At 63.6% G+C, this 112168-nt stretch carries 102 protein-coding genes, 5 tRNA genes and 6 pseudogenes (2 of these 113 running past the window's edge); 52 read left to right on the top strand and 61 right to left on the bottom strand.

All coding sequences use genetic code 11. The annotated features are described in order from the left end of the window. The 7 genes and pseudogenes from C2U47_RS06600 to nhaC form a co-directional block, all read right to left on the bottom strand. Positions 1–167: the beginning of a gamma-aminobutyraldehyde dehydrogenase gene (locus tag C2U47_RS06600; RefSeq protein WP_103261527.1), read on the bottom strand. 1264 nt of this gene lie to the left of the window's left edge; only the first 167 of its 1431 coding nucleotides appear in the window; the start codon lies at positions 165–167; the stop codon falls past the left edge of the window. Between the two features lie 29 nt (positions 168–196). Continuing rightward, on the bottom strand, positions 197–1012 hold the full coding sequence (locus tag C2U47_RS06595; protein ID WP_082969961.1) for an ABC transporter permease: 816 nt from the start codon (positions 1010–1012) through the stop codon (positions 197–199). Between the two features lie 7 nt (positions 1013–1019). Beyond that, positions 1020–1958, bottom strand: coding sequence for an ABC transporter permease (locus C2U47_RS06590; protein WP_103261526.1), 939 nt, complete (start codon positions 1956–1958; stop codon positions 1020–1022). Between the two features lie 25 nt (positions 1959–1983). Continuing rightward, on the bottom strand, positions 1984–2997 hold the full coding sequence (locus C2U47_RS06585; RefSeq protein ID WP_103261525.1) for an ABC transporter ATP-binding protein: 1014 nt from the start codon (positions 2995–2997) through the stop codon (positions 1984–1986). Between the two features lie 65 nt (positions 2998–3062). Further along, a complete protein-coding gene (locus C2U47_RS06580) occupies positions 3063–4208 on the bottom strand; it encodes an ABC transporter substrate-binding protein (RefSeq protein ID WP_103261524.1) in 1146 nt (381 codons plus the stop codon). A gap of 196 nt (positions 4209–4404) precedes the next feature. Continuing rightward, positions 4405–5327 (bottom strand): annotated as a pseudogene (locus tag C2U47_RS06575) (LysR family transcriptional regulator). 104 nt (positions 5328–5431) lie between these two features. Beyond that, positions 5432–6841, bottom strand: a complete 1410-nt coding sequence (nhaC, locus tag C2U47_RS06570) for a Na+/H+ antiporter NhaC (RefSeq protein WP_045522095.1) — start codon at positions 6839–6841, stop codon at positions 5432–5434. Positions 6842–7140: 299 nt separating this feature from the next. Between nhaC and C2U47_RS06565 the strand changes: the two genes are divergently transcribed. Continuing rightward, positions 7141–7350 carry a hypothetical protein gene (locus C2U47_RS06565; RefSeq protein ID WP_052814427.1) on the top strand — a complete coding sequence of 70 codons (210 nt, stop codon included), beginning with the start codon at positions 7141–7143 and terminating at the stop codon, positions 7348–7350. Here the strand turns inward: C2U47_RS06565 and C2U47_RS06560 are convergent. The 9 genes and pseudogenes from C2U47_RS06560 to rsmC all read right to left on the bottom strand — a co-directional run bounded on the left by C2U47_RS06560 (position 7347) and on the right by rsmC (position 12327). Further along, on the bottom strand, positions 7347–7619 hold the full coding sequence (locus tag C2U47_RS06560) for a late competence development ComFB family protein (RefSeq protein ID WP_029314828.1): 273 nt from the start codon (positions 7617–7619) through the stop codon (positions 7347–7349). The two genes, C2U47_RS06565 and C2U47_RS06560, sit on opposite strands and share 4 nt — an antisense overlap. Positions 7620–7719: 100 nt before the next feature. Next, positions 7720–7805, bottom strand: a tRNA-Leu gene (locus C2U47_RS06555). 71 nt (positions 7806–7876) lie between these two features. Then, a tRNA-Leu gene (locus C2U47_RS06550) sits at positions 7877–7962 on the bottom strand. Between the two features lie 45 nt (positions 7963–8007). After that, positions 8008–8093 (bottom strand) — tRNA-Leu (locus tag C2U47_RS06545). Between the two features lie 45 nt (positions 8094–8138). Then, a tRNA-Leu gene (locus C2U47_RS06540) sits at positions 8139–8224 on the bottom strand. Positions 8225–8279: 55 nt separating this feature from the next. Continuing rightward, a tRNA-Leu gene (locus C2U47_RS06535) sits at positions 8280–8365 on the bottom strand. A gap of 116 nt (positions 8366–8481) precedes the next feature. Then, on the bottom strand, positions 8482–9942 hold the full coding sequence (gene glgA / locus C2U47_RS06530; protein ID WP_029314827.1) for a glycogen synthase GlgA: 1461 nt from the start codon (positions 9940–9942) through the stop codon (positions 8482–8484). After that, a pseudogene (glgC, locus tag C2U47_RS06525) lies at positions 9932–11148 on the bottom strand (glucose-1-phosphate adenylyltransferase). Before glgC ends, glgA begins: the two are co-directional and overlap by 11 nt. A gap of 150 nt (positions 11149–11298) precedes the next feature. Beyond that, a complete protein-coding gene (rsmC, locus tag C2U47_RS06520; protein WP_103261523.1) occupies positions 11299–12327 on the bottom strand; it encodes a 16S rRNA (guanine(1207)-N(2))-methyltransferase RsmC in 1029 nt (342 codons plus the stop codon). A gap of 278 nt (positions 12328–12605) precedes the next feature. Here rsmC and dapA point away from each other — a divergent pair, with 278 nt between their 5' ends. The 3 genes and pseudogenes from dapA to C2U47_RS06505 all read left to right on the top strand — a co-directional run bounded on the left by dapA (position 12606) and on the right by C2U47_RS06505 (position 15946). Further along, positions 12606–13478: a 4-hydroxy-tetrahydrodipicolinate synthase gene (dapA, locus tag C2U47_RS06515; protein WP_039040606.1), complete on the top strand. Its 873-nt coding sequence runs from the start codon at positions 12606–12608 to the stop codon at positions 13476–13478. Positions 13479–13573: 95 nt separating this feature from the next. Further along, positions 13574–15219: pseudogene (locus C2U47_RS23610) on the top strand (sensor domain-containing diguanylate cyclase). A 136-nt stretch (positions 15220–15355) separates the two neighbouring features. Beyond that, a complete protein-coding gene (locus tag C2U47_RS06505; protein WP_103261522.1) occupies positions 15356–15946 on the top strand; it encodes an HAD family hydrolase in 591 nt (196 codons plus the stop codon). A gap of 136 nt (positions 15947–16082) precedes the next feature. Here C2U47_RS06505 and hfq read toward each other — a convergent pair whose 3' ends face one another. Further along, entirely contained in the window at positions 16083–16442 is a 360-nt protein-coding gene (hfq, locus tag C2U47_RS06500; RefSeq protein ID WP_039040603.1) for an RNA chaperone Hfq, read from the bottom strand. A gap of 177 nt (positions 16443–16619) precedes the next feature. On the opposite strand from hfq, the gene C2U47_RS06495 reads away from it, so the two are divergent. Genes C2U47_RS06495 through C2U47_RS06485 form a run of 3 tightly spaced genes read left to right on the top strand, consistent with a single transcriptional unit; the run spans position 16620 to position 20099 of the window. Continuing rightward, positions 16620–17891 carry a paraquat-inducible protein A gene (locus C2U47_RS06495; RefSeq protein ID WP_103261521.1) on the top strand — a complete coding sequence of 424 codons (1272 nt, stop codon included), beginning with the start codon at positions 16620–16622 and terminating at the stop codon, positions 17889–17891. Further along, complete coding sequence (gene pqiB / locus C2U47_RS06490; protein ID WP_103261520.1) at positions 17884–19530, top strand: intermembrane transport protein PqiB; 1647 nt, start codon at positions 17884–17886, stop codon at positions 19528–19530. Before C2U47_RS06495 ends, pqiB begins: the two co-directional genes overlap by 8 nt. Next, positions 19530–20099 carry a PqiC family protein gene (locus C2U47_RS06485; protein WP_043152838.1) on the top strand — a complete coding sequence of 190 codons (570 nt, stop codon included), beginning with the start codon at positions 19530–19532 and terminating at the stop codon, positions 20097–20099. Before pqiB ends, C2U47_RS06485 begins: the two co-directional genes overlap by 1 nt. 55 nt (positions 20100–20154) lie before the next feature. Here C2U47_RS06485 and ompA read toward each other — a convergent pair whose 3' ends face one another. Together ompA and C2U47_RS06475 are read right to left on the bottom strand one after the other, a co-directional pair. Beyond that, a complete protein-coding gene (ompA, locus tag C2U47_RS06480) occupies positions 20155–21186 on the bottom strand; it encodes a porin OmpA (protein ID WP_103261519.1) in 1032 nt (343 codons plus the stop codon). 279 nt (positions 21187–21465) lie between these two features. Next, positions 21466–22473 (bottom strand): SGNH/GDSL hydrolase family protein, encoded by a 1008-nt coding sequence (locus C2U47_RS06475; RefSeq protein WP_103261949.1) that lies wholly within the window; start codon positions 22471–22473, stop codon positions 21466–21468. A gap of 234 nt (positions 22474–22707) precedes the next feature. Between C2U47_RS06475 and C2U47_RS06470 the strand changes: the two genes are divergently transcribed. Beyond that, on the top strand, positions 22708–23088 hold the full coding sequence (locus C2U47_RS06470; RefSeq protein WP_039040598.1) for a YgiW/YdeI family stress tolerance OB fold protein: 381 nt from the start codon (positions 22708–22710) through the stop codon (positions 23086–23088). A gap of 57 nt (positions 23089–23145) precedes the next feature. Here the strand turns inward: C2U47_RS06470 and mltC are convergent, their stop codons facing one another. From mltC to C2U47_RS06445, 5 genes and pseudogenes are all read right to left on the bottom strand, one after another. After that, complete coding sequence (gene mltC, locus C2U47_RS06465) at positions 23146–24249, bottom strand: membrane-bound lytic murein transglycosylase MltC (protein ID WP_010675743.1); 1104 nt, start codon at positions 24247–24249, stop codon at positions 23146–23148. 119 nt (positions 24250–24368) lie between these two features. Further along, the gene (locus tag C2U47_RS06460) at positions 24369–24641 is read right to left on the bottom strand and encodes an oxidative damage protection protein (RefSeq protein WP_010675742.1); all 273 of its coding nucleotides are present in this window, start codon (positions 24639–24641) and stop codon (positions 24369–24371) included. Then, a complete protein-coding gene (gene mutY / locus C2U47_RS06455) occupies positions 24638–25723 on the bottom strand; it encodes an A/G-specific adenine glycosylase (RefSeq protein WP_103261518.1) in 1086 nt (361 codons plus the stop codon). The genes C2U47_RS06460 and mutY overlap by 4 nt, the downstream gene beginning before the upstream one ends. 167 nt (positions 25724–25890) lie before the next feature. Further along, positions 25891–26573 (bottom strand): annotated as a pseudogene (gene exeB / locus C2U47_RS06450) (GspB family T2SS assembly factor variant ExeB). Then, the gene (locus C2U47_RS06445; protein ID WP_199766842.1) at positions 26573–28216 is read right to left on the bottom strand and encodes an ExeA family protein; all 1644 of its coding nucleotides are present in this window, start codon (positions 28214–28216) and stop codon (positions 26573–26575) included. Before C2U47_RS06445 ends, exeB begins: the two are co-directional and overlap by 1 nt. Before the next feature lie 229 nt (positions 28217–28445). Here C2U47_RS06445 and C2U47_RS06440 point away from each other — a divergent pair, with 229 nt between their 5' ends. After that, a complete protein-coding gene (locus tag C2U47_RS06440) occupies positions 28446–29684 on the top strand; it encodes a multifunctional CCA addition/repair protein (RefSeq protein WP_052815540.1) in 1239 nt (412 codons plus the stop codon). A gap of 102 nt (positions 29685–29786) precedes the next feature. Here the strand turns inward: C2U47_RS06440 and C2U47_RS06435 are convergent, their stop codons facing one another. Then, positions 29787–31052, bottom strand: coding sequence for an inorganic phosphate transporter (locus tag C2U47_RS06435; RefSeq protein WP_039040595.1), 1266 nt, complete (start codon positions 31050–31052; stop codon positions 29787–29789). A 25-nt stretch (positions 31053–31077) separates the two neighbouring features. Next, positions 31078–31758: a TIGR00153 family protein gene (locus C2U47_RS06430; protein ID WP_010675736.1), complete on the bottom strand. Its 681-nt coding sequence runs from the start codon at positions 31756–31758 to the stop codon at positions 31078–31080. A 169-nt stretch (positions 31759–31927) separates the two neighbouring features. Between C2U47_RS06430 and C2U47_RS06425 the strand changes: the two genes are divergently transcribed. Beyond that, positions 31928–32881, top strand: coding sequence for a CYTH domain-containing protein (locus tag C2U47_RS06425; protein WP_103261517.1), 954 nt, complete (start codon positions 31928–31930; stop codon positions 32879–32881). Positions 32882–32958: 77 nt separating this feature from the next. On the opposite strand, the gene C2U47_RS06420 is transcribed toward C2U47_RS06425, so the two are convergent. The 7 genes from C2U47_RS06420 to hslR all read right to left on the bottom strand — a co-directional run bounded on the left by C2U47_RS06420 (position 32959) and on the right by hslR (position 39988). Continuing rightward, positions 32959–33429: a glycine zipper 2TM domain-containing protein gene (locus C2U47_RS06420; RefSeq protein ID WP_010675734.1), complete on the bottom strand. Its 471-nt coding sequence runs from the start codon at positions 33427–33429 to the stop codon at positions 32959–32961. A gap of 131 nt (positions 33430–33560) precedes the next feature. After that, positions 33561–34013, bottom strand: a complete 453-nt coding sequence (locus tag C2U47_RS06415) for a GNAT family N-acetyltransferase (RefSeq protein ID WP_048208493.1) — start codon at positions 34011–34013, stop codon at positions 33561–33563. Between the two features lie 137 nt (positions 34014–34150). Further along, entirely contained in the window at positions 34151–35953 is a 1803-nt protein-coding gene (locus tag C2U47_RS06410) for an aminopeptidase P family protein (protein ID WP_103261516.1), read from the bottom strand. A gap of 33 nt (positions 35954–35986) precedes the next feature. Beyond that, entirely contained in the window at positions 35987–36652 is a 666-nt protein-coding gene (locus C2U47_RS06405; protein ID WP_029314822.1) for a GntR family transcriptional regulator, read from the bottom strand. A gap of 173 nt (positions 36653–36825) precedes the next feature. Further along, entirely contained in the window at positions 36826–38451 is a 1626-nt protein-coding gene (gene pckA / locus C2U47_RS06400; protein WP_010675730.1) for a phosphoenolpyruvate carboxykinase (ATP), read from the bottom strand. 149 nt (positions 38452–38600) lie between these two features. Beyond that, a complete protein-coding gene (hslO, locus tag C2U47_RS06395) occupies positions 38601–39485 on the bottom strand; it encodes an Hsp33 family molecular chaperone HslO (RefSeq protein ID WP_010675729.1) in 885 nt (294 codons plus the stop codon). A gap of 104 nt (positions 39486–39589) precedes the next feature. Continuing rightward, the gene (hslR, locus tag C2U47_RS06390) at positions 39590–39988 is read right to left on the bottom strand and encodes a ribosome-associated heat shock protein Hsp15 (protein ID WP_010675728.1); all 399 of its coding nucleotides are present in this window, start codon (positions 39986–39988) and stop codon (positions 39590–39592) included. Positions 39989–40204: 216 nt separating this feature from the next. Between hslR and exeC the strand changes: the two genes are divergently transcribed. The 12 genes from exeC (at position 40205) to exeN (ending at position 51948) form a co-directional block, all read left to right on the top strand. Next, a complete protein-coding gene (gene exeC / locus C2U47_RS06385; protein WP_372587280.1) occupies positions 40205–41053 on the top strand; it encodes a GspC family type II secretion system variant ExeC in 849 nt (282 codons plus the stop codon). A 21-nt stretch (positions 41054–41074) separates the two neighbouring features. Beyond that, complete coding sequence (exeD, locus tag C2U47_RS06380) at positions 41075–43129, top strand: GspD family T2SS secretin variant ExeD (protein ID WP_010675726.1); 2055 nt, start codon at positions 41075–41077, stop codon at positions 43127–43129. Then, the gene (gene exeE, locus C2U47_RS06375) at positions 43129–44634 is read left to right on the top strand and encodes a GspE family T2SS ATPase variant ExeE (protein WP_042014784.1); all 1506 of its coding nucleotides are present in this window, start codon (positions 43129–43131) and stop codon (positions 44632–44634) included. The genes exeD and exeE overlap by 1 nt, the downstream gene beginning before the upstream one ends. 1 nt (position 44635) lies before the next feature. Beyond that, positions 44636–45856, top strand: a complete 1221-nt coding sequence (gene exeF, locus C2U47_RS06370) for a GspF family T2SS innner membrane protein variant ExeF (protein WP_045522076.1) — start codon at positions 44636–44638, stop codon at positions 45854–45856. A gap of 189 nt (positions 45857–46045) precedes the next feature. Then, positions 46046–46477, top strand: coding sequence for a GspG family T2SS major pseudopilin variant ExeG (gene exeG / locus C2U47_RS06365; RefSeq protein ID WP_010675723.1), 432 nt, complete (start codon positions 46046–46048; stop codon positions 46475–46477). A 47-nt stretch (positions 46478–46524) separates the two neighbouring features. Beyond that, positions 46525–47088: a GspH family T2SS minor pseudopilin variant ExeH gene (exeH, locus tag C2U47_RS06360; RefSeq protein WP_043152812.1), complete on the top strand. Its 564-nt coding sequence runs from the start codon at positions 46525–46527 to the stop codon at positions 47086–47088. A gap of 65 nt (positions 47089–47153) precedes the next feature. Then, positions 47154–47507 carry a GspI family T2SS minor pseudopilin variant ExeI gene (gene exeI, locus C2U47_RS06355; RefSeq protein WP_257713654.1) on the top strand — a complete coding sequence of 118 codons (354 nt, stop codon included), beginning with the start codon at positions 47154–47156 and terminating at the stop codon, positions 47505–47507. A gap of 44 nt (positions 47508–47551) precedes the next feature. Further along, the gene (gene exeJ, locus C2U47_RS06350; RefSeq protein ID WP_049636114.1) at positions 47552–48193 is read left to right on the top strand and encodes a GspJ family T2SS minor pseudopilin variant ExeJ; all 642 of its coding nucleotides are present in this window, start codon (positions 47552–47554) and stop codon (positions 48191–48193) included. 189 nt (positions 48194–48382) lie between these two features. Beyond that, complete coding sequence (exeK, locus tag C2U47_RS06340) at positions 48383–49408, top strand: GspK family T2SS minor pseudopilin variant ExeK (protein WP_043152964.1); 1026 nt, start codon at positions 48383–48385, stop codon at positions 49406–49408. Between the two features lie 112 nt (positions 49409–49520). Beyond that, positions 49521–50705, top strand: coding sequence for a GspL family type II secretion system protein ExeL (exeL, locus tag C2U47_RS06335; RefSeq protein WP_080767872.1), 1185 nt, complete (start codon positions 49521–49523; stop codon positions 50703–50705). Continuing rightward, complete coding sequence (exeM, locus tag C2U47_RS06330; protein WP_010675717.1) at positions 50702–51193, top strand: GspM family type II secretion system protein ExeM; 492 nt, start codon at positions 50702–50704, stop codon at positions 51191–51193. Before exeL ends, exeM begins: the two co-directional genes overlap by 4 nt. After that, complete coding sequence (exeN, locus tag C2U47_RS06325) at positions 51190–51948, top strand: GspN family type II secretion system protein ExeN (RefSeq protein ID WP_103261515.1); 759 nt, start codon at positions 51190–51192, stop codon at positions 51946–51948. Before exeM ends, exeN begins: the two co-directional genes overlap by 4 nt. Positions 51949–51996: 48 nt before the next feature. On the opposite strand, the gene C2U47_RS06320 is transcribed toward exeN, so the two are convergent. Further along, positions 51997–52806 (bottom strand): helix-turn-helix transcriptional regulator, encoded by an 810-nt coding sequence (locus C2U47_RS06320; RefSeq protein ID WP_103261514.1) that lies wholly within the window; start codon positions 52804–52806, stop codon positions 51997–51999. A gap of 145 nt (positions 52807–52951) precedes the next feature. Here C2U47_RS06320 and tyrS point away from each other — a divergent pair, with 145 nt between their 5' ends. Then, the gene (gene tyrS / locus C2U47_RS06315; protein ID WP_103261947.1) at positions 52952–54217 is read left to right on the top strand and encodes a tyrosine--tRNA ligase; all 1266 of its coding nucleotides are present in this window, start codon (positions 52952–52954) and stop codon (positions 54215–54217) included. Here the strand turns inward: tyrS and C2U47_RS06310 are convergent. Then, positions 54212–55117 carry a LysR family transcriptional regulator gene (locus tag C2U47_RS06310; RefSeq protein WP_103261513.1) on the bottom strand — a complete coding sequence of 302 codons (906 nt, stop codon included), beginning with the start codon at positions 55115–55117 and terminating at the stop codon, positions 54212–54214. The genes tyrS and C2U47_RS06310 overlap by 6 nt on opposite strands. Before the next feature lie 116 nt (positions 55118–55233). Here C2U47_RS06310 and C2U47_RS06305 point away from each other — a divergent pair, with 116 nt between their 5' ends. Then, a complete protein-coding gene (locus tag C2U47_RS06305) occupies positions 55234–56340 on the top strand; it encodes an oxidoreductase (protein ID WP_103261512.1) in 1107 nt (368 codons plus the stop codon). Positions 56341–56419: 79 nt separating this feature from the next. On the opposite strand, the gene yrfG is transcribed toward C2U47_RS06305, so the two are convergent. Beyond that, positions 56420–57088, bottom strand: a complete 669-nt coding sequence (yrfG, locus tag C2U47_RS06300; RefSeq protein ID WP_041211711.1) for a GMP/IMP nucleotidase — start codon at positions 57086–57088, stop codon at positions 56420–56422. Between the two features lie 147 nt (positions 57089–57235). On the opposite strand from yrfG, the gene nudE reads away from it, so the two are divergent. From nudE to C2U47_RS06285, 3 genes are all read left to right on the top strand, one after another. After that, a complete protein-coding gene (gene nudE / locus C2U47_RS06295) occupies positions 57236–57844 on the top strand; it encodes an ADP compounds hydrolase NudE (RefSeq protein WP_039040577.1) in 609 nt (202 codons plus the stop codon). 44 nt (positions 57845–57888) lie between these two features. Next, positions 57889–58701 carry a 3'(2'),5'-bisphosphate nucleotidase CysQ gene (cysQ, locus tag C2U47_RS06290; RefSeq protein WP_010675709.1) on the top strand — a complete coding sequence of 271 codons (813 nt, stop codon included), beginning with the start codon at positions 57889–57891 and terminating at the stop codon, positions 58699–58701. Positions 58702–59112: 411 nt separating this feature from the next. After that, a complete protein-coding gene (locus C2U47_RS06285; RefSeq protein WP_103261511.1) occupies positions 59113–60381 on the top strand; it encodes an aromatic amino acid transport family protein in 1269 nt (422 codons plus the stop codon). An 82-nt stretch (positions 60382–60463) separates the two neighbouring features. On the opposite strand, the gene C2U47_RS06280 is transcribed toward C2U47_RS06285, so the two are convergent. The 3 genes from C2U47_RS06280 to metJ form a co-directional block, all read right to left on the bottom strand. Beyond that, positions 60464–60802, bottom strand: a complete 339-nt coding sequence (locus tag C2U47_RS06280) for a tRNA-binding protein (RefSeq protein ID WP_103261510.1) — start codon at positions 60800–60802, stop codon at positions 60464–60466. A gap of 84 nt (positions 60803–60886) precedes the next feature. Continuing rightward, positions 60887–61645, bottom strand: a complete 759-nt coding sequence (locus C2U47_RS06275) for an AraC family transcriptional regulator (RefSeq protein ID WP_103261946.1) — start codon at positions 61643–61645, stop codon at positions 60887–60889. A gap of 35 nt (positions 61646–61680) precedes the next feature. Beyond that, positions 61681–62004 (bottom strand): met regulon transcriptional regulator MetJ, encoded by a 324-nt coding sequence (metJ, locus tag C2U47_RS06270; protein WP_005327165.1) that lies wholly within the window; start codon positions 62002–62004, stop codon positions 61681–61683. A 221-nt stretch (positions 62005–62225) separates the two neighbouring features. On the opposite strand from metJ, the gene metB reads away from it, so the two are divergent. Together metB and C2U47_RS06260 are read left to right on the top strand one after the other, a co-directional pair. Next, positions 62226–63404, top strand: coding sequence for a cystathionine gamma-synthase (gene metB / locus C2U47_RS06265; RefSeq protein WP_010675705.1), 1179 nt, complete (start codon positions 62226–62228; stop codon positions 63402–63404). Beyond that, entirely contained in the window at positions 63404–65857 is a 2454-nt protein-coding gene (locus C2U47_RS06260; RefSeq protein ID WP_048208473.1) for a bifunctional aspartate kinase/homoserine dehydrogenase II, read from the top strand. Before metB ends, C2U47_RS06260 begins: the two co-directional genes overlap by 1 nt. 67 nt (positions 65858–65924) lie before the next feature. On the opposite strand, the gene C2U47_RS06255 is transcribed toward C2U47_RS06260, so the two are convergent. Together C2U47_RS06255 and C2U47_RS06250 are read right to left on the bottom strand one after the other, a co-directional pair. Beyond that, positions 65925–66614, bottom strand: coding sequence for an LrgB family protein (locus tag C2U47_RS06255; RefSeq protein ID WP_010675703.1), 690 nt, complete (start codon positions 66612–66614; stop codon positions 65925–65927). Then, positions 66607–67008: a CidA/LrgA family protein gene (locus tag C2U47_RS06250; protein ID WP_039040574.1), complete on the bottom strand. Its 402-nt coding sequence runs from the start codon at positions 67006–67008 to the stop codon at positions 66607–66609. Before C2U47_RS06250 ends, C2U47_RS06255 begins: the two co-directional genes overlap by 8 nt. Positions 67009–67136: 128 nt before the next feature. Here C2U47_RS06250 and C2U47_RS06245 point away from each other — a divergent pair, with 128 nt between their 5' ends. Continuing rightward, complete coding sequence (locus C2U47_RS06245; protein ID WP_043152791.1) at positions 67137–68012, top strand: LysR family transcriptional regulator; 876 nt, start codon at positions 67137–67139, stop codon at positions 68010–68012. A gap of 15 nt (positions 68013–68027) precedes the next feature. On the opposite strand, the gene C2U47_RS06240 is transcribed toward C2U47_RS06245, so the two are convergent. From C2U47_RS06240 to pdxR, 3 genes are all read right to left on the bottom strand, one after another. Next, entirely contained in the window at positions 68028–68804 is a 777-nt protein-coding gene (locus tag C2U47_RS06240) for a substrate-binding periplasmic protein (protein WP_043152789.1), read from the bottom strand. A gap of 37 nt (positions 68805–68841) precedes the next feature. Further along, entirely contained in the window at positions 68842–69726 is an 885-nt protein-coding gene (locus C2U47_RS06235; RefSeq protein WP_043152958.1) for a hypothetical protein, read from the bottom strand. 102 nt (positions 69727–69828) lie between these two features. Then, positions 69829–71256 carry a MocR-like pyridoxine biosynthesis transcription factor PdxR gene (gene pdxR, locus C2U47_RS06230; RefSeq protein ID WP_043152787.1) on the bottom strand — a complete coding sequence of 476 codons (1428 nt, stop codon included), beginning with the start codon at positions 71254–71256 and terminating at the stop codon, positions 69829–69831. Between the two features lie 252 nt (positions 71257–71508). Here pdxR and C2U47_RS06225 point away from each other — a divergent pair, with 252 nt between their 5' ends. Genes C2U47_RS06225 through C2U47_RS06215 form a run of 3 tightly spaced genes read left to right on the top strand, consistent with a single transcriptional unit; the run spans position 71509 to position 73189 of the window. Next, complete coding sequence (locus tag C2U47_RS06225) at positions 71509–71976, top strand: OsmC family protein (RefSeq protein WP_043152784.1); 468 nt, start codon at positions 71509–71511, stop codon at positions 71974–71976. 18 nt (positions 71977–71994) lie between these two features. Then, positions 71995–72432, top strand: coding sequence for a rhodanese-like domain-containing protein (locus C2U47_RS06220; protein ID WP_103261509.1), 438 nt, complete (start codon positions 71995–71997; stop codon positions 72430–72432). 28 nt (positions 72433–72460) lie between these two features. After that, on the top strand, positions 72461–73189 hold the full coding sequence (locus C2U47_RS06215; RefSeq protein WP_043152956.1) for a GNAT family N-acetyltransferase: 729 nt from the start codon (positions 72461–72463) through the stop codon (positions 73187–73189). A 128-nt stretch (positions 73190–73317) separates the two neighbouring features. Here the strand turns inward: C2U47_RS06215 and ybaK are convergent, their stop codons facing one another. Beyond that, a complete protein-coding gene (gene ybaK, locus C2U47_RS06210; RefSeq protein ID WP_043152781.1) occupies positions 73318–73788 on the bottom strand; it encodes a Cys-tRNA(Pro) deacylase in 471 nt (156 codons plus the stop codon). 181 nt (positions 73789–73969) lie between these two features. Here ybaK and C2U47_RS06205 point away from each other — a divergent pair, with 181 nt between their 5' ends. After that, positions 73970–75451 carry a GGDEF domain-containing protein gene (locus C2U47_RS06205; RefSeq protein ID WP_043152779.1) on the top strand — a complete coding sequence of 494 codons (1482 nt, stop codon included), beginning with the start codon at positions 73970–73972 and terminating at the stop codon, positions 75449–75451. Positions 75452–75617: 166 nt separating this feature from the next. On the opposite strand, the gene ppc is transcribed toward C2U47_RS06205, so the two are convergent. Both ppc and argE read right to left on the bottom strand, forming a co-directional pair. Next, positions 75618–78251, bottom strand: coding sequence for a phosphoenolpyruvate carboxylase (gene ppc / locus C2U47_RS06200; RefSeq protein ID WP_043152777.1), 2634 nt, complete (start codon positions 78249–78251; stop codon positions 75618–75620). A gap of 213 nt (positions 78252–78464) precedes the next feature. Continuing rightward, the gene (gene argE / locus C2U47_RS06195; protein ID WP_039040568.1) at positions 78465–79610 is read right to left on the bottom strand and encodes an acetylornithine deacetylase; all 1146 of its coding nucleotides are present in this window, start codon (positions 79608–79610) and stop codon (positions 78465–78467) included. 261 nt (positions 79611–79871) lie between these two features. Here argE and argC point away from each other — a divergent pair, with 261 nt between their 5' ends. The 5 genes from argC (at position 79872) to argH (ending at position 85505) form a co-directional block, all read left to right on the top strand. Continuing rightward, entirely contained in the window at positions 79872–80879 is a 1008-nt protein-coding gene (gene argC / locus C2U47_RS06190) for an N-acetyl-gamma-glutamyl-phosphate reductase (RefSeq protein ID WP_103261508.1), read from the top strand. Between the two features lie 23 nt (positions 80880–80902). Then, positions 80903–81682, top strand: coding sequence for an acetylglutamate kinase (gene argB / locus C2U47_RS06185; protein ID WP_010675689.1), 780 nt, complete (start codon positions 80903–80905; stop codon positions 81680–81682). Positions 81683–81707: 25 nt separating this feature from the next. Further along, positions 81708–82625, top strand: a complete 918-nt coding sequence (locus C2U47_RS06180; protein ID WP_049636111.1) for an ornithine carbamoyltransferase — start codon at positions 81708–81710, stop codon at positions 82623–82625. Positions 82626–82681: 56 nt separating this feature from the next. After that, entirely contained in the window at positions 82682–83917 is a 1236-nt protein-coding gene (locus C2U47_RS06175) for an argininosuccinate synthase (protein WP_010675687.1), read from the top strand. Between the two features lie 202 nt (positions 83918–84119). Next, the gene (gene argH, locus C2U47_RS06170) at positions 84120–85505 is read left to right on the top strand and encodes an argininosuccinate lyase (protein ID WP_049636110.1); all 1386 of its coding nucleotides are present in this window, start codon (positions 84120–84122) and stop codon (positions 85503–85505) included. Between the two features lie 106 nt (positions 85506–85611). Here the strand turns inward: argH and C2U47_RS06165 are convergent, their stop codons facing one another. After that, positions 85612–86505, bottom strand: coding sequence for a LysR substrate-binding domain-containing protein (locus tag C2U47_RS06165; protein WP_049636109.1), 894 nt, complete (start codon positions 86503–86505; stop codon positions 85612–85614). Between the two features lie 96 nt (positions 86506–86601). Between C2U47_RS06165 and C2U47_RS06160 the strand changes: the two genes are divergently transcribed. The 4 genes from C2U47_RS06160 to C2U47_RS06145 all read left to right on the top strand — a co-directional run bounded on the left by C2U47_RS06160 (position 86602) and on the right by C2U47_RS06145 (position 88702). Continuing rightward, positions 86602–86928, top strand: a complete 327-nt coding sequence (locus C2U47_RS06160; protein ID WP_045522042.1) for a carboxymuconolactone decarboxylase family protein — start codon at positions 86602–86604, stop codon at positions 86926–86928. Beyond that, positions 86919–87311 (top strand): tautomerase family protein, encoded by a 393-nt coding sequence (locus C2U47_RS06155; protein WP_049636108.1) that lies wholly within the window; start codon positions 86919–86921, stop codon positions 87309–87311. Before C2U47_RS06160 ends, C2U47_RS06155 begins: the two co-directional genes overlap by 10 nt. Further along, positions 87308–87832 (top strand): DUF4865 family protein, encoded by a 525-nt coding sequence (locus C2U47_RS06150; protein WP_049636107.1) that lies wholly within the window; start codon positions 87308–87310, stop codon positions 87830–87832. The genes C2U47_RS06155 and C2U47_RS06150 overlap by 4 nt, the downstream gene beginning before the upstream one ends. Positions 87833–88066: 234 nt before the next feature. Next, positions 88067–88702 carry an FMN-binding negative transcriptional regulator gene (locus C2U47_RS06145; RefSeq protein WP_049636106.1) on the top strand — a complete coding sequence of 212 codons (636 nt, stop codon included), beginning with the start codon at positions 88067–88069 and terminating at the stop codon, positions 88700–88702. Between the two features lie 73 nt (positions 88703–88775). Here C2U47_RS06145 and C2U47_RS06140 read toward each other — a convergent pair. The 10 genes and pseudogenes from C2U47_RS06140 to C2U47_RS06095 all read right to left on the bottom strand — a co-directional run bounded on the left by C2U47_RS06140 (position 88776) and on the right by C2U47_RS06095 (position 96456). Beyond that, a pseudogene (locus tag C2U47_RS06140) lies at positions 88776–89237 on the bottom strand (hypothetical protein). Positions 89238–89437: 200 nt separating this feature from the next. Further along, positions 89438–89650 (bottom strand): hypothetical protein, encoded by a 213-nt coding sequence (locus tag C2U47_RS06135; RefSeq protein ID WP_043154852.1) that lies wholly within the window; start codon positions 89648–89650, stop codon positions 89438–89440. 94 nt (positions 89651–89744) lie between these two features. Then, positions 89745–90083, bottom strand: a complete 339-nt coding sequence (locus C2U47_RS06130) for a DUF1294 domain-containing protein (RefSeq protein ID WP_039040562.1) — start codon at positions 90081–90083, stop codon at positions 89745–89747. Then, entirely contained in the window at positions 90080–90670 is a 591-nt protein-coding gene (locus C2U47_RS06125; protein ID WP_049636126.1) for a sugar O-acetyltransferase, read from the bottom strand. Before C2U47_RS06125 ends, C2U47_RS06130 begins: the two co-directional genes overlap by 4 nt. 110 nt (positions 90671–90780) lie before the next feature. Then, on the bottom strand, positions 90781–92034 hold the full coding sequence (locus C2U47_RS06120) for an MgtC/SapB family protein (RefSeq protein WP_049636105.1): 1254 nt from the start codon (positions 92032–92034) through the stop codon (positions 90781–90783). A 220-nt stretch (positions 92035–92254) separates the two neighbouring features. Continuing rightward, positions 92255–93091 carry a transporter substrate-binding domain-containing protein gene (locus C2U47_RS06115; protein WP_039040560.1) on the bottom strand — a complete coding sequence of 279 codons (837 nt, stop codon included), beginning with the start codon at positions 93089–93091 and terminating at the stop codon, positions 92255–92257. Then, positions 93088–93849, bottom strand: coding sequence for an amino acid ABC transporter ATP-binding protein (locus C2U47_RS06110; RefSeq protein WP_043154848.1), 762 nt, complete (start codon positions 93847–93849; stop codon positions 93088–93090). The genes C2U47_RS06115 and C2U47_RS06110 overlap by 4 nt, the downstream gene beginning before the upstream one ends. Further along, a complete protein-coding gene (locus C2U47_RS06105) occupies positions 93846–94508 on the bottom strand; it encodes an amino acid ABC transporter permease (protein ID WP_043154847.1) in 663 nt (220 codons plus the stop codon). Before C2U47_RS06105 ends, C2U47_RS06110 begins: the two co-directional genes overlap by 4 nt. Before the next feature lie 74 nt (positions 94509–94582). After that, positions 94583–95248: an amino acid ABC transporter permease gene (locus C2U47_RS06100; RefSeq protein WP_043154846.1), complete on the bottom strand. Its 666-nt coding sequence runs from the start codon at positions 95246–95248 to the stop codon at positions 94583–94585. Continuing rightward, positions 95245–96456 (bottom strand): threonine synthase, encoded by a 1212-nt coding sequence (locus tag C2U47_RS06095; protein WP_043154845.1) that lies wholly within the window; start codon positions 96454–96456, stop codon positions 95245–95247. Before C2U47_RS06095 ends, C2U47_RS06100 begins: the two co-directional genes overlap by 4 nt. Before the next feature lie 215 nt (positions 96457–96671). Between C2U47_RS06095 and C2U47_RS06090 the strand changes: the two genes are divergently transcribed. From C2U47_RS06090 to C2U47_RS06075, 3 genes are all read left to right on the top strand, one after another. Further along, positions 96672–98819 (top strand): prolyl oligopeptidase family serine peptidase, encoded by a 2148-nt coding sequence (locus tag C2U47_RS06090; RefSeq protein WP_043154844.1) that lies wholly within the window; start codon positions 96672–96674, stop codon positions 98817–98819. Positions 98820–99022: 203 nt separating this feature from the next. Continuing rightward, entirely contained in the window at positions 99023–101179 is a 2157-nt protein-coding gene (locus C2U47_RS06080; protein ID WP_043154842.1) for an AsmA family protein, read from the top strand. A 139-nt stretch (positions 101180–101318) separates the two neighbouring features. Continuing rightward, positions 101319–102053, top strand: a complete 735-nt coding sequence (locus C2U47_RS06075) for an SDR family oxidoreductase (protein WP_043154840.1) — start codon at positions 101319–101321, stop codon at positions 102051–102053. Between the two features lie 59 nt (positions 102054–102112). On the opposite strand, the gene glnE is transcribed toward C2U47_RS06075, so the two are convergent. The 3 genes from glnE to C2U47_RS06060 form a co-directional block, all read right to left on the bottom strand. Further along, positions 102113–104983, bottom strand: a complete 2871-nt coding sequence (gene glnE / locus C2U47_RS06070; protein ID WP_043154838.1) for a bifunctional [glutamate--ammonia ligase]-adenylyl-L-tyrosine phosphorylase/[glutamate--ammonia-ligase] adenylyltransferase — start codon at positions 104981–104983, stop codon at positions 102113–102115. A 135-nt stretch (positions 104984–105118) separates the two neighbouring features. After that, positions 105119–105559, bottom strand: coding sequence for a GNAT family N-acetyltransferase (locus C2U47_RS06065; protein WP_010675667.1), 441 nt, complete (start codon positions 105557–105559; stop codon positions 105119–105121). Positions 105560–105699: 140 nt separating this feature from the next. Continuing rightward, positions 105700–106950, bottom strand: coding sequence for a methyl-accepting chemotaxis protein (locus C2U47_RS06060; RefSeq protein WP_010675666.1), 1251 nt, complete (start codon positions 106948–106950; stop codon positions 105700–105702). A 100-nt stretch (positions 106951–107050) separates the two neighbouring features. Here C2U47_RS06060 and C2U47_RS06055 point away from each other — a divergent pair, with 100 nt between their 5' ends. The 6 genes and pseudogenes from C2U47_RS06055 to epd form a co-directional block, all read left to right on the top strand. Further along, positions 107051–107803 carry a potassium channel family protein gene (locus tag C2U47_RS06055; protein ID WP_029314808.1) on the top strand — a complete coding sequence of 251 codons (753 nt, stop codon included), beginning with the start codon at positions 107051–107053 and terminating at the stop codon, positions 107801–107803. 152 nt (positions 107804–107955) lie between these two features. Next, positions 107956–108560, top strand: a pseudogene (locus C2U47_RS06050) (TIGR04211 family SH3 domain-containing protein). 165 nt (positions 108561–108725) lie between these two features. After that, positions 108726–109505 (top strand): NAD(+) diphosphatase, encoded by a 780-nt coding sequence (nudC, locus tag C2U47_RS06045; RefSeq protein ID WP_043154835.1) that lies wholly within the window; start codon positions 108726–108728, stop codon positions 109503–109505. A 139-nt stretch (positions 109506–109644) separates the two neighbouring features. Further along, positions 109645–110712 carry a uroporphyrinogen decarboxylase gene (gene hemE, locus C2U47_RS06040; RefSeq protein WP_043154833.1) on the top strand — a complete coding sequence of 356 codons (1068 nt, stop codon included), beginning with the start codon at positions 109645–109647 and terminating at the stop codon, positions 110710–110712. Between the two features lie 151 nt (positions 110713–110863). Continuing rightward, entirely contained in the window at positions 110864–111793 is a 930-nt protein-coding gene (locus C2U47_RS06035; RefSeq protein ID WP_043154831.1) for an ROK family protein, read from the top strand. Between the two features lie 50 nt (positions 111794–111843). Further along, a protein-coding gene (gene epd, locus C2U47_RS06030) for an erythrose-4-phosphate dehydrogenase (RefSeq protein WP_041211676.1) crosses the window boundary here: on the top strand, positions 111844–112168 show its 5' portion. The gene runs 686 nt beyond the window's last position; 325 of the gene's 1011 nt are visible here — the first part of the coding sequence; its start codon is at positions 111844–111846; its stop codon lies beyond the right edge, outside the window.

Below are 112168 nucleotides of genomic sequence, written 5' to 3'. Positions count from 1 at the left end.
TGGGCGAAGGCGCGCTGGGCGCCGTTCACCGCCCGGTTCACCTGCTCGAACGAGGCTTCTGGCACCGAGGCGAGAAGTTCCCCGGTGGCCGGGTTGAGGATGGGCTCGGCCTGGCCGTCACCGGTGACGAACTGACCGTCGATCAAGAGTTGGGTAGAGAGTTTCATGGTTGCATCCTTGCGCACGCGTTGAGTCGTTATTTGCCACTGCCGGCGACGTCCTGGCCGTCGCGGGTGAGGTAGTAGGCAAGCAGAATAGGAATGGTGGTGAAGACCACTATGATGAGCGCCACCACGTTGGTGACCGGCCTGTCCCGTGGCCGGATCAGCTCCTGATACATCCAGATCGGCAGCGTGGTCTGCTGGCCGGCGGTGAAGGTGGTGACGATCACCTCGTCAAAGCTGAGGGCAAACGCCAGCATGCCCCCCGCCAGCAGCGCCGTGGCGAGGTTGGGCAGGATCACGTAGCGCAGGGTCTGGAAGCCGTCGGCCCCGAGATCCATCGACGCTTCGATGAGTGACTGGTTGGTGCGGCGAAAGCGCGCCAGGGCATTGTTGTAGACCACCACCACACAGAAGGTGGCGTGACCGATGACGATGGTCCAGAAGCTGAAGGGGATCTCCATCACCCCGTAGGCGGAGCGCAGCGCGATGCCGGTGACGATACCGGGCAGGGCGATGGGCAGCACCAGCAAGAGCGACACCACCTCCTGGCCGAAGAAGCGGCTGCGGGCGATGGCCCCCGCCGCCAGGGTACCGAGTACCATGGCGGTCAGCGTCGCCAGCCCAGCTACCTCCAGCGACAGCTGGATGGCGCGCCACACGTCGGGGCGGTTGAGAGTCACCTCGAACCACTTGAAGGTGAGCCCGGGGGGCGGGAACTGATAGCTCTTGCTCTCGCTGGTGAAGGCATAGAGGAAGATGAACAGGATCGGGAAGTGCAGAAACAGCAGCCCGCCGATGGCCGCGTACTTGAGCAAGCCGGAGGGTTGGCTGCCGTGGTCCCGTTTTATGGAGGTATTAGAGCGCATCGAAGGCCCCCAAGCGTTTTGCTATCGCCAGATAGATGGCGATGATGAGGATCGGCACCAGCGAGAAGGCGGCGGCGAAGGGCAGGTTGCCCGCCGTGCCCTGCTGCATGTAGACCACCTGACCTATGTACATGGTGGAGTTGCCTATGATGCCGGGGATGATGTAGTCCCCCAGCGTCAGGGAGAAGGTGAAGATGGAGCCCGCCACCACGCCGGGCAGGGCCAGCGGCAGGATCAGGGTGCGAAAGGTCTGGGCCGGGGTGGCGCCGAGATCGCCGCTCGCCTCCAGCAGGGAGCGCGGGATCCGCTCCACCGCCGCCTGGATGGGCAGGATCATGAAGGGCAGCCAGACGTAGACGAACACGATGAAGGTGCCGATGCGCGAGAACGACAGCGACGGCCCCCCGATCACCGGCAGCGAGAGGATGGCGTCCAGCAGCCAGTCCAGCCCCAGGGTGTCTGCCAGCCAGCTGATGACCCCCTCCTTGGCCAGGATCAGCTTCCAGGCATAGACCCGCACCAGATAGCTGGACCAGAGCGGCAGCATGATGCCGACGTAGAACAGGGCCCGGGTCTTGCCGCTGGTGTAGCGCGCCATGTAGTAGGCCACCGGAAAGCCGAGCAGGGCGCAGGCCAGGGTCACCAGCAGCGACATGCCGACGGTGCGCAGGATCACGTCCAGGTTCTCCGCCCGCAGCAGGGCGACGAAGTTCTGCAGCCCCAGCTCGTGGCGGATCTGGCCGCTGAACTCGTCCAGCCCGAAGGAGGCGTTGGAGAGCAGCATCAGCAGGGAGCCGACATAGATAATGCCGAGCCACAGCAGCGGCGGCCCGAGCAGGATGGCCAGCAGCAGACCTGGCCGCCCGTAGAGCAGGGTAGAGAGGCGCCGCAGCGGCCGATAGGAGAGGGGGGCAGTGGGTTGGCTCATGGCAAGGCTCGCACTGTGGGGGCGCTCATGGTTGAGCTCCCAGAGGGGCGGTGTGCAGGCGATGGATCGCCTGCTCCGGCCAGCTGAGGCTGACCCGGGCGCCACGGGGCAGGCGGGCCTGGCCTTCGTTGGGGTGGTTGACGATGAGCTCGAGCTGCTCGCCGAGATCGACCCGGTAGCGCACGAAGGGGCCGAGGTACTCCACTTCGCGCACCTCCCCGGACCAGCCTGGTGTGCCGGCCTCGGCGAGCCGGATCCGCTCCGGGCGTACCATCATCTGGCTAGCATCGCCGCACAGACGGCGGGCCTGCTCCCCCTCGAACAGGTTGACGGTGCCGACGAAGCGGGCGACGAAGGGGGTGGCGGGGGCGTCGTAGATAGTATCCGGCGCGGCAATCTGCTCGATCTTGCCCTGATTGAAGATGCAGATGCGGTCGCTCATGGAGAGCGCCTCCTGCTGATCGTGGGTGACGAAGATGAAGGTGATGCCGAGCTGGCGCTGCAAGGCTTTCAGTTCGAGCTGCATCTGCTCGCGCAGCTTGAGGTCGAGTGCCCCGAGCGGTTCGTCCAGCAGCAGGATGCGCGGCTGGTTGATCAGTGCCCGGGCGATGGCGATGCGCTGGCGCTGGCCGCCGGAGAGCTGGCCGGGCTTGCGGTTGCCGACGCCGGGCAGGCGCACCAGCTCCAGCATCTCGTCCACCTTGCGGTAACGCTCCGCCTTGGCGACGCCCTTGAGCATCAGGCCATAGCCGATGTTGTCGCGCACATCCATGTTGGGAAACAGGGCGTAGTCCTGAAACACGGTATTGAGGTTGCGATCGTAGGGGGGCACGGTGGAGCAGGGCTCGCCGAACAGCCGGATCTCCCCGTCGCTCGGGTATTCGAAGCCCGCAATCATCCGCAGGCAGGTGGTCTTGCCAGAACCGCTCGGCCCCAGCAGGGTGAAAAACTCACCGGCCGGGATCTGAAAGGAGATGTCGTCGACCGCCTTCACCTCGCCATAGTGGCGGCTGACCCGGTCAAATTGTACGGCATTCATGGGGCGTCCTTGTCTGTGTGGGAAGCGGGCCGGACTCCTGTCCGGCCCCATCTGGTTATCCGGTCTTAGCGGCCACCCAGGATGGCGATATAGTCCGAGACCCAGCGGTAGTAGGGCACGCAGGTTCCCTGGCTCTTGCACTGGGAGACAGGAGTTCGCCAGAAGTGAACCCGATCGAAGTTGTCGATGCCGTTGGTCTTGCACCCCTCTTTCCCGAGCAGGGCATTGCCCTCGCAGGCGGCCGGTACCACGGGCACGGAGCCGAACCAGGAGGCGAGATCCCCCTGCAGCTTGTTGTTGAGGGAGTGCTCCAGCCACTGATAGGCACAGGTGAGGTTCTTCGCCTCGCTGTGCACCATGCTGGTATCGGCCCAGCCGGTGACGCCCTCCTTGGGCACCGTCGTGGCGATAGGCTGCTTGTCGGCGATCAGGGTATTGGCCTGGAACGGCCAGGAGCCGGAGGCCACCACCCCCTCGTTCTTGAAGTCGTCGATCTGGACGAAGGCATCGTGCCAGTAGCGTCCCACCAGCTTGCGCTGCTGGCGCAGGAGGTCGAGGGCGGCCTTGTACTGATCCTCGTTCAGCTCGTAGGGATCCTTGATGCCGAGCGCCGGCTGGTGGCTCATCAGATAGAGGGCGGCATCGGCGATGTGGATGGGGCCGTCGAACGCCTGCACCCGCCCCTTGTTGGACTTGCCGTCCGGCAGGGTCTGCTCCTCGAACACCACGTTCCAGGAGTCGGGCGCCTTGGGAAACACCTTGGTGTTGTACATCAAGATGTTGCCGCCCCACTGGTAGGGCACGCCATAGTGCTTGCCGTCTACCGTGTGCCAGGGGGCATTCTGCAGGCGGGGGTCTATCTTGCTGTAGCTCGGGATGAGCGCCAGGTTGAGCACCTGCACCTTGCCACCGGCAATCAGACGCAGACTGGCATCGCCGGAGGTGGTCACCAGATCGAAGCCCCCCTCGTTCATCAGCGCCACCATCTCGTCCGAGGTGGCGGCCGTCTTGACGTTGACCTTGCAGCCGGTCTCTTTCTCGAAGCCGGTCACCCAGTCGTAGTTCTTGTCGGTCTCGCCGCGCTCCACGTAGCCGGCCCAGGCCACTATGTTGAGCTGGCCTTCACCCTTGCCGAGGGTGGTGGGGGCAGCCTGGACCTGGCCTGCCAGCAGGGCGGGGATCAGGGCCAGGGTGAGGGGGGTCAGTTTCATCTTGCTCTCCTTGCTGGGGCGGGCACGGTTGTGATGCCACGCTGACAATTAACATCCTGTTAACCAGTCATGAGCGTAGGAGAAGCCGTGAGCAATGAGAATTTCAATTTTTAGCGGCTTTGGTATCTGTAAAATCGATATCGAGTGCAGATGAATCTGATTTTTTTGCCGGAGTCACGGCTGTTCAGGCTCAGTCCTAGCGGGGGAGGTGCTGGCGGGCCCGCAGCCGGCTCTGATCTCTGGCGATGTCGATGAACTCGCGTGCGGCCCAGTCAAGGCGCGAGCCGCGCCGCCACACCAGACCGATGTCGATGGCGGGGATGGGCTCCTTGATGGCGCGGGCCTCGACCCGCTCCTGCTCCAGCGACCAGGGGCGGTAGGCAAAGTCCGGCAGCAGGGCGAGCCCGAGCTGGCTCGCCACCAGGCTGCGCACCGCTTCCACCGAGGCGGTACGCAGCACGATGCGCGGCGAGATGCCGTAGCGGCGCAGGCCGCCGCCGATGATCTGGTCCAGCTGGTCGGCGGTCAGCGAGATCATGGGCTCCTCGCCGAGCGCCTTGAGGGAGAGGGTCGACTCGGCGCAGAGGGGGGGTTGGCGGCGAGCCAGACCCGCAGCGGCGAGCGGGTCAGCAGCTCGGTATCGAACGCCTCCTGGCGGATGGTGCGGTTGGTCATCAGGATCCCCACATCCACCTCGCCGTTGACGATCTGGTGTTCGAGATAGGGCTGCTCATCCTCCTTCACCTCGATCTGTACCGCCGGGAAGGCGCGGCGAAAGCGGCCGAGCGCTTCCGACAGGTAGTAGCCAGCAACCAGGGTGGTTACGCCTATGGTAAGCCGCCCCTGATCCTGCTGGGCCACCGCCTTGAGGGAGTGGCTGGCTTCGGTCATGGCGCTTAGGATGCGACGGGCGTGCAGCAGAAACTGGTGGCCCTGGGTGGTGAGGCTGACGCCGCGCGGGTTGCGCTCGAACAGGGCGGCGCCGAGCTCGGTCTCCAGCTCGCGGATGGCGCTGGTGACCGCCGACTGGGAGATGTGCAGCTCGGCGGCTGCCCGGCTCACCGAGAAGCTGTCGGCCACCGCCACGAAATAGCGGATCTGGCGAAAGGTGAAGTTCATCTGGGCGTCCTGCCACGTGCGATCAAGGTGAGTGCCAGCTTAACCTCGAATCGCGCCCAGACAAAGGCGCCGTGATGGCGCCTTTGTCGTTGTTTTTACGGAAATTAGCGGGCTGTCACCGCCTCTGTGACCGGTACACGGTTCACTCCCTTGCCCAGATAGGCGAGGGTGATGGTCACAATGATGCAGGTGAAGCTGAGCCACATGTAGGGTAGGTAGTCGAGGGTCGCTACCCCGAGGACCCCGGCCATGAAGATGCCGTTGTCGCTCCAGGGCACCATGCCGCAGGTGAGGGTGCCGCCAAACTCGGCGTTGCGGGAGAGGTTCTTGCGCGCCAGCCCCAGTCTGTCGTAGTTCTTGGCCATGATCTTGGGGGTCAGGATCAGCGATACATACATAGCGGAACCGAACACGTTGGCCAAGAAGGCGGTGCCGATGGTGTGGCTGGTCAGGCTGCCGGCGCTGTTGATGCGCTTCTCGAAGGCACTGGCGATGACGGAGAGGATGCCGACCTTCTCCAGCAGACCGCCGAAGCCCAAGCCGAAGATGATGACGGCCACGGAACCCAGCATGGACTCCATGCCGCCGCGGCCGAGGATGTTGTCGATGAAGTCGACGCCGGAGGTAATGGCAAACGGGCTGTAGGCGGAGTGCATTGCCTTCACCGGATCCATGTCCTGGAAGACGATGGCCCAGACAAGACCCAGCAAGGCGCCGAAGCTGATCACCGGGAAGGCGGGCTTGCGGTTGGCCAACAGGCCCAGCACCAGCACCACGGGCACTATGGCCATGGGGGTGATGTTGAACTGCTTGTCGAGGGCGTCCATCACCAGATTGACCTGCTCCAGGCTGACGTTGCCGGAATACTGCATGCCGACCACGGTGAACAGGGCGGCGGTGATGACGTAGGAGAACAGGCTGATGGGCAGCATCCCCTTGATGTGTTCCATCACGTCGACGTTGGACATGGTCGAGGCCAGCACCACGGAGTCGGAGAGCGGGGAGAGCTTGTCACCGAAGTAGACGCCGGAGAGCACGGCACCGGCTACCAGCGGCGCGGGTACCCCCAGGCTGTGGCCTATACCCATCATGGCGATGCCGGCGGTGGCCGCCGAGCCCCAGGAGGTGCCGGTGGCCAGCGAGGTGAGAGAGCAGATGATCAGGGTCGCCAGCAGGAAGATGGAGGGGTGTATCACCTTGAGGCCGAAGTAGATGATGCTGGGGACGATGCCGCCGGCAATCCAGGTGCCCACCAGGGCACCGACGGAGATCAGTATCAGGATGGCCCCCATCCCCTTGGCGACGCCGTCGACTGCCGCCTGTTCCAGGGATTTGTAATCATGGCCGAGCTTGATGCCGAGTCCCATGATGACGAACCAGGCGATGAACAGTGCCAGCTGGATTGGCAGATCCAGCACGCTGGTGAAGGAGAAGGCCAGGGCCAGGAAAATGGCCAGGCAGGCAAATACTTGCGACATGCCCGGCAATCGGATGTGGTGTTGTTGGTTTTGCATAGACGCTCCCTAAACTCTTGCTCGCCAAGGTCAGCCCCTCTCGTCCTGCGGATGCGTCGATCCCGAGAGGCTTACCAAAAGAGGGCGCAATCTACCATAAAGCGGAGGTGTAAAATCCCTGCTCATTCGGCAAAACAGCTTTAAAATTTTAAAATCCCACAAAATAGTTGATCTAATCGGCATTTTTCACTGTTCAATCGACACCGTTTGATAGCCGGAGATCCATAGGCAAGTTCGATTGCAGATGGCAACACCAAAGATGATAATAGTTATCATTAATCTTTTTCGGACCAATGCCAATGAACTGGATAGCACGCGCTCTGCTCTTGGCCGCCCTTCTGGCGGTGCTGGTCTGGGGTCAGGAGAAGGAATACGGGTTCTGGAGCCTGGGGTTCTTGCTGGCTGCCTGGGTCATGCTGGAACCCAGGCTGAGACCGGTGTTGATCCTGCTGCCGGTTGCGGGAATAACAGGGGTCGTCACTCTGCTCTGGCAGCAGGGTTGGCATTAAGCCTGGCGAGTGGGGACGGCCTGGATCTTGTCGTAGGCCTGGCGCAGGGAGGCGATGACCTTCTTCTCCATCTCGCTGCGTTCGGCGTCTGTCGTGAAGTAGATCATGTCGACATCGTGGCGGATATAGTGGGAAGGAAGCTGGTTGAGTGTCAGGCAGCAGAGGTCTGCCAGCTGATAGGGGGTCAATGTTCGAGCCAACCCCTGTTTTTCTATCTCCTTGAGCACCAGATGCTCATAGAAGTTGTGAATATCGGTATCCAGGATCATGGGAAAACCCCCGTGGTGGCGCAGCATCTTCAACAGCATAGCCATGGGGCATGAAAACACAAAAGGCCCGTTACTCTCGTAACGGGCCTTTGCAGAATAATGGTGCGAAGAGAGGGACTCGAACCCTCACATCCGTGGGACACTAACACCTGAAGCTAGCGCGTCTACCAATTCCGCCACCTTCGCACACTGATTTTCTCCAGCTGGTTTTTAAATGCGGTTGGAGCGCATTTTCTGTGTTTTACATGCCAGAAGCATGGTGCGAAGAGAGGGACTCGAACCCTCACACCCGGGGGGCACTAACACCTGAAGCTAGCGCGTCTACCAATTCCGCCACCTTCGCACATCGGGTTATCAGTCTGGATTTACATGCTGTCTGATAAAAGCATGGTGCGAAGAGAGGGACTCGAACCCTCACACCCGGGGGGCACTAACACCTGAAGCTAGCGCGTCTACCAATTCCGCCACCTTCGCACATCGGGTTATCAGTCTGGATTTACATGCTGTCTGACAAAAGCATGGTGCGAAGAGAGGGACTCGAACCCTCACACCCGGGGGGCACTAACACCTGAAGCTAGCGCGTCTACCAATTCCGCCACCTTCGCACATCGGGTTATCAGTCTGAATTTACATGCCGTCTGATAAGAGCATGTTGCAGTATGGTGCGAAGAGAGGGACTCGAACCCTCACATCCGTGGGACACTAACACCTGAAGCTAGCGCGTCTACCAATTCCGCCACCTTCGCATCACTGCGGTGGGGGATTCTATAGAGTTTTGGGGGGGCGTCAACAGCCAAAGGGGACTTTTTTCGCTGTTGACGGATAAAGGCGTGCCAAGGGCACAAAACTTCAGCAATCGGCGTCAGACGGTGGCCAGCGCATCCTGATACATCTGTTCGTACAGGATGACGGAGTCTGCCCAGTCGAAGCGGGTGTTCATGGCGTGGTGCTGCACACGGGCAAAACGTGCCGGCTCCTGCAGATAATGGAGCAGGCTGCGGCGCATGGCATCGAGCAAGGTGCTGGCAGTGGGATCGTTGAAGCAGAAACCGGTCGCGTGCGTCGGGTCGGCATCCCAGTCCACGACGGTATCTTTCAATCCGCCGACAGCCCGCACCAGGGGCAGGGTGCCATAGGCCAGACTGTACATCTGGTTGAGCCCGCATGGCTCGAACAGAGAAGGCATCAGGAAGAAGTCGGCGCCGGCCTCCACCAGGTGGGCCAGACGGTCGTCATAGGCATTGATGAAGGCAAACTTGTCGGGATGCTGCTGGGCAATGCTTTGCAACTGGGCGGCGAGAGAGGGATCACCGGAGCCCACGATCACTACCTGGACCTGATGTTGCAAGAACTTGTCTAGCGCCGGGATGAGCAGGTGTACTCCTTTCTGCTCGGTCAGTCGACACACCATGCCATAGATGGGGAGGTTGCCGACGGGGAGCCCCGTCTCCTGCTGCAGGATGCGCTTGCAGGTGTGTTTGCCATCCAGGTTGTCGGCATCATAGGTGGCGGGCAACAGAGGATCGAAGGCGGGATCCCAGTCCTGATAGTCACAGCCGTTGAGGATGCCACGCAGGTCAGCAGCCCGCTGCTGGAATACGCTGGCCATGCCGTGAGCGCCCGGGTGCGTCAGCAGCTCGCTGGCGTAGTTGGGGCTGACCGCATTGATCTTGTCTGCGTAGAGCACACCGCACTTGAGCAGATTGATGTGACCATAGTCGTAGTTGATGCGCTGCTCGTAGTCGTGGATTTCCGGCACGGCCCAGAACTGCTGGCGATCGAATACCCCCTGAAAGGCCGCGTTGTGAATGCTGATGACCGACCGGGTGCGCTGGAAGAAGGGGTTGTGGGCATGACGGGTTTTCAGCAGCAGCGGCAGCAGACCGGTGTGCCAGTCGTTGCAGTGGGCGATGTCGGGAGCGAAACCCAGCTGTTCGCACGCATGCAGAGCCGCCGCGGCTAGAAAGGCAAAGCGTTCACCGTTGTCGGGATAGGCCTGGTTGTTCTCGGCATAGAGCTGGGGGCGGTCGAAATAGTGCGGGCAATCGAGCAGATAGACGCAGATCCCGTCCAGTTCCAGCTGATGGATGCGATAGCTGATATCACTGCGATCCTGGGGGGTGGGGAGCCAGCGCGAGGCGAGGAGGGTGGCCTCGTCCCGGCGCTTGATGGTCTTGTAGAAGGGCATAATGATGCGCACATCGTGCCCCTGACGGGCGAGATGCTGCGGCAGGGCCTTGGCCACATCCGCCAGGCCCCCGGTCTTCACCAGCCCCTCAACCTCCGAGGCTACAAACAGGATTTTCAGTGGGTTAATAGCCAACTCTTGCTCCCTTAGGTACCACGACGATACCGCCTTCGGATACGGTAAACCGCTCTCTGTCATGGTCCAGATTCTCACCGATCACGGTGCCGGGTGCAATTTCAACGTTTTTGTCGATGATGGCGCGGCGAATGGAGCAACCTTCGCCGATTTTCACATCCCCCAGCAGCACGGATTCACTGATGTGGCTGCAGGGGCCTATGTTGCAGCGAAATCCCAGTATGGATCGCTGGATCTGGCTGCCCTGAATGAAGCAGCCACCGGAGATCAGGGAGTTGGCGATCTTGACTTTGCAGTCGTCGGTATCGATGAAGGTGGCGGGGGCAGGGGCGGGTAATGAGTGTGCAGCGGCCACTTGCGATTGTAGAGAGAGAAGGGGGCATCGTCGGCCACCAGGTCCATGTGTGCCTGCCAGTAAGAGTCGAGCGTCCCCACATCGCGCCAGTAGACGTTGGGCTTCTCGCCCGGGATCACGTTGGTGCTGTAGTCGTAGACGTAGACGGGGGCACGGGGGAACAGGCTGGGAATGATGTCCTTGCCGAAATCGTGACTGGAGTTCTCCTCGGCGGCATCCCGCTTGAGCTCCCGATAGAGGGCCTCGGTCTCGAAGATGTAGTTGCCCATGGAGACCAGGGCCTGGGTGGGGTCGCCGGGGATGTGTTTCGGGTGACGGGGCTTTTCTTCAAAGCCAATCATGCGCCCTTCCTGATCCACCTCGATCACCCCGAAGGCGCTTGCTTCCTCGATGGGCATGCGCAGTGCCGCGACGGTCAGGGCGGCCGCTTTCTGCTTGTGGAAGCTCACCATCTGGCTCACGTCCATCTTGTAGATGTGATCGGAGCCGAAGATGCAGACGTGTTCGGGGTCGGAGATCTCGATGAAGCGCAGGTTCTGGTAAATGGCGTCTGCGGTGCCGTCATACCAACGTTTGCCCATTCGCATCTGGGCCGGAATGGGGTCGATGAAGCGATCCGTGATGCCGACGATGTTCCAGCCCTTCTTCATGTGCAGATAAAGGGACTGGGACTTGAACTGGGTGAGTACATAGATGCGCAGGAAGTCGGCGTTGACGAAGTTGTTGAGCACGAAGTCGATCAACCGGTAACTGCCGCCAAAGGGCACGGAGGGTTTGCTGCGGGTGGTGGTCAGCGGTTGCAGTCGGGTACCTTCACCGCCTGCCAGTATCATGGTGAGTATGCCTGCCATCGTCGTTCTCTCCCTGAGATCATGATGTTGAAAAGGTTTTCATGTTGCTGCGAAAAAAACACCCCTAAAGGGGTGGTGAACGTTTTCTTGGTACCTTAACAGATCCCGTCTGGCACTCTCTACTTGTTTTATTACAACCGTTGCACTTCTTTAAGCTTTGCTCAGATACACCTTGAATTTGGCGTCGCCCGCGATCACCTCGGTCTGTTTGAAGTGCGCATCCAGTATAGGCTGGTATCGCAGGAAGGCATTGGCGACTATGGTCAGGGTGCCATTTGCGGTCAGGTACTCAGGTGCCTTTGCCAGGAAGGTTTCGGTGGCGGCGTAGAAGGTCTTGAGCCCGGCATGGAAGGGGGGATTCGAGACAATCTGTTGGAATGTTTCGGCAATGTCGGAATAGACATCGGAGGCATGAACACGTCCGCTCAGACCGTTGACCGCCAGGGTTCGGCGGCTGGACTCCAGTGCCAGGGCATTGATATCCACCATGGTGACAGCCAGGGCCGGGTTGCGCTTGGCCAGCACGGAACCGATGACGCCGGCGCCGCAGCCAAAGTCGAGCAGCTTGCCCGTTACGGGGGGGAGGCTCGCCAGCAGCATCTGGGTGCCGAGATCCAGGCCGTCTGCACTGAAGACCCCGGGCAGGGCCATGACGGTCAGGGTGGTGTCGCCTGCCTGGCACTCATAGCGACTGAACCAGGCGTCCAGCTCGAAGGGGACGACCGGCTTGTCGAGCATGCCGTGGTAGAGAGAGCAGCGGCGCGCAGAGTCGCGTTTGATCGGTTTCTCGCCATAAGGTGCCAGCAGCTTGTCTGCCCCGTTGATGCCGCCCCGGTTCTCGCCGGCGAGGAACAGGTCGGCCCCGCTTTCGAGCAGCGGCGTCATCATGGCCAGCAGGTATTGCGCCTCGGCCTTGGCCTTGGGCATCAGCAGCAGCAGGGCATCGAAGCGGGGGGCGCCACCCAGCTGGTGATCGAACAGGATGGCGTCTCCCAGAGCGGCCTGCTGGCTGCGGTAATAGCAGTAATCCGTGGTGAAGACGGTCAGGCTTTGTGCCAGCTCGGCCAGTTGACGAGGATAATCATCCTCCAGGGCACCGCACACCAACAGCCGCTTGCCGACAAAGAGGGCTTGGTTACGTTCCAGCATCTGACTGACGGCACTGACAGGACGGCTCATTGGGTCTCTCCACGCATTTTTGGGCGGCCATTATACATGGCCGCTTTCGCCTTGACATTTATGCCGTGTTCCCGAAATATGCCCAGACGCCTTATTTACCCAGAGATGATGCAATGCGGTCATGCGTATCGAAACGAAAGCATAAACACAGCCTGACAATCGGGCCTGCTGGCGTGCGCGCGTAACCTCTCATCCCTGAGACGATTCAAGCCCCGGTAGCGACTCCCGTACCGGGGCTTTTTATTGACCAATCCATCTGTTTAGGAGAAGGAAATCCCATGTTTCAAGGTTCGATAGTTGCCCTGATCACCCCATTTCGACAGGGCCAGCTGGACGAGGCCGCACTGGCTCGCCTGGTAGAGTGGCACATAGAGCAGGGAACCCATGGCATAGTGCCGGTCGGCACGACCGGGGAGAGCCCGACCCTGACCCACGATGAGCATTGCCGCGTGGTGGAGCTGGTGGTCAAGCTGGTGGCCGGGCGCATTCCCGTGATCGCAGGTGCAGGCTCCAACAACCCGGTTGAAGCCATTGAATACACCCGCTATGCCGAGCAGATGGGAGCGGATGCCACCCTGCATGTGGCCGGTTACTACAACCGCCCCAATCAGGAAGGGCTCTACCACCACTTCAAGGCGGTGCACGACGCCACCACCAAACCCATCATCGTCTACAACATTCCGCCCCGCGCCATCGTTGACGTGCAGCCGGCGACCCTGGCCCGTCTGGCCGAGTTGCCGCGCATTGCCGGCGTGAAGGATGCCACCGGTGATCTGGCCCGCCCCTGGGTTGAACGCCAGCTCATCAAGAAGCCGTTTGCCTGGCTCTCCGGTGAAGACGCCACCGCCGTGGCCTACAACATCGGTGGTGGCCAGGGTTGCATCTCGGTGACGGCCAACGTGGCCCCCAAGCTGGTGGCCGAGGTGCAGAACCTGGCGCTGGCCGGTGAGTGGCAAGCTGCCCGCGAATTGCAGGACAAGCTCATTCCGCTGCACCAGGCCATGTTCGCCGAGCCGAGCCCCGCAGGGGCCAAGTATGCGGTCTCCCTGCTGGGTCTGTGCAGCGAAGAGTGCCGTCTGCCGGTGATGCCGCTCTCCGAGGCCACCCGCGAGCGCATCCGCAGTGCCATGCAGGCATTGAATCTGTTGTAAAAACTGGGCTCTGGATCTCGCTTTTGATTGCCCGGTCAATTAATGGCCGGGCTTTGCCGATATACTCGCTTGGATACAACCAAGGATGATTTGGCATGGAAGAATGGGATCCGGAGCACTTCACCAGTTTTGAACATCTCTGTGAAGTGACCTTGTCTGCGGTCAGGGAAAAAACAGAGGCTGAACAGATCTATCTGTGGCTGCGTGCTCCGACGCCCCAGCTCTATCACTATCGCCCGGAACAGGGTCTGCTCTGCCTGAGCGCTGACATCCTCTCTTCCCTCGAGTTGCCCATCCTCTTCATCGAACGTTCCCTTGCGCTCGGCCAGTTGCTGGTGGAGCCCATCGCGCCGACCCGTGCCATCTGGGAGCGGGAGAGCGTCGAACCCGAGATCCCGCGCCTGCGCGCGAGCTTCCCCCTCAAACGCCACAAGGGATTGGAGGCCGTGGTCTATCTGGAGACCCGGCGCCGTCTCGATCGCCTGCCCCGGCGCCAGCAGCAGAGCATCCAGTTGCTGATGCACTATCTCGCCGCCGAGCTGGAGAGCCGGCGACTCGCGGGGCAGGTGGATCTGGAGCGGGATCAGCGGCTCCACACCCAGGCAGACCTCGTGCGCAGCCAGGCCCTGCAGGACTCTTTCCTCAGCATGCTGCAGGCGCTGCATCAGGTGGGGGTCAAGCTCTCCCGCTGCGAGAGTGAGGATCGTTTGCTGCACGACGCGGTGGCACTGGCCCGCCAGGAGTTGCAGTTCGATCGCATCGCCATCTTCCTGACTGACAGTGAATTCAAGACCATGCACGGTACCTGGGGTACCAACGAGGCGGGTGAGCTCATCGACGAGCGCCATTTCATCAGCCCCATTCCGGATCATCCCACGGTGCAGGAGGCGCTGCGTCGCAAGGACTATGTCCTGGTGCTGGAGGACACGCCTCTCTATTACGAGAAGCAGGAGGTGGGTCGCGGCTGGAACGCCATGGTGTCGCTCTGGGACGGGAGTACCCCCATCGGCTGGATCGCCGCCGACAACCTGCTCTGGCGGCGCCCCCTCAAGGCGTATCAGAGCGAGATCTTCAAGCAGTATGCCGCCGTGCTCTCCCAGTTGCTGATCCGCCAGCGCACCCAGGAGAAGCTTGAGCGCTTCAATCGGGAGCTGGAGCTGAGGGTGCAGGAGCGGACCCGGCAACTTGCCGATACCAACCGGGCGCTGGAGGAGGCCAACCGGCGCCTCTCTCTGCTGTCTTTGGAAGATCCCCTGACTGGCATCGCCAACCGCCGCCAATGGGACATCACCATGGAACGGGAGTGGGAGCGGGCTCGCCGCCATCAGGGCGTGCTGGCGGTGCTGATGATCGATGTGGACGAGTTCAAGTCCTACAACGATCACTTCGGCCACGGCAAGGGGGATCAGTGCCTGCAGCGGGTGGCGGCACTGCTGCAGGATACCGAGCGGCGGCGTACCAACCTGGTGGCCCGCTATGGGGGGAGGAGTTTGTCATCCTGCTGTGTTCACCGCAGCCGGGAGAGGCGGAGCGGCTGGCGGAGCAGATCCACCACGGCCTTGACGCCTTGCAAATTCCCCATCCGGCTTCCCGGGTGGCGGCGACACTCACCGTCAGCATCGGGTTCAGCTATCTGGTCCCGTCATCGGACAAGGAGTGGCAAACCCTGACCGAGCAGGCGGATCAGGCACTCTATCACGCCAAATCACAAGGGCGGGCCTGTACCCTGGCCTATCGCTGACACCTGCGTGGGGGCTACCTCCTGGCATCGCCCTGTATAAATGAGGTGGCAAGCGTTTCTCGCCATCTGGCGCATGGCGATGCGCCCGCGCTCTGGCTAGAATGGGGGCCCATTTTTCACAGACAGATCCTGCACCATGACCCTATCCGGATTTCAAGGCCTGGTTTTCGACCTCGACGGCACTCTGGTGGACTCCATGCCCTTGCACCTGGCCGCCTGGGAGCACACCGCCCGCGAGTTTGGCTTTCGGTTCGACGCCGACTGGTTTTATGAGCTGGGAGGCATGCCCAGCCGCAAGATAGCCCTGCTGGTGGCCGAAGTGCAGCAGATCGCGCTGGATCCCCTGGTGGTGACACGCTGCAAGACCGAACACTATGTCGCCAACCTGCACAAGGCCACCTCCTTCCCGGCCATGCTGGATCTGGTGGAACGCTATCACGGCCGGATCCCCATGGGCATAGGGACAGGCTCTCCCCGTATCAATGCCGAAGCGGTGCTGCGTAACACAGGGCTGGATCGGTATTTCCCCGTGGTGGTCACCGCCGACGACGTGGAGCTGCACAAACCCCATCCAGACACCTTCCTGCTGGTGGCGCGACGCCTGGGGGCCGAGCCCGGTCAATGTCTGGTGTTCGAGGACACGGGCATAGGCGCACAGGCCGGTGAAGCGGCCGGCATGCAGGTCTGCATGGTCAGAGAGGGAAAACCGGTCGGGTTGACCTACTGAGTAACGAAGACGAGCGGGTTAACAACCTGCTCGGGAGAGAAGCCCCACTCTCATACGGGACAGGCGAAACATGAGAGTGGGGAGCAGATGTCACTGGCTGACGCAGCGACACCGTCAGGATGGGCGGGGGCGAGATTTACTGCTCGCTGCCACCACCCTGGTTGTCGTCATAACGGCTGGGTGCGCCATGGGGGCGCGGCGCCATGGAGACGCGTGGTTTGCGGGCGCGCTGGATGCTGACCGCAGGGCGGCCGGAGTGCATGGCGATGGTGGAAATCTTGGCCTTGTAGACCAGTTGCTGGTTGCCGTGTGCATCTGTCAGCAGCACGCTGTACTGATCGAAGCCGCTGATGGTCCCCTCCAGCTTGATGCCGCTTACCAGGAAGATGGCGACCTGGCTGCGGTTCTTGCGCAACCAGTTGAGGGCGGAATCTTGCCCGTTCCCGAGGGAGAAGGCCTGCTCGATAGTGGAGTAGCTTGGGGATTCGGTTGTCATAAATTATTGTCCCGCGGAAAAAAAGTGGCGTTTGATTGTGCTAAATGGTCACTGCCTTGTCAAAGTCATTCTCATCCCCGCCGCGGATGGTGCAACGACAGGGCTGGTGGGCGTGGGCAACAGCTGCAATAATTGGCGGTTCTGGCCCCGTGGCGGGCCTCACGCTGGGGTCTCAATTTGCATCCGGTTTCACACCAACATCCAACCACCTATACCCATGACGCAACGGCGTGCGAAGAGTGTGATCTGCTGGTGCCGGCCACGACGTTGGTCGTGGGAGAGGCGAGCGGCTGTCCACGCTGCGGCCATACCCTGAGCCGCCATCTGCCGGAGCAGGAGCGCAGGCCGCTGGCCTACGGCTTTGCCGCCCTTATCATGTTCGTGCTCTCCAACGCCTTTACCTTCATGTCGTTCTCGGCCAAGGGGGTGGGGCAGGAGATGACCTTCCTGCAGTGCATCACCACCCTGGTGGATCAGGGTTACCTGTTTCTGGGAGTGGTGCTGAGCCTGACCCTGATCGGCCTGCCGCTGGTCTACATCGGTTCCATCATGCTGGTGCTGTGGCGCCTCGACAATGATCTGCACAGCCATGCCCTGAGATCCCTCGGCCGCCTGCTGTGCCGGATCAAGCCCTGGCTGATGGTCGATGTCTTCCTCATCGGGGTGCTCATCTCTTTGGTCAAGCTGATGGGCATGGCCGACATCAAGATGGGGCTGTCGTTCTGGGCCTTCGTCGGCTATACCCTGTTGCTCATCAAGATGATCTCGTCCCTGGACAGGATGTGGCTGTGGCAGCGACTGTTCGGGCCGACCGCCGCCCGAGAGGTGGATCCCGAGGCCAGCGCCCTGGCGTCCGGGCTGGTGGGGTGCCACATTTGCGGCGCCCTGAATGAGGGGGATGCCCATACCTGCGTGCGTTGCGGCGATCACCTGCACCAGCGCAAACCGGGTGGCCTGAACCGCACCTGGGCTCTGCTCGTCACCTCGATCATCCTCTATATTCCCGCCAACCTTTACCCCATCATGGATACCGTCTTTCTGGGGGATGACAGTCCCTCGACCATCATGGGGGGGGTGGTACTGCTGTGGGCCATGGGGTCCTACCCCATCGCCGCCGTCATCTTCTTCGCCAGCGTGGTGGTACCCCTGGTGAAGATCCTGGCGCTGCTGTGGCTCTGCTTTGCGGTGCAAAGTGGCCAGTCGGCCTCGCCGCTGCGCAAGCTCAAGCTCTATCGCATGACCGAATTTGTGGGGCGCTGGTCGATGATCGACGTCTTCGTGGTGGCCATCCTGGCCGGCCTCATCCGCCTGGACAATCTGATGACCATCTACCCTGGCCCTGCGGCCGTCGCCTTTGCCGGGGTCGTACTGGTCACCATGGTGGCTGCCATGAGTTTCGATTCCCGCCTGATCTGGGATTTACAACAAGGAGAACGCGAACGTGAGTGAGCGTAAGACAAGGTGGAAACCGGGCTCTGATTTCATGAGTTCGGCTGCCGCTATCTGGATGGTGCCCTTGCTGGCCCTCTTCATCGGCGCCTGGATGCTGTTCCAGCACTGGTATTCACAAGGGCCGAGCTTCACCCTGACGGTGGCGACCGCCGAGGGCATAGTGGCGGGCAAGACGGTGATCCGTTCTCGTGAAGTGGAGGTGGGCCGTATCGAGACGGTGGAGCTCAGCGAGGACTATAGCCATGCCGTGCTCAAGGCTCGCCTGACCAATGCCGCCGCCGGCATGCTCAAGAAAGACAGCCAGTTCTGGGTGGTCAAGCCCAGGGTCGGGCGTGAGGGCGTTTCCGGTCTTGGCACCTTGCTCTCCGGTGCCTATATCGAGCTTTCTCCCGGCAAGAAGGGCACGGCGCGAAGCGAATACGCCATGCTGGACAGGCCGCCCTTGGCATCCCTGGATGCCAGGGGATTGCGGCTATCCCTGTCCAGCCGGGATGCCAACGCGCTGGGCGCGGGTTCCCCCATCAGCTATCAGGGATTCACCATCGGTCAGGTCGAAGAGGCCAAGTTCCTGCCCGAGAAGAGCGAGATGCAGTACCAGCTCTTCATCAACGCGCCTTATGACGTCCTGGTGAGCAGCAACTCCCGGTTCTGGTTGACGCCCGGCTTCGAGGTCTCCATGAGCAGCGAGGGGATGAAGGTGAAGATGGACTCGCTGGAGAGCCTGATCAACGGCGGCATCACCATGGGGCTGCCTCCCGGCTGGTTGCCGGGGGAACCGGTGAAACAGAACGACGAGTTCGTGCTGTTCAAGGACGAGGAGAGCGTGCTGGCCGGTAGCCTGGATCAGTTCATCGACTATGTCTTCCTGTTCGACAATGATGTGGGCGGGCTGCATCCCGGCGCGGCGGTACAGTATCGCGGCATCCGGGTCGGTACCGTGATCTCGGCTCCCTATCTCATCGACGACAAGGGCGTCCAGCTGTTCAAGAGCCGACAGATCCCGGTGCTGGCGCGCATCGAGGTGCAGCGTCTCTCCCACCGTTATGCCAATGCGGAGAAGGAGCAGTGGCGGGCCCTGTTCAACAAGCAGTTCAAGGAAGGGCTGAGGGCCAGCCTCAAGACCGCCAGCCTGCTGACGGGGGGCAAGGTGATCGATCTGAACTTCTATCCGGATGCGCCAGTCTATCAGCCGCTCAAGATGGCGGGCTATCAGGTCTTCCCGACCGCCCAGGCCGGGCTGGATCAGATCGAGCGCAAGGTGAACCTCATCCTCGACAAGTTCGTCGACATGGACATGGCCACCACCCTCACTCAGGTCAACAGCACCCTGATGACGCTGGACAAGACGCTCAAGCATGTCAGTGCCGTGAGTGCGAATCTGGAGCAGTTTACTGGTCAGCAGTCGACCCAGCAGTTGCCGGCCTCCCTCAACCAGAGCCTCAAGCAGTTGCAGGAGACGTTGCAGACCTATGATGCCGGTTCCCAGACCAATCAGGAACTGCGCCAGTCGGTGCAATCCCTCAACCAGCTGATGAGCGAGTTGCAACCTCTGGTCCATTCACTGAACGAGCAGCCGAGTTCACTGATCTTTGACCGCGCTCGTCCGCGGGATCCGGAGCCCAAGCGAGGAAAATGATGAAAAAACGGATGATGACGCTGGCCTTGCTGGGCCTGCTGGCGGGATGTGGCAGTGCGCCGACGACGCTGCATTACTATTCGCTGGATGCCGACACTGCGCCGTCGAGTGTCACCACGGCGCAGCCGCAGCACCAGTTGGTGCTGCGCCCCGTCGCCCTGTCCGGTCAGCTTGACCGGATGAGCCTGGTCTATCAGCTGGAGGGCAAGGAGCTGCACTTTGCCGAGTACCATCGCTGGGCAGGTTCCCTCGATGCCCAGTTGAACCAGTTGACCCTCAATGGCCTCTCCAGTCGCTTGCCTGGCTGGGTGGTGCGTCAGGACGGGGCCCGCAAGGGGCCTGTGCTGAGCATCTCGGTCGAGCGTTTCCAGGGGCGGCACGACGGCCGCGCCCTGCTTAGCGGTCGCTGGCGCCTGCTGACGGAGGAGGGGGTCGTGTTGAGAGATGTTCCCTTCCAGCAGGAGCGGGTGCTGCCTGCCGATGGGTATGGCGCCCTGGTGAACGAGCTGGGGCAGGGCTGGCAACTGTTGCTCGATCAGATTGCGGCGGATGTGCGCACGCGCAGCTGAGGAAGCATAAAAAAAGACGGGAGGCCATGGCCTCCCGTTTTGTTTGGGGTCGTCGTTATTGCTGTACTTCCGAGACGCCCTGTACCTTGACCTCTACCCGGCGATCCGGGGCCAGGCAGACGATCAGCTCGCGCTTGGATTTGCTGGTGCAGCTGTCGCCGGTGACGGGAGACTGCTTGCCACGCCCTTCCACATTGACCTTGCCGGCGGGCAGCCCCTTGCCAATCAGGTAATCGGCCACGGTCCGGGCACGCTGCTCGGACAACTTCTGGTTGTAGGCCTCGGAACCGATGCGGTCGGTATAGCCGATGACGGTGGCCGACCCGTCTTTAGGCCTTTCCTCTTCAATCTGGCTGTAGAGGGTATCCAGCGCCTGCCCGGCCTGGGGCTTGAGGGTGGCCTTGTTGAAGTCAAACAGCACGTCCGAGCTCAGGGTGAACTGCTTGTCGACCATCACGGGCTCGGGCGCGGGGGCGGGAGCTGCGACCGGCAGAGCCGGTGCAACCTGACCGAAGCGGTAGACGGCGGCCAGGGAGAGCAGGCCGTTGTCCATGCGCAGGCCGGTATCGTCACGGCTGCCATACGGGGTGCTGTACTGGTATTCGAGGCGGGCTGCCCAATCCAGGTTCAGGGCATACTCCGCACCGAGCGCGCCGACGAAGGTGAAGCGGCTGTCGTTTTCCAGCTGATCGCTGTCGGTCCAGCCATAGCCGCCCCCGACACGGCCGTAAAGGTCCAGATTGTCCGCAACCGGGAAGCCCAGTTTCAGCGTGAGCTGGGCCAGCTGGGCTTGCACGGAGTCATTGAAGGCCGCGCCATTGCGGGTGCCGCTGTACTTGAGCTTGCCAAGGTAGTCATAACCGAGTTCGACACCCAGATTCTGGTTGATCTGGTAACCGGCGAAGGCACCGGCGCCGACTTCATCGTCGTCTTTGTCGGTGATGGCGATGGCGTTGCTTTCATCGACACCGTAGAAGTTGGACCAACCCAGTTTGGCACCGCCATACCAGGTGTTGTCTTGTCCGGCTGCCTGGGCGTTGGCCGCAAGCAAGCCTGAAACCAGCAAGGTAATCAGTGTTTTGTTCATAGATGCCTCTGCAATCTTGTGTGTGGGGAGCGCGAATTCATGTCGCCTCGCCTCGTGGGTTGGGCCTGTGTTCGACCACAACACGTTTAAACGTAGCTCGCTTTTCTCGATCTACAAGCAACTGATATAAAACATATTGTGATATCCATCTGCATCATAGTGGAGACAGAAGACCGCCGGGGAACCGTGACTCGAATCTGTGATGGGTGTCATATGGGGTTGCTTGCCCTTGTCGGCAAGAGGGCCGGCGAAGCGCCGGCCCTGGCAGGATGGCCTCCGTTATCGAGGGAGGAATTCGTACTCCTGTTCGATGAAGGCGGCAGCCCGCTCGCTCAGGGCGGCGTGTACCACTGTGGTGGGGTGGACCTGGTCCCAAAACATCTTGCCTTCACAGTTCAGCTCGCCCGCACTGCGGCGCGCCATGGGCGTTGCGACGGCCTGAGCCAGCAGAGGGTTGCCGGCGATGGCAAGACGCTCCTCGGGATTGAAGGGGGCCAGTCGACTGTCGGTGGCGGCGCTGCGGGAGGCAAAGGGCTTCCACACATAGCCGCCGCCGTAGCAGGCGTTCTCGGTGTCGCTCAGGCCGAAGTTCTGCGGCTCGCGCAGCATCTCGGCAAACTGCTTGTCGATCTCGAACAATTTCACCATGCCGGTGGGGGCTAGCTGGCGTGCCAGGTTCAGCAGTAGCTGGTTGTGGTAGGCGGAGACATGGCTGGCTGCCTCGACCACCTTCTGGCTGCGGGCCGAGGGGTTCTGGCCCAGATCAGGCAGGTTGAACAGCAGAATCTGCCTCGCACCGTTCAATACCATGCGGTTGGCCGCATCGCTGATGGCATCGCGCACCCGCTTGGCATCCTGCTCGGTGTTCCAGCCATAGGCAAGGTAGTCGTTGGCACCGACCCAGAGGATCACCAGATCGTCGGGCTTGAAGCCATCCTTTTGCAGGAACTGGGTCACCTCGTAGTCCAGGTTGTTGATGACCTGATACTTGGGATTCCAGGAGATCTTGTTGTAGGCCACGGCAGTGGCGCCCCCTTCCGCCTCGTTGGCGATGGCGAGGCCCGGGAAGTGCTGGTTGAGCTGCTCCAGCCAGACCGGGCCGTTGGAGAAACGGCCCTGATGGTAGGGAGGGCTGGAGGGGAGGTAACCACGCATCTTGTCGTACATCTTGCCGGTGTCGGAGAGGCTGTCGCCAAACATCACGATGCGGGAGAAGGGGGGGCGCGTCTCGGCGGCATGGGCCGTGAGGGCGAAGAGTCCCAATAAACACAAAAGCCATTTTTTCATGTAGCTGTTCTCATGGATGGGGCAGGACGGGCCTGCGGACTGTTCCTCGATGGCGGCGGGCTGGGAACCCGCATGGCCAGACGAAAAGGTATCCATTCGAATACATTTTTGCAGCATGCCGTGGCCAGTTAATCGCTTGCGATCACATCACTCCTCCCTGAATGGGGAGGCTTCACGTTTGTTTCACGCGCCCCCGGGCAAGATGCCCTCATACCGCAAAGACAGGAGCATGAAATGAACAACGCAAAAGCAATCGCCCTGGTGGCCCTGATGTCCGTCTCTTCTTTCGCCATGGCGGCCTACACCGGCCCCAAGGAGCAGAACAAGGTATCGGTCGCCCAGTTGAAAGACGTGGCCGATGATCAGTGGGTGACCCTGGAAGGCAAGCTGGTCAAACACCTGGGTGGCGAAAACTACCTGTTCCGTGACGACAGCGGCGAGGTGGAAGTGGAGGTGGACGGTGACGTGTGGCGCGGTACCGAGGTGGGTCCTGACGATCTGATCCGCGTGCGCGGCGAGGTGGACCACAGCTGGAACAAGACCGAAGTCGAGGTGGAACACCTGGAGAAGGTGGGGGCAGCGCCCCTGAGCAAGGGCGGCTTCATCGCCAAGTAAGCTTTCAGGCCACAGTAAATGAGAAGGGCGCTCCGGGAGCGCCCTTCTTGCATGCCATCAGCCAGCCCGGCTTGCGACGGTTCGCTTGAACCCCTTCTCGGCCTGATTGACCTTGTAGAGATAGCGGCGAGCCTCTGCCTTGGGATGTTGTTCGGTCAGTACCTGATAGACGGCCTCGGGGGAGAGGCGGTTGATCATGCCGGGGGCCGCCTTGCGATCGTTGGAGAAGGTGTTGAGCACCCCTCCCGCACCACCGTTGTAGGCGGAGATCACCGCATAGCGGCGGGACTGGGGATCCTGGATATCCGCCAGATAGACGGTCTGCAGCAGGTGCAGGTAGGCGGTCCCCACATCGATGTTGTAGGCCGGATTGAACAGATCTTCCCTGGTCGGCTGGCCATCCTTGCCCTTGACCCTCACATAGACATCCCGCCCAGCGGTAGCCGGGATCACCTGCATCAGGCCATAGGCGTTGGCGTGGCTGACCGCATAGGGGTTGAAGCTGCTCTCGGTCTTGATCACCGCGTAGATGAGACTTTCGGCGACCCCGTACTTGCGGGAGGCGTCGCGGATGATGCTGGCGTATTTGTAGCCGCGCCTGTCTTCGTGGTTGGCCACCATGGGAATGTCGATGAAGAAGATGTTGCGGATCCCGAGAGTGCGCTTCTTCATCGCGTTGGCGATCAGATAGTCGGCATAACGCTCTGCACGCCAGCTGGAGCGGATCGCTTGTCCCTGGTTGTCCAGCACCTGGCCATAGAGGAAGGGCTCGCCACCTGGCATGATCTCACGGTCGGAATAGAGGTCGACCTCTGCCGGATCGTCCGGGGTTAGCAGGGTTTCGATGATGGCGCGGCGCAGGTGGGCGCGGGGATCCAGACCCGAGACGGTTTCCACCATGATGTGACCACTGGAGAAATCGATGTGGGCGCGGCTCTTGTACTGATCCGTGTATTTGACGTAGTCAAACTTGCCCGCGAACAGCGCCTCGCGCCCCCATATCTCGTTCACGTTATGGGAGAGCGCACTGATCATGTGTTCAAAACCGCGCACGTCCTTGCCGTTGACCAGATCATCATCGCCACTCCCGCTGGTCTGGGGTGTGGATGAACAGGCAGAGAGAAACAGCAGGGCGCACAGCAGCCCAAAAAAACGACCCATAAGATCCTCAAACCGGGCGGTGGGGCCGCCCGTCACTGACTGGCCTGAGCCAGGATTGGTGTCACCCTGCGGCATGTCGACGACTCAGGGGGACGCTGGCCCTTTGACTCGATTCCCGCTCACTGGCTGGGAGGGGTGTAACCGTCGATCTGGACTTCACCCGCGTCGAACAGATAGCTGACCATCTCTTTTTCCAGCAACTGGCGGTGCTCGAGATTCATCATGTTCAGCTTCTTCTCGTTGATCAGCATGACCTGCTTCTTCTGCCACTCGGTCCAGGCTTCCTTGCTGATGTTGTCGAAGATCCGCTTGCCGAGTTCACCGGGGTAGAGTTGGAAATCGAGACCCGGCGCTTCTTTCTTCAGGCGCAGGCAAAATACGGTACGGCTCATGTTGACCTCTGTGGTTGCAAGTCTGGTTGTAAGTCCGGGTAGGCGAGCAGACGGGCCGTGGCCGCCGCCAATCCCACCTCGGCAGGATGGCGTAAGTTATACCAGAGTCGGGTATCCGCTTCCATGAGCAGGGGGGCGGGCGGAACAGCTATTTCGATCAGCAAAGGGCGAATATCGAGGTGGAAGTGACTGAAAGTGTGACGAAATCCAGCGAGCTCCTGATAGGCGGCATCCTCCAGCCCCAACTCCCGCAGTCGTCCGGTCACCTCTGTGAGGGATTCCACCTGCGGGAAGCAGTAAAGCCCGCCCCAGATCCCTTGCGGCGGACGCTTCTCCAGCAGCAGCTGATCGCCGTGGCGGATGATCAGCATAATGCCGTTGCGTGCCGGAATGCTCTTCTTCGGCTTGCTGTGAGGGTAGGAGGTGGGGTTGCCCTGCGACAGCCCCTGGCAATCGGCCTGCACCGGGCAGCGCTCGCAGGCGGGCTTGCTGCGGGTGCAGACGGTGGCCCCCATGTCCATCATGGCCTGATTGTACTGGGCCACCCCGACGCGCGGGGTGAGGCGGGTCGCCAGCTCCCAGAGATCGTGCTCGACCTGCTTCTGGCCCGGCCAGCCCGCCAGCGCCAGCCAGCGGGTGAGTACCCGCTTCACGTTGCCATCCAGGATGGCGTGGGGCTGGCCCAGAGAGAGGGAGAGCACGGCCCCGGCGGTGGAGCGACCGATGCCGGGCAGGGCCATCACCTCTTCCAGTTGTTCCGGAAAGAGGCCGCCGTGCAGATCGCGGATCTGCTGGGCAGCCTTGTGCAGGTTGCGCGCGCGCGCGTAGTAGCCAAGCCCGGTCCAGTGATGCAGCACCTCGTCGATGGTGGCATTGGCCAGGGCCAGCACGTCGGGGAAGCGGGCCATGAACCGCTCGTAATAGGGGATGACAGTGGCAACCTGGGTCTGTTGCAGCATGATCTCGGAGACCCAGACCCGGTAGGGGGTTTTGTCCTGCTGCCAGGGCAGGGTCTTGCGGCCGTGGATCTGGTACCAGTCCAGAATGCGGGTGGCGAAGGTGGTGTTGTCTGAGTGGCTCACAGTGTGCTCATGTTCTGATGATAAGTCCGCCCGCCATCAGGAGGGCGATCCCCGACCCGGCGCATGGCAATGGTCGAGTGTAGGTTATTGATTAAAAAGGGGAGCTCTCGGGCTCCCTCTGAATGGGCAGTGACCCTCCCGGGGGAGGGCCACCGGATGCCGGCAGATCAGCCGCGCCAGTCTTGCAGCGCCTTGAGGCTGGCATACTGGCCGTCGACCTGCAGGACGATGTAGTCCTGGGCGATGGCTGCCAGGATGACGCCGGGGGCGATCTCATTGCCCTCGCGCCACTCCCGTCCATTGAGCACGACGGCCCGCTTGGCCGGGTCGGAGGAGTAGTTGTGGGCACCATAGGTCAGGGACGGCACCTGCTGTTTCAGGGCCGGGGCCAGGGCGCCGAGGGGGATGGCACTGGTCTGGACCTGAGCCTGGGGCGCACTCTCTTCCACCAGCGGCGTGTTGTTGAGGGCGGCCATCAGCCGTTCTGCCAGACTCTGTCCCCCTGGTTTGCGGTAGTCGCAGCCGGGCTTGCGGCAGGTCTTGGAGCGACCACTGGCTCCGGCAGGGGGGGCGGCAGCGGCCGGGTGATCATGGGCCTGGGTTCGACCCGCACGAAGGGAGGAGTCACCACTTCCTTCACTTCGACCTGCTGTTCCACGGGTTTGAGGTGATAGAGGTGCCAGCCATAGTTGGCGGCGGCGCCCATCACCAGGGCCAGGGGCACCAGGGCCCACCAGATCCAGCGGCGGTTGGGCTCCTCTTCCTGGCTCACGGGCAGACCCATGAGCGGCATATGGGGGGTGAACTGGGGCTGGTCGGCCCGGCGCAGGGCCTTGAGCAGGGTGGACATCAGGAGGCCTCCTCGACCATGGGATCCGTCTCATCATCCGCCACGCTGTCGAGATCGACCGGCGTGCTGGCTCGCAGGGATTCATCCTCCAGCCTGGGCATGGGTTCGCCGGAGGCCACATTCAGCCGCAGCAGGGTGTTGCTGCCGGCGATGCCGTCCGGGGTCAGTCCCTGCTCGCGCTGGAACTGTTGCAGCTTGTTCTTGAGGGTGGCATCAAAGCGGCTCACCTTGCGATCGGGTTGCTGCATGGCGCGGCTAAGGGCGTTGTCCAGCCACTGCACCTGGGCAGCCCCGGCATTGCTCGCTATCAGGGGCACGTTGCCCCTGGGCATGCGCCAGAGCAGGGTGTAGCTGCCGCCCCAGGCGTCGGAGAGCCACTGCCTGTCCACCTGCCAGCTCTGGTTGCCGATGAGCAGGGAAGCCTTGTCCGCCCCCAGGCTGACCAGGGTGGCGTAATAGAGGCCGCCGGTCTCGTCGGTGAGACTGATGAGGGCCGGGTATTGCAGCGCCTGCAATTGCGCCAGGGAGGCTTCTCCCTCCTGGCAGCGCAGGCCCGCACGGGGGGCATTGTCGCAGGTTGCCTCCTCCAGCTCGGCCTGGTAGCCCCATACCTTGTAGAGATTCTGCATGGCGACGTCCGGCTCTAGCGCCTGATTGATGGCGCGGGTCAGCTGGGCCTGCTGCTCTGGCGTGTCATCCACCTTGACCGGTACCTCGACCTTGACCAGGGGGCGGGCTGGGAAGAATCCGAAGAATTGCCAGCCCCACCAGCCGGCGGCGACCAGCAGGGCGCCCACCAGGGCGACCGTGAGGCCGGATTGCCAGCTCCCCTCGTCGCGAATACCGCTCACCTCATACGCGGACTGGCTGATGTCCCCGTGCACTATCTTGTGGCTGCCACGGGCAAAGGCGGCGATGAGGGCGCGGTCGCAGATGAGGTTGATGAGGCGGGGAATGCCCCCGGAGAGGCGATGCAGGGTCTGGATGGCCCTGGGGGTGAAGATGGGCTGGACGCAGCCTGCCACCTGCAACCGGAAGCGGACATAGGCATCCACATCCTGGCGCGACAGCGGCAGCAGGTGATAGCGGGCTGTGATCCGCTGCGCCAGCTGGCGCAGCAGGGGCTGGCGCAGCATCTGTTGCAGCTCGGGCTGGCCGATGAGCACCACCTGCAGCAGTTTCTTCTCGTCTGTCTCCAGATTGGTGAGCAGTCGCAACTGCTCCAGCACGCCGGGCAGCAGGTGCTGGGCTTCATCCACCAGCACCACGCTGCGCTTGCCTGCCGCCAGATTCGCCAGCAGATGATCCCGGATAAGGTCGAACAACTGCTTGAGGCTGGCCTCTTCGCCGTAGGGCAACTGGAATTCGTCGCAGATGGCGGCCAGCAGATCCCGCTCGGTCAGAGAGGGATTGAGGATGTAGGCGATCTCGGTGTCGGCGGGCAATTGCTGCAGCAGACAGCGGGAGACGGTGGTTTTCCCCGTACCCACTTCCCCGGTCAGCAACACGAAGCCGCCACCGTCCTGCAACCCGTAGTTGAGGTGGGCGAGGGCCTCCCCGTGACGCTCGCTCATATAGAGGTATTTGGGGTTGGGCGAGATGGAGAACGGGGGCTCCGACAGACCGAAGAACTGTGTGTACATAAGGATCCATTCCATTGTTATGGGCGGCAGGTTAAAGCCTCCCAAAAGGGATGTCAAAGACCCGGATACCATAAGGGGAGCTGGCTCGAACCACGGGCTGACTCACCCAGGACGATGGCGGGAAGTGGCCGCCCGGCCGAGTGATGGCGAGCCCGGTGCGGTGGGGGCACATCGTCTCTCTTGGCCAAAAGCGGTATCATCGGGGCAAGTTTATCGAGGGAGAGTGCGCGTGCAGATTTATCTGGTAGGAGGGGCGGTACGGGATCGCCTGTTGGGACTGCCCCAGGGTGACAGGGATCACCTGGTGGTCGGCGCCACGGTGGAACAGATGCTGGGTCTCGGATTCACCCAGGTGGGCCGAGACTTTCCGGTCTTTCTTCACCCCAAAACCCAGCAGGAGTACGCCCTGGCGCGCACCGAGCGCAAGCAGGGGCAGGGTTACACCGGCTTCGTCTGCCATGCCGCCCCCGAGGTGACGCTGGAGCAGGATCTGCTGCGCCGGGATCTCACCATTAACGCCATCGCCGAAGATGAGGACGGGCAACTGCACGATCCCTACGGCGGCGTACAGGATCTGGAGGCGCGGTTGCTGCGCCATGTCTCGCCGGCCTTTGCCGAGGATCCCCTGCGCATCCTGCGGGTGGCGCGCTTCGCCGCCCGTTTCCATGCCCAGGGGTTCGTGGTGGCCCCCGAGACGCTGGGGCTGATGCGCGAGATGACGGAGGCTGGAGAGCTGGCCCACCTGACCCCGGAGCGGGTCTGGAAGGAGCTGGAAAAAGTGCTGCTGGGGCCGACACCCCAGATCTTCTTCGAGGTGCTGCGCGAATGCGGCGCACTCAAGGCGCTCTTCCCCGAGCTCGATGCCCTGTTCGGTGTGCCGGCCCCTGCCAGATGGCACCCGGAGATCGACACCGGCATCCACACCATGATGGTGCTGGCGCAGGCATGTCGTCTCTCCCCCGAACTGACCGTGCGCTTCGCGTCCCTCTGCCACGACTTTGGCAAGGGGCTGACCCCGCCCGCCTTCTGGCCGAGCCATCATGGCCATGGCCAGAAGGGGTTGCCTCTCATTCGCGATTTTTGCGAGCGCTTCCGGGTGCCGAACGAGTGTCGCGATCTGGCACTGCTGGTGAGCGACCTGCACACCCATATCCACATTGCCTTCGAGCTCAAGCCCGCGACCCTGCTCAAGGTATTCGACAAGGCCGATGCCTGGCGCAGACCGGAGCGCTTTGCCCAGCTGCTCGATGCCTGTCGCGCCGACTTCCACGGTCGTACCGGCTTCGAAGAGAAGGTCTACAGTCAGCCGGACTATGTCGCTCAGGCCCTGGAGGCGGCGCAGGCTGTGCCGGTCAAGGAGATAGTGGCGGCCGGCTTCAAAGGGGAGGCAATCCGCGAGCAGCTTGCCAAGCGGCGGCTCGATGCCATCAGCCGGGTGCGCGACGAGTGGACCTTTATCGAGGAGTAAACGCTGCAGCCGATCGACGCTCAATCGACGGCGTGATATGGGCGAAGCATAAAAAAAGCCCGGGTCAATGACCCGGGCTTTTTGTCGTGCGGCGTGGGCTGCTCAGGAGAAGCAGGCCTGCAACACGTAGAAGATGGCGATGGCCAGGATGGCGCCCGCGGGCAGGGTGATGACCCAGGAGACCACGATGTTGCGCAGCACGCCCAGGTTCAGGGCCGCGATGCCCCGTGCCAGACCGACGCCCATGACGGCACCGACCAGGGTCTGGGTGGTGGAGATGGGCAGACCGGTGCCGGAAGCGATCACCACGGTGGCGGCGGTGGCCAGCTGGGCCGCGAAGCCACGGCTCGGGGTCAGGTGGGTGATGCCGGTGCCAACGGTCGCCATCACCTTCTCGCCCATAGTGGCCAGACCGATGACGATGCCGATGCCGCCAAGGGGCAGGATCCACCAGGCGATGTGGGAGCTGCCGCCGATCTCGCCGCCGGCCGCCACGATGGAGGCGACTGCAGAGAGCGGACCGATGGCGTTGGCCACGTCGTTGGAGCCATGGGCGAAGGCCATGGCGCAGGCGGTGATGATCATCAGGATGCCGAACACCTTCTCCACATTGGCGAAGTGCATCTTGCTGTCATCTTTCGGGTTGTACTGCTGGCCGCGGATATAGATCCAGCCGGCAAACGCCACCGCGATGGAGATGGCGACGGAGAGCAGCGCGCCTTCGCCATTGCTCAGGTGCAGACCGACGTGGGTCAGCCCCTTCTTGATGGTCACCAGGCAGATGACCAGGGACGTCAGGAACATGTAGAAGGGGACATAGCGCTTGGCGTTGTCTAGGGGATTGTCCGTGTTGAAGATGAGCTTCTGCACGCTGATGAACATGAAGTAGGCGATGATGCCCGAGATGGCCGGCGTGACTACCCAGGAGCCGACGATGCCGCCAAACTTGTTCCACTGTACCGCTTCCGGACCGATGCTCACCACGGCGAAGCCCACGATGGCGCCGATGATGGAGTGGGTGGTGGAGACGGGCCAGCCGAAATAGGAGGCCAGGATCAGCCACAGACCCGCAGCCAGCAGGGAGGCGATCATGCCGAGCACCAGCAGATCCGGCGTGTCGGCAAAGGCGTTGCTGTCGATGATGCCGCTGCGGATGGTTGCCGTCACTTCGCCACCGGCCAGATAGGCACCGGCAAATTCAAAGATCATGGCGATGATGATCGCCTGACGGATGGTCAGGGACTTGGTGCCGACCGATGTGCCCATTGCATTGGCGACGTCGTTCGCACCAATGCCCCAGGCCATCAAAAAGCCGAACAAGGCCGCCACGAGCACCAGGGTGGTGCCGTAATTCGCGATAATGTCCATTAGTAGTGTTTACCCAGTCAGTCGATTACGAACGAGCCAGCATCAATTCCAGACGGGCGCCAACGCGCTCTGCCTGATCAGCCAGGTCACCTACCCATTCGAGGATCTTGTAGAGGAACATAACGTCGATCGGATTGTATTTGTGCTCAACGGCTTGCAGCTGTTGGCGCAGTCCGATCTGCATGGTGTCAGTATCGTCCTCGATGAGATCCAGCTGGTGGATCATCTCGGCAACCATTTCAACTTCACGTCCTTTAAAGCCGGTTTCGAGCAGCTCATCGAGTTCTCCGATGGCTTTTTCGGCTTGGGCGGTCGCATCGATACAGCGTTTGAGATAGGCCATGAAATCGGCGCGCATCTCGGTGGGGAATTCCATCTTGCGGCCAAGCATGCGACCAGAAATATCCTTGGCACGGTTGGCAATCTTGTCCTGCTGGGTCAAGAGCTCCAGCAGATCGGTACGGGCGACCGGCAGGAACAGGCCGCGGGGGAGTTTCAAGCGGATTTCGCGCTTGAGGATGTCCGCTTCTTTTTCCAGCTGGGCGATCTGTTGCCGGATCTTCTCGGCATCTTCCCAGCGGTCTTCGGCAACGGCATCAAAGAAGGGAATGAGCTGTTCGCAGCACACGTGAACCTTGACGATATGCTTCTGCAGCGGCTTGATGGGGGACTTGGCAAAAAGACCCAAAATAGTATTTACTGGCATGGCCAAACCTGTGTCGGTGAAAAAACACTCGATACGATTTTATGAGGGGCGCATGGTAACCGAACTGTGCCATCAATAAAACCGTGAATTAATCGTGAACTGTCGCTGGCATTATATCCTCGCGACCCTGAACATGCCCCCCAAAGTTGCCCGCCAGCCCGGAATGACTATGCAAACTGAGATCGAGATAAAGTTTTTCGTCACCAGCAATATTCAAGAATCCCTCTCCAACATTCTGAATTCACTAGAGATTATCTCTTCCAATCAAGCCACTCTTGGCAACGTCTATTTCGACACGCCCGATCTGGGTTTGCGTGGGCTCGAGATGGGGTTGCGCATTCGTCGCAGCGATGATTTTTCCGAGCAGACCATCAAGTGCCGGGGGCAGGTCGTGGGCGGATTGCACGCCAGACCCGAGTACAACGCCCCGGTGGAGGGAACCATTCCGACCCTGTCAGCCTTTCCTGCCGATATCTGGCCGAGTCTGGTGGTGCGCGATGAACTCCAGAGCCGTCTGGTGGCCCAGTTCAGCACCGATTTCCTGCGCCGCCACTGGCTGATCGCATTCGGAGATGCCGAGATCGAGCTGGCCTGGGATCAGGGGGAGATTGCCGGTGCCCTGGGGCGTACCGGGATCGACGAGCTGGAGCTGGAGCTGAAATCCGGTGATGCCCGCGCCCTGTTCACCCTGGCGAGCAAGCTGGCGGCGCTGGGGGGATTGCGGCTGGGTGCCCAGTCCAAGGCGCAGCGCGGATACAGGCTGGCTGGGCTTGGCAAGCGACTGGCCGTGCAGCCCCTGCAAAGGATTGAGGGCAAAGATCAGAAGGCCAGCATTACCCTGGGTATGCAGCACTGGCAGTATCATGAGCAGCTCTGGCTCGAGAGTGACGATGCTGGCGAACAACAACGGGCGCTGCATGCCCTGCTCGAGGGGGTATCCCTGGTTGCTGAGGCGGCAGGCACGCTGACGGTGCCCCCCTCCTGGCTGGCCGACCTACAGGCGCAACAGCATCTGATGATGCAGGTGGCCGGGGATCGTGCATCACTGCATGCCCTGTTCCACCATGCCGACCTGGTGGGCCTGCAGCTGTCCATCGCGGCCTGGCTGCATCTGGGGGAGTGAATCTTAAGTGGTGCAGAGCGCAAAAAGGTGAGCCCGGGCTCACCTTTTTTATGGCAGTTGCACCTTGAACGGCGCTATCAGTTCACCACGGCCACGTTGATGGTGCCGTTGCCCTGGGTCATGCGGACCCGGGCGCCAGGCACAAAGGTGGGGCTGGCCTTTTGTACCACTACGATGGATTCGCCGTTCTCTTTCTTGATCTCGAGCTCGACCCCGTCAACCTGGTTGAGTTTGTCCCCTGCCGCCTTGCCGGCCGCCGCACCCGCGATGGCGCCACCGGCCGCCGCGATGTCACTGCCACGACCGCCGCCTATGGTGCTGCCGAGCAGGCCGCCGACCACGGCGCCGCCAATGGTGCCGATCAGGGAGTTCTCATCGGCCTGGATCTTGACGGGGCGGGTGGAGAGGATGGTGCCATAGCTGACGGTCTGTACCTGCTTGGCGCGATCCTTGGTGTAGACATCGCCGGAGTAGACGTCGCTGTTGGCACAGCCGGTGATGGCGGTGGTGGCCGCCAGCAGGGTGACGAGAGCAATACGTTTGAACATGATGGGCCTCCTGGGCGGGCATCGGATTAATCTGGTGATGAATTGCACTTTACGCCAACCAGATTGCGCATTAAACCCGCAAAGTGTAACCAATTATGTGGCCGGAAGGCTCCCGTGCCGGTGGTGGATGGTCAGGTCAGGGCTTTTTCCAGCAGCAGGCGATCCTCGCCTGGCCCGAAGTAGCCTCTCTCTTCTGCCAACTGCTGATAACCCAGCCTGAAGTAGAGGCGCTGGGCCGGATTGGCGGGATCAACGGTCAGTCTGACCCGCTCAACTTCCAGTTTCAGCAGTCCCTGCTCCACCTGCAATATCATTTGCTCGGCCAGGCCGAAGCCGCGCGCTTCGGGGCGCACCGCGAGGGAGAGCAGCCAGCCCTGCGACCGATCCTGACCAAGCCCGCCTAGGGCATAGCCCAGCAGCCGGCCTTCCCGCTCCGCGACGACCAGCAGTTCGGGCCACAGATCCATGGCCTGGCGAAAGAAGAAACCGGGGTAGACATCCTCGCCGAAGACATCGGCATCTATCTGCCAGATGGCGTGCATGTCGGTGTGGGTGGCAAGGCGCAATACGGGGGACGAGTGCATCGGGGCTCCTCTCATCGGGTCTCTGCTGCGGGGCAGCCAAAAAGGAGGCACAGGGTAGAAGGGGCGGGGAGTCGATGCAAGGGGGGCATTTGTGGCATGCCGCGGATAAAGAAACAGGGCCCGCAGGCCCTGTGTCATCAGAGGAGGCTGGTCGCCTGCTCCAGCCAGGCGAGATCCTCGCCCTCCAGCAGCGGGCTCAGACGGCGGTAGACCTCCGCATGGTATTCGTTGATCCAGCGGAACTCCGCCGGGCTCAGCAGGCTGCGATCGATGAGGCGGATGTCGAACGGCACATAGGTCAGTCGCTCGAAGCCCAGCATCGTCAGCTCGCCACGGGCCTCCTGTTCGGTCACCACCACCAGGTTTTCACAGCGGATGCCGAAGGCATCTTCCCGGTAGTAGCCCGGCTCGTTGGAGAGCACCATGCCCGGCTGCAGGGCCACCAGGCTGCCCTTGGGGGCGATGCGCTGCGGGCCTTCGTGCACGCTGAGGAAGTGGCCGACCCCGTGGCCGGTGCCATGGTCGTAGTTGTAGCCGGCTTGCCACAGGGGCATGCGGGCCAGCACGTCGAGCTGGATGCCGGCAGTGCCGCGGGGGAAGCGGGCCTGATCCAGGGCAATATGACCTTGCAGCACCCGGGTAAACATGGCCCTGTGCTCGTCGGTCACCTCACCCACCTTGACGGTGCGGGTGATGTCGGTGGTGCCGTCCAGGTACTGGGCGCCGGAGTCCACCAGATAGATGCTGTCCTGGCCGAAGGCGCGCGGGGTACCGTTGGTGTGGCGGTAGTGGCACATGGCGGCGTTGGGGCCGAGTGCCGAGATGGTGTCGAAGCTCGGCTCCACATAGTGCTCCTGCTCGTGGCGGAAGGCTTCCAGCTGGTCGGCCAGGGTGCCTTCGTCCACACCGTCGAACTCGCCGCTGGCGATCAGGCGATCCAGCCAGGCCAGGAAGCGGGTGACGGCAACGCCGTCGCGCAGGTGGGCGGCACGCATGCCGGCCAGCTCCACGGGGTTCTTGCACGCCTTGGGCAGCATGGTGGGATCCTGGCCGGCCACCAGAATGGCGCCCGCCTCTTCCATCACGAGCTGGGTCCAGGCGTTGGCGGTGTTGGGGTCGGCCAGCACCTTCTGCTGATCCTCGCCGATGCGCTGCAACACGTCACCCAGCTTGTCGATGGGGTAGACGGAGACATCCTGCCCCACGTGCTGGCTGAAGGCGAAGCAGTCGATCTTGTCGGTATCGACGAAGAAATCCATGGTGGTGTTGGCGTAGAGCACCGCAAAGCCCAGCACCACCGGCAGGCGTTCCACGTCGCGACCACGCAGGTTGAGCAGCCAGTTGATGGGCTCGGCCTGGGTCAGCAACACCGCATCCAGCCCGCGCTTGCGCAGGTCGCTGGCCAGCATTTCGCGCTTGGCCTGGCTGGACTGGCCCGCCAGCTCCTCGCTGTAGAGGATGACAGGGCTCTTGGTCGGAGCGGGACGATCGCTCCAGTGCAGATCGATGGGGTTCTCATCGATGCGCACCAGCTCGATGCCGCGCTCGGTCAGCACCGCCTTGGCGTTCTGATACCAGGCCAGGCTGTGCAGGCGGGCATCGAAACCGACCCGGGAGCCTGAGGGCAACTGCTCCGCCAGCCACTGCACGTGGGGGTCTTCATTGAGGTGGAGAAACTCGAACAGCTCGGCCGGCGCCTGCATGCGGGCCTGCACGGTATAACGACCGTCGATGAACAGGGCCGCCCGATGCGCCATGATGATGGCGAGCCCGGCGGAGCCGTTGAAACCCGTGATCCAGTCCAGCCGCTCGGCATAGGCGGGAATGTACTCCCCCAGATGCTCGTCGTCGTGGGGAACGATGAAGGCGTCCAGCTCCAGCGTGGCCAGTGTGGCCCTGACCTGGGCGACGCGGGTTTCAATAATCTCGAAATGGTTCATGTCGTTATTGCCAGCTTGTGGTGATGTGAGTGTTCATTGATGGTGGCCGCTTGCCAGGATCTGTCTGATCGACTGGCCTGCCGCCTCGATGTGTTGCTTGAGCAGTACCACTGCTTCGTGCTTGCGCCGGGCGCGGCACAGTTCAAGGAGTCGGGCGTGCTCCCGCTCGGCCTTGTCCACGCCGCCCTGGGCGAACAGCAGTTCGAAACGCACATAGCGGTCGCAGCTCAGATTGATCTGGGCGATCAGTTCCAGTGCCTGGGGGCGATTGGCTGCCTGGTAAAGGGTGGCGTGAAAGCGGTGATTCAACTCGGCCCAGTGTTCGATCTGGGTGCCAGACTCCAGCGCCAGATCAAACTGGGCGAGGATGGCTTGCGCCTGGGCGAAGGTCTCCTCCGTCATCAGGTCGACGGCGTGGAACAGGGTATCGGCTTCGAGCAGTGCCCGCAAATAAAAGAGCTCCTCGATGGCCGAGGCATCCAGCATGGTCACCACGGCGCCGCGATGGGCCTCGAACTTCACCAGCCCCTGAGCTTCCAGTTGCATCAGGGCTTCCCGCACCGGGATGCGGCTCACCGCCAGCTCCTTGGCGATGGCGTCCTGGCGCAGGGGGGCGCCCGCAGCAAACTCGCCACGCAATATCCGGCCGCGGAGGTTCTCCATCACCATCTGGGTTCGGGTCTTGTAAGGTGGGGTCATGCTGGGGTCACGGGCAGGTTGCAAAATTGTATATTGTATAAAGTTTGGCTGAATCTAACGCGCAAGGGCCGTCAAGGCAAGGCTTGGCGGGAGCCATATGCCGCGCATCGGCCAAAAAAATACCGGCCAGCAGGGCTGACCGGTACGGGATTGTGAGACGCGAGGCGCGTTTCTTACAACTGCGGGCCCGCCGCGACCAGGCGTTTGCCTTCGTCGTTGTCGGTGAAGCGCTCGAAGTTCTTGATGAAGCGCCCGGCCAGATCGGCCGCCTTGGCATCCCACTCGGCCTGGTCGGCGTAAGTGTCTCGCGGATCCAGGATGGCGGGGTTGACGCCCGGCAGCTCGGTCGGCACTTCCAGGTTGAACACCGGCAGTACCTTGGTCGGCGCCTTCTCGATGGAACCATCCAGGATGGCGTCGATGATGCCACGGGTATCCTTGATGGAGATCCGCTTGCCGGTGCCGTTCCAGCCGGTGTTGACCAGATAGGCTTCAGCCCCTGCCGCTTCCATCCGTTTCACCAGCTCCTGGCCGTACTTGGTCGGGTGCAGGCTGAGGAAAGCCGCGCCGAAGCAGGAGGAGAAGGTCGGGGTCGGCTCAGTGATGCCGCGCTCGGTACCGGCCAGCTTGGCGGTAAAGCCCGACAGGAAGTGGTACTTGGTCTGCTCCTTGGTCAGCTTGGCGACCGGGGGCAGCACACCGAAGGCGTCTGCGGTCAGGAAGATCACCTTGGTGGCGTGACCCGCCTTGGAGACCGGCTTGACGATGTTGTCGATGTGATAGATGGGGTAGGAGACCCGGGTATTCTCGGTGCGGGAACCGTCGTCGAAGTCGATGGTGCCATCGGCGGCCACGGTCACGTTCTCCAGCAGCGCATCGCGGCGGATGGCGTGGTAGATGTCCGGCTCGGCCTCTTCGGAGAGCTTGATGGTCTTGGCGTAGCAGCCCCCTTCGAAGTTGAACACGCCGTGATCATCCCAGCCGTGCTCGTCATCACCGATCAGCTGACGCTTGGGATCGGTGGAGAGAGTGGTCTTGCCGGTGCCGGAGAGGCCGAAGAAGATGGCCACGTCCCCATCCTTGCCCACGTTGGCGGAGCAGTGCATGGAGGCGATGCCGCGCAGGGGCAGGAAGTAGTTCATCATGGAGAACATGCCCTTCTTCATCTCGCCACCGTACCAGGTGCCGCCGATGAGTTGCATCTTCTCGGTCATGTTGAAGGCGACGAAGTTCTCGGAGTTGAGACCTTGCTCCTTCCAGTTCGGGTTGGTGCACTTGGCACCGTTCATCACCACGAAGTCCGGTTTGAAGGTCTTCAGCTCCTCTTCGCTCGGGCGGATGAACATGTTCTTCACGAAGTGCGCCTGCCAGGCCACCTCGGTGATGATGCGCACCGCCAGGCGGGTGTCCGGGTTGGCGCCGCAGAAGCCGTCCACCACGAACAGACGCTTGCCGGACAGCTGTTTGGTGACCAGCCCTTTCAGATGTGACCACACTTCCGGGGTAATCGCCTTGTTATCGTTTTTACCCTGGTCAGACCACCACACAGTATCCTGGGTAGTGGCATCTTTGACGATATATTTATCTTTAGGGGAGCGGCCGGTGAAGATGCCGGTGTTGACGTTGACGGCGCCAAGCTCGGTGACGACGCCACGTTCGAAGCCCTCAAGGTCTGAGCGGGTCTCTTCAGCGAAAAGCTGCTCATAGGAGGGGTTGCGAACGATTTCCTGGCTGTTTTTGATACCGTATTGGTCCAGCTTCAGTTGTTGGGCCAGGGTGGGTTCTACCACGATTGTCATTGTATTCTCCTGGGTTCAGAGGTGTGTAGGGTTCTATCTGACGTTCATGCTACCACCTAGGTGGTAGTTTTTAGCGATCGCCATCAAACTTTATAAAATAGGGTATTTTTTTGTTATTTAAGTTAAAGGCGGGTTTTGCCCGCCTTTGATTAGTGTAACTGGTTTGCATCATTACCGGGAGCCCTGCTGAACAGGGTTTCGATGTCTATCCCGTCGAATTCGTAGTGGGCGCCGCAGTAATCGCAGTGCATGTCGATCTTGCCGAGCTCCTGCACCATGGATACCGCTTCCTCCTTGTCTATCTGCAGCAAGGCCCCTTCGCAACGGGCGCGGGAGCAGGTGCAGCGGAACTCGATGGCCTGGGGATCGAACACCCGTACCTTGTCCTGGTGGTAGAGGCGGTAGAGGATCTCTTCCGCGTCCAGACCGAACAGCTCTTCGTCCTTGATGGTGGTGGTGAGCTGGACCAGGTGGTCGAAATCTTCGCTGTGATCCTCGCTCTGGGCCGGCAGCTCCTGCAGCAGGATGCCCGCCGCACGGGGCTCGCCCTCGTGGTGGCCGGTGCGGATCCAGAGGCGGGTGGCCAGTTGTTCGGACTGGGCAAAGTAGTGCTCCAGACAGGCCGCCAGTGTGTCGGCCTCCAGGGCGATGATGCCCTGATAGCGCTCTCCTTGATCCGGGGTGATGGTGATGACCAGATGGCCGTTGCCGATCAGGCTTTGCAGCTTGCCGTCAGTCGGCAGTTCCCCTTCATAGCGTGCCACGCCGCGCAATTGCTGGTTGTTGTCGCCGTTGATGACGGCCAGACGCACCGGACCGTCCCCCTGCAGCTGCACCGTGATGGAGCCTTCGAACTTGAGGGTGGCGGTCAGCAGGCTGGTGGCAACCAGCAGCTCGCCCAGCAGGTGCTGCACCTGTACCGGGTAGTTCTGGGCGTCGATGATGTGGCGGTAGGTACGATCCAGCTGGACCAGCTCCCCACGCACTTCGTACTCTTCGAACAGATAGCGATACAGGAGGTCTTGGTTACTCATCATGGTTTCCTAGGATGTTCTTGGGGAAAAATAAACACATTGTTAAACAGGTGGTTAGGAACTAATTCCTCCACCTGTCGTCATAAAGGGGCCACAGACGCGGATTAGGATTGCTTGACCCGGATAAGCTGGCGTCGCTCCTGCTTGTCGGGTCGGCGCTCCGGGCTTGGGGCAAACTGGCTGTTGAAGCGGCGGGCTTCGCTGTTTTCGGCCCGTTTCTTCAGGCTGGCCTCTGTCTCTTCATAGAGTTGCTGGGCCAGCGGGGCGGATTTGCGCTGCTCGCTCACCTCGAGCACCCGCACCTCCCGCTCGTCCTGGCCTTGCCAGAATCGCACCAGGGCGCCGACCTCGACCGCCTTGCCCGGCTTGGTGCGCTGGCCGTTGTAGTGCACCTTGCCGCCGTCGATCTGATCCCGCGCCAGACTGCGGGTCTTGTAAAAGCGGGCGGCCCACAGCCACTTGTCGAGACGGACCTGAGTGCTGCTTTGTGCTGGATTCGACATGGATCGGCTCCGGAATGGCTGAAAAGGTGCCTGATTATACCAGAGGCGGGCCCCGGGATAGAAACAGGGGGCATCCGGGTGTGACGGAAACTGAATTTTCACCCCTTGGTCCCATCCGGTCGGTTGTCTCTGGGTCCATTGCCGTACACAATAGCCAACCGACTTGGATGCCAGACAATTTTGAGAAAGATGACGCTACCGTTCAGGGATGATTTGTTGACTTCCCTTCTGGCTCGCTGCAAGGCCATGCCACTCTCCCGTTTCAGCCAGCCCCTGTTCTGGCTTCTGCTGCTGTTGCTGGCCCAGCAGTGTGCCGTGCTCACCTGGCGCCTGTACGAACTGGCCCAGCCCGCTCCCCTGACCCCCTGGCAACCCTCGGTCACCTCGGTGCAGGGGAGTGGTGGCGATCGCCTCGATCTTGGCAACCTCAGCCGCCTCTCTCTCTTTGGCAAGGCGCTGCAACCCCAGGCGGACAAGGCGGCAGAGACGGTGGCGGCGGATGCCCCGAAAACCCAGCTCAACGCCCAGCTCAACGGGGTGCTGGCAAGCTCGGATCCCGCCAAGTCCATCGCCATCATCGCCCACAACGGGACACAGAACTCTTACGGCATCGGGGACTACATCGACGGTACCCAGGCCAGGATACGCCAGGTGTTTGCCGATCGGGTCATCATCGCCCGGGACGGCCGTGACGAGACCCTGATGCTGGACGGGGAGGAGTATGGCAAGCCCCTGCCCAAACCGGCCCGCCAGGAGGGGCTCTCCTCCGTGCGCAGCGAACTGCTGGGCAACCCGGGCAAGATCACCGATTACCTCAATATTTCTCCGGTCCGGGTGGACGGTCGCATGACCGGCTATCGCCTCAACCCGGGTCGCAATCCGGAACTGTTCAATCAACTCGGACTGGTCGCTAACGATCTGGCGGTCAGCATCAACGGCCTGGATCTGCGTGACAACGCCCAGGCCATGCAGGCGATGCAGCAGGTGGCGGGCGCCACGGAAATGACCGTCACCGTCGAGCGGCAAGGACAGCTCTACGACGTCTATGTCGGCTTGTCAGAATAATGAATTGGAGTAGCACCAAGAATGACAAATAAAGGGAAGGGCTGGCGTCTGGCCACCATGGCGGCAGCCTTGATGATGGCCGGTTCTGCCTGGGCCACCGAGTATTCCGCCAGTTTCAAGAACGCCGACATCGAGGAGTTCATCAACACGGTCGGCAAGAACCTGAACAAAACCATCATCATAGAGCCATCGGTGCGCGGCAAGATCAACGTGCGCAGCTATGACCTGCTCAACGAGGATCAGTACTACCAGTTCTTCCTGAGCGTGCTCGACGTTTACGGCTTTGCCGTGGTGCCCATGAACAACGGCGTGCTCAAGGTGGTGCGCTCCAAGGATGCCAAGACCTCGGCCATCCCCGTGGTGGATGACACCAACCCCGGCGTGGGTGACGAGATGGTGACCCGGGTGGTACCGGTGCGCAATGTCTCGGTCCGTGAACTGGCCCCCCTGCTGCGTCAGCTCAACGACAACGCTGGCGGCGGCAACGTGGTCCACTATGAGCCCTCCAACGTGCTGCTCATCACCGGCCGCGCCGCCGTGGTCAACCGCCTGGTGGAGGTGGTTCGCCGGGTGGACAAGGCGGGGGATCAGGACATGGACGTCATCAAGCTCAAGTTCGCCTCCGCCGGCGAGATGGTGCGGCTGGTGACCAACCTCAACAAGGATGGCAGCAATCAGGGGGCCAACGCCTCGCTGCTGCTCTCCCCCAAGGTGGTGGCCGACGAGCGCACCAACTCAGTGGTCATCAGCGGCGAGCCCAAGGCCCGTGCCCGCATCATCCAGATGGTGCGCCAGCTCGACCGGGATCTGCAGAGCCAGGGCAACACCCGGGTCTTCTACCTGAAATATGGCAAGGCCAAGGATCTGGTGGACGTCCTCAAGGGGGTCAGCTCCAGCATCGCCGCCGACAAGAAGGGCGGGGCGGCGGCCACGGCCACGGGCGGCGCCAGCATCGGCGGCGGCCAGCTCGCCATCTCCGCCGACGAGACCACCAATGCCCTGGTGATCACCGCCCAGCCGGACGTGATGGCCGAGCTGGAGCAGGTGATCGCCAAGCTCGACATTCGCCGTGCCCAGGTGCTGGTGGAGGCCATCATCGTCGAGATATCGGATGGTGACGGCATGAACCTCGGGGTGCAGTGGGCCAACACCAATGGCGGCGGCACCCAGTTCACCGACACTGGTCTGCCCATCGGCTCCCTGGCCATCGCCGCCAAGGATTACAAAGACAACGGCAACACCGACGGCCTGTCATCCCTGGCGGGCAGCTTCAGCGGCATGGCGGCAGGCTTCTATCACGGGGACTGGGCGGCGCTGGTGACGGCGCTCTCCACCAACAGCAAGAACGACATCCTCTCCACCCCGAGCATCGTCACCATGGACAACAAGGAGGCCTCCTTCAACGTCGGTCAGGAAGTGCCGGTGCAGAGCGGCTCCCAGAGCTCCACCACCAGCGATCAGGTGTTCAACACCATAGAGCGCAAGACGGTGGGGACCAAGCTGGTGGTGACGCCCCAGATCAACGAAGGAGATTCCGTGCTGCTCAACATCGAGCAGGAGGTCTCCAGCGTGGCACAGAAGCAGGCGACCGGGACCGCCAACCTGGGCCCCACCTTCGATACCCGTACCGTGAAGAACGCCGTGCTGGTCAAGAGCGGCGAGACAGTGGTGCTGGGCGGCCTGATGGACGAACAGACCCAGGAGCAGATCTCCAAGGTGCCCCTGCTCGGGGACATTCCGGTACTGGGCTACCTGTTCCGTTCCTCCAAGACCTCCACCGCCAAGCGCAACCTGATGGTCTTCATCCGCCCGACCATATTGCGTGACGCCAATGTCTACTCCGGGGTCTCCAGCAACAAGTACACCCTGTTCAGGGCCGAACAGCTGAGCCGGGCTGCGGAAGAGGGCTATGCCACCTCGCCGGCTCGCCAGGTGCTGCCCGCCTATGGCCAGGACGTGATGATGTCCCCCGAGGTGCAGCAGCAGATCCAGAGAATGCAGGCCCAGCAGCAGGCGACCGCCACCGGCGTGCGCGCCCAGGTGCAGGAGCAGCCCTTCGTGCAGAGCAAGCCCTGATGGCCGCCTATCAGCTCGATGGCAGCGAGCTGCCGGCTCCCCTGCCGGAACTGCCGTTCGCGTTTGCCCGCAACTTCGGGGCCATCCTGACCGAGCGCCAGGGTGCCCCGGTGCTGCTCTGTCGTCAGGGGATCTCCCCCCAGACCCTGCTGGAGGTGCGACGGGTGGCGGGCTGTGCCTTCGCGGTGGAGCAGCTTGGCAACGACGAGTTCGAGACGCTCCTGATGGCCCACTATCAGCGTGACTCCTCCGAGGCGCGTCAGCTGATGGAGGATCTCGGCAACGAGATGGACTTCTTTGCCCTGGCCGAAGAGCTGCCCCAGAGCGAGGATCTGCTGGATGCCGACGACGACGCCCCCATCATTCGCCTCATCAATGCCATGTTGAGCGAGGCGATAAAAGAAGAGGCGTCTGACATCCACATCGAGACCTTCGAGCGGGCCCTGGTGATCCGTTTTCGCATCGATGGGGTGCTGCGGGAGATCCTGCGCCCCCATCGCAAGCTCGCCTCCCTGCTGGTGTCGCGCATCAAGGTCATGTCGCGCATGGACATCGCCGAGAAGCGGGTGCCGCAGGATGGCCGCATCTCACTGCGCATCGGCGGCCGGGCGGTGGACGTGCGGGTCTCCACCATGCCCTCCAGCTACGGCGAGCGGGTGGTATTGCGACTGCTCGACAAGAACAACGTGCGCCTTGAGCTCAAGCAGCTCGGCATGACGCTGGCCAACCGCAACATCATCAGCGAACTCATTCGCAAGCCCCACGGCATCATCCTGGTGACGGGCCCGACCGGTTCGGGCAAGTCCACCACCCTTTACGCGGCCCTCTCGGAGATCAACTCCCGGGATCGCAACATCCTGACCGTCGAAGACCCCATCGAATATGACCTTGAAGGGGTGGGCCAGACCCAGGTCAACAGCAAGGTGGACATGACCTTCGCCCGGGGCCTGCGCGCCATTCTGCGCCAGGATCCGGACGTGGTGATGGTGGGGGAGATCCGTGACCTCGAGACCGCCCAGATCGCGGTGCAGGCATCCCTCACCGGTCACCTGGTGATGTCGACCCTGCACACCAACACCGCCATCGGCGCCATCACCCGGATGCGGGACATGGGGATCGAGCCCTTCCTGCTCTCCTCGTCGCTCCTGGCGGTACTGGCCCAGCGGCTGGTGCGCACCCTCTGCCCGGATTGCCGCGCACCGCACCCTGTCACCGAGCAGGAGCGTGTTGCCATGGGCATCGAGCTTGCGCCGGATCAGCAGATCTGGCGTCCGGTGGGCTGCGAGCAGTGCAACCACACCGGCTATCGCGGCCGGACCGGCATCCACGAGCTGGTGGTGGTGGACGAGGCGGTGCGCGAGGCGATCCACAGCGCCAGCGGCGAGCTCGCCATCGAGCGGCTGATCCGGGGTCACACCCCCAGCATCCGCCGCGACGGCATCGACAAGGTACTCAAGGGGCAGACCAGCCTCGAAGAGGTGCTGCGCGTGACCCGGGAAGACTGAAATGGCGGCATTTGAATACAAGGCCCTCGACGGCAAGGGGCGCAACAAGAGCGGCGTGCTGGAAGGGGATTCCGCCCGCCAGGTGCGCCAGCTGCTGCGCGAGCAGGGGCTGACCCCCCTCGAGGTGAACGAGACCACCGAGAAGGCCAAACGGGAGGCGAACCGCTTCGTGCTGTTTCGCCGCGGCGCCTCCACCTCGGAGCTTGCCCTCATCACCCGCCAGCTGGCGACCCTGGTGGGGGCCGGTCTCACCATCGAGGAGGCCCTCAAGGCAGTCGCCGAACAGTGCGAGAAGGCCCACCTGCGCAGCCTGGTGGCGACGGTGCGCAGCAAGGTGGTGGAGGGGTATTCCCTGGCCGATTCGCTGGGGGCCTTCCCCCATGTGTTCGACCAGCTGTTCCGCTCCATGGTGGCGGCCGGCGAGAAGTCCGGTCACCTGGAGAAGGTGCTCAACCGTCTCGCCGATTACACCGAGCAGCGCCAGCACATGCGCACCAAGCTGCTGCAGGCGATGATCTATCCCATCGTCCTCACCCTGGTGGCGGTGGGGGTCATCTCCATACTGCTCACCGCCGTGGTGCCCAAGGTGGTGGCCCAGTTCGAACACATGGGCCAGCAACTGCCGGGCACCACCCGTTTCCTCATCGGCACCAGCGAGCTGTTGCAGCACTACGGCCTCTGGTTCCTGCTGCTCCTTGGCATTGGCGGCCTGATCTGGCGCTGGTGGCTGACCGACGACAAGCGTCGTCGTCGCTGGCACCAGGTGATACTGCGCCTGCCGGTGATCGGTCGGGTCAGCCGCGGTCTCAACACCGCCCGCTTTGCCCGCACCCTGAGCATCCTCAACGCCAGCGCCGTGCCCCTGCTGGAGGGAATGAAGATCGCCGGCGAAGTGCTCTCCAACGACTATGCCCGCATGCGCATCGGTGAGGCCACCGAGCGGGTGCGGGAGGGGACCAGCCTGCGCAAGTCGCTGGATGAAACCAGAATTTTTCCGCCCATGATGCTGCACATGATCGCCTCGGGCGAGCAGAGCGGCGAGCTCGACAGCATGCTGGAGCGGGCGGCGGACAACCAGGACAGGGAGTTCGAAACCCAGGTGAACATCGCCCTCGGGGTGTTCGAGCCCATGCTGGTGGTCTCCATGGCCGGGGTGGTGCTGTTTATCGTGATGTCGATCCTGCAGCCGATCCTGGAGCTCAACAACATGGTGAATCTGTGAGGCTGGCGTGCGTGTGACATCGGTCGATCCCGCGGTCAACTCGCTCGAGCTCAACAATATGGTGAATCTGTGAGGGTCGGGTGCCCGAATAGGCTTCGCCATTCGAACCTGCACATTCAATCGAACGATCGTGGTTTAACAGTTAATCGTTGATGGCTCATGCCATCTCATTTCGTTAGGGAGTCAGTCATGCAAAAGCGTCGTCAATCGGGTTTTACCCTGCTGGAAGTGATGGTGGTCATCGTGATCCTGGGGATCCTGGCCAGTCTGGTGGTGCCCAACCTGATGGGCAACAAGGAGAAGGCGGATCAGCAAAAAGCGGTCTCCGACATAGTGGCGCTGGAAAACGCCCTCGACATGTACAAGCTGGACAACAACCGCTACCCCACCACCGAGCAGGGGCTGGATGCCCTGGTCAACAAGCCGACCGCATCCCCTGAGCCGCGCAGCTACCGTGAAGGGGGCTACATCAAGCGCCTGCCGCAGGATCCCTGGGGCAACCAGTACCAGCTGCTGAGCCCGGGCCAGTTCGGCAAGATCGACATCTTCTCCATGGGGATGGACGGCGAAGCCGGGACCGATGACGACATCGGCAACTGGAACCTGAAGGACTTCCAATAAGTGATTCCGCCGCGTCGTGCTCACCGGGCCACCCCGGGGCTGCCTGAATGAAGGTGGCCTCTTGGGCCCGTCACCAGGCCGGTTTTACCCTGCTGGAAGTGTTGCTGGTCGCCATGTTGATGGGACTGGTGGCGACCGCCGTCACCCTCAGCATGGGGGGCGCCAGGGGGGATCGGGAGCTCGACAAGCAGGCGCGCCGCTTCATGGCGACCCTGCAGCAGGCCCAGGAGTATTCGGTCATGGATGGCAGGCTGCTGGGGCTGCGGGTCGAGGAGAACGGCTGGCAGTTTATGTCCCGGGATCCCAAGGATCGCAAGTGGCGCGCACTGACCGGTGACAGGCTGCTGGGGCCGGTGACGTTGCCGGAGGGGATGACCCTGGCGGTGGAGCTGGAAGGTTTCAACTGGCGTACTGCGTCGGATGAACGCCAGGAGCAGGGTCGGGACGAGCGTGAGCGGACACCCCAGATCCTGGTCTTTCCGGGGGGAGAGCTCTCTCCCTTCGTGCTGACCCTGAGCCAGCAGGACGAGGATCTGCACTACCTGCGCACCGTCAGGGGGGACGAGTTCGGTCGTCTCTCCCTGCTGCAGGATGAAGAGGAAGAAGAGTGAAGAGCGCCAGGCCCGCAGGGGGCGTTCTAGCGCGTCGCACCGCTCTGTCGGGCGGCCCCGCCCGGGTGCGCGGCATGACGCTGCTGGAGGTCATGGTGGCCCTGGCGGTGTTTGCCATCGCCGGGCTGGCGGTGATGAAGACCGCGAGCGAACACCTGGCCGGCCTCAATTATCTGGAGCAGAAGACCCTGGCGACCTGGGTGGTGGAGAATCAGCTGGTGCAGCAGAAGCTCGAAGGCAAGTGGCCGGGAGACAGCTGGGTGGAAGGGGACGAGGAGATGGCCGGGCAGACCTGGTACTGGCGCTATCGCGGCGTCGCCACGGCGGACAGCAACTTCAGGGCGCTGGACATGGAAGTGCGCACCGCGCCCAAGGCCGACAGCCCGGTGGCCATGATCCGGACCTATCTCAGCCGATGAACATTCATCAACGTGCGTCCATGATCCGGAGCCGGTGTCAGCCGATGATCCAGAGCAACACCCGCCCATCGCACCACCGCGGCTTTACCCTGCTTGAGATGCTGGTGGCCATCGCCATCTTCGCCACCCTGAGCCTGGGGGCCTATCAGGTGCTGCAAGGGGTGCTGACCAGCGACGAGGTGGCCAAGCGCAAGGAGGCCCGTCTCTCGGAACTGCAGCTCGCCTTCAGCCTGCTGGAGCGGGACATTACCCAGATGGTGCCGCGCAGCGGTCGCATCGACGGCGAGAACAACAAGGTGCTGCTGGCGGCGTCCCGCTTCGGCCAGCAGAGCGACGACTGGGGCATGGCCTTCATTCGCGGCGGCTGGCTTAATCCGGACGGCATACTGCCGCGCTCCGGCCTGCAACGGGTGGGCTGGCGTCTCAAGGGGCAGACCCTGGAGCGGTTGAGCTACCTCTATCCGGATCCGGCCATTGGCACCGAGCCGCGCATTCAGCCCGTGCTGACTGGCGTGACGGCGCTGCGCCTCTATTTCTACGACAAGGGACAGTGGAAGGAAGAGTGGACCCAGCGCGACCTGCTGCCCTACGGGCTGGCGGTGGAGCTGGAGCTTGAAGACTACGGCACCATCCGCCGCCAGTTCCTGATCGGAGCCGGTGGTCAGAGGGCAGAGAATGGTAACTGATCGTCGTTTTCCCCTGTCTATCACGGAGGATGACGGCACTATTCGACGCCGCCAGTTCCTGATCGGTGCTGGTGGCCAGAGGGCAGAGAATGGTAACTGATCGTCGTTTTCCCCTGTCCGTCACGGAGGATGACGGCACTATTCGACGTCGCCAGTTTCTGATCGGTGCTGGTGGCCAGCGAGCGGACAATGGCAATTAAGCGCGGCCGGGGCCGATCCCGCACTACACTGGGCCGCCAGGGGGGCATGGCCCTGCTGGTGGTGCTGCTCATCCTCGCGGTGATGGTGATCGTCGCCAGCAACATGAGCGGCCGCCTGCAACTGGAGCTGCGCCGCACCGCCAACCTCACCCTGGGCAAGCAGGCCTGGTGGTATGCCATGTCGGCGGAGGCCCTGGTGATCAAGGTGCTGAACCAGGACTTCAAGGATGACCCGGATCGGGTGAGTCTGGGACAGAACTGGGCGCGAGAGGACGGGGTCTTCCCGGTGGAGGATGGCACTCTCTCGGGCCGGGTGCGGGATCTGCAATCCTGCTTCAACCTCAACAGCCTGAGCGTGCCCCTCAAGGAGGGGGAGAACGGCGACGATCTCGAGGCCCAGCCTTACCAGTTCAAGGTGTTCCGGGCCCTGCTCGCCCAACTCGAGGTGGATGATTACGAAGCGGTGCAGCTGACGGACGCCATCCGCGACTGGACCGACAAGGATACCCAGCTGGTCTCGAGCAACGGGGCCGAGGATGCCTACTACGAGGGACTCAATCCCCCCTACCTGGTGGCTAACCAGCGGATGCTGGGCACCGACGAATTGCGGGCGGTGCGCGGGGTGAGCGCCAGCCTGTACGCCCGGCTGGCCCCCTATGTGTGCACCCTGCCCAATGACAAGCTGGTGGTGAACATCAACACCATCCGGCCGGAGCAGGCGGCCCTGCTGGTGGGGCTCTACCAGGGGAAGATCGGGCTGGACGATGCCAAGCGGGTGCTGACCAGCCGCCCCAAGAAGGGGTGGAAGAACAAGCAGGAGATGACGGAGCAGTTGCAGGTTCAGCCGGGTGCCATCACCGGGCTGGATGGCGCCCTGGACATCAAGAGCAGCTTCTTCGAGGCCCGCCTGCTGGCGGAGGTGGGGGAGACCCGCGCCAGGCTTGAGACCGTCTTCCAGCGTGGCAAGGACAACAAGCTGGTGATGCTGCGTCGCCTGAGCGGCGGCGCCGAATAACAAGGGGGCGTGGGGCGGTTCAGCTGCCCTGCGCATCCCCCGATTGGACTGCAACCCATGGCTGTGCGCCCGCCCCCCTGAGGGAGGAGCGGGCATGGCAGGAGAGACATTAGTGAGCGAGAGTCTGGTCATCCGTCTGGGGACCAATGCGCAGCAGCCAGTGCACTGGCTGGTCTGGTCGGCGCAGGAGCAGGAGATCATCGCCTCCGGCATCCTGGCATCGGCGCACGCCCTCGGCGAGCTGCAGGAGCGTGCCGGTGGTCGCCCCGTGGTGACCCTGGTGCCCGGCAGCGATCTTATCTTCCGGCGGGTCAATCTGCCGGGCAAATACAGCCGCCAGAGTGCGGCGGCCCTGCCCTATCTGCTGGAGGAGCAGATCGCCTCAGACGTGGACGATCTGCACCTGGTGGTGCTCGGCCATCAGGGCCGCGAGGTGGATCTGATGGCGGTGGACAAGGGGAAGATGCACTCCTGGCTCGGCTGGCTGGAGCAGGCAGGGCTCAAGACCCTGCACCTGCTGCCCGACGTGCTGGCGCTGCCGCTCGCCGCCGATGGCTGGTCAGCCCTGCAACTGGGGGAGGAGTGGCTGGTCCGCCAGGGCCCCCGTCAGGGCATAGTGGCGGAGGAATCCCTGCTGGCCATGCTGCTGGCAGCGCAGACCGAACCCGTCACCCTTCACTGCCATACTCCCATCCCCGCCATGGCGGCGGGCAACTGGCAGGGGGCTGACCCGGAACTGCCCATGCTGTTGCTGGCGAAAGGGGCGTTGACCTGCCAGGCCAACCTGTTGCAGGGGCCCTATCGTCCCCAGACCGAATACGCCCGCTACTGGTTGCAGTGGCGCAAGGTGGCGGTGCTGGCAGGTGTATTGTTGCTGGTGGCCCTGGTGCAGCGCGGTGTGCATCTGCACCAGCTGGCGGAACAGGACAAGGCCCTCAAGGCGGAGATCCGGCAGGTCTACACCCGGATCTTCCCGGGGGAGACGCGCATCGTCAACGTGCGCAGCCAGATGACCCAGCACCTCCAGCAGTTGGGGCAGGCTCCCCAGGATGGCGTCCTGTTGCTCCTGACCGAACTGGCCCCGGTGTTTGCCGAGGTGCCCGGCCTCAAGCCCGAGGTGCTGCGCTTCGATGCAGCCCGGGGCGAGCTGAGGTTGCAGGTGACGGCCCCCGGCTTCACCGAGATCGAACGTTTCCGCGAGCTGGCGGGCAAGCGCTTCGAGGTGCAGCAGGGTGAGGTGCGAAGCACCGAAGGCAAGGTCGAAGGGGCGCTGGTGCTCAAGGGGAGGTCGTCATGATGGACAAACTGCAGAGCTGGTGGCGCGGCATCAGTGCCCGCGAGCAGCGGCTGGTGGCGGTGGGGGGCAGCGTGCTGCTCATCGGGCTCTTCTACTGGGCGATCTGGCAGCCGGTGGCAAATCGCATTGCCGAGCGCGAGCGGCAGGTGGTGAACCAGCAGCAGACCCTGGCCTGGCTCAAGGAGAAGGGACAGGAGGTGCTGGCGATGCAGGGGGGACAGGGGCGCCAGATCGATACCGGCGGTACCCTGGACGGTGTGGTGAACCGCACCGCCTTCAACCAGAAGATCAAGATTGCCCGCTTGCAGCCCCAGGGTCAGGAGCTGCAGGTATGGATAGACACGGTGCCGTTCGATGATCTGCTGATCTGGCTTGCGACCCTCTCGGATCAATACGGCGTCCAGGTGCAGATCATCGAGCTGGCCCGCGAGGGGCTGGCCCCCGGGCTGGTCAAGGTCAGACGTTTGCAGTTGAGTCGTTCCCAATGAAGCGAAAAATAGTGATCGCCAGTCTCTTCCTGCTGGCCTATCTCGGTTTCCTGCTGGCCCAGTTGCCAGCATCCCTGGTGGTGCGCCATCTGCCGCTGCCCCCCAATCTGGTGCGGTTGGAGGGGGTGAGCGGCACCCTCTGGAGCGGTCAGGCCGCCCGGGTGCAATATGCCAGCGAGTCCCTCACCCAGTTGCGCTGGGATCTCGATGGCTGGTCCCTGCTGCGGCTGGCGCCCGAGGTGTCGGTGCGCTTTGGCGAGCGCAGCGGACTCAACGGGCAGGGGATCCTGGGTTGGAACGGTGCCGCTTTCGGGCGCGACATCACCCTGAATGCACCGGCCCCCTGGGTGCTGGAGCGGGTGCCGATGAGACCCCCCTTCCCGTTGACGGCGGCGGGTCAGTTGCAGCTCAAGATCGATCAGTTTGCCCAGGGCTCTCCCTGGTGCGACAACCTTTACGGGGATCTTCACTGGTATGACGCACAGGCGGACACCCCGGCGGGCAAGCTGGCCCTGGGGGATCCCGAGATCACGCTCACCTGTCTCGACTCCCGGCTGGTGGCCGAGATCAAGCAGGGCTCGGAGGCGGTGCAGGTGCTGGGCAAGCTGGAGTTGCAGGCCAATCGCCAGTACCTGTTCCAGGGCACCCTGAAACCGGGTCCTGAGCTGCCGGACCAGATGAAACAGGGGCTCCCCTTCCTCGGCCAGCCCGATGGGCAGGGGCGCTTCCCGCTGCGTTATCAGGGCCGCATCTGACGGCGTTGCCCATGGTTTGAACCACCCCGCCCCGGCGGGGTGGTGTCGTTATGGGGGCGCGCCGGCTGGCGCCGTGATGAGGTGATTGAGGAAGAAGCTGAACAGCTCGGCCCGGGAGTGCAGGTTCAACTTGGCGTAGAGATGCTTGCGGTGATTCTTCACCGTGCCGCTGCCGATGCCGAGCGCACCGGCAATGGCCTCGGTATCCAGCCCCTGCAACAGCAAACCCGCCACCTGGCGCTCCCGCCGGGTTAGCTGATCTCCCCCCACACTGGCGATAGCCTGCTCCACGGCTCCCTTGAGGTCAGTGCCATCTGACCTGGCCGGGCTGCGGGCCAGGCGGGGTGTCTCTTCCCGCCAGTGCTGGCGACACAGGGAGTGGACCAGCGGGAACAGTGCCTCCAGCCTGACCAGCTCGTCACGGCTGAGGGAGCTGCGCTTGTCGAGACGGCCCAGAAACAGCATCAGGGTGAGGCCGCCGCGCACCGGCAGGATCAGCCCCACCTCTTCCTGCCAGCCGGTGGCCTGATAGAAGTGGTGGCGATACTCGGGGTCGAGCCGCCCCCGCGACACCTGCGCCAGGGTCCAGACCCCGGCACCCAGCCCCTGCTCCAGCGCCTGCATGAAGGGATCCTGACTGAAGTGGCGGGTGAGGTAGCGGTCGAACAATAGGGCCCGCTGATGATGCAGGTTGTCGTAGAGGTAGACGGGCCGTTGCCCCACCCCGAGCAGCAGGGCACAGTCGAACGCCACCTGTTGCTGGATGAGGCGCACCAGGGCTGCCGGGAAGCCGCTGCCGTGCAGGGCATCGACGGCGGCGGTCAGGCTCAGGGTATCCGTGGCAGGAGACGGGGGCATGGCGATGGGCTCCGGGTCAGGGAATGGTTTCCCCACGATGGCAGGATGCTAGCACGGGAGTGGCAAAACTGTCCCCTGGGGGACATATCTGCCAGCACTGCAAACGGCGAGGATGGCCCTCTTTCTCTTGCTGTTGGAGCCCCCCATGACAAATCCTCACCTGCTCGATGAGCTGACCCAGCGCGGCCTGGTGGCCCAGAATTCCGACCCGGTGGCGCTGGCCGACCATCTTGCCACTCCGCGCACCGTCTATTGCGGCTTCGATCCCACCGCTGGCAGTCTGCACATCGGCCACCTGGTGCCACTGCTGATGCTGCGCCGCTTCCAGCTGGCGGGCCACACCCCAGTGGCTCTGGTGGGCGGGGCCACCGGCCTTATCGGCGATCCCAGCTTCAAGGCAAGCGAGCGCACCCTCAACAGCGCCGAGACGGTGCAGGGCTGGGTCGCCAGCCTGTCGGCCCAGATAAGCGCACTGTTGCCGGCGAGCGACGGGCTGGAGGCGCCGCTGCTGGTCAACAACGCCGACTGGATGGGGCAGATGTCCGCCCTCGATTTTCTGCGGGACATCGGCAAGCACTTCTCGGTCAACGCCATGCTGGCCCGCGAATCGGTGCGCCAGCGCCTGGCCCGTCCGGATCAGGGCATCTCGTTCACCGAGTTCTCCTACGCCCTGCTGCAATCCCAGGACTTCGCCGTGCTCAACCAGCGCCTCGGCTGCACCCTGCAGATCGGCGGCAACGACCAGTGGGGCAACATCACCAGCGGCATGGACCTCACCCGCCGCCTGCATCAGGCCCAGGTCTATGGCATGACGCTGCCGCTCATCACCAAGGCCGATGGCACCAAGTTCGGCAAGACCGAGGGGGGCGCTATCTGGCTCGACCCGGCGCTCACCTCCCCTTACGCCTTCTACCAGTTCTGGCTCGGCACCGCGGACGAGGATGTCTACCGCTTCCTGCGCTACTACAGCTTTATGCCGCTGGCCGAGATTGAGACGCTGGAGGCGGAGGATGCGAAGCGGCAGGGGCGCAAGCTGGCCCAGCAGGTGCTGGCGGACGAGCTGACCGAACTGGTACACGGCAAGGGGGCGCTGGCGGCGGCGCAGCGCATCAGCGAATCGTTGTTCAGTGGCGAGGTAGCGCGCCTTGGGGAGAGCGATCTGGCCCAGCTGGCGCAAGATGGCATGCCAAGCAGCCCCATCAAGGGGGAAACGGATCTGGTGACCCTGCTGGTGGAGTGCGGCCTGGCCAACTCGAAGCGGATCGCCCGCGAGCTGCTGGCGGCGGGGGCCGTCAGCGTCAACGGTGCGATCCGCCGGGATGAGCCGCTCACCGCCGACGATCGGCTGTTCGGCCGCTACCTGCTGCTGCGCCGGGGCAAGAAGCAGTACCACCTGGTGATCCGCTCATGAAGGGGTGAGCGCCTCGATGACGTAGTCGAGGAAGTGGCCGACCAGGGCCGACTCGGCCCGGCGCTGGGTATAGAGGGCGTAGAAATAGGCCCCCTTGGGGCGATAGTCCGGCAGCACTTCGCGCACCACCCCCTCGGCCAGCTCGGCCGCCACCAGGTAGCGCGGCAGGCGGGCTATCCCCAGTCCCTGGCGCATCCCCTGGTGGACAGCCTTCTTGCTGCTGAAGGCCAGTTCGCCCGCTACCTCGAGAGGGATCTCGCGCCCCTGGGCAAGCAGGGGCCAGCGCTCGTGGCGGCCGTACTCCTGGCTGCGGGTGATGAGGCTGTGCTGGTGCAGATCCTGCGGTGTGGTGAGGGGCGGGTGGCGGTCGAGGTAGTCGGCGCTGGCGCAGAGCACCAGATCGTCCACCGCGATGGGGCGCGCCAGGTAGGGCTGGGTGCCGAGCTCAGTGCTGCGAAACGCCACGTGCAGGTTGTCGCGCAGCAGGTCGGCCGGGGTATTGCTGAAGTCGGCGATGATCCGCACCTCCGGGTGGTCGGCGCGAAAGCGCAGCAGCACCGGAGTCAGCACCACTTCTCCCCAGAGATCCGGCGCCGTGATGCGCAGCTCCCCGCACAGTGCCGAGCGGCGGCGCTGCAGGCCGTCCAGCAACTGCTCGTGCAGGGCGATCATCTGGTCGGCCTGGCGGTAAGCGAGCTCTCCTGCGTCGGTCAGTTGCACCCGGCGGGTGGTGCGACTCAGGAGCACGCTGCCGAGGCTCTGCTCCAGGTGGCGCAGATCTTTTGACGCCTTGCTCGGGGTGATGCCGAGCTGGGCCGCCGCCGCCGCGAAGGATCCGCAGCGGACGATGGCGACCAGCAGGCGCATCAGGTAGAGGGTGTCGAGCTTGTGGTGACTCATGAGGGGTGGCCTATTGTGTCTTGCTGGGAATGAATGTCTTGCTTGTGTGCCTGATTATATCCTCCTGGCCCGGGTTTATAGTGGCCGCCATGCCATTGCGATCCCGGGAGAGGACGATGAACAAGACACTGGGCGACAGCTTCCACTTCGAGCGAGCCGGATTGCGGCTCAAGAACCGGGCCGTGCTGGCCCCTTTGACCCACAACATGAGCGGTGCAGGCGGTGATCCCGGCCAGGCCGAGCTCGACTGGCTGGCGCGCTGCGCCCGTGGCGGCTTCGGCCTGCTCATCGCCGCCGCCACCCAGGTGCAGCCCGGCGGGCGCTGCTGGGCGGGGCAGCCTGCCCTGATGACGGACGCTCAGCAGCAGGCCTTCACGGCCCTGGCCGACAGTGCGCGGCAGGCCGGGGCGCTGGCGGTGGTGCAACTGCATCACGGCGGGATGCGGGCTCTGCCCGAGCTGAACGACGGGGCGCCGGTCGGCCCGTGCGCGCTGGCGCCGGGCGGGCGTTACCCCCTCGGGGTCAAGGGGCTGAGCGAGGCGGAGATTCTGACGCTCATTGACGCCTTTGTGAGCGCTGCCGAACGGGCCCATGGCGCCGGCCTGCACGGGATCGAGCTGCACGCAGCCCACCACTTCCTGCTCTGCAACTTCCTCAACCCCCTGCACAACCTGCGCACCGACCGCTGGGGGGGCAGCCTCGCCAACCGGGCGCGGATCCTGGTGGAGATAGTGCGCGGCATTCGCGCCCGTCTACCTCGGGGCTTCCTGGTCGGGGTGCGTCTCTCCCCCGAGAGCTATGCCCATATCCAGGGCATCGAACTGGCCCATCAGCTGGCGGTGGCGCGCCTGCTGGCGGACGAGGGGATCGACTACCTGCACTTCTCCATGGGGGACAGCTTCAAGGCGGTGGCGGGGGATCCCGACGGCGGCGCCCTGCTGGAGGCGGTAAGGGTCGGGTTGGCCGGGCGGGTGCCGCTCATGGTGGCGGGCAAGATTAGCGACGCAGATTCGGCGGAGCGGGCTCTGGCCGGCGGCGCCGATCTGGTGGCGGTGGGCACGGCGGCCCTTGGCAATCCGGACTGGATGGAACGGGTGAGCCGCGGCCTGCCTCTGCATGCAGCCCCTTTCACGGCGGCGCACCTCACGGAGGTTGGCTTCACCCCAAGCGCCCTCGACTACCTGGCCAGCATGGGGGTGCTGGCCCCGCGCGATGCGGCATGAGGGCTTTCATGAACGGTATGCGCTCGGCAGGCTGTTGAGCTGATGTGACAAGGCCCTCGTGAAGAGGGCCTTGTGCGTGTCAGGCGCCGAGAGGGAGCAGGTCGGCGTAGTCGTCGAGCGCCGGGAAGTGCTGGAAGGTGAGCGGCGGCATCTGGCTGTCGGGGTGACGGATGCCGAGCTGGTGGGCGATGCCGAACTCGGCCGAGGCGGCCAGGATCCGCTCGCTGTCATCCACGAAGAGGGTGCGGGCCGGGTCGAACGCCAGCCGCTCGGCCAGTGCCTGCCAGCAGTGCTGGCTCTCCTTCGACCACCCGAGCTCATGGGTGCTCACCATCAGATCTAGGTGCTGGGCGAGGCCGAGGCGTGCATCCTTCACCGACAGACTGGCGGGATGGGCATTGGTGAAGAGTACCACCTGCTTGCCGGCGGCCTTGAGTGCGGCCAGGAAGGGAATGACGTTGGGGCGCCACTGGATCTTCTCCAGGATCTCCTGTTTGAGGGCGCGGATGTCGAGCCCGAGCGTCCGGGTCCAGTAATCCACGCAGTACCAGTCGAGGGTGCCGTTGACCGCATGATAGTGGGTGTCTATCTGCGCCTTCGCCTCGGCCAGCGGCAGGCCGAGTCGCTCGGCGTAGCGCGCCGGCACCAGGGTTTGCCACAGGTGGCTGTCAAAATGGAGATCGATCAGGGTGCCATCCATGTCGAGCAACACGGTATCAATCTGGTGCCAGGGCAGGGGAGTCGACATGGGGCCTCGCGATGTCTGTGGTGATGGGAAAAACGGGGCGCATTATAACGGATTTTTCAGGCATCTTTCCCCTCTTTGCCCCGTGGTGTTCGGCAGGGGAGTCGTTTACTCTTGAAACACGATTTTTTAACGAGCAGTCAGCCCCCGATGAGCGATCCCCACAAGCGCAATCCCGTCCACCTCAGTGTCGAGACCATGGCCCATGACAAGAGCAAGCCGGAGATCCTCAAGGCCGAGATCGTGGCCGAGAGCCGGTTGTTCAAAGTGGAGTCCCTTCACCTGAAATTCTCCAACGGCGAGGAGCGGGTCTACGAGCGGATGCGCGGCGGCAACCGGGGGGCCGTCATGGTGGTGCCCCTGTTCGATGCCCACACCCTGCTGCTGGTGCGCGAGTACGCGGCGGGCACCCACTCCTACGAGCTGGGTTTCCCCAAGGGATTGATAGACCCCGGTGAAAATGCCTTCGAGGCGGGCAACCGGGAGCTGATGGAGGAGGCGGGCTTCGGGGCGAGCAGCCTGACCCTGCTCAAGCAGGTGTCGCTGGCGCCGGGGTATTTCTCCAGCCGGATGGACATCTTGCTGGCGCGGGATCTCTACCCCGAGCAGCGGGTCGGTGACGAGCCCGAGCCTCTCGAGGTGATCCCCTGGCCCCTCAACCGGATCGACGAGTTGCTGGCACGACCGGACTTCACCGAGTCGCGCAGCATCAGTGCCCTGCTGCTGGCCAGCAAATGGCTGGCGGAGCAGGGAAATTAGCCCGCAGAGGGTCTGTTTGGTAATCAGAGGCAGAGGTAAGCACCATGCAGGAGTTGTTGGCCTGGATACCCGAGGTCAAGGAGATCGCCCGTGAGGCGGGCAGGATCCTTCACGAGATCTATCGCGGCGGTCAGTTCGAACGCCAGTTGAAGGAGGATGCGACCCCGGTCACCAGTGCCGATCTTGCTGCCGATGCCTACCTCAAACAGGCGCTGGCAGCGCTCACTCCCCATGTCCCCGTGCTGACCGAAGAGGCGGCCGACATCCCCTTCAGCCAGCGTGCGAACTGGCGCCAGTACTGGCTGGTGGACCCGCTGGACGGCACTGGCGAGTTCATCGCAGGCAGCGGCGATTTCGCCACCCTGATCGCCCTGGTGCGGGACAATGTCCCGGTGCTCGGGGTCATCTATGCCCCCGAATCCGATCTGCTCTACTGGGCGGTGCGTGGTCACGGCGCCTTCAAGGAGGCGAACGGCGAGAGCCGTCCCATCAGCGCCATCCATCATGAACACGATCAGCCTGACTCCCTGGTGGTGGCCATCAGCCGCCGCCAGAAACTGGAGAACCTGACCCGTCGCCTCAACCCGGCCATCCACTACGAGCTGATCCCGCTCGGCTCCAGCTCCCTCAAGTCCTGTCTGGTAGCGGAAGGCGTGGCGGATTGCTACGTGCGCCTGGGCCCCACCGGGGAGTGGGATACCGCTGCCGCCCAGTGCATCGTGGAGGCGGCAGGGGGCCGCATCCTCAGCCTGGCGCTGCAACCGCTGAGCTACAACGAGACTGAGTCGCTGGAGAACCCGGACTTCATCGTGATGGGGGACCCGGATCTCGCCTGGGGACGCATTCTGGCCCACTGACGGGTCGACCAGCTCGCAGGGAATGCAATCAGGCGACCATAGGGTCGCCTGATTGCATTGGTGTGATCCACTGGCTGGTTACGGGGATTTTAGGGAGATTCGCTAGTGATGGCGATAACGGCAGTGGATCATCACATCCAATCTGGCTGCACTGGCATAAATTTCAGTAAATTCTGAAAACATGCATTTCATCGAAACAAAAAATCGACGTCGATTTTGATTTTGGTTTTATATTCCTAACTTTTGGTTAATGTCAGGATTAATTGAATAATCCGGGGTGAAATTTCCTCCCAATCTCACTGGTGGAACAGGGCTTTGCCAGTGAGATCTGCCAGTCTCCCTTTTTGAGAATTAAATGCTAAAGGAGCACAATATTTTTAGATTTTAATACTACGTAGAAGTGATTTATCGATGAGTTTATCTGCAGACGTCTCACGGGAGCTGTCCGGTTCCCCCTCCACCATGGCCAGCACCGGCTGGCGTCGCCACGACACCCATTGGGTCATCAGCCTGTTCGGCACCGCCGTCGGCGCCGGCATTCTGTTCCTGCCCATCAACCTGGGTCTGGGGGGGATCTGGCCCCTCGTCATCGTCGCCGTGCTGGCCGGTCCCATGACCTTCTTGGCCCACCGCGGGCTGGCGCGTTTCGTGCTCTCGTCGTCGCGTCCCCAGGCCGACTTCACCGAGGTGGCCGAGGAGCACTTCGGCAAGATGGCCGGGCGCCTCATCTCGGCGCTCTATTTCCTCTCCATCTTCCCGATCCTGCTCATCTACGGCGTCGGGCTGACCAACACGGTGGAGAGCTTCATGGTCAATCAGCTCGGCCTGGCCTCCCCGGATCGGGTGATGCTCTCCGGCGTGCTGGTGTTCGCCATGATCGCCGTGATGCTGGCCGGCGAGAAGGCGATGCTGCGGGCCTTCGCCGTCATGGTCTACCCGCTGGCTGCGATCCTGCTGGCCCTCTCCTGCTACCTCATTCCCCAGTGGCAGTGGCCGGAAGTGACCGCCTTTGAAGGCGCCAGCTTCCTCAACACCGTCTGGCTGGCGCTGCCGGTCACCGTGTTCGCCTTCAGCCACGCCGCCGCCATCTCGGGCTTTGCCAACGTGCAGCGCCGGGAATACGGGGAGCAGGCCGAAACCAAGAGCGGCCTGATCCTGCGCAACACCACCGTCATGCTGGTGGGCTTCGTGCTCTTCTTCGTCTTCTCCTGCGTGCTGAGCCTCTCCCCGGCCCAGCTGGCCGAGGCCAAGGCCCAGAACGTCTCCGTGCTCTCCTATCTCGCCAACATCACCGACAACCCGGTGATCGTGACCCTGGGGCCGCTCATCGCCTTCATCGCCATCAGCTCCTCCTTCCTCGGCCACTTCCTCGGTGCCCGCGAGAGCCTGAAAAGCCTGATCGCCAAGCCCACCGGCCTGCCGCTGGCGAAGGCGGACAAGCTCGGCATCGCCCTGATGTTCTTCGCCATCTGGGGCGCCGCCATCATCAACCCGGGCATTCTGGGGTTGATGGAGACCCTCTCCGGCCCCGTCATCGCCATGATCCTCTTCATCATGCCGGTGGTGGCCATCTACAAGGTGGAGGCGCTGGCCCGTTTCCGTCACCGTTGGGTCAACGGCTTCATCCTGCTGACCGGTGCCCTGGCGGTTTCGGCCCTGCTGTTCAGCCTGCTGAAATAAGCCAGGCCGTCAGCATCAAACAAGAGAGGCGACCCCGGGGGTCGCCTCTCTTGCTTCTGCTTTCTGGTTGCCTTGCCGTGTCTCACCCCAGCTTGGCGCCATTCTCCACCGCCTGCTCGGGGATGGCGATCACCACGGCGCCATCCGGGCGATAGAAGCCGGTCAGCAGAAACTCCGACTGGATGGGGCCTATCTGCTTGGGGGGAAAGTTCACCACGGCGACGATCTGGCGGCCCACCAGATCCTCCGGTCGATAGAGGTCGGTGATCTGGGCGCTGCTCTTGCGCACCCCGATCTCGGGGCCGAAATCCGCCCACACCTTGTAGGCGGGGCGGCGCGCCTCGGGGAAGGGCTCGACCCGCACCAGGGTGCCCACCCTGAGCTCCACCATCTCGAAATCCTGCCAGCTTATGGTCTGCATCTTGGCTCCTCGTTGCTCATACCTTGCATGAGCCTCAGCATGCCTCGAATGCCCGGGGATTGTCTTCGGCAAAGAGCCGACCGATTACGGCAGGCGGCCGTTTTGCTGGCGCCAGAGGGAAGGGGTCAGTCCGGTCTCGGCCAGGAAACGCTCGGCAAAGGCCCCCTGGTTCTGGTAGCCGCAGCGGCTGGCCACCTCGCCTATGGGCAGGGCGGTCTGGGCCAGCAGGGTGCGGGCCAGCGCCATGCGCCGCATCCTGAGGTAGTGGGAGACGCTCGTGCCCACCTGCTGGCGAAAGGCGTGTTTGAACTGGCTCAGGCCGAGGCAGGCGATGGCGGCGAGTTCCTCGTTGGTGAGGGGGTCTGCGAGGTGGGCTTCCATATGACGCTGCACCTTGGCGATACGAGGGGCTATGCGGGGAGCGACGGCGGGGCCCATGCCGCGTCCCTCGGTCAGCAGCCCGAGCCACACCTGATCCATGCCGGCCACGTAGCGCCCCTCGGCCACCATGCGGTGCAGGAAGGCGAGGTAGTGGCGCTGAGCCTCATCCAGCTCGACGAAGGGGTGGTCCCCCAGGGCTGCCGGCAGCCAGTGGCTCTCCTGCACCAGAAACACGTGCGCCGGGTCGGCGGCGTAGTCGTGGCGAAGGCCAGGGGCGATGATGCAGGCAAAACCGGGGGCGAGGCGACATCCCCGGCCCTGCACCTCGATCTCGAGGGGGCCGACGAGGGGGATCACCAGCTGGGCGTGGTCATGACTGTGGCTCTGTATGTCGCTCTGGTAGTGACGCAGGCTGAAGGGGGAGGTGGCAGATAAGCATGACGCGGCACCGGGCCGCGTCATTGAAAGGGATGCATCGTTTGCCATGGGCAGCCGCATTACTCGGCGTCGAAGTCTTCGATCTCTTTGCCAAGGGCTTCCATGATGGCGCGGGCCTCGGCGGGGACGCTGTCCGGATGATCCTTGCGCAGGTCGTCGTCACAGGGCAGCGGCTGGCCGGTGAAGGCGTGCAGGAAGGCTTCGCAGAGCAGCTCGCTGTTGGTCGCATGACGCAGGTTGTTCACCTGGCGACGGGTGCGCTCATCGGTCAACACCTTCAGCACCTTGAGCGGGATCGAGACGGTTATCTTCTTGACCTGTTCGCTCTTCTTGCCGTGCTCTGCATAGGGGCTGACGTAGTCGCCGTTCCACTCTGTACCCATGTTCCACCTGTAGTCGTTTGGCCGTGAGCGCGGATTTTAACCCTTAAGGAATTCAATGGCAATCCAACAGCAAAGCCATTTAGACGTCTAGAAGTGTTGACGGCTTTTTTAAGGTGGCGTAGTGTGGTGCACCATGGGCCGGCAGTCCGGCCAGCGAAAATGAGAGCGGGGCTGGACGACACGAGGCGGACCGGCTCCGGCAACCCATCAAGGAGAGTGACATGACCCACAAGGCCACCCTGGCGGTACGCACCGGGATTGAGACAGACACGCAGCACGGTGCCGTGGTGCCCCCCATCTACCTCTCCAGCAACTACACCTTTGCCGACTTTGGCGAGCCCCGTCAATACGACTATGCCCGTTCCGGCAACCCGACCCGCACCAATCTGGCGGACGCCCTGGCGGCCCTGGAAGGGGGAGCCGGCGCCGTGGTGACCGGCACCGGCATGGGGGCCGTTCACCTGGTGACCACGGCTCTGCTCAAGGCGGGGGATCTGCTGATCGCCCCCCACGACTGCTACGGCGGCACCTGGCGCCTGTTCGAGTATCTGGCGGCCAAGGGCCACTACCAGGTGCAGTTCGTGGATCAGGGAGACGAGGTGGCGCTGGCCGCCGCGCTGGCCCAGAAACCCGCACTGGTGTGGGTGGAGACCCCCTCCAACCCGCTGCTGCGGGTGGTGGACATCGCCGCCATCGCCGAGGCCTCCCACGGGGTGGGGGCCCAGGTGGTGGTGGACAACACCTTCCTCTCCCCCTTGCTGCAACAGCCTCTGGCCCTTGGTGCCGATGTGGTGGTCCACTCCACCACCAAGTACATCAACGGCCACTCCGACGTGGTAGGGGGTGTGGCGATCGCCAAGGATCAGGCTCTGGCCGACTCCCTGGTGTGGTGGGCCAACTGCCTGGGGCTCACCTCCGGTGCCTTTGACTCCTACCTCACCCTGCGGGGCCTGCGCACCCTGGCTCCGCGCCTGCGCACCCATCAGGAGAACACGGATCGCATCCTCGCCTTCTTGCAGCAGCAGCCGCTGGTCAAGCGGATCTATCACCCCAGCCTGCCGAGCCATCCGGGCCATGACATTGCGCGCCGTCAACAGTCCGGCTTTGGCGCCATGCTAAGTTTTGAGCTCGATTGCAACGAGACGGGGCTGCGCGCCTTCCTCGCGGGGCTGCGCCTCTTCTCGGTGGCGGAGTCCCTCGGCGGTGTGGAGAGTCTGGTGGCCCATCCGGCCAGCATGACCCACAGGGCCATGACCCCTGCGGCCCAGCAGGCGGCGGGTATCAGTGCCCAGTTGCTGCGCCTGTCGGTGGGGATCGAACACGGTGAGGATCTGGTGGCCGATCTGGCCCAGGGGTTTGAACAGGCGCAGTTGGCACAACAGGCAGAGCAGGTGAAGTAATGGAACAACAACAAGGAGAGTGTGTGGTGGCAACAGAGGCAGTCTTCAAGCGGCGCCATGTACACAAGTTCGGCGGCAGCAGCCTGGCGGATCCGGTCTGTTATCGCCGGGTCGCCAGCATCGTCGAGCAACAGGTGGGGGGCAACGAGCTGGTGGTGGTCTCCGCCGCAGGCAAGACCACCAACCGGCTGATCCAGCTGGTGGAGCTGGCGGAAGCGGGGGATGAGGCCGCAGGCGAAGCCATCACCGCCCTGCACGCCTATCAGCAGAGCCTGATCGACGGCCTGCTGGAAGGGGAACTTCACCTCGATCTGAGCCAGCAACTGACGGACGACATGCAGCTGATTGCCAAGACCCTGGAGGGGCAGTTTGACCGCTTCGAGCGCAACGGCCTGCTCGCCTTTGGCGAGGTGTGGTCCGCCCGCCTGCTGGCTGCCCTGCTCACCAGCCGGGGTGAGGTGGCCGCCTGGCTCGATGCTCGCAGTTTCCTGCGCGCAGAAGACGGCGCCCTCATCAAGGTGGATACCGCCCTCTCCAGCGAGCTGCTCAAGGCCCGCCTGGCCGAGCACGCCGGTCGCATCGTGGTGACCGGCTTCATCGCCGCCGACATGGAGGGGCGTTCCCTGCTGCTGGGGCGCAACGGCTCCGACTACAGTGCCAGCCTCCTGGCGGCGCTGGCGGACGGGGAGTCGACCACCATCTGGAGCGACGTGGCCGGGGTCTACAGTGCCGACCCGCGCCGGGTGAAAGAGGCTCGTCTGCTGGAGCGCCTGAGTCTGGCCGAGGCCAACGAGCTGGCGCGCCTGGGCTCCTCGGTGCTGCATTCGCGTACCCTGCAGCCGGTGGCCGACAGCCGCCAGCGCCTCACTCTGCGCTGCAGCTACAATCCGGACGAAGGCTGTACCCACATCCTGCGCCGTGCGCCCCGCTCCGGCGGTGCCCGCATCGTCTCCTCGGTGGATCAGATCGCTCTCATCGAGCTCAAGGTGTTGCCGCAGACGGACTTTGAGCAGACAGTGGCGGCCATCGAGGCCCATCTGGCCCGCCATCGCCTCCATCCGCTCACCCTGCAGCGCCAGCCGGATCGGCGGGTCCTGCGTCTGGCCTACACCCTGGAGGTGGCACAAGGGGCCTTCGAGGTGCTCCGTGACTTCCAGTTGCAGGGCAACTTTACCGGCCTCATCCAGAAGGAGGGGTTCAGCCTGGTCGCCCTGGTGGGGGCCGGCGTCACCGACAATGCCGAGCAGTGCCACCGTTTCTACCAGCTGCTGGCGGATCAGCCTCTGGAGTTCGTGCAGGTGGCCAAAGACGGCCTGAGCCTGGTGGCCGTGCTGCGCCAGATCGTGCTGGAGCCGCTGCTCATCGCTCTGCACAGTGCCCTGTTCAGCCGCCCGACCCGGGTCGGGCTGGTGGTGTTCGGCAAAGGCAATATCGGCGGTCACTGGCTGGGGCTCTATGCCCGCGAGAAGGCGCGCCTCGAGCATGAGCTCAATCTGGCGCTCACCCTCTACGGGGTCTTCGACTCCAAGGGCGGGCTGTTGGACGAAGAGGGGCTGGATCCCCTCAAGGTACAGGACAACTTCCATCCCAAGCCGCTCATCTGGCCGGAGCTGCTCTCCCAGCTGGAGCAGCACAGTTTTGACTCCCTGATCGCGCTCGACATGACCGCCAGCGAGACGGTGAGCCGCTACTACCCGGACTTTGCCCAGCTCGGCATCCACATCATCGCCGCCAACAAGTTTGCCGGTGCCGCCGACAGCGAGTTTTACCAGCGCATCAAGCAGACCTGCCGCGACCATCAGGTGCAGTGGCGCTACAACGCCACCGTGGGGGCCGGGCTGCCCATCCAGTCCAGCATCCAGATGCTGCGTCAGAGCGGTGACCGCATCCAGGGGGTCTCCGGCATCTTCTCCGGCACCCTCTCCTGGCTGTTCCAGCAGTATGACGGCACTCGCCCCTTCTCCGAACTGGTGGACGAGGCGTGGCAACACGGCCTGACCGAGCCGGATCCCCGGGAGGATCTCTCCGGTCAGGATGTGCGCCGCAAGCTGCTCATCCTGGCGCGGGAGGCGGGCTTCGAGCTCGACTCCGCCGACATCGAGCTGGAGAATCTGGTGCCTGTCACGCTGCGCAAGGTGACCGCCGATCAGTTCATGGACAGGCTCAAGGAGCTGGATGACCCTATCCAGACCGCCTTCGAGGGGGCGCGCCGGGTCGGCAAGGTGCTGCGTTATGTCGCCCGCTTCGAGCACGACGGCAAGGCCCGCGTCGGGCTGGAGGCGCTGGAGCCCCATCACCCGTTTGCCAACCTCTTGCCCTGCGACAACGTGTTCGCCATCGAGAGCGACAGCTATCGCACCAACCCCCTGGTGATCCAGGGGCCGGGAGCGGGCCGGGAAGTGACGGCCGCCGCCATCCAGTACGATCTCTGGCAGATCTGCGCCAGCCTCTGAGGCTGCGTGACACGATGCAATGAGAAGAGGCGCCCCAGGGCGCCTCTTCTGTTATCGGGTAGCGGAGTTACCAGAACAGCCGGCCCAGGAGGGGGGCGAGCAGCACGGTGGCCATGCCGGCGATCATCATCACCATGCTGGAGACCACCCCCTCCTCGTTGCCCATCTGATAGGCCCTGGCTGTCCCGGCCCCGTGGGCCGAGGCACCAAAGCCCGCGCCCTTGCCAAGGCGGCTGCGGATGGCGAGCACGGTGAGCACGCTTTCTCCCACCGCCATGCCGATGACGCCGGTCAGCACCACGAACAGGGCGGTGAGATCGGCGTTGCCACCCACGGAACGGGTCGCCTCCACCGCGAAGGGGGTGGTGATGGATCTCATGGCCATGCTGCGCTGCAACAGCTCGGAGAGGTTGAGCCAGCGGGCCAGCAGCACTGTGCTGCCCACCGCCATCACCACGGACGCCACGACCCCGACCGAGAGGGAGAGCCAGTGGCGGCGCATCAGCTGGCGATTCTCGTAGACGGGCACCGCGAAGGCGACGGTGGCAGGGCCCAGCAGCCAGAGCAGCCAGTGGGATTCGGCCATGTAGTCCCGGTAGGGAATGTGGAACAGCATCACCACGGCCACCAGCAGGGTGGGGGCCAGCAGCAGCGGCATCAGGGGCAGGATGCGCTTTTTGCCATAGAGCCACTTGCTGGCGTAGTAGAAGAGCAGGGTCAGGGCGAAGCAGAGCAGGCCGAGCAGGGTGTCAGACATGGCGGCGACTCCGGCGGGCCAGCTTCAGCTCGAGGCGATAGACCCTGTCCACCACCAGCGCCGTGGTGCCGAGCACCAGCACGGTGCTGACGATCAGGACCACCATGATGCGCCACCCCTCCTGCAGCAGCAGCTCCTGATAGTTGACCACGGCCACCACGGCGGGGACGAAGAAGAGCAGCATCTCCGCCAGCAGCCAGCGGGCCCCGGCACTGAACCACTGGGCCTTGACCACTCCGAGCAGGATGCAGACCAGCAGCAGCAACATGCCGGTGAGGTTGGCGGGCAGGGGCAGGTGCAAGGTGCGCACTGCGATGTCGGCCAGCAACCAGATGGCCGCCAGCAGGGCGATTTGGAAGGGGGTTTGCAACCAGCGAAGGCAGAGGGTTTTCATGGCAAGCGTCTTTCTGTGAACCTGCTCACAGTATAGAGAGGGACCAAACCTGCAAAAAATGAATTTAAATTATCAAACTCATGCCAAAGAGGCATGATTTAGCCAGCCATCCCCGTCAAGAGAGCATCATGGATATTCGAGCCCTGCGTTACTTCGTCGAGCTGGTGCGGGAGCAGAGCTTCACCCGCGCCTCCGAGAAGCTGTTCGTCACCCAGCCCACCATCAGCAAAATGATCCGCAACATGGAAGAGGAGCTGGGCCAGCCCCTGCTGAGCCGGGTCGGTCGCCGCTTCACCCTGACCGACAGCGGCCAGGTGCTGTTCAATCGGGCCCAGACCATCCTGGCGGAGATGCAGCAGCTGGAGGCGGAGCTGGCGGATCTGCAGAGCCTGCAATCCGGGCGTCTTGCCCTCGGCATCCCGCCCATGGTGGGCCATGTCTATGCGGATCTCATTCGTACCTATCGCAGCCGCTACCCCGGTGTGGAGCTCTCCATCGTCGAATATGGCGGGCGGCGCATCGAGCAGGCGGTGCTGGCGGGGGAGCTGGATCTCGCCATCACCATGCTGCCGACCAGGGAAGAGGGGGCTCTCTGCGCCCTGGATCTGGACAGTTACCCCATCCGGGTGGTGCTGCCGGACCTGCCCCGCTGGCGCGAGGGGGGCGAGATCCGGCTGGAGGCTCTGCGGGACGAACCCTTCCTGCTCTATACCCAGGCCTTCACCCTGAGCGAGCGGCTGGAGCAGGCCTGCGAGCAAGCCGGGTTCGTGCCCCAGGTGGCGGCCCGCAGCAGCCAGTGGGACTTTCTCACCGCCATGGTGCGAAGCGGCATGGGGGTCGCCTTCCTGCCGGAGCCCATCTGCCGGCGGCTGACGCCGGACGGGCTGGTGTTGCGCCCTCTGGCCCCGGCGCTGAGCTGGCGGCTCGGGGTGATCTGGCCAGGGGAGCGCTACCTCTCCCGCACCGCCGAGGCCTGGCTTGCCCTGTGCCGCGAACAGGGCTGAGGGGCGGGTCTGGGGTTAGGGGGTCCCCGGTGACGCCATGCCTGTGACGAAGCGGGCATAGGCTGCGGAGTGTCGCACCTCCTCAATCTCGTCCCATACCTGTTGGCTGAGATCGGGGTGGGCCTGATGGAAGGGGTGGGAGAAGATGAGGTAGTAGGGTTTTTCGACCAGGGGAGGGGTGATCCGCTCGAGTGTGGCCTGCAACTGCGGGTGGGCGGCCAGGGTCCGTTCTGCGACCCCGGTTTGCAGGGCGGCAGCAACGGCGCGCTGCATCGCGACCTTCTTGAGCAGGATCAGTGGTTCCCTGCTGGAGTCATCCACCCTGACACCGCTCTCCTGCAGCTGGGCGACGATGGAGAAGCCGGATTGCGCCGCAATGACGCCATGGGCGACGAGCTGCCGGCCATCCCAGCGAACCTGTCCGCCTTTTGGCTGGTAGAGGCTGTAGCTCTCGGTAAGCAGGCGCTTGGCGGGATCAGGTGCCCCGTGTCGCATGGGATAGACCCCTATGGTGCGAGCACGCTCTTCGCTGTAGCTCAGCTTGACGGCGGCATCGAGCTGGCCCTGGCTGACGAGGGAGAGGCAGCGTTTCCAGGGCAGGGGGGTGAGAATGATGGGATGCCCGAGCCGGTTTGCCACCTCCTTGAGGTGGAACTGCACTATCCCCTCGCCGGACATCAGCAACCAGGGAGGCGAATCACTGTTCTCCATGCAGGCACGAATGCTGCCGGGGGCGGCCATGACGCAGGTCGGCAGCAACCAAAGCAGCAGCGCCAGGCAGAGAGTGCGCAAGGGGAGCCTGCCTGACAGGGGAGAACCGGCGAGCCAGTCAGGGAGCGATGCCAAAGTCATCCCTCATCGGGTCATAGAGATAGGAGCGGTAGTCGGTGCTCTCGTCGGGCAACTGCGGGTTGGTCAGCCGGAAGATCTGGCGTGAATCGAGCCGGGCAAAGACCAGGGAAGGCTGGAAATGATGGCGCCAGAGGCGCTGCAGGGAGCCATCTTTCCAGGCCAGTTGCAGGCCGCGCAAAAGGCGCTCGCGCTCCTTGCTGTAGGTGGCGTGGCTATAGAGGGAGTGGATGAGCGGATAGAAGAGGGCGACATGGCTATCCACGGTCAGCCCCGGCAGGCCGGGTCTGTGGTTTTTCCACTCGCTCAATATCTCGTTGGCACCACGGCAGAAGAGATCGATCCGGCCACGGGCCACCAGGCGAAACAGTGACTCATAGTTATCCACCTCCTGCACTCTGAAGCCGTTGTAGCGCAGGATGTCGGCATCCCGCCAGCCTGTGCCCACCCCTTGCGTGAACTGCTGCAACTGGGACAGGGTGTGAACCCCGGCCAGGGCCTGGGCACGGGCGCTGCCGACAAAACAGACCCGGTAGCCGAGCACGCCCAGATCGATGGGGAAGGGGACCAGGGTGACGCCGGGTTGAGGGATCTCCTGGGGCCAGCTGTCGACGATGAAGAGGGCATTCTTGCCCGGCGTTTGCACTTCGAGCCGCATCCTCGCCTTGTTCATCCTGATGGCGTCGAGCAGTTCATAGTCGCCGTAATCGGGCCGTGTTTTCTCCAGCGCCAGCCTCATCGCCGCCCGGTAATAATTCATGCGGACATCCTGTTGGGTTTCCCCGGTGATCAGGGTGAAGCGGGTGGCCGCCATCGTGAGGGACGGGAGGGAGAGGGCGAGCAAAAGGAGCAGGATTCGATGCATCTTGACCGGGTTCGGCAACGGGATTGTGCCCAGTATAGACGGGCCATTCCCGTCGACACAGCGCTATCAGGCTCTGGCAGATCTGACCTCTTGAGAAGGGGGTCATGCGGATTTCATCAAGAGACCCAGGCGACGACAGAGTTGGCGCAGCGTCTGGTTGTCGAGGCAGCCAAAGCCGAGCAGCCACCCTTCCAGCGTCGGCGGGCCCAGGTAGAACTGGCCCAGATGGCGCAGCCCCAGCCCGCAGGCGTTGGCGGCATCGGTCCAGCGCGCCTCGCCACCGGGGGGCAGCAGCACGGCGCACTGCAGGCCGGCGCCGCTGTGGATGGGAGTGAGCACCGGGCAGTGCTCGGCCAGTTCCGCCAGCAGCAGATCCCGTCTGCTCTGGTAGAGGAGGCGGCTCTGGCGCAGGTGGGTGGCGAAGTGCCCGCCCCGGATGAAGTCTGCCGTGACCGCTTGCTGCAACTGGTTGCTGTGGCCGTCGACGGCGGCCCGGGCGCGGCAGAAGGAGTCCATCAGCGGCCTGGGCAGCACCAGGTAGGCGAGGCGCAGCGAGCCGAACAGCACCTTGCTGAAGGTGCCCACATAGATCACCCGCCCCTGGCCGTCGAGTCCCTGCAGGGCGGGCAGGGGACGCTGATCATACTGGTACTCCCCGTCGTAATCGTCCTCCAGGATCCAGGCGCCGTGACGCTCTGCCTCGGCCAGCAGCGCCATGCGGCGGGGCAGGCTCATGGGGACGCCAAGGGGGTACTGGTGTGCCGGGGTGCAATAGATGAGGCGCGGCGCAGGATGATCCCCATGAGGGTTGAGTCCCTCTTCATCCACCGGCACCGGATGCACCCGGGCACCGGCGCTCTCCATGGCGGTGCGAGCCCCGGGATAACCGGGGTCTTCCACCCAGACGGTGTCACCGGCATCGATGAGCAACTGGGTCGCCAGCAGGATCCCCTGCTGGGAGCTGGTGAGGATCAGGATCTGATCCGGCTCGCACACCACGCCGCGTGACTGCACCAGATAGCTGCTGATGGCGGCGCGAAGTTCCCCAAGCCCCTGGGGATCCCCGTAGTTCATCCAGTCGCTGGCGCGCTGGCGCCACTGTTGCTGCATCAGCCGACCCCAGAGTGCCTGGGGGAAGAGACGGGGATCCGGCTGGCTGGAAGCAAAGGTGGTGCCCACCTCGGGCACGTCGTGACAGGCGCCACCCAGGGCCATCTCCTGGCCGCGGCGGGAGAGGCCAGCCGCTGACTGGGGCGGGCGCGGCGCGGGGCGCACCGCCGCCAGGGCGACAAAGCTGCCGGCGCCCACCTTGCGCACCAGATACCCCTCCGCCTCGAGCCGGCCATAGGCCAGTTCCACCGTGCTGCGGGAGATCCCGAGATCCCGGGCCAGGAGACGGCTGGCGGGCAGGCGGCTGTGCAGGGGCAGGTGGCCCGCCAGGATGGCCTCGCGCAGGGTACGCACCAGTTGTTCGTGCAGGGGCAGATCCCCTTGCTGCTGGCTGGCGAAGAGCGTTGGCAGAACGGTCATGATGCGCTCCCGTTGGCGGGGGGGTTGCGCCTCTTTCGAGGCAGGGATCCTGCCCGCAGGGCATGGCGCGGCTGTGGGGCTGGCGACCGACGGGCAGAGCGGGTGGGGTGGATGGTCATGGTGGCGGCCCGATGAAATTGGTCTGCCCATATTGGCAAAATTGGTCGGCGTGGCAAGGCCATTTTGTCGCTACATTGGTGGTCACAGGGTGGCGCCAGCAGGCGGCACGGATTGGCAACACAAGGAGTCTGCATGTCGGAATACAGTGCCACCATCAGTTGGCAGCGGGGGGAGCATGAGCCCTTCGTCGATCAGCGTTACAGCCGGGCCCATGAGTGGGCGTTTGATGGCGGGGTCAGGGTGCCGGCCTCCTCCTCTCCCCATGTGGTGCCGCTGCCTTACTCGGTGGCGGAACATGTGGACCCGGAAGAGGCGCTTGTGGCGGCCCTGTCCAGTTGCCACATGCTCACCTTCCTCTGGCTGGCGGCGAAGGCGGGCTATCGGGTAGAGAGCTACCGGGACGAAGCGGTCGGCATCATGGCGAAAAACGGGCAAGGTCGCCTCGCCATGACCCGGGTCACCCTGCGTCCCAGGGTGATCTTCGGGGGAGAGCAGGAGCCCGCCCTGGCGGATCTGGAGCAGTTGCACCACCAGGCCCATGAGGAGTGCTTCATCGCCAACTCGGTCACCACCGTCGTCACCACAGAGATCGTCATCTAGTCATCAGGAGCGTTCAGGATGAGTCATGTATTGAGCACAGGGGTGGCAGGGGCCGCCGAAGCCAGCGCCTTTTTCGAGGCCCAGCTGAAGTTTCGTACCGATCCGGCGGATCTGGCCGCCGATCTGCTGGCCGGGGCGGCGGGGATCGTGGTCATCGATACCCGCTCCCCCGCACACTATGCCGAGGGGCACATTCCCGGCGCCATCTCCTTCCCCCACAGGACCATGACGGCGTCGACCACGGCGGTACTGGACCGGAACCTGGTGTATGTCTGCTATTGCGACGGCATCGGCTGCAACGGTTCGACCCAGGGGGCCTACAAGCTGGCGTCCCTCGGGTTTGAGGTCAAGGAGTTGATAGGGGGTCTGCACTGGTGGCGTCAGGACGGTTTCGCCGTCGCCACGGGCAGCGAGCCCGGAGTACTGCTGGGAGGGGGAATTGCCTGTGCCTGTTGAACGTTGCAATGAGGGGGGCGACGCCTCCCTGTCCGGCGCCGCCCTTTTCAACGACTTTGGGCAGCCTCTGGGGCGTGCACTGCCAGAATGGCGCGGCGCCGAGTTCCCTCCCCACCGCGCCCTGCATGGCTGGGGCTGTCGTCTCGAGCCCCTTGATCCCGAGCGCCACCTGGGGGATCTGTGGCAGGCATTCAGTGCCGACAGCGGGGCCATGTGGACTTACCTGACCAGCGGCCCTTTCGCGGACGAGGCCGCCATGGGGGTCTGGCTGCGGGAGGTCGCCACCAAGCGGGATCCCCAGTTCTACGCCATCGTGGACGAGGCGAGCGGCAAGGCGCTGGGACTGGCGAGCTACCTGCGCATCGACCCCCTGGCGGGCAGCATAGAGGTGGGCTGGCTTCACTTCTCCCCCGCCATGCAGCAGTCACGGCTGGCGACGGCGGCCATGGTGTTGATGATGGCCAATGCCTTTGCTCTGGGATACCGTCGCTACGAGTGGAAGTGCAATGCCCTGAACCTGCCTTCGCGCCAGGCGGCCCTGCGCCTGGGCTTTCACTATGAGGGGACCTTCCGTCAGGCGCGGGTGGACAAGAGACACAACCGGGATACGGCCTGGTTCTCCGTCATCGACAGCGAGTGGCCCGCCCTGAAAGGGTGCTTCGAGCGCTGGCTGGAGGACGGCAATTTCGACCATGCCGGGCGTCAGCGTCGCCGACTCTCCGAACTGACCGCCGCCTGCCGCTCTGCGGCGTGTTGAGGGCGACAGATCACCCGCGGGGACGGGGCGGTTTCCGGTGCCGGGGCTTTGGGTATCCTTCGCACACAAGGCGCCAGATCCGACATCCAGACGCAAGAGGCGCCAGTCATGGCGCCTCTTTTGTTTGTTCAGTCGTGATGATCGCCGATGGGGGCCGCAATCCAGTTCATCAGCCGGACCATGTCCCCGGGGGCCACGCCGACCGAGAGCCCCCGCTTGCCACCGCTCACCAGGATCTCGTCGAAGGCCATGGCAGAGTCGTCCAGCACGGTGGGCAGCAGCTTCTTCTGGGCCAGGGGACTGATGCCGCCCACCTTGTAGCCGGTCAGCTTTTCGGCTTCCGCCGGCTTCATCATCTCCACCTTCTTGAGCCCGGTTGCCTTGGCGAGCTGCTTGAGGCTGCACATGCCCGAGGAGGGCACGATGGCCACCACCGCCTGCTTGTCGTGATGGGCGAGCAGGGTCTTGAACACCTGCGCCTGGGGCAGACCCAACTGGGTGGCGGCATGCTTGCCGAAGTCGTCGTGGGCTTCACACTCGTAGGGGTAGAGCCTGTGGGGGATCTTGAGCTTTTTCAGCAAGTTGATGGCGGGTGTCATGGGGTCTCCTCGAACCGTGGCAAGGCCAGACAGTCTGCGCCCGGGAGCCGGATGTGGCAAGAACCAGTCTTCACACCCAATCGGGGCCTGTGTTAGCGTAACCGGGTGCCGGATCCTATGATTTGGGCACTTGTCCCCGCATTCCAATGCAATGCGCCGGCGATCGAAAGGAATCGTAGCCATGAATACCACAGCACTTTGCGCTCGCGATATCGACGCGGTGGATCGATATGAGACCCTCGCCAGGCTGACCGCCCTTGATCGGGCCTATGGCATGGTCGAGTTCGATCTCGATGGTCGCATGGTCTCGGTCAATCCCCTGTTTTGCGACATGCTGGGTTATCCCCCCGAAGCGCTGGTGGGCCAGTCCCATCTCATGCTCTTGCCGCCGGATCTGCAGGCCGAGCATGATCTCTTCTGGCAGAGAGTATTGGGTGGCGAGATCCAGTCGGGGGAGTTTCGCCGGGTCAGGCAAGGTGGCAACCCCCTCTGGCTCCATGCCACCTACATGCCCGTGACCGACGAGGCAGGCATCCTGCTGGGGGTGGTCAAGCTGGCGCACGACATTACCTCGGCTGTGATGGCCAAGCAGCGGGTCGAGCAGCAGAGCCAGCTGTTTGACATCGTGGTGGCCGCTCACCAGAGTTTTCTGCTCGATCGCAATCTCGGCTCCGCCTGCGACACCGTCTTCGAGCGGCTGCTGAGCGTGAGCGAAAGCTCCTATGGTTTCATCGGCATCATCCAGTACGAGGATGGTTGTCCCAGTCTCTATGTCCCCTCCATCTCCAATGTCTCCTGGGACGAGGCGACCCATGCCTGGTATGAGCAGCAGCGCCAGAGCCGGGGCGGGCTCATCTTCAGCAAGCTCGACAACCTGTTTGGGCACGTGGTGACCCACAATACCCTGGTGTGCTGCAACGATCTGCCGAGCCATCCAGCCAGTCGCGGTGTCTCCCCCCGTGGTCATCCGCACCTGGAGAGCTTCCTCGGCATTCCCATCCGCCACAAGGGAGAGGCGATCGGCATGATCGCCCTGGCCAACCGCCCGGGTGGTTTTGACGAGACCCATGTCAGCCTGCTCGAGCCCCTCACCACGGCCCTTGGCACCCTTATCCACGCCCGCAACCTGGAGGACGAACGCAGCCGCATGGAGCGGGTGCTGCGCTTCAACGCCGAGCACGATTTCTTGACCAAGCTGCCCAACCGCAGCAGCTTTTTCCAGCAGGCAAACGTGTTGCTGGATCACGTCCAGCACCATCCCGCCGAAGGGGAGGCCTGCTGCCTGGCCTTGATAGATATCGACTTCTTCAAGCAAATCAATGATGTATATGGACACCTTGCCGGAGATGCCGTGTTGGCGTCGCTGGCGGGGCTCCTGATGCAGGCGGTACGCAGTAAGGATCTGGTGGCGCGATTTGGCGGGGAGGAGTTCATCCTGCTGCTGCGGGGCACGACCCTGGAGGAGGCCCACATCATCATGGAGCGCATCCGGCGCCAGGTGGAGCAGCACACCTTCCTGTACCAGCACCAGGCGATCACCGTCACCATCAGCGTGGGGCTCACGCCCTATCAGATGAGTTACAGGCGTATGGATGACTGGCTTCAGTGCGTGGATCAGCGACTTTACGAGGCAAAACGTCGTGGTCGCAACCAGGTCTCCTGATGAGAGGCCATATCGCGAAATAAAACAGGGCGCCATCATGGCGCCCTGTTTGTTGTGGATGTTTTTTTCCCTTAGAGGGGGCTGTGCTGGCGGCAATATCGGGATCCCCGTGCCCGGCAGAGACGAAAAAGGGCGCCGGGGCGCCCTTGTTTGCAACGGTCCGGGATCAGCCGGTGTTGCGCATGCCGGCGGCGATGCCGGCGATGGTGACCATCAGCGCCTGATCCAGCTCGGGGTGCAGGGTCTCCGGGTGGTTGCGGGAGCGATTGAGCAGCTCGGCCTGCAGCACGTTGAGCGGGTCTGTGTAGGGGTTGCGCAGCTTGATGGACTCCTTGATCCAGGGCTGATCGTCCAGCAGGTCGCCCTGCGGGCGCAGTTTCAGCACCACTTCGATGGAGTCGGCAAGCTCCTGACGCAGCTGCGTGCCGAGTGCCCACAGGTTCTCCGGCACCAGGCGGGTGTCATAGTATTCCGCCAGCCAGAGGTCGGCCTTGAGGAACACCATCTCCAGCATTTCGAGACGGGTGCGGAAGAAGGGCCACTGGCGGCTCATCTCGTCCAGCACGCTCTTCTGGCCGTCGTCGATGGCCTGTTGCAATCCCTTGTGGGCGCCGAGCCAGGCCGGCAGCATCAGCCGGTTCTGGGTCCAGGCGAAGATCCAGGGGATGGCGCGCAGGCTCTCGACACCGCCGTTGGGCTTGCGCTTGGCGGGGCGGGAGCCAAGCGGCAGCTTGCCGAGCTCCATCTCCGGGGTGGCGGCACGGAAGTAGGGCACGAAGTCCGGGTGACCGCGCACGATACTGCGGTAGTGATCGCAGGAGACAGATGCCAGCTGCTCCATCACGGCGCGCCAGCTCTCTTTCGGCTTGGGTGGCGGCAGCAGGTTCCCCTCCAGCACGGCGCTGGTGTAGAGGTTCAGGCTCTGGATGGCCACCTTCGGCAGGCCGAACTTGAAGCGGATCATCTCCCCCTGTTCGGTGACCCGCAGGCCGCCGCGCAGGGATCCCGGGGGTTGCGACAGGATCGCCTGATGGGCGGGGGCGCCGCCACGGCCGACGGTACCGCCGCGGCCATGGAACAGGGTGAGGCGGATGTTGTTGGCTTCAGCCAGCGCCACCAGGGATTCCATGGCGGCGTACTGGGCCCAGCCAGCGGCCATCATGCCCGCATCCTTGGCGGAGTCGGAGTAGCCGATCATCACGTACTGACGGCCCTGGATGTAACCGCGATACCAGTCCACCGACAGCAGGCGTTCCATCACGGCGGTGCCCGCCATCAGGTCTTCCTGGGTCTCGAACAGCGGGGCAACCGGCATGCGGAACTTGCAGCCGGCTTCCTTCAGCAACAGCTGGACCGCCAAGACATCGGACGGGGCACCGGCCATGGAGATGATGTAGATGCCGAACGCATCGGGGTCGTGCTGGGCGATGACGCGACAGGTGTCGATGGTCTCGCGGGTCTCGGCACTGGGATCCCAGTCGCTCGGGATGAGGGGGCGGCGGGAGTTCAGCTCGCGCAGCAGGAAGGCCTGCTTGTCCTCTTCGCTCCACTCGGCGTAGTCGCCCACACCCAGGTAGCGGGTCAGCTCGGAGAAGACCTGACCGTGACGCTCGCCATCCTGACGGATGTCCAGCTTGACCAGGTGGATGCCGAAGCAGGCCAGCTTGCGCAGCACGTCCAGCAGCATGCCGTCGGCGATATTGCCCATGCCGCAGGCATGCAGGGAGTGGTAGCAGAGCTCCAGGGGCTCGCGCAGCTGGGCGGTGCTCTTGACCAGATCCCGGCTCTCGCTCGCCTGGCCCTGTACCTTGGCAGTCAGGTACTCCTGGGTCTCGCGCAGTTGCTCGCGCAGCTCACGCACCAGGGCGCGATAGGGCTCGGGATTGTCGCCGACCCTGGCACGCACGGCGTCGGTGCAATCGGCCATGGAGAGCTCGGAGGTGAGCTCCTTGATGTCCTTGTAGAACAGGCTCACCGCCATCCAGCGGCCCAGTTCCAGCACTTCGGCGGTCACCTTGGCGGTGACGAAGGGGTTGCCGTCGCGGTCACCGCCCATCCAGGAGGTGAACTTGACCGGCGCGGCGTCCAGCGGCAGCCGCACACCGAGATGGTGTTGCAGGCGCTCGTCCAGATTGCGCATGAATTCGGGGATAGCCGGCCACAGGCTGTTTTCTACCACGGCGAAGCCCCACTTGGCTTCGTCCACCGGGGTCGGGCGCTGTTCGCGGATCTCGTTGGTGTGCCAGGCCTGGTTGACCAGTTGCTCGATGCGACTCTGGATCTTGTCCCGCTCGCGGGGCAGCAGATCGGAGAGTTCCAGGGCCTCGAGGCAGTCGTTGAGCTGCACGTGCTTGTGGATCAGGGTTCGACGGGTCACCTCGGTGGGGTGAGCGGTCAGCACCAGATCGATGTCCAGCTCGCGCACGGCCTGGATGATGGCCTCCTGGGACAGGTTGGAGGCTTTCAGCTTGTCGAACATCTGCTCCAGCGGGTCCGGGGTGCAGACCTGCTCTTCGCAGCGACGGGAGATGGTGTGGAACTGCTCCGCCACGTTCGCCAGGTTGAGGAACTGGCTGAAGGCACGGGCCACGGGCAGCAGTTCGTCATCGGAGAGGGTACGCAGGGTGTCGAGCAGGCGCTCTCTGTCTGCCTCGTTTCCCTTGCGGGAAGACTTGGCCAGTTGGCGAATGGTCTCAATCTTGTCGAGGAAGGCCTGCCCCTGATGATCCTTGATGGATTTACCCAGCAGTTGGCCCAACATGCCTACGTTGGCCCGTAGTGCGGCGTACTTTTCGTTCATTCCACATCCTTATTTTGTTGGTGCCTCCTGACCTTCCAGGCGGGAGGCGACCTCACTTATTGTTGTGCGATTACAACATATGCTCCGTCATCTTAGGGGGACAATCTACCCAGATTGTCTGCGCAAGGTCAAATAACAAGCCGATTCAGAACATGTATTTCCCTCACCTGTCCCAAGGCGCCTGTCATGTAACTTACTTACATCCCTGTTTGGCTAGACGCAGAAGCGCCGGATCAGGTGCTGCAGCACCGCCGTGGTCGGTTTGACGAACGACAGATCCAGGTATTCATCGGGCTGGTGGGCCTGGGTGATATGGCCTGGGCCCATCACTATGGTCTCGCAACCCAGCTGCTGGATAAAGGGGGCTTCGGTGCAATAGTTCACGGACTCGGCGGCCCGGCCGCTCGCCTTTTCTGCCTCCCGCACCAGCTCGGAGTCATCCTGGCAGGCATAGGCCGGAATGGGTTCGTGCAGGTGCTGCAGGTGCAGGCAGCCGGGCTGGTGGATCTCGATGGGGGAGAGCGCCTCTTTCAACATGCCCATCAGCTCGTCGGGGCCCACCTGCGGGGTGGGGCGCATGTCGATGTGCAGCTCGCAGCAGCCGCAGATGCGGTTCGGGCTGTCGCCCCCCTGGATGTAGCCGAGGTTCAGGGTGGGCTGGGGCACGGCGAAACGGTGATCCGCGTACTTCTCCTTCAGATCCTGCTGGAGCCTGAGCACCTGACCCATGGCCTTGTGCATGATCTCCATGGCGTTGACGCCGTTGGCGGGATCCGAACTGTGGCCGCTTCGGCCTGTGATGCGAATGGCTTCCGACATGTGGCCCTTGTGGGCCACCACGGGCACCAGCCCGGTTGGTTCGCCGATCACCGCGTAGTCGGGTTTGAGTTCGGCTGCGGCGGCGATGGCGCGGGCCCCGGCCATGGTGGTCTCTTCATCGGCGGTGGCCAGGATGCGCAGCGGCTTGCTCAGGGTCTTGAGGTCGACCTCCTTGAGCGCTTCCACGATAAAGGCGAAGAAGCCCTTCATGTCGATGGTGCCGAGCCCGTACAGGCGGTTGCCCTCTTCGGTCACCTTGAAGGGGTCTTTGGTCCAGGCTCCTTCATCGAAGGGAACCGTATCCGTGTGGCCCGCCAGCAGCAGCCCCCCTTCTCCCTGACCATAGGTCGCCACCAGGTTGAACTTGCCCGGCAGATCCGGCAGGGCCGTCACCTCGCACTGGAATCCAAGCTGGCCGAACCAGTCGGCCAGCAGCCGGATCACCGCCTCGTTGCTCTGATCCCAGCGAGTATCCGTGCTGCTGATAGAGGGAATCGCAATAATATTCTTATAAAGTGAAAAAAAATCCAGTTTGGCCATCAGCTCCTCCTTGCGTCCCCGGAGTGTTTCTGTTAGAAAATACAAATGCAAAGTGAGTGCATGAATATTCTGTTCGAGTGCTCATCGACAAGGCTTCTAGTTGTAAGGGAAAGTTAATGTTCTGTCACCTGATCTGTAACCGACGACGCATATCCGCCTGAATTGCCCCTCCGCACTCGTTGCATCAAAGGGGCGATAGCCGACCCCTTGCACCGCAGCACCATGCTGTGAATTTCGAACCCAGACTTGGAATACTCAAACATGCTTAAGACCGTTATCGTCGGTGCCAGTGGCTACGCGGGGGCCGAACTGGCCGCTCTGGTCCAGAACCATCCACAACTCGAGCTGTTCGGCCTCTATGTTTCCGCCGGCAGCCAGGACGCCCACAAGCGCTTCTCTTCCCTGCATCCCCAGTGGGTGGGCAAGCTGGATCAGCCGCTGCTGCCCCTGGACGAAGACGGCATGACCCGGATCCTGACCCAGGCCGATCTGGTGGTGCTGGCCACTGCTCACGAGGTGAGTGCAGAACTCGCGCCCAAGTTCCTGGCCAAGGGGTTGCCGGTGTTCGATCTCTCCGGTGCCTTCCGGGTCAACGATCAGCAGTTCTACTCCTCCTTCTACGGCTTCACCCACGAGAATGAGCAGTGGCTGGAGCAGGCCGCCTACGGTCTGGCCGAGTGGAATGCCGATGCCGTCAAGGCCGCCCAGCTGATTGCCGTGCCGGGATGCTACCCGACCGCCTCCCTGTGCGCCCTCAAGCCGCTGCAACAGGCCGGGCTGATTGCCCAGGGATGGCAGCCCATCATCAATGCGGTTTCCGGCGTCTCCGGGGCCGGTCGCAAGGCCGCCATCAACACCAGTTTCTGCGAAGTGAGCCTCAATCCCTACGGCACCTTCAATCACAGGCACCAGCCGGAGATCAGCCACCACCTCGGCAAGGAGGTGCTGTTCCAGCCCCACCTCGGCAACTATGTGCGGGGCATCCTGGCCACCATCTATGTGCAACTGGTTGAAGGGGTGACGCAGACCCAGGTGGATCAGGCCTACCTCAAGGCCTACGAAGGCAAGCCGCTGGTACGCCTCACCGGCCAGATGCCCTCCATCCGCGGCGTGGCGAGCACGCCCTACTGCGACATCGCCTGGCAGCAGCAGGGCAACATGCTGGTGGTGGTTTCTGCCATCGACAACCTGCTCAAGGGGGCCGCCTCGCAAGCCATGCAGTGCATAAATATCAAGTTTGGTTTTGAACCGGCCACCGGCCTGATTTAACGCTTTAAGAAAGGATCGAGAAGATGGACAAGCAGACGCTGGTAATCAAGTTGGGTGGTGCCCTGATCGAGAACGACGAGGCCCTGACCGCCCTGTTCGCCACCCTGAAGACCTTCCTGGATGATCAGCACCGTCCTCTGGTGCTGGTGCACGGTGGTGGCTGCCTGGTGGACGACCTGCTCAAGGGGTTGGGCATGACCTCCACCAAGAAGAACGGCCTGCGGGTGACCCCGTTCGAGCAGATCCCCGTGATTGCCGGTGCCCTGGCCGGGACCGCCAACAAGATGATGATGGCCAAGGCCATCTCCACCGGCATTCCTGCTGTGGGTCTGTGCCTCGCCGACGGCGGTCTGTGCCAGGTGACCCAGCTCGATCCGGATCTCGGTGCGGTCGGTGACTGCAAACCGGGCAACCCGGCGCTGGTGGCCGGCATCCTGGGGCAGGGCTTCCTGCCGGTGGTGAGCTCCATCGGCATTACCGCCGACGGACAGATGATGAACGTCAATGCGGATCAGGCGGCCACCGCCATCGCCGAAGCGCTGGGCGCCGATCTGGTGATGCTGTCGGATGTGAGCGGCATTCTGGATGGCAAGGGCAAGCTGGTGCCGCAACTGGACAAGCAGAGCGCGCTGGACCTGATGGAGAAGGGCGTTATCACGGACGGCATGGCCGTCAAGGTGAAAGCCGCCCTGCACGCCGCAGAAACCCTGGGCAAGCCGGTCTGTGTCGCCAGCTGGCGCTACCCGGATCAGCTGCTCAAGCTGCTGGCTGGCGGCGCTGTTGGCACCCAGGTCACCCTCTGATCTCCACCGGGAAAAGGACAATCCGATGCAACATCTTCTGAAAGACAGTGATTTAAGCAAGGCCCAGATCGAGGCGCTGCTGGCGCTTGGTAAAGCGGTCAAGGCCGATCCGAAGAAATACAGCCAGGCCCTGGCGGGCAAGAGCGTGGTCACCCTGTTCGAGAAGCCCTCCCTGCGTACCCGGGTCACCTTCGACATCGGCATCGCCAAACTGGGTGGTCACAGCGTCTATCTGGATCAGCAGAACGGCGCGCTCGGCAAGCGGGAGTCGGTGAAGGATTTCGCCAGCAACCTGTCCCGCTGGTGTGATGCCATCGTCGCCCGGGTGTTCGATCACCAGACCCTGGTCGAGCTGGCCGAGTTCGGCTCGGTGCCTGTGGTCAACAGCCTGTGCAACCTCTACCACCCCTGCCAGGGGCTGGCGGATTTCATGACCATCAGCGAGCACTACAGCGATCTGGCCAAGGTGAAGCTGGCCTATCTCGGCGATGGCAACAACGTGAGCCACTCCCTGCTGCTGCTGGGGGCGACCCTCGGCACCGACGTGACCCTGGTCTGCCCGAAAGGTCATGGCCCGGATACCCAGATCTTCCTGCAGGCCCAGGCGCTGGCAGCTCAATCTGGCGCGACCATACATATCAGCGATGATGTCGCGGATATCGAAGGCTTTGACGTGGTTTATACCGATACCTGGGTTTCCATGGGTGACAACACACCAATGGAGCAGGTAAAAGATATCTTCATGCCTTATCAGATCAACCAGGCCCTGCTCGATCGGACCGGCATCCAGCACGTGCTGCACTGCCAGCCGGCCCACCGGGAGCTGGAGATCACCTCGGAGGTCATGGACGGCCCAGCCTCCCTCATCATGGATGAGGCAGAAAACCGGATGCATATCCAGAACGCCGTGCTGCTGACCCTGTTCGGACAGGGCCAGAAGTAATCCGGCAACCGACCCGGAATCACCCCTTTTTATCGAATCATCACGGAGAGAAGTAAATGAGCGGAATCAACAAGATCGTACTGGCTTACTCGGGCGGACTGGATACCTCGGCCATCATTCCCTGGCTGAAGGAGCACTATGACGCTGAAATCATCGCCTTCGTCGCCGACGTGGGCCAGGAGCGTGACGATCTGGAAGGGATCGAGCAGAAGGCCATCGCCTCCGGCGCGGTCAAGTGCATCGTCAAGGATCTGCGGGAAGAGTTCGTCAAAGAGTATGTCTACCCGACCCTGAAGACCGGCGCCGTCTATGAAGGCACCTACCTGCTGGGTACCTCCATGGCCCGTCCGGTGATCGCCAAGGCGATGGTCGAGGCTGCCCTGGCGGAAGGGGCTGATGCCATCTCCCACGGTTGCACTGGCAAGGGCAACGACCAGGTGCGGTTCGAAGGGGCGGTAGCTGCCCTGGCTCCCCAACTGAAAGTGATCGCCCCGTGGCGGTTGTGGGACATGCGTTCCCGGGAAGATCTGCTGGCCTATCTGGAAGCCCGCAACATCCCCTGCAAGGCGACCCTGAAGAAGATCTACAGCCGCGACGCCAACGCCTGGCACATCTCCACCGAGGGTGGCGAGCTGGAGAGCACCTGGAACGAGCCGTCCGAAGCCGTCTGGCAGTGGACCGTCTCTGCAGAGGATGCCCCGAACGAGCCGGAATACGTCAAGCTGACCGTGGCCAAGGGCGAAGTGGTCGCCGTTGACGACCAGCCGCTCAGCCCGCACCAGATCCTGACCACCCTGAACGAACGTGCTGGCAAGCACGGCGTGGGCCGGATCGACATCACCGAGAACCGGATGGTGGGCATGAAGTCCCGTGGCTGCTACGAGACCCCGGGTGGTACCGTGATGGTTGCCGCACTGCGCGCCGTGGAAGAGCTGGTACTGGACAGACCGACCCGCGCCTGGCGGGAAAAGCTGGGTGCCGAGTTCTCCCACCTGGTGTATGACGGTCGCTGGTTCACCCCGCTGTGCAAGGCCATTGTCGCCTCCGCCAACGCCATCGCCGAGGAGCTCGACGGTGAAGTGGTGCTGAAGATGTACAAGGGTCAGGTCACCGCGGTGCAGAAGAAGTCGCCGAACAGCCTCTACTCCGAAGACTTCGCCACCTTCGGTGCCGACGAAGTGTACGACCAGAGCCATGCCGAAGGCTTCATCCGTCTCTACACCCTGGCGAGCCGGATCCGCGCCATGAAAGAGCAGCATCAAGCCATCGGTGGCGACCATACCCACGGCTAAGCAAGCGCTATCACCCGTTGATACGAGGGGGCATGGCCCCCTCTTTTACAGGCAGAGAGGCCCTTTGCCATCCTCATCGGGTGTGACAAGAGCGGCTGCGCCCTGGCCGCTTCTGTGAGATAACAGGCTCGCAGAAAAACAGGGCAAGATTTCAAGTTCGACGGCGCAAGGGGCCGCCGACAACGCATTCAAGGAGAGCAGTATGGCACTTTGGGGTGGACGCTTCAGTCAGGGAGCCGATAGCCGGTTCAAGCAGTTCAACGATTCGCTGCGGTTCGACTACCGTCTGGCGGAGCAGGATATTCAAGGCTCCATGGCTTGGGCCAAAGCGCTGGTCAAGGTGGGGGTGTTGACCGAGGGTGAACAGGGCAAGCTGCAGCAGGCGATGGAGGTACTGCTCGCCTCCGTGCAGCAGGATCCCCAGCAGATCCTGAACTCGGACGCCGAAGACATCCACTCCTGGGTCGAGAGCCAGCTCATCGACGCCGTCGGCGCCCTTGGCAAGAAGCTGCACACCGGTCGCTCGCGCAACGATCAGGTCGCCACCGACCTTAAACTCTGGTGCAAGGCACAGGGCGAACTGCTGCTCGGCTCCATCACCGCCCTGCAACAGGGGTTGGTGGCCTCCGCCCGTGCCAACCAGGCCGCGGTGCTGCCGGGTTACACCCACCTGCAGCGTGCCCAACCGGTCACTTACGCCCACTGGGCCCTGGCCTATGTGGAGATGCTGGAGCGGGACCATTCCCGTCTGCAGGATGCCCTCAAGCGCCTCGACACCAGCCCGCTTGGCTGCGGCGCCCTGGCGGGCACCGCCTATGCCATCGACCGCGAAGCCCTGGCGCTCGACATGGGCTTTGCCGGCGCTACCCGCAACAGCCTGGATTCGGTCTCCGATCGGGATCACGTGGTGGAGCTGATGCACGTGGCGTCCCTCTCCATGACCCACCTGTCGCGGTTTGCCGAAGACCTCATCTTCTACAACACCGGCGAGGCGGGCTTTGTCGAGCTGTCTGACGCCGTCACCTCCGGCTCGTCCCTGATGCCCCAGAAGAAGAACCCGGACGCGCTGGAGCTCATTCGTGGCAAGACCGGCCGGGTGGTCGGCGCCCAGATGGGCATGTTGATGAGCCTCAAGGCGTTGCCGCTGGCCTACAACAAGGACATGCAGGAAGACAAAGAGGGGCTGTTCGACGCCCTCGACACCTGGCACGACTGCCTCGATATGGCGGCGCTGGTGCTGATCGATCTGAAGGTCAATGGCGAGCGGACCATGGCGGCGGCCCAGGGCGGTTACGCCAATGCCACCGAGCTGGCGGACTATCTGGTGGCCAAGGGCATCCCGTTCCGTGAGGCGCACCATATCGTCGGCGAGACCGTGGTCTATGCGATCCAGGTGAAAAAGCCCCTGGAAGAGCTCTCCCTCCCCGAGTTCCAGCGCTTCAGCCCCGTGGTGGGGGAGGATGTTTACCCGAACCTGGAGCTGGAAGCGACTCTGGCCAAGCGGGTTGCCAAGGGAGGCGTCGCTCGCGAGCAGATAGAGGTAGCCCTCACCGCCGCCGAGGCCTGGCTGGCCAAACGGGCGGGTTAAGCCAAGCGGCTCGCCATGGGAACAAGAAGGCAGAACGGCAACCCCAGGGTTGCCGTTTTTTTATGGGTACGCCTCGGCGCCGTGGGGCGCGTTGACCAGGCGCTGTTCAGCCCCTGTGTCCGGCGCTGGCATGATGTACGGCGTCCGTGAGCAGTCGTTGCAACTGGCTCCTGGCCTCGTCGGTTTCATGGCTGGCGGCGAGTAGCACCACCCCCAGGGTGCCCGGTGAGGGCAGCACGCCGCCGAGGGTGGCGAGACTGGCCGGCATGCCGATGGCGGAACGCACCGTGATCCCGAGCCCGGCCTGTACGGCGGCCCAGATCCCGCCCAGGCTCTGGCTGGTGAAGGCGATCCGCCAGGGGATCCCTGCATCGTCGAGGGCGCGGATGGCCCGTGCCCGCATCAGGCAGGGGGCATCGAAGAGCACCAGGGGCAGGGGCTCCCCGCGCGCGAGCAAAGGGACGGGGTCCCACTCGGGGTGGGCAATCCAGGCCAGTTGCACCACCTTGATGAGGGGAAGATCCTCCCGCTCTCCCTGTGGCTGCCAGGCGAGAGCCATGTCGAGGGTGCCCTCCCTGATCCCCTGCACCAGAGCCCCGTTGCGATCGATGCGGGTCGTCATGCGCAGGGCCGGGTGCTGGCGACAGAGGGGCCCCAGCACGGCGGGGAGCAAAGATTCACCGAAGTCCTCCTGCACCCCGAGCCGGATCTCCCCTTGCAGCAGTTCCCCTTTGAGGGCGAGCACGGCTTCGTCATTGAGCGCCAGCAGCCGCTTGGCGTAGCCCAGCAGGCGCTCACCGCTGGCTGTCGGCACCAGGTGACGTCCCTGCTTCATGACCAGATCGGTGCCGCACTGCTGTTCGAGTTTTTTCAACTGGGCGCTGACCGCCGAGGTGGAGCGGCACAGCCGCTGCGCCGCCAGCGCAAAGCTGCCGCACTCCAGCCCCAGCACATAGCTGCGCAGGGCATCGAGATCCAGGCTGGGGGGAAGGGGTGACATAACTATCCTTATAATCGGGATGATTGGTCTTGAATATTTCGATTTTTTAAATTGTAGCAGTGAGGGAGAGTGGCTTCATCCACCAAGGAGATTGCCATGACACCTGATGTTCCCGATCGCGCCGCCCTGGCGCAGCTTGCCCCCCGACTCGCCCGACTGGCGGAAGAGACGCTGTTTGGCGATATCTGGCAGCGCCCCACCCTCTCGGCACGCGAGCGCAGCCTGATCACCCTGGCCATCCTGGCGTCCCTGGGCCGGGTGCAACAACTGCCCTGGCATATTGCATTCGCCCGGCAAAACGGCCTGTCCCGGGATGAGCTGGAAGAGCTGTTTACCCATCTTGCCTTCTACGCCGGTTTGCCCGCCGCAGTGACGGCCGTGGGCTATCTGCCCCCCCGCGAGGAGGTGACCCCATGCCGCTGACCCGTATCACCCTGTGCGAGGGGATGAGCGACGCACACCTGCAACAACTCAGCGCCCTCTACCACCAGACCCTGGTGGAGGTGTTCGAGGTGCCGCCGGAGGATAAATTCCAGATCCTCGAGATCTTGCCTGCCAGTGCGCTCATCTATGACCCCCACTACCAGACCGGCCGCCGGGACCAGGGTTTCATCCTCTTCCAGATCCTGGCGGGCAAGGTGCGCAGCACCGCGACCAGGGAGCGGCTTTATGCACGTCTCGCCGAGCGCCTTGAGGCCGAGCTTGGGATCCATCCCGACAACCTCATGGTGGTGATCCAGCAGACCGATGCCGAGGCGTGGAGTTTCGGCCAGGGCCGGATGTTCAGACAGGAGGTGGCCTCATGATCGCCATGCACTACCGATTCACCCTGCCCGCAGACTACGACATGGCGCTGATCGAGCAGCGGATCGCCAGCAATGGCGCCAGACTGGACGGCTTTCCCGGTCTGTTGTTCAAGGCCTATCTCTACAGCCGTCAGGACGATGGGGCCCTGCCGGGGCAGGAGAACCGCTATGCCCCCTTCTATGTGTGGCACAGCGCCGAGGCGATGCACCGATTCCTGGCAAGCGAGGGATTCGCGGCGCTCACCCGGCATTTCGGCTGGCCCCGCATCGAGACCTGGCATCTGCTGCGGTCGCCGGATCCGGCCTCCCTCGACGGGGCTTGCATGGCCAGGCTGCGGCGCACCAAGGTCGCTTCCCACGACCAGCTGGCCGACCTGCACGGCGAGGCCATGGTGAGCGGCTGGGGTCTCACCCGATGGGAATGGCTGGAGGCGGATTTTCTCCCGTCCCTCTCATCGCCCTTGCCTGCCGGGGGCGAGATCTACCGTATCGGCTATCTGGCGAAGGGGGGAGGGGGGTAAAGCGGAATTATCTTTGTCATTGATGTTGTTTTTCCATTCACTTGGGCTGTTAAGGTGATATTCGCATCGTGAACATAGGGTGTTATATCGCGTTTGTGGATGATGATGTGGAATTGCGTTCACCTGCGGCAATGAACTGGCTCAGTGGGCACATTCGGGGTGACGGCCCGTGCCGGGCAGGGCATGATCCCGCTGCAATGCGTATGGACGCGTCAACCGGATCAAGGAGTTCCCATGTACCTGCCACCCCATTTCGCCGTTACCGACCCCGAGGCGCTGCACCAGCTGATGCAGGCGCACCCTCTGGGGGCCCTGATCACCTGTGGTGAAGGGGGGCTGGATGCCAACCACCTGCCGTTCGAGTTCGATGGGGAGCAGGGGGCCCACGGGGTGCTGCGGGCCCATGTGGCCCGCAACAACCCGCTTTGGCAGGAGGTGAAAGACGGCGACGAGGTGCTGGTGATCTTCCGCGCCGCCGAGGGTTATATCTCCCCCAGCTGGTATCCGGGCAAGCAGGTTCATCACAAGCAGGTGCCCACCTGGAACTATGCCGTGGTGCACGCCCATGGCCGTATCCGGGTGAGGGACGATGCCCGCTTCGTGCGTCGCTTGCTCGCGACCCTGACCCGTACCCACGAGGCGGGAGAGTCCATTCCCTGGAAGATGGCGGATGCACCGAGAGACTATCTCGAGACCATGGTGCAGGCCGTGGTGGGCATAGAGATCGAGATTGAGCGGCTGGTCGGCAAGTTCAAGCTGGGTCAGAACAAGGAGGCGGCGGATCGCCTGGGAGCGGCCAATGCCCTGCAGGAGCGCGGGCAGACCGCACTGGCCGGCGCCATGCTGAGCCCGCCTCCTTCACAGTCCTAGCGTGGCACCCAGGGAGCCGCCCGAAAAAAAACGGTAACCGCCAGGTTGCCGTTTTTCATGGTTCCACTCCCGCTCACGCGCTGGCATTGAGCAGCTTGCCTACGCCTTCCCCCGGGCCCTGGGGCAGGGTTTGCTTGAAGGCATAGAGCAGCTAATCGAGGTTGAGGCCGCTGTTGCCGAGGGAGCCCTTGAGGGTGTCGAGCTCGCTCTGCAGCGCGTCGAGGCGGGTGCTCTGGGTGCCGTCTGCCAACTGGGTGCGGGCGGCATCGATGGCCTGGGGCAGGGGCTGGCCCGAGGATTCCTGGCCCAGGGTCTGCATCAGCGCCCCCATGAAGTGGTTGATTGCGGGGCGGTTCTGCTCGCTGTCAGCCTCCTGGATGCCGAGGCGCTGGAACAGGCTCTGCACCGTGGGGGCAAGCCGCTCTTCCTGCACGGCGGGCTCGGTCTGGGTGGGCGGCGTACCGTCGCCCAGCAGCTTGCTGCCGAGCTTGATGGCAAGGGAGGCGAGGGGAAGCAGGGTGCCGATGGCGATCATGATGTCACTCTCCGTACGACTGATGTCATGACGGAGCAGGGAACGGGCCAGCTTGGCGAGCATTCAGCCGAAAAATGGCAGGGGATTGATCCTGCTGTGAATTTCGTTTTTGCCAGGCAGAGGGCGAGCGGGTGCGAACGGGGGCGGCGGCAAACCCTTGCAGCCCGGGGGCTGGTTGGTTTGCCACCCGGCTTGCCGGATCAGAGATCCTTGAACGGGCGGCGTTTCTCCTCCTCGATGACGATGGCCTCCAGATTGGCGATGCGCTCCTGCAACTCCTTGATGATCATGTCCTGCTTGCCAAGACGGTCGGTAATGCGGGCATCCCCCATCTGGTAGCGGGCGCGCTTGGTGAGATAGCTGAACGACACGCTGATAAAGACGATCAGAACGATACCTGTCCACATGGTCATGAATGACTCCTTTCAATATTTGAACGAGAGGATCTGTCTCCCGTGCTGTCGTTGTCTCATACCCGACCCTGGGCGGCAATGCCCGCCTGGTTGTTCAGAGCGGCCAGAGCGGCCAGCCGAGCCAGATCCCGAGCAGCAGCAACTGCCCCCAGACGATGGCCCAGAACCGCAGGCGGTAGCTCCCCTTCTGGGTCTTGTGGCGCAGCCACTGGCGGGCGACCAGGGCGCCAGGCCAGCCGCCGCACAGCTCAAGCAGATGCAGGCGGGCCTCGGGGACGCGCCAGCCGCCACGAATGGCCTGGCGTTTGTCCCAGGCGTAGACGACCAGGGTCAGCAGGCTCATCAGCAGGATCAGGGCCAGCGGCCACCAGTTGGCATCGTGCGCGCCGAGCCAGCCTGCCCAACCCAAAGGCAGCAGGGCAAGGGCCATCATGACAGGCACGCCTGATCCCGAGTCTCGCCCGGTTGTAGCGTGCGGATCACCCGGGCCGGATTACCCACCGCCAGGGAGTCCGCCGGGATGTCCCGGGTGACCACGGCGCCAGCCCCTATGATGGAGCGGGGCCCTATGGTGACGCCTGGGCAGATGATGGCCCCGCCGCCAATCCAGCAGTCATCGCCGATCCGCACCGGCTTGTTGTAGGCGGTCCAGTTGCGTCGCTCCAGATAGTCCATGGTGTGGGTGGCGGTGTAGATCTGCACGTTGGGGGCCAGCAGCACATGGTTGCCGATGTGCACCTCGCCCACGTCGAGAATGGTGATGTTGAAGTTGAAGAAGGTCTTCTCGCCGATGTGGATGTTGCGGCCGAATTCGCAGGTGAAGGGGGTGCTGATCCAGCAGGAGTCGGGACAGTGGGCGAAGAGGTCGCGGCAGATCTGCTGGCGCAGGACGTGATCCCCCGCCGGTGAGGCGTTGAGCCGGCTCAGCAGCGCCTGGCCGCGAATGCGGTCGTTCGCTATCTCCTCGCTCTGGCTGTCCAGGGCGCCCCCCGCCAGTACCTTGTCCCAGTCGCTTGCCATGGTCATCTCCTCCTGCTGCAAGAGGGGGCAGTATACGCGACAAGGGGAGGGGGTGTCAGAGTGCCGGGCCCGTCAGGTGATCCCCGTCATCCTGTCATCACGCCATCACGTCACAGGACAAGGGGCAGGATGAGCAGGATGGAGACGAGGTAGGGGAGCAAGACCCGCCGCCCCAGGCTGCGTCCGCCAATCACCAGTGCCAGCACCCCTTTCACCAGGGAGTTGACCAGCCCGGCGAGCAGTATGCCCCTGGCCGCCACCTCCAGGGCCAGCTCCTTCTGGGCGAGCTGGGAGAGGGAGAGGGTGATGGCGTCCACGTCCGTGATGCCGGAGACCAGCGACAGCAGATAGACCCCGGAGTTGCCCACCTTGCTTTGCAGCAGGGTGGCCATGAAGCCGATGAGGGCGAGCAGCAGACCGAACTTGATGGCGGTGGCGAGATCCAGCGGGTTGCGGGTTTCGGGCTGTACCGGGCCGTCCGGCATCTCTTCCCGCTGGCGCCAGAACCAGAAGGCAAAGCCGTAGACGATGGCTGCCAGCAGCAGCAGGGGGACAGCCAGACGCAGCGCCAGCTCTCCGTGGATGATCAGCACCAGTGCCAGCAGCCTGAGCCACATGGTGGCTCCCGCCAGCAGAATGCCGGTGGCCAGCAGCCGCTCCAGCCCTCCCTGCTCCTTGTTGAGGCGGGCAAATTGCAGGGTGAGGGCGGTGGAGGAGGCGAGCCCCGCCAGCATGCTGGTGAGCACCAGCCCGGAGCGGGTGCCGAGCAGGCGCACCGCGAAGTGACCACAGAACGAGATGCCGGCGATCATCACCACCATGAGCCAGATCTTGAAGGGATTGAAGGCATTGAGGGGACCCATCTCGGTATCGGGGAGCACCGGCAGCAGCACCAGGGAGATAAGCAGAAAGCGCAGGGTGGCGTGAAACTCCATTTCGCTCAAGAACAGCATCCCCTGCTGGATCTTGCCCTTGAGCCCCATCAGGAGGGCCGCCAGCACGGCGCAGGCCACCGCCTCGCTCGGGCTCTGCAGCACCGACATCAGCCCCAGCAGGTAGGTGAGCACCATGGCTACCGAGCTGGTGAGGCCGAACTCCCCCTGCCAGCGCTGGGCCAGCCAGACCGAGAGGCCGCACCCCGTCACCACGGTCAGCAGACCGAGCAGGGCCAGCCAGGCGCCCAGGGTGGGCAGCAGCAGGGCGCAGACCCCGCCGAGCAGACCGATGAGGCCATAGGTGCGCATCCCGGCGATGCGCTGGTTGTCTCCGAGCTGGCGCACCTGCCAGCCCCGCTCCAGCCCGATGATGAGTCCGATGGCCAGGGACACCAGGGCGCCGTAGACAGGCTCGGCCTCTATCCACATGGGTTTCTCCTCCCGCTGCCGTTTCAGTGAGGATGGCACAGGGCATCCCGGGGCAGGGGGAGCTGGCTCACAGAGCGGGTGTCCCGCCTGCCGGGGTCTTGCAAACAAAAAAAAGGCGCCACCTGGAGGGGGCGCCTGGAAAGGTCAAACCTTGCGGTTTGCAGACCAACGGAACCAAAGATCACACACTTCACACTCAGCACTGCTGTGGGGGCAGGGCTCAACCCTGCCACTTGCCTCCTTCCACTATCACGTCGTTGGGATCGGTATCGGCGCTCAGTTTGTCGCGCACATACTGGTCGTAGAGTTTCAGCAGGTACTTCTCTTCCCCCAGCTTGGCGAGACGGTCGTTGACCCAGTCACGCAGCTCGATATTGCCCTTCTTCACCGCCGGCGCGATGGGGTCTTCCGAGCCCAGCTTCTCGGGCAGCACCCGATAGCCCGGGTTCTCCTTGGCCCAGCTGAACAGCACCAGGTTGTCCTGGGCATAGGCATCGCCGCGGCCCTGGGCCAGGGCCTGCAGGGATTCGGTGTTCTTCTCGAACTTGAGCACCTTCCAGTCCGGGTGGTTGCGGGTCAGCCAGATGTCGGCCGTGGTGCCGGTGGTGACGATAAGCCGCTTGCCGGCCAGATCGTCGAGCTTCTTGGCGTCGCTGCCTTCCGGCACCAGCACCTGCACCGCGACCTTGAGGTTCGGGTTGGTGAAGTCCACCACCTGCCGCCGCTCCGGGGTCACCGTCATGTTGGCGAGGATCAGATCCACCTTGTCGCTCTGCAGGAAGGGAATGCGACTGGCGGGCTCCACCGCCACGAACTCGACCTTGTTCTCGTCCCCCAGCAGATCCTTGGCGAAGCGGCGGCCGAGATCGGTGTCAAAGCCGACGTAGTTGCCCTTCTCGTCCACATAGCCAAACGGCGGCTTGTCGGTGAAGACACCGACGATGAGCTTGTCCCGCGCCTTGATCTTGGCGAGGGAACCGTCTTCTGCCTGGGCGGCGCCGCTGGCGAGGCCCAGGCCGATGAGGGCGCTAAACAGGACCGAGGTAATTATCTTCATGCTGACTCCTTTCGTTTGCTGACAGTTGTATAAGAAAACTTGGCGAGGAACTGGCGCGCACGCTGGCTGCGCGGGCTCTCGAAAAACTGATGGGGGGCGGCCTGCTCCAGGATGTGGCCACCGTCCATGAAGACGATGCGATCCGCCACCGCCTGGGCGAACGCCAGCTCGTGGGTGACGATGAGCAGGGTCATGCCGCTGCCGGCGAGATCCCGGATCACCTCCAGCACCTCCTGTACCATCTCGGGATCCAGCGCTGCGGTCACCTCGTCAAACAGCATCACCTGGGGGTTCATGCACAGGGCCCGCACGATGGCGATGCGCTGCTGCTGGCCGCCGGAGAGCTGGCGCGGATAGTCATGGCGCCGCTCCCACAGACCGATGCGGGTCAGCAGCTGCTCCGCCTGCAGCAGGGCCTCCTGCCGCTCCCGCTTCTGCACCTGCACAGGGCCGAGCAGCACGTTCTCCAGCACCGTCAGGTTGGGGAAGAGGTGATAGCTCTGGAACACCATGCCGATGCGCTGGCGAAGCCGCTGCCAGTCGGTGCTGGCATCCAGCAACTCTCCGTCGAAGCGAATGTCGCCCCCCTGAATGGGTTCGAGCCCGTTGAGGGTGCGCAGCAAGGTGCTCTTGCCACAACCGCTTGGCCCCAGGATGACAATCACTTCCCCGGCGTTCACCGTGAGGCTGACCTCGTCCAGTACCCGGTGTTGGCCGAATTGTTTGCTGACAGCATTGAGCTCAAGCAGAGGTGTCATACCGCATTACCCCATTGTTGCTCCAGCCGGCGCGAGGCGAGCGAGAGCGGATAGCAGACCAGAAAAAAGAACAGGAACAGCAGACCGTAGATAAGCAGCGAGCCATAGGTGCGCTCGATGATCTGCTGGCCCACCTTGATCACCTCCACCACCCCGATCAGCACCGCCAGGGAGCTGGTCTTGATGATGCGGGTGTAGATGTTGATGGTCGGCGGCGTCAGCCGTTGCAGCGCCTGGGGCAGCAGCACGTGGCGATAGAGCTGCCAGCGGGAGAGCCCGAGCGCCAGGCCAGCCTCCTGCTGGCCGCGGGCGAGGGAGTTGAGGCCGCCGCGAACCACTTCGCCTACCTCGCTGGCGCCCCACAGGGCCAGCACCAGCACGGCGCACCAGAAGGCCGGGATATCCAGGCCAAAGAAGATCGGCAGCCCGAAGAAGAAGAGGTAGAGCCAGACCAGCACGGGCACCACCCGAAACAGCTCCAGATAGACCCGCAGCACGACCCGAGTCAGCCTTCCCCCTTGCTGGGCCAGCACGCCGTAACCGACCCCGCCCAGGGTGGCGAACAGGATGGCGAGCAGGGAGATGGCGAGGGTCTGGCCCGCGCCCACCGCCAGCAGCGGCAGCGCCTGCGCCAACTGCTCAGTGACCGGACTGGCCATAGTGATCCCTCCTTTCTTGTGCATGGGTGGCGAGTGACGGCGGCAGCAGGACAATAGGTGCCTTCATCAGTTGCTCAATGACCGAACTGACCATGTTGCAGCCTCCTTTCAACGACGCGCAGGGCAAGGGAGAGCGGCAGAAAGATCAGCACGCACATCAAGGTCAGCACCGCCAGCATCTCGTAGGTCTTGTAGTAGAGGGCGATGTAGTTCTTGGTGGTGTAGAGGAGCTCGGGCACCGCCACCGCCGAAGCCACCGTGGTCTCTTTGAGCAGAAAGATGAAGTTGGCAAACAGCGCCGGCAGGCTGGCGAGCCAGGCCTGGGGCAGCTGGACGTGGCGCAGCAGCTGCCAACGGGAGAGGCCGATGGCCCGGCCTGCTTCCAGCTGGCTGGGGGGGATTGCCTGAACGCCTGCCCGCAGCGCCTCGGTGAGGTAACCGCCACCGAGGAAGGTCATGGCGATCACCGCCGTGGCAAAGCCGGAGAGCGAGATGCCGAGCGCCGGCAGCCCGAAGTAGAGAAAGAACAGCTGGATCAAGAGCGGCGTGTTGCGGGCCAGCTCCACATAGGCGCGGATCACCCCGTTCAGCCAGGGCTTGTGCAGGCTTTGCAGCGTCACGTTGAGTATCGCCACGGCGAGCGAGGTGAGGATCACGATGGCGCCGAGCTGCAAGGTGACCCAGACCGATTGGCCGAACGTCGGCAGGGTAGTGAGAACAAAGGACCAGTCGAAGCTCATGCCGGGATCCTCCCGTCGCGGCGCAGCCGCTGGGGCACGACCGTGATGGCGTCAGGGTACTTGATGCCGGCGCCGGTGTTGAGCACCACCACCCGCTCGCCCCCCTGTATCCAGCCAGCTTCCCGCAGCTGGCGGGCGGCGGCGAAGGCGGCCGCCCCTTCCGGGCAGACGAAGCTGCCTTCGCGCGCGGCGAGTTGACGGATCTCGCGCTGGATGGCGCCATCGTCCACCGCGACGGCGCACCCCTCGGTGCGATAGAGGGCGTCCAGCACCAGAAAGTCCCCCAGCGCCTTGGGCACGTTGATGCCAAAAGCGAGGGTCTGGGAATCGGGCCAGAAGCGCGATTCGCGCTCCCCCTGCTGCCAGGCCTGGACGATGGGCGCGCAGCCGCTCGCCTGCACCGCCACCAGTCGCGGCAGCGGCCCCTTGACCCAGCCCAGCTCCTGCAACTCCCGCAGCGCCTTGTAGATGCCGATGAGACCAACCCCGCCGCCGGTGGGGTAGAGGATGACGTCCGGCAGGGTCCAGCCGAGCTGCTCTGCTATCTCCAGCCCCATGGTCTTCTTGCCCTCGATGCGATAGGGCTCCTTGAGGGTGGAGGCATCGAACAGCCCCTGCTCGGCCACCGCCTCGGCCACCTGGCGACCGGCGTCGCTGATGAGGCCATCCACCAGATAGAGGCGGGCACCGGCCAGCGAGGTCTCCAGTCTTGTGATGGCGGGTGCCGCCTGGGGCATGACTATGGTGCTGCGCAAGCCGGCGCGGGCGCCATAAAGCGCCCAGGCCGCACCGGCGTTGCCGTTGGTGGGCATGGCGAAGTGGGTGATGCCGAGCTCCCGGGCGCGGGAGACGCCGACCGCGGCGCCGCGGGCCTTGAAAGAACCGGTGGGGATGATGCTCTCATCCTTCATCCAGAGATCCGGAATGCCGATCTGTTTGCCGAAAGCGGGCAGGGGCAGCAGAGGGGTGAAGCCTTCCCCCAGGGTGATCACCTGGGCGGGGTCGCGCACCGGCAGCAGCTCGTGGTAGCGCCACAGGCTGGCGGGGCGCCCCAGCAGAGCGGCCGGGTGCCAGGCCTGTTTCAGGGCCTCGAGGTCGTAACTGGCCAGCAAGGGGGCACCGACCGGGCTCAACTGCTGGGGCTGATCGGCATTCACTATCTCGCCGGTCTTGCTGCAACGTAGATGTGATAGGTAGCTGTACGGCATGCTTTATCCTGAATGGCTCACGTTGGCTGGTGTCTTATTCCATCCTGTGACCCAAGGGCCGGATAACAAACAAAATAAAGCGGCAAACTTAAGCGAAAAAATTCATATGGCTCCCCCGTGTCGGCGGGCCACCCTCTGCCACCGGTCGGGGGGTTGGGCCATCCGGCGCGCTTTGTTAACCTGCCCGCTCACTCAAACCGCAGGGAGCCGCCTCGATGCGAGCCATTGTCAGCCTGCTGGCCCTGTCACTGCTCTGTGCGTGCAGCGGCCAGCCAACCAGAGAGGATGCCATGTCAGGGAATACGCGCCTTCACTACCCGGTCACCCGCCAGGGTGAGCAGGTGGATCACTATTTCGGCCAGGCCGTGGCCGACCCCTATCGCTGGCTGGAGGATGACCGCAGCCCCGAGACGGAGGCCTGGGTCAAGGCCCAGAACCGGGTGACTCAGGGTTACCTGGCGCAGATCCCGTATCGCGCCGCCATCAAGGAGAAGCTGGCCGCCTCCTGGAACTACGCCAAGGAGGGGGCGCCGTTTCGCGAGGGGCGCTACCACTACTTCTTCAAGAACGACGGTCTGCAGAACCAAAACGTCCTGTGGCGCCAGCTGGAGGGCAAGCCGGCGGAGGTATTCCTCGATCCCAATACCCTCAGCCCCGACGGCACCACGGCGCTGGATCAGCTGAGTTTCTCCCGCGATGGCCGCATCCTGGCCTACTCCTTGTCGCTGGCCGGCAGCGACTGGCGCGAGATCCACCTGATGGACGTAGAGAGCAAGCAGCCGCTGGAGGCGCCCCTCAGGGACGTGAAGTTCAGCGGCATCAGCTGGCTCGGCAACGAGGGCTTCTTCTACTCGAGCTACGACAAGCCCGACGGCAGCGAGCTGTCGGCCAGGACCGATCAGCACAAGGTCTATTTCCACCGGCTCGGCACGGCGCAGGAGGATGACCGGCTGGTGTTCGGCGCCATCCCGGCCCAGCACCACCGCTACGTGGGGGCGACCGTCACCGAAGATGACCGCTTCCTGCTCATCTCGGCGGCGAACTCCACCTCCGGCAACCGCCTCTATGTGAAGGATCTGGGCCAGGAGAACGCGCCGCTGCTGACGGTGCAGGGGGATCTGGATGCGGACGTGAGCCTGGTGGACAACCAGGGCGGCACCCTTTATCTGCTGACCAACCGGGACGCCCCCAACGGCCGGCTGGTGACGGTGGATGCCGCCAACCCGGGTCCGGCGCGCTGGCGGGATCTCATCCCCGAGCGTCAGCAGGTGCTGACGGTACACAGCGGCAGCGGCTATCTGTTTGCCGAGTACATGGTGGATGCCACCGCCCGGGTCGAGCAGTTCGACTACGAAGGCAAGCGGGTGCGCGAGGTGGCGCTGCCCGGCCTTGGCAGCGTCAGTGGCTTCAACGGCAAGCACGACGATCCCGCCCTCTACTTCGGCTTCGAGCACTATGCCCAGCCGCCGACTCTCTACCGGTTCGAGCCCAAGAGCGGCGCCATCAGCCTCTATCGCGCCTCGGCGGCGCCGTTCAAACCGGAGGATTACGTTTCCGAGCAGCGCTTCTACCAGAGCAAGGACGGCACCCGGGTGCCGCTCATCATCAGCTACCGCAAGGGGCTGAACCTCGATGGCAGCAACCCGACCATCCTCTACGGCTATGGCGGCTTCGACGTGAGCCTGACCCCGAGCTTCAGCGTGTCGGTAGCCAACTGGCTGGATCTGGGGGGCGTCTATGCGGTGGCCAACCTGCGCGGGGGCGGCGAGTACGGCCAGGCCTGGCACCTGGCGGGCACCCAGCAGAACAAGCAGAACGTGTTCGACGATTTCATCGCGGCGGCCGAGTACCTCAAGGCCGAGGGCTACACCCGCACCGATCGGCTGGCGATCCGAGGTGGCTCCAACGGCGGTCTGCTGGTGGGGGCGGTCATGACCCAGCGGCCGGATCTGATGCGGGTCGCCCTGCCGGCGGTGGGGGTGCTCGACATGCTGCGCTACCACACCTTCACCGCCGGGGCGGGCTGGGCCTATGACTACGGCACCAGCGCCGACAGCGAGGCGATGTTCGACTACCTGAAGGGCTACTCGCCCCTGCACAACGTCCGGCCCGGGGTCAGCTACCCCTCGACCCTGGTGACCACGGCGGATCACGACGATCGGGTGGTGCCGGCCCACTCCTTCAAGTTTGCCGCCACCCTGCAGGCCGACAATGCCGGCCCCCATCCCCAGCTCATCCGCATCGAGACCAATGCCGGGCACGGGGCGGGCACGCCGGTGGCCAAACTTATCGAGCAGAGTGCGGACATCTATGCCTTCACCCTGTACGAGATGGGCTACAGGGAGCTGCCGCGTCAGCCTTGATCCGGGCGAGACGGGCGCCAGCCATCCACTATCATCAGGGCCCTGCGGGGCCCTTTTTATTGCCGCGCGTTGGAAGAGCTGCGCTGGCTGCACTAGCTGCGACCATCCCTGTCTCGCCGCTGGCCCGTTTTGGCAGACGGGCCCCATCTGTCATCCCCCCGGTGGTATAGTCAGCCACAAGATCCGCATTCAAGGAGTCCATCGTGAAGAAGATCATCTACATCCTGCTGGGGTTGGCGCTGGCGGCCGTGGTGGCCATCGCCGCCCTGGTGTCTCTCATCGATCCCAACCAGTTCAAGCCCCAGCTGGCGGAGCAGGTGCGCAAGAGCACCGGCCGCGAGCTGGTGATACAAGGGGATATCGGCTGGCGTTTCTGGCCGAGCCTCGGCCTCTCCCTCGAGAAGGTGGCGCTACGCAACCCCGCCGGCTTTGCCGAGCCCGACCTGGTGCGATTCGAGCAGGGTGAGGCCTCGGTAGGCTTGCTGCCGCTGCTCTCCCACCGACTTGAGATCGGCAAGGTGACCCTGAGCGGCGCTCATCTGTTTATCCAGACCAGGGCTGACGGCAGCTCCAACCTGAGGGATCTACTCCAGGCCTCCGCCGACCCCAAGGGGGAGGCGACCTCCGAGCCCGCCGCAACGACGCCCCCAGCCGCCAGTGACAAACAGCCCTGGCAGATCAGCCTGCAAGGCATCGCGCTGGTGGATGCCAGCGCCCTGGTGCGGGACGACCGCAGCGGTACCGTCTCCCGGCTCGACAGGCTGGATCTCGATCTGGGGCAGTTGACCCCGGGGGAGTGGGTACCGGTGACCCTGGCGGCCAAGGGGGCACAGGGGGATCTGGCCTTTGATCTCAAGGGTCAGGCCCAGCTCAAACCGGCCCGGGAGGCCATGAAGAGCGAGCTTAAGGATCTCAATCTCAGCGGCAGCCTGAACCAGCCGACCCAGCGGCTGGATGCTTTCTCCCTCAAGGCCGATCGGCTGGCATTGGGGGAGTGGAGCAGTCTGAGCCTTAGCCTCAGCGGGGCACAGGGGGCGGCGGACAAGCCGACCCTGGCCGGTACGCTGGAGGGGACCCTCAAGGCGCGCCTCGATGAAAACCGGCAACTGCTGGAGCTGTCGGATGCCGTGCTGGCCGCCAAGCTGAGCGGCGATGCCCTGCCGCGCCCGCAGATGCAGCTCAAACTCGCTGGCTTTGCCCGCGCCGAGCTGGACAAGCAGGCCGTCACCCTCAGCAACCTGGTGATGGGGGTGGATGATGCTCTGCTGAGCGGCAGCGGCGCCGTTCGTCTGGGGGCCGTTCCCAAAGTGGACTTTGACCTCAAGGGGGAGAAGCTGGATCTCGACGGCTGGCTCGGTCAACCGGCCAAGGCTGCACCTGTGGCCGCCACCTCGGGAGCGGCTGCACCGGCCGGAACGCCGACACAGACCGCCGTGCCCGCCAACAGGGCGCTCTCCACGGCCGAACCGGATCTTACCGCCCTCAAGTCGGTGGACCTGGCTGGCCGACTGCAACTGGGCAGCCTGCGCCTCAAGGGGCTGGATCTGAGCGCCGTCGATCTGCAACTGGCCCTGGCCGGTGGCCAGCTCACCCTCAAGCAGTTCAGCGCCGGGGTGGCCGGCGGCCAGGTGACCGCCAGCGGCGTGCTTGATGCCCGTCAGCAGCCGGCCCGCTATCAGGTGCATAAGCGGGTGCAGGGAGTCGAAGTGCGGCCCCTGCTGCAGACCCTGGCCCAGACCGACCTGCTGGAAGGCAAGGGGGATCTGGAGGTGGAGGTGCAGGGTAGCGGTCTTTCCGAGCAGGCGCTGCGCAGCCGGATGCAGGGCAAGGTGAACCTCAAGTTGAGCGACGGTGCCCTGCACGGCATCAACCTGGCGGAGATGATCCGCGAGGCGCGGGCCACCCTGACCGGCAAGGGAGCGGATCAGGTGAAGGAGGTGCGCAAGACCGATTTCAGCGCCCTCACCGCCAGCTTCCAGATTGCCGACGGGATTGCCAGGAGCGACGACATCCAGCTCTTTGCCCCCGCCCTGCGGGTGAAGGGGCAGGGCCAGACCGCCTTGGTGCCGGAGACCCTCGACTTCCTGTTCCTCACCTCCGTGGTGGAGAGCAGCAAGGGACAGGGGGGCAAGACGGTGGACGAGCTCAAGGACATCACCATACCGGTGCGCATCGGCGGCCACTGGCAGGCGCCGAGCTACAAGCTCGACGTGAAGGCACTGCTCAGCAACAACAAGGTGCTGGAGGAGAAGGCCCGCAAGGAGGCCGAGCGCGGTCTCAAGAAGCTGCTGGGTGACAAGGCCGACAACGAAGGGGTGAAGGGGGTGGCGGACCAGCTGCTCAAGGGCCTGTTCAAATAGCCACCCTCCCGTTGTTGTCATCAAGAGCCCGCCCCGTGCGGGCTCTTTGCTGTGGTGCCGGGCGTTACGGGACGAGGTGTGGTCGGCAACATGAGGTACTATGCGAAATAGTCTTCGAAACCGGGAACCAGGAGGGTTCATGAACAAACGGGTGCTGATCACCGGCGGTGGCAGAGGTATCGGGGCCGCGACAGCCCGCTATCTGGCGGCGCAGGGTTACCATCTCTGTCTCAACTATCGTCAGGACAGGGCGTCCGCCGAGGCGGTGGTGGCCGAGATCCTGGCCACCCATCCGGTCGAGTGCATCGCGGTGCAGGCCGATGTCAGCGTGGAGGCCGAGGTGGTGCGCCTGTTCGAGGAGATGGACGCGAGGCTCGGCCCCGTTACCCACCTGGTGAACAACGCCGGCAGGTTGCAGCCCCAGATGCGGGTGCTGGAGATGAGCGCAGAGCGCATCAACCAGACTCTGACCACCAATGTCACCAGCTGCTTTCTCTGCTGCCGCGAGGCAGTGCGCCGCATGACGGCAGGGGGCGCCATCGTCAACGTCTCTTCGGCCGCTGCCCGGCTGGGCTCCCCCGGGGAGTACGTGGATTATGCCGCCGCCAAGGGGGCAGTCGACGTGCTGACCAGAGGCTTGTCGCTGGAGCTGGCGGCCCAGGGGATCCGGGTCAACGGGGTGCGTCCGGGTTTCATCTACACCGACATGCATGCCGACGGCGGCGAGCCCGGCCGGGTGGACAGGATCAAGGGGGCCATTCCGCTGCAACGGGGCGGCGAACCCCGTGAGGTGGCGACCGCCATCGCCTGGCTGCTGTCGGACGAGGCCTCCTATGCCACCGGCACCTTCATTGATGTGGCAGGTGGGCGCTAGGTCATCTTCAACAAGCCTCTCGTCAACGAGAAGGGGCGCCATGGCGCCCCTTCTGCTTATTATCCCAGCAGCTGTTGCCAGACCGCCAGCACATGGCCCCGCTCTCGCGGCAACTGATCGTCCCCCACCTTGCGGGAGATCTCCGAGAGATTGAGGCGATGGCCGAGGTTGCGGATCTCCAGATAGGCCTGCTTGAGCCCCTCTGCCTGCTCCAGTGTGAGTACCCCCGCCATCACGCACTCATCGAAGATGCGCACATTGTCTGACCAGCGGGTGAGGGCGTCCGGCTCACCGCAGGCATGGGCCAGCACCAGGTACTGGGCGATGAACTCGATGTCCACCATGCCACCGGGGGACTGCTTGAGATCGAACTCTCCCTCTCCCGCCTTGAGCAGGTGATCCCGCATCTTCTGGCGCATCTCCCGCACTTCGCGGGCCAGGGTGGGCAGATCCCGCTCCTTGGCCAGCACGTCGCGGCGGATGCGGGCAAATTCGGCGACCACGGTATCATCGCCATAGATGGGACGGGCTCGCACCAGGGCCTGATGCTCCCAGGTCCAGGCTTCCTGCTGCTGGTACTGCTCATAGGCCGACAGCGATGAGACCAGCAGGCCTGAGTCGCCGGAGGGGCGCAGCCGCATGTCGATCTCGTAGAGGATGCCGGACGGAGTGCGGGTGCTGAACAGATGCAGGATCCGCTGGGCCAGGCGCAGGTAAAACTGGCGGCTGTCGATGGGCTTGCGGCCATCGGTGTAACTGTTGGGGTCGCCGCCGTGCAGGAACACCAGATCGAGATCCGAGCCGTAGCCGAGTTCGATGCCCCCCAGCTTGCCGTAGGCCACCACCGCAAAGCCGCGCTGGCCGCTCACCGCCACCTCGGGCGGCACCCCGTAGCGTTCGCTCATCTGGGCCCACGCCTGATTGACCACCTCCTCAGTGATCGCCTCCGCCAGCCAGGTGAGGTGGTCGCTCACCTTCATCAGCGGCAGGGCGCCGGCGATGTCGGCGGCGACGATGCGCAGGAGCTGCACCTGCTTGAACTGGCGCAGCGCCTCCATCTGCTGCTCCACATCCTCCTCGGGGATGCGCAGCAGGAACTGGCGCAGCTGGGGCTTGTACTGATCCAGCGGGGTGGGGTGGTAGAGGTGCTGGGGATCCAGCAGCTCGTCCAGCAGGATGGGGTAGCGGGCCAGCTGCTCGCTCACCAGGTTGCTCTCGTCACACAGGCGTACCAGCTGGCGCAGGGCGGCGGGGTTTTCCGCCAGCAGTTGCAGATAGGCGCTGCGGGTGAAGATGCGAGTCAGCAGGGTGCAGACCCGCTCGAACAGGCGGGCGGGCTCGCGGCTCGCCACCACCAGCCGCAGCAGCTCCGGCATCAGCCAGTCCAGGGCGATACGCCCCTGGGGCCCCACCTGACGGCGCTTGTACTCCTCCTTGAAACGCAGCAGGGCGGCGCCGAGGGGGGCGGGCTCCACCACTCCCTGCGTGGTCAGCAGTTTTTCCAGCTCGGCGGCATCGAGCTCGGTGCGCCAGAGATCGAGCCAGAGCTGTTCCAGGTGGGCGGGGGCCTCCTTCTCTTCCCCCACCACGGCGACGAACTCCTGATGGACGGCGGCCATCTCCTCATCGAGGTGGGCCATGAAGGCGTCCCAGTCGGTAAAGCCGAGGGTGGCGATGAGCCGCTGGCGATCCCGATCCTCGGTGGGCAGAGTCTGGGTCTGCTGATCGCCGATCTCCTGCAAGATGTTTTCCACCCGGCGCAGGAAGCGATAGGCGGTGAGCAGGCGTTCGCACTGGCTCCCCTCCAGGGCGCCCCCCTGGGCGATGGCGGCCAGCGCCTCGGGCAGGTGGCGTACCCGCAGGGCGGGCTCGCGCCCGCCACGGATGAGTTGCAGCGCCTGGGCGATAAACTCCACCTCGCGAATGCCCCCGGCCCCCAGCTTGATGTTGCCCTCCAGTCCTTTGCGGCGCACCTCGGCGGCGATCATCGCCTTCATCTGGCGCAGGCCGTCGATGACGCCGAAGTCGATGTAGCGGCGGAACACGAAGGGGCGCAGCAGTTCGGTCAGGGCCGTGGCGTGTTCACACTGGGGGCCCAGCACCCGCGCCTTGACCATGGCGTAGCGCTCCCAGTTGCGGCCGTGATGCTGGTAGTAGTCCTCCATAGCGGCGAAGGAGATGGCGAGCGGCCCCGCATCGCCAAAGGGGCGCAGCCGCATGTCGACCCGGAACACCTGACCATCCTGGGTGGGCTGGTGGAGGGCGTTGATGAGACGCTGCCCCAGCTTGATGAAGAACTGCTGGTTGGCGAGCTCCCGCCGCCCGCCAACGGTGTAGCCGTTCTCGGGGAAGGTGAAGATAAGGTCGATGTCCGAGGAGAAGTTGAGCTCGCCGCCGCCGAGCTTGCCCATCCCGAGGATGAGCAGCGGCTGGGGGTTGCCATCGCCGTCCATGGGGGTGCCCAGCTCGCTGCACTGTTTGGCGTAGAGCCAGTCGCGGGCTCCACAGATGAGGGCATCCGCCAGCTTGGTGAGATGGATGAAGCTCTCTTCGACCTCGGACTCCCCGAGCAGCTCGCGCCAGGCGATCACCAGCATGCGGCTGCGGCGGAACTGACGCAGGATGCGCTTGAGCGCCTCCTCGTCCGCGACCTCGGCGAGCAGGGCTGCGAGCTCAGGTTCATAGGCGGGCCAGCGCTCGGCCCGGGTCAGTGCGTCCGATGCCAGGGTCTCGGCCAGCAGCCCCGGCTGCTTGATAAGGGAGTCGGCGACAAAGTCGGAGAGGCCGAGCAGGGTCAGCAGGGTCTGGCGGGTGGGCTCGGGCAGTGCGTCATACTGGGGCGCCAGGGCGAGCAGCCGCTGCCAGTGGCGCAGGGCCTGCTCCTGCAACAAGGGAGAGAAGGCGGAGAAAGAGGGAGAGTGCTGGGCCACGGTTGCCATCCTTGTGGTTGACGAGTCTGCAGGGAGAGTGAAATGCCGGCTGCCAATCTAGCACTCCCGGGCGCTGGCGTCACAGCGCCGCTGCCCGGAAGGTGATCCGGCGACGGATCTGGCGATCGGCCGGGCTCAGGGACGCCGGTAGATCTCGGGGTCGTAGATTTCCATCAGGCTGCCGGGGCTTCTCGGCGGCACAAAACCGAAGCCGGCGTAGAGGCCGTGGGCATCGGAGGTGGCGAGGGAGAGACGGCGCAGCCCTTGCAGCTCCGGGTGGGCGAGGATGGCTGCCACCAGGGCCTTGCTGTGACCGCGCCCGCGATGTTCGGGCAGCACGAAGACGTCGGCGAGATAACCGAAGGTTGCCTTGTCGGTGATGACCCGGGCGAAGGCGACCTGCTGGCCGTCGAGATAGGCTCCGAAGCACAGGGAGTGGTTGATGGCCCGCTGCAGGGTAGCGAGGGGAATGCCGAGGCACCAGTAGGCCTCTTCACTGAGGAAACGGTGAATGAGCGGGACGTCGAGGCGCCCCTTGTCGTCGCTTATCTCAAGCGCACGTTCTGTGGTCTGCATCCTGGCTCCTTGCCGTGATGAAAAAAGAAAGGCCCCTAAGGGGGCCTTCCAGTGTACTCAAATCACGACCTCAGGCCAGCCTGAAGGTTTGACGATGGGCGCCAGCATCAGGCCAGCATCAGGCCAGCATCAGGCCAGCATCAGGCCAGCTTGAAGGCCTGGATATGGCTGTCCAGCGTCTGGCTGTGGTGTTCCACCAGTTCGGAGGCATCTTTCAGCTCCCGCAGCACCACGACGGAGCCTTCCACCACCTGTTTGACCTGCTCCAGGTTGGCATTCATCTCCTCGGCGACCGAGCTCTGCTGCTCGGAGGCGGCGGCGATCTGGCGGTTCATGTCGGCCACTCCTTGCACCCGCTGCACTATGGTGTCGAGCTGGGTACCAGCCTGGGTCACCTGCTCCACCCCCTTGTCCGCCTGCTGCACGCTCTCGGCCATCAGGCCGACGGCCTGGCGGGCGTTGCCCTGAAGCTGCTCGATCATCTTCTGGATCTCGACGGTGGCCGCCTGGGCACGGTTCGCGAGTTCGCGCACCTCGGAGGCGACCACGGCAAAACCGCGACCCGCTTCACCGGCGCGGGCGGCCTCGATGGCGGCGTTCAGGGCCAGCAGGTTGGTCTGCTCGGAGATGCTGCGGATGGTGTCCACCACGGAGCCGATGCGATCGACCCCGTGCTCCACTTCGTTGACCACGGTGGAGGAGCGCTGGATGTTGCCGGAGAGAGTGTCGATGGTGTTGACGGTAGCCGCCACGCAGCGGCTGCCCTCCTCGGCCAGCTGGCTGGTTTCGGCGGTGGCGTGGGACGCCTGCTCCGCGTGGTTGGCCACCTCTCGAATGGCACCGACCATCTGGCTCATGGCGCTGGCAAGCTGCTCAATCTGGGTGAACTCCTCGTTGATGGCCTCGTTCGCCTCATCCATGCAGAGAGTCACCTGGGAGGCGATCTCGTTGAGCTCCTTGCAGGCGGCACGCTGGGTCCCGAACACCTCCTTGAGGTTCTCCTGGGAGTGGGCCACCGCCTTGGCGATGTCGCCGAACTCGTCCCGGGACTTGAGCAGCACGCTGTGGCTGAGATCCTTGTTGGCGAAACGCTCCAGCAGCCCCACCAGGTAGTGGACCTGCTTGACCATGAGGCGGGAGCCGGTGAGCAGCAGCACCACGAAGACGACCCCCATGAGCGCCGTCTCCACCAGCCCGGTCCAGAGCAGGCGATCGGCGATGGTGTTGGCCATGGCGGCATCAATGCCCTCGCTGAGCAGGGTCGCTTCCAGGTTGCTGGCATCGAACCAGAGTTTGGCCAGCAGCAGCAGGGTGCTGAACACCATGAGCAGCACCACCTTGGGCACCAGTCGGATGTTGCTCATGCGCCTCTCCAGCGGGTTCAACTGCATAATTTTTCTCCTTTCAACGTCCATTATTCCTTTGCCGTCATAGCTATCGGCATTATCTTCCTTTTTATTAATTTGCACCGTGCTTAAAGTTGGAAAATGTATGCGACATCACTTAACTCATTTGCGTACCATGGATCTGCTGATGGGGTTTCTCTCCGTGATTTCGGTTTGCCTGGTGGCTGCTCGCTGGCTGGGGCACGGTGAACTGAGCCCCCAGACTTTGCAGCTCTTTTATGATGTCGACAGCCTGATCTGCTACTTCTTCCTCGCTCACTTCGCCTATGGCTGGGCGCGCGCCTCCGACAGGATGGCCTTCTTCAAGAGCAACTGGTTCTATCTGCCCGGCAGCCTGCCCATGGTGGAACAACTACGTTGGGCGCGGCTCATCCAGCTGTGGCGGGTCTACCAGTTGCTCCGGGACAGACCGGATCTGCTGGCCATGTTCCGTCGTGAACGCAACGAAACCACCCTCTCCGGCATTCTCTTCCTCTTCTTCCTGTTGCTGGGGGTCGGCTCCGGCGTCATGTACTGGCTGGAAACGGGGCAACCCGGCAGCCAGATCCAGACTCCTTACGATGCCTTCTGGTGGACGCTGGTGACCCTCTCTACCGTGGGGTACGGGGATCTGGTGCCCAAGACGGAGGAGGGGCGCTTCGTCGCCAGCCTGCTGATCCTCTTTGGAGTGGGGTTGTTTGGCGCCCTCAGCGGCTTCATGGCCAGCCTGTTCGTCCATCCCGGCAAGACCAACGACGACACCGCGGTGTGGCGACGCCAGCAGAGCGAGCAGCAGGCGCAACTGCTCAAAGAGCTCAAGGCCCTGCGCGCTGAGGTACAGGCGCTGAAACAGAAGTAGGTACGACGTCTGGAATGGTCGCGTGGCAAACCGGCGGCGCTGCGAGACAGCTCTCACTCGGGGAGATGGCGCTTTTCTTTGCTTGTCCTTTGACCCGCAGGCGGCTTAACATTCGGCCTGCAACCTAATCCAACGAAGAGAATCGATCGACCATGCGCGCCCTTCTCGGGATCCTGATCTGCTTGTGTGCCCAACAGGCACTGGCCGATACCCGCTATGTTTCAGACAACATCTTTACCTATATCCACAACGGTCCGGGTACCCAGTACCGGATCCTCGGCAGCGTCAAGGCCGGTGAGCCGCTGGAGGTCAAGGCGGTGAACCAGGAGGCCGGATTCACCCAGGTGGTGGACGGTCGTGGCCGCGAGGGCTGGATCAAGAACAGCGAGCTGCAGGGGGAGATCAGCCTGCGTGAACGCCTTCCCCAGGTTCAGAAAGAGCTGGACGAAGCCAAGGCCCGTCTGCTGAACCTCAATGGCGACAACGAGAAACGCTTCGCCGAGAAGGATGGCAAGATCGCCGAGCAGAGCAAGGAGATCGCCAGCCTCAAAGCCCGTCTGGACAGCCAGAGCGCCGAGATGAGCAGCCTCAAGGAACAGAACGACGCCCTGACCCAGAGCTATGACAACCGTGAGCACGACATGCAGATGGACTGGTTCATCCGCGGTGGTGCCATGGTGGGGGCGGCATCCTGCTCGGGATCCTCCTGCCCATGCTCCCGCGCCGTCGCAAGAGCAGCGAGCGCTGGATGAACTGATCGCCCGGGCGGTCAACAGGATGAAAGGTCGCCAGAGGCGGCCTTTTTTCATGGTGTGTCTGGCGAGAAGAGGGCCATGTCGGGGGTCGCCATCGGCCCTTCCCGCTCGTAAGATGAGGCGAACGATCCTGTGCCGCGCGCATTCTCAACAAGAGCCTTCATCATATGTCATCAACTGAACAGGCCTTCTGGTTCGTGCTGGGGGGCGATCACCTCGTCCTGCTGGATGAACAGGGGCGCATTCCACAAGGGCCCCGTGCCGTTTTGCCCACCCATCTGCACACCGCCCCCTTCGAGCGCTTCGACGAGTGGGACGGCCTGCCTTGCCATCTGCTGGATCTGGGGGGCGAGGCGGAGACCGGGGCCATGGCCCCGCTGCGCCAGCTCATGGTGGCGGGGGACGAAGAGGGCTTTCGCCTCGCAGGGCGGGCCTGGCAGCTCGCCACTTTTCGCCGTACCCATCGTTTCTGCGGTGAGTGCGGCGCCCCCATGACCCCGAGGGAAGGGGAGTGGGCCCAGGGGTGTCATCACGGCCATGTCGTCTATCCGCGCATCTCCCCCTGCATCATCGTCGCGGTGCGCAAGGGGCCGGCCATCTTGCTGGCAGCCCACCGCCGTCACTATCAGGCGGATGATCCCATGTATACCGTGCTGGCCGGCTTCGTGGAGGCGGGGGAGAATCTGGAGCAGTGCGTGGCGCGGGAGGTGTTCGAGGAGAGCGGCATCCGGGTGACCAATGTGCGTTACGTGGCGAGCCAGCCCTGGCCCTTCCCCCACAGCCTGATGATGGGCTTCACCGCCGACTACGAGAGCGGCGAGATCCGGGTGCAGGATGACGAACTGGTGGCGGCAGGCTTCTTTGAGGCTGACCGGCTGCCGCGCTTGCCCCCTCATGGCACCATAGCGCGCCGGCTCATCGAACAGTGCCTCGCCGAGGCGCGTTGAGGGAAAACAGGGGCGCTTGTATGCGCCCCCTCACATCTTTGCACTCCTGCGGCGATGTGCGGCGTCAGGGGCGCCCTCAGCCTTGCACAAAGTGGTATCATGTCCGCCATTTTATGCGTGACATGACTCAGGAACTGGGATGAAAGAGCTGAAAAACGATCGATACCTGCGTGCCCTGCTGCGCCAGGAAGTGGACATGACCCCGGTATGGATGATGCGTCAGGCTGGCCGTTATCTGCCGGAATACAAGGCGACCCGCGCCGTTGCGGGGGATTTCATGTCCCTGTGTCGCAACGCCGAGCTGGCCTGTGAAGTCACCTTGCAGCCCCTGCGCCGCTATCCACTCGATGCCGCCATTCTCTTCTCCGACATCCTGACCGTGCCCGATGCCATGGGGCTGGGCCTCTACTTCGAACAGGGGGAAGGCCCGCGCTTCGAGCGCCCGATCACCTCCATGGCCGACGTGCAGGCCCTGCCCATCCCGGATCCGGAAGACGAGCTCGGCTACGTGATGAATGCGGTGCGCACCATCCGCCGCGAGCTCAAGGGCGACGTGCCGCTTATCGGCTTCTCCGGCAGCCCCTGGACCCTGGCCACCTACATGGTGGAGGGGGGCAGCTCCAAGGCCTTCACCAAGATCAAGAAGATGATGTATGCAGAGCCGCAGACCCTGCATCTGCTGCTCGACAAGCTGGCGGACAGCGTGATTAGCTATCTCAACGCCCAGATCAGGGCGGGTGCCCAGGCGGTCATGGTATTCGACACCTGGGGCGGCGTGCTCACCCCGCGCGATTACCGCGACTTCTCCCTGCAGTACATGCACAAGATCGTCGATGGCCTGATCCGTGAACATGAGGGCCGCCGTGTGCCGGTCACCCTGTTCACCAAGAACGGCGGCCAGTGGCTGGAGCAGATCGCCGCCACCGGCTGTGATGCCCTGGGGCTGGACTGGACCACCGACATCGCGGACGCCAAACGCCGGGTCGGCGACAAGGTGGCGCTGCAAGGCAACATGGACCCCTCCATGCTCTACGCCACCCCGGAGCGGATCCGCGAAGAGGTCGCCACCATTCTGGCCGGTTTCGGTCATGGCAACGGTCATGTCTTCAACCTGGGGCACGGCATCCATCAGGATGTGGACCCGGAACATGCCGGCGTGTTCGTCAACGCGGTGCATGAGCTCTCCGCCCGGTACCACGGTCGCTGAGCGCGGCAAACAGCGTGATGAACGGGGCCTGCGGGCCCCGTTTTGCTGTCCGTGACACAGGGGGCTGCATCCTGGTTGCGGCTCGGGTTACACTGCACCCCCATGTTGGCAGTCGTGGCCGGGATGGGGTCGTTGAGGGGCAGGAGGCTGGATGGAGAAGCAGGCGTGGGATTGGGGCATCGACCTTGGCGGGACCAAGTGCGAGTGCGTGGTGCTCGATGGCGACGAGGTGTTGCTGCGCCACCGCATTCCCACTGAACGGCACGGCGGCTACCAGCACATGCTGGGCCAGATCGCCAAACTGGTGGACGAGTGTGCCGCCAAACTCGGTCAGCGTCCTGCACTCATCGGCATGGGGACGCCGGGGGCCCGGGACCCCCAGACCGGGCTGCTGAAAAACAGCAACACCACCGAGTTCAACGGCAAGCCGCTCAAGGAAGATCTGGAGCGCAGGCTGGGCGTCCCCGTGCTCATCGCCAACGACGCCAACTGTTTCGCCCTGGCGGAAACCCATCTGGGGGCGGTGCGCCAGCAGCATCCCGATGCAAAAGTGGTGTTTGGCATCATCATGGGCACCGGGGTCGGGGCCGGCATCGTCATCAACGGCCAGATCCTCAACGGTCACCACGGCATCGCCGGGGAGTGGGGGCACAACGTCCTGTTGCCGGAGGGGCCAGAGTGCTACTGCGGCAAGCGCGGCTGCGTCGAAACCCTCATCAGCGGCCCGGCGCTGGAGGCCTGGTACGAGGCCAGGACCAAACGCCGTCTCTCGCTCGCCCAGATTGCTGCGGCCAGTGCCCATGATCACGTCGCCAGGCTCACCATGGACAGGTTGCACCTGCTGTTCGGCCAGGCCCTCGCCAACGTGATCAATATTCTCGATCCGGACGTCATCGTCATCGGTGGCGGCGTGGGCAATGTGCAGAGCCTCTATCGCGCCGGGCGCGAAACGGTATTGCCCTTCCTGTTCAACCCCCGTTTCGCCACCCCCATGATAGCGCCGGCCCTGGGGGACAGCGCCGGGGTATTCGGTGCCGCACTGCTGGCCCGCGGCGTCTTTCGCGAGGCACTGCTCTCGTGAGTCGCCCCTTCCTCCCATCCCTTTGTCGCAGCTAAGGACACAACGTTTCCATGATCAAGATTGCCATCAACGGCTATGGCCGCATCGGCCGCAACGTGCTGCGGGCCCTCTACGAGAGCGGCCGCGACAAGACTATCAAGATAGTGGCCATCAACGAGCTGGCGGCCCCCGAGGCCATGGTGCACCTGACCCGCTTCGACACCAGCCACGGTCGCTTCCGCTATCCGGTGCAACTGGCGGGCAACAGCATGCAGGTGGGGGAGGATCTCATCGCCCTGTTTGCCGAGCGGGATCCGTCGAACTTGCCGTGGCGGGCGCTGGGGGTGGACGTGGTGCTGGACTGCACCGGGGTGTTCGGCTCCCGGGCCGATGCCG

Origin of the sequence: Aeromonas sp. ASNIH7, assembly GCF_002903485.1 — a bacterium.
GTDB lineage: Bacteria > Pseudomonadota > Gammaproteobacteria > Enterobacterales > Aeromonadaceae > Aeromonas > Aeromonas caviae.
This window is presented reverse-complemented; position numbering and strand designations above follow the sequence as displayed.

Excerpts from the sequence above, each read along its gene's own strand:
- C2U47_RS06145 (WP_049636106.1), top strand. The coding sequence starts at position 88,067 with ATGTACCTGCCACCCCATTTCGCCGTTACCGACCCCGAGGCGCTGCAC.
- C2U47_RS06430 (WP_010675736.1), bottom strand. The coding sequence starts at position 31,758 with ATGCCAGTAAATACTATTTTGGGTCTTTTTGCCAAGTCCCCCATCAAG.
- C2U47_RS06425 (WP_103261517.1), top strand. The coding sequence starts at position 31,928 with ATGCAAACTGAGATCGAGATAAAGTTTTTCGTCACCAGCAATATTCAA.
- nhaC (WP_045522095.1), bottom strand. The coding sequence starts at position 6,841 with ATGCAAAACCAACAACACCACATCCGATTGCCGGGCATGTCGCAAGTA.
- C2U47_RS06035 (WP_043154831.1), top strand. The coding sequence starts at position 110,864 with ATGGAGAAGCAGGCGTGGGATTGGGGCATCGACCTTGGCGGGACCAAG.
- C2U47_RS06250 (WP_039040574.1), bottom strand. The coding sequence starts at position 67,008 with ATGAAAACCCTCTGCCTTCGCTGGTTGCAAACCCCCTTCCAAATCGCC.
- exeH (WP_043152812.1), top strand. The coding sequence starts at position 46,525 with ATGAAGGTGGCCTCTTGGGCCCGTCACCAGGCCGGTTTTACCCTGCTG.
- C2U47_RS06125 (WP_049636126.1), bottom strand. The coding sequence starts at position 90,670 with ATGGCAAGCGACTGGGACAAGGTACTGGCGGGGGGCGCCCTGGACAGC.
- C2U47_RS06225 (WP_043152784.1), top strand. The coding sequence starts at position 71,509 with ATGTCGGAATACAGTGCCACCATCAGTTGGCAGCGGGGGGAGCATGAG.
- C2U47_RS06090 (WP_043154844.1), top strand. The coding sequence starts at position 96,672 with ATGCGAGCCATTGTCAGCCTGCTGGCCCTGTCACTGCTCTGTGCGTGC.
- C2U47_RS06155 (WP_049636108.1), top strand. The coding sequence starts at position 86,919 with ATGCCGCTGACCCGTATCACCCTGTGCGAGGGGATGAGCGACGCACAC.
- C2U47_RS06275 (WP_103261946.1), bottom strand. The coding sequence starts at position 61,645 with ATGACGCGGCCCGGTGCCGCGTCATGCTTATCTGCCACCTCCCCCTTC.
- C2U47_RS06160 (WP_045522042.1), top strand. The coding sequence starts at position 86,602 with ATGACACCTGATGTTCCCGATCGCGCCGCCCTGGCGCAGCTTGCCCCC.
- C2U47_RS06260 (WP_048208473.1), top strand. The coding sequence starts at position 63,404 with ATGGAACAACAACAAGGAGAGTGTGTGGTGGCAACAGAGGCAGTCTTC.
- ompA (WP_103261519.1), bottom strand. The coding sequence starts at position 21,186 with ATGAACAAAACACTGATTACCTTGCTGGTTTCAGGCTTGCTTGCGGCC.
- C2U47_RS06105 (WP_043154847.1), bottom strand. The coding sequence starts at position 94,508 with ATGGCCAGTCCGGTCACTGAGCAGTTGGCGCAGGCGCTGCCGCTGCTG.
- C2U47_RS06060 (WP_010675666.1), bottom strand. The coding sequence starts at position 106,950 with ATGCAGTTGAACCCGCTGGAGAGGCGCATGAGCAACATCCGACTGGTG.
- exeF (WP_045522076.1), top strand. The coding sequence starts at position 44,636 with ATGGCGGCATTTGAATACAAGGCCCTCGACGGCAAGGGGCGCAACAAG.
- C2U47_RS06110 (WP_043154848.1), bottom strand. The coding sequence starts at position 93,849 with ATGACACCTCTGCTTGAGCTCAATGCTGTCAGCAAACAATTCGGCCAA.
- nudC (WP_043154835.1), top strand. The coding sequence starts at position 108,726 with ATGTCATCAACTGAACAGGCCTTCTGGTTCGTGCTGGGGGGCGATCAC.
- C2U47_RS06135 (WP_043154852.1), bottom strand. The coding sequence starts at position 89,650 with ATGACCATGTGGACAGGTATCGTTCTGATCGTCTTTATCAGCGTGTCG.
- C2U47_RS06435 (WP_039040595.1), bottom strand. The coding sequence starts at position 31,052 with ATGGACATTATCGCGAATTACGGCACCACCCTGGTGCTCGTGGCGGCC.
- pdxR (WP_043152787.1), bottom strand. The coding sequence starts at position 71,256 with ATGACCGTTCTGCCAACGCTCTTCGCCAGCCAGCAGCAAGGGGATCTG.
- C2U47_RS06305 (WP_103261512.1), top strand. The coding sequence starts at position 55,234 with ATGAACAAGACACTGGGCGACAGCTTCCACTTCGAGCGAGCCGGATTG.
- tyrS (WP_103261947.1), top strand. The coding sequence starts at position 52,952 with ATGACAAATCCTCACCTGCTCGATGAGCTGACCCAGCGCGGCCTGGTG.
- C2U47_RS06175 (WP_010675687.1), top strand. The coding sequence starts at position 82,682 with ATGAGCGGAATCAACAAGATCGTACTGGCTTACTCGGGCGGACTGGAT.
- C2U47_RS06410 (WP_103261516.1), bottom strand. The coding sequence starts at position 35,953 with ATGAACCATTTCGAGATTATTGAAACCCGCGTCGCCCAGGTCAGGGCC.
- C2U47_RS06560 (WP_029314828.1), bottom strand. The coding sequence starts at position 7,619 with ATGATCCTGGATACCGATATTCACAACTTCTATGAGCATCTGGTGCTC.
- exeJ (WP_049636114.1), top strand. The coding sequence starts at position 47,552 with ATGATCCAGAGCAACACCCGCCCATCGCACCACCGCGGCTTTACCCTG.
- metB (WP_010675705.1), top strand. The coding sequence starts at position 62,226 with ATGACCCACAAGGCCACCCTGGCGGTACGCACCGGGATTGAGACAGAC.
- C2U47_RS06235 (WP_043152958.1), bottom strand. The coding sequence starts at position 69,726 with ATGCATCGAATCCTGCTCCTTTTGCTCGCCCTCTCCCTCCCGTCCCTC.
- argC (WP_103261508.1), top strand. The coding sequence starts at position 79,872 with ATGCTTAAGACCGTTATCGTCGGTGCCAGTGGCTACGCGGGGGCCGAA.
- C2U47_RS06320 (WP_103261514.1), bottom strand. The coding sequence starts at position 52,806 with ATGCCCCCGTCTCCTGCCACGGATACCCTGAGCCTGACCGCCGCCGTC.
- hslO (WP_010675729.1), bottom strand. The coding sequence starts at position 39,485 with ATGAGTAACCAAGACCTCCTGTATCGCTATCTGTTCGAAGAGTACGAA.
- metJ (WP_005327165.1), bottom strand. The coding sequence starts at position 62,004 with ATGGGTACAGAGTGGAACGGCGACTACGTCAGCCCCTATGCAGAGCAC.
- cysQ (WP_010675709.1), top strand. The coding sequence starts at position 57,889 with ATGCAGGAGTTGTTGGCCTGGATACCCGAGGTCAAGGAGATCGCCCGT.
- C2U47_RS06405 (WP_029314822.1), bottom strand. The coding sequence starts at position 36,652 with ATGACCCCACCTTACAAGACCCGAACCCAGATGGTGATGGAGAACCTC.
- pckA (WP_010675730.1), bottom strand. The coding sequence starts at position 38,451 with ATGACAATCGTGGTAGAACCCACCCTGGCCCAACAACTGAAGCTGGAC.
- C2U47_RS06460 (WP_010675742.1), bottom strand. The coding sequence starts at position 24,641 with ATGAGCCGTACCGTATTTTGCCTGCGCCTGAAGAAAGAAGCGCCGGGT.
- argE (WP_039040568.1), bottom strand. The coding sequence starts at position 79,610 with ATGGCCAAACTGGATTTTTTTTCACTTTATAAGAATATTATTGCGATT.
- C2U47_RS06310 (WP_103261513.1), bottom strand. The coding sequence starts at position 55,117 with ATGAGTCACCACAAGCTCGACACCCTCTACCTGATGCGCCTGCTGGTC.
- C2U47_RS06095 (WP_043154845.1), bottom strand. The coding sequence starts at position 96,456 with ATGCCGTACAGCTACCTATCACATCTACGTTGCAGCAAGACCGGCGAG.
- argB (WP_010675689.1), top strand. The coding sequence starts at position 80,903 with ATGGACAAGCAGACGCTGGTAATCAAGTTGGGTGGTGCCCTGATCGAG.
- C2U47_RS06075 (WP_043154840.1), top strand. The coding sequence starts at position 101,319 with ATGAACAAACGGGTGCTGATCACCGGCGGTGGCAGAGGTATCGGGGCC.
- yrfG (WP_041211711.1), bottom strand. The coding sequence starts at position 57,088 with ATGTCGACTCCCCTGCCCTGGCACCAGATTGATACCGTGTTGCTCGAC.
- exeE (WP_042014784.1), top strand. The coding sequence starts at position 43,129 with ATGGCCGCCTATCAGCTCGATGGCAGCGAGCTGCCGGCTCCCCTGCCG.
- C2U47_RS06120 (WP_049636105.1), bottom strand. The coding sequence starts at position 92,034 with ATGTGGATAGAGGCCGAGCCTGTCTACGGCGCCCTGGTGTCCCTGGCC.
- exeN (WP_103261515.1), top strand. The coding sequence starts at position 51,190 with ATGAAGCGAAAAATAGTGATCGCCAGTCTCTTCCTGCTGGCCTATCTC.
- C2U47_RS06065 (WP_010675667.1), bottom strand. The coding sequence starts at position 105,559 with ATGCAGACCACAGAACGTGCGCTTGAGATAAGCGACGACAAGGGGCGC.
- argH (WP_049636110.1), top strand. The coding sequence starts at position 84,120 with ATGGCACTTTGGGGTGGACGCTTCAGTCAGGGAGCCGATAGCCGGTTC.
- hfq (WP_039040603.1), bottom strand. The coding sequence starts at position 16,442 with ATGACAACCGAATCCCCAAGCTACTCCACTATCGAGCAGGCCTTCTCC.
- C2U47_RS06445 (WP_199766842.1), bottom strand. The coding sequence starts at position 28,216 with ATGTACACACAGTTCTTCGGTCTGTCGGAGCCCCCGTTCTCCATCTCG.
- dapA (WP_039040606.1), top strand. The coding sequence starts at position 12,606 with ATGTTTCAAGGTTCGATAGTTGCCCTGATCACCCCATTTCGACAGGGC.
- exeK (WP_043152964.1), top strand. The coding sequence starts at position 48,383 with ATGGCAATTAAGCGCGGCCGGGGCCGATCCCGCACTACACTGGGCCGC.
- exeD (WP_010675726.1), top strand. The coding sequence starts at position 41,075 with ATGACAAATAAAGGGAAGGGCTGGCGTCTGGCCACCATGGCGGCAGCC.
- mltC (WP_010675743.1), bottom strand. The coding sequence starts at position 24,249 with ATGGGTCGTTTTTTTGGGCTGCTGTGCGCCCTGCTGTTTCTCTCTGCC.
- C2U47_RS06055 (WP_029314808.1), top strand. The coding sequence starts at position 107,051 with ATGCGACATCACTTAACTCATTTGCGTACCATGGATCTGCTGATGGGG.
- C2U47_RS06165 (WP_049636109.1), bottom strand. The coding sequence starts at position 86,505 with ATGTCACCCCTTCCCCCCAGCCTGGATCTCGATGCCCTGCGCAGCTAT.
- C2U47_RS06150 (WP_049636107.1), top strand. The coding sequence starts at position 87,308 with ATGATCGCCATGCACTACCGATTCACCCTGCCCGCAGACTACGACATG.
- C2U47_RS06565 (WP_052814427.1), top strand. The coding sequence starts at position 7,141 with ATGAACTGGATAGCACGCGCTCTGCTCTTGGCCGCCCTTCTGGCGGTG.
- C2U47_RS06115 (WP_039040560.1), bottom strand. The coding sequence starts at position 93,091 with ATGAAGATAATTACCTCGGTCCTGTTTAGCGCCCTCATCGGCCTGGGC.
- nudE (WP_039040577.1), top strand. The coding sequence starts at position 57,236 with ATGAGCGATCCCCACAAGCGCAATCCCGTCCACCTCAGTGTCGAGACC.
- exeM (WP_010675717.1), top strand. The coding sequence starts at position 50,702 with ATGATGGACAAACTGCAGAGCTGGTGGCGCGGCATCAGTGCCCGCGAG.
- hslR (WP_010675728.1), bottom strand. The coding sequence starts at position 39,988 with ATGTCGAATCCAGCACAAAGCAGCACTCAGGTCCGTCTCGACAAGTGG.
- C2U47_RS06220 (WP_103261509.1), top strand. The coding sequence starts at position 71,995 with ATGAGTCATGTATTGAGCACAGGGGTGGCAGGGGCCGCCGAAGCCAGC.
- C2U47_RS06280 (WP_103261510.1), bottom strand. The coding sequence starts at position 60,802 with ATGCAGACCATAAGCTGGCAGGATTTCGAGATGGTGGAGCTCAGGGTG.
- C2U47_RS06420 (WP_010675734.1), bottom strand. The coding sequence starts at position 33,429 with ATGTTCAAACGTATTGCTCTCGTCACCCTGCTGGCGGCCACCACCGCC.
- C2U47_RS06415 (WP_048208493.1), bottom strand. The coding sequence starts at position 34,013 with ATGCACTCGTCCCCCGTATTGCGCCTTGCCACCCACACCGACATGCAC.
- exeG (WP_010675723.1), top strand. The coding sequence starts at position 46,046 with ATGCAAAAGCGTCGTCAATCGGGTTTTACCCTGCTGGAAGTGATGGTG.
- hemE (WP_043154833.1), top strand. The coding sequence starts at position 109,645 with ATGAAAGAGCTGAAAAACGATCGATACCTGCGTGCCCTGCTGCGCCAG.
- C2U47_RS06205 (WP_043152779.1), top strand. The coding sequence starts at position 73,970 with ATGAATACCACAGCACTTTGCGCTCGCGATATCGACGCGGTGGATCGA.
- C2U47_RS06590 (WP_103261526.1), bottom strand. The coding sequence starts at position 1,958 with ATGAGCCAACCCACTGCCCCCCTCTCCTATCGGCCGCTGCGGCGCCTC.
- ybaK (WP_043152781.1), bottom strand. The coding sequence starts at position 73,788 with ATGACACCCGCCATCAACTTGCTGAAAAAGCTCAAGATCCCCCACAGG.
- C2U47_RS06180 (WP_049636111.1), top strand. The coding sequence starts at position 81,708 with ATGCAACATCTTCTGAAAGACAGTGATTTAAGCAAGGCCCAGATCGAG.
- C2U47_RS06485 (WP_043152838.1), top strand. The coding sequence starts at position 19,530 with ATGAAAAAACGGATGATGACGCTGGCCTTGCTGGGCCTGCTGGCGGGA.
- C2U47_RS06130 (WP_039040562.1), bottom strand. The coding sequence starts at position 90,083 with ATGATGGCCCTTGCCCTGCTGCCTTTGGGTTGGGCAGGCTGGCTCGGC.
- C2U47_RS06505 (WP_103261522.1), top strand. The coding sequence starts at position 15,356 with ATGACCCTATCCGGATTTCAAGGCCTGGTTTTCGACCTCGACGGCACT.
- ppc (WP_043152777.1), bottom strand. The coding sequence starts at position 78,251 with ATGAACGAAAAGTACGCCGCACTACGGGCCAACGTAGGCATGTTGGGC.
- C2U47_RS06285 (WP_103261511.1), top strand. The coding sequence starts at position 59,113 with ATGAGTTTATCTGCAGACGTCTCACGGGAGCTGTCCGGTTCCCCCTCC.
- C2U47_RS06245 (WP_043152791.1), top strand. The coding sequence starts at position 67,137 with ATGGATATTCGAGCCCTGCGTTACTTCGTCGAGCTGGTGCGGGAGCAG.
- C2U47_RS06255 (WP_010675703.1), bottom strand. The coding sequence starts at position 66,614 with ATGTCTGACACCCTGCTCGGCCTGCTCTGCTTCGCCCTGACCCTGCTC.
- C2U47_RS06475 (WP_103261949.1), bottom strand. The coding sequence starts at position 22,473 with ATGAAAAAATGGCTTTTGTGTTTATTGGGACTCTTCGCCCTCACGGCC.
- C2U47_RS06100 (WP_043154846.1), bottom strand. The coding sequence starts at position 95,248 with ATGAGCTTCGACTGGTCCTTTGTTCTCACTACCCTGCCGACGTTCGGC.
- C2U47_RS06585 (WP_103261525.1), bottom strand. The coding sequence starts at position 2,997 with ATGAATGCCGTACAATTTGACCGGGTCAGCCGCCACTATGGCGAGGTG.
- C2U47_RS06580 (WP_103261524.1), bottom strand. The coding sequence starts at position 4,208 with ATGAAACTGACCCCCCTCACCCTGGCCCTGATCCCCGCCCTGCTGGCA.
- C2U47_RS06470 (WP_039040598.1), top strand. The coding sequence starts at position 22,708 with ATGAACAACGCAAAAGCAATCGCCCTGGTGGCCCTGATGTCCGTCTCT.
- rsmC (WP_103261523.1), bottom strand. The coding sequence starts at position 12,327 with ATGAGCCGTCCTGTCAGTGCCGTCAGTCAGATGCTGGAACGTAACCAA.